A 115,343-nucleotide genomic window follows, 5' to 3' on the forward strand; every position below is an offset into this window, starting at 1 on the left:
TTTATTTTTTTAAAGCTCCGAGTTCCGATGTCGTTTATATAAAGTTTCGGCCTCACTTTGTGAGGCCGAAACTTTATATTGTTATTCAGAATTAGAACTGCATTTCAGGAATTTCTCCTTCAATGATAAGATCTGCTTCTGTTGCTTTAATAATATCTTCTACTGAAACGCCTGGTGCTCTTTCTACCAGCTTGAATCCTGCCGGAGTTACATCCAGAACGGCTAACTCAGTAACTACTTTTTTCACACAGTTTACCCCCGTTAAAGGTAGTGTACATTTTTTTAGGATTTTGCTTTCTCCTGCCTTGTTTACGTGCATCATGGCTACGATAATATTTTCAGCAGAAGCAACAAGATCCATTGCTCCCCCCATTCCTTTCACCATTTTTCCGGGAATTTTCCAGTTGGCAATATCTCCGTTTTCTGAAACTTCCATTGCTCCAAGAATGGTAAGGTCTACTTTCTGACCACGAATCATCCCGAAACTGAAGGCTGAATCAAAAAATGAACCTCCTTCCAGAATAGTAATAGTCTGTTTTCCGGCATTGATGATATCCGCATCTTCTTCTCCTTCGAAAGGAAAAGGCCCCATACCCAATACTCCGTTTTCGCTCTGGAATTCTACGGAAATACCTTCCGGTACATAATTGGCAACCAAAGTAGGAATTCCAATTCCCAGGTTTACATAATAACGATCTTTCAGTTCTTTTGAAATTCTTTTGGCAATTTGTTCTTTTGTAAGCATAATAAAAACTTAGACTGCAATTTAATTATTTTCACTTGAATACAAAAGAGCTTTGTTGTATTCAATAATTAACACTGTTAGTTAAAATAATATCTGTAATTTTGTTCTATTATTTTTTAATAGAATGAAAATACTTTTTAGATATCTAAAACCTTATCAGTGGCTGATAATCATCTCTTTATTTTTGGCTACTGTCAATCAGGTTTTTTCTTTATTTGCTCCGGCGATCACAGGAAATATCCTTGATCAGCTGGTTACTCATCCCAACTTTTTTGATAAAGAAAAGCTATTGCCCAGAAGCCTGAATGAATATTTATACGGAAGTTCTGTATATCATGGGGCTTTTTACTTTTTGGGGCTTCTTATCGGAACTGCAATGGTGAGCAGAATTGCCAAAGCTTTTCAGGATTATGTGGTAAGCGTGATCACTCAAAAGTTTGGAGCGAAAATATTTACAGATGGCTTAAAGCATTCGATGGCATTACCTTATCAGGAATTCGAAGATCAGAGAAGCGGTGAAACGCTGTCTATTTTAACAAAAGTAAGAGAAGATACGGTAAAATTTATCACGAATTTCATTAATATCTTCTTCGGAATTCTGGTGAGTATTATTTTCGTTTCCGTGTATGCGATCCGTTTACACTGGTCTATTATGCCGGTTTATATCTGCGGGATTTTCTTTATTGCCATTGTCACCAATTTATTGAGCAAGAGAATCAAAGTGATCCAGAAAAATATTGTGACTGAAACCACCGCTTTAGCCGGAAGTACCACTGAAAGTCTCAGAAACATTGAAATTGTTAAAAGTTTAGGATTAACCAATCAGGAAGTAATCCGTTTAAATAACAATACCTATAAGATTCTTGGCCTTGAACTGAGAAAGGTAAAAAGCATCCGTTCTTTGAGTTTTATTCAGGGAACCATGGTCAATTTTCTTCAACAGATGATTACTCTGACTTTATTGTATTTAATTTTTAAAAATATTGTTACACCAGGTCAGTATTTATCTCTGATGTTTTATGGTTTCTTTATTTTCGGGCCAATGCAGGAAATTGGAAACATTATTATTTCTTATCGTGAAGCAGAAGCTTCTCTTCAGAATTTTGACCGTTTGATGAAAAAAGAAGTGGAAGAAAAGCCGCTTCACCCGAAACAAATCGGGGCTATTGAGGAGCTGGAATTCAAACATGTTTCATTCAAGCATCAGTCTGCGCAGTATAAAGCTTTAAATAATATTTCTTTTGATCTTAAAAACGGTGAGACCATTGCTTTTGTAGGACCGAGCGGTTCCGGAAAAAGTACCTTGGTGAAACTATTGGTTGGATTGTACAGACCTCAGGAAGGGAATATTTTTTACAATGGAATCAATGGAAAAGAATTTGATTTTGATGAGCTGAGAAATCAGATTGGTTTTGTAACACAGGATACCCAGTTATTTGCAGGAACTATTAAAGAAAACCTTCTTTTCGTTAATCCTTCCGCAACTGAAGAAGATCTGGCCGTTGCATTGCAGAAATCAAGCTGTACCGCATTATTGGAAAGGGCTGAGAAAGGAATTGAAACCGTTATCGGTGAAGGAGGTCTGAAACTGAGTGGTGGTGAAAAACAAAGAATTGCCATTGCAAGGGCTCTTTTAAGAAAACCTCATCTTTTGATTTTTGATGAAGCCACTTCTGCTCTGGACAGTATCACCGAAGAAGAAATCACTACGACGATCAAAGACATTTCGAAAGAAAGGGAACAGATCACCGTCCTGATTGCCCACCGTTTAAGTACCATTATGCATGCTGATAAAATTTATGTTCTTGAACGCGGACAGATTGTAGAAACAGGATCTCACGCCAATCTCATTGACGAAAAAGGACTCTACTACGCGATGTGGAGACAACAGATCGGAGAAAGAAAAACGCTTACTCCTCAAGCATAAAAAAAGCGCTGAATGCATGTTCAGCGCTTTTTATTATATTGTTTGAACTTATTCTTTAGTTCTTACGGTTCTCTGCTCAATTCTTTTTTCAAATTTTTCTCCCTGGAAAATTCTCTGAACCATGATTCCCGGAATATGAATTTCGTTCGGATCTAATTGTCCCGGTTCTACCAGTTCTTCCACTTCAGCAATGGTAATCTTTGCCGCACCCGCCATCGGATGATTGAAATTTCTTGCAGATCCTTTAAAGATAAGGTTTCCTGCATGATCACCTTTCCATGCTTTTACGATAGAAAAGTCTGCATCGTATGCATGCTCCAGAATATGAGGTTTTCCTTTGAATTCTTTTACCTCTTTACCTTCTGCAACTTCAGTTCCGTAACCTGCCGGTGTGTAAAAAGCTGGAATTCCTGCCTGGGCAGCTCTGCATTTTTCAGCTAAAGTTCCCTGAGGAGTTAGTTCTACATCCAATTCACCTGAAAGCATCTGTCTTTCAAACTCAGCGTTTTCTCCTACATAGGAAGAGATCATTTTCTTAATCTGTCTTTTGTGCAGCAGTAATCCTAATCCGAAATCATCTACTCCGGCATTGTTTGAAATGCAAGTAAGATCTTTCACATCGCCTTCTACCAAAGCATTGATTGAGTTTTCAGGAATTCCGCAAAGTCCGAATCCACCTAGCATTAGTGTCATTCCATCATTAATTCCTTCGATGGCCTCCTTTGCATTTTTTACTCTTTTATCTATCATGAAATATTAGATTTTTCTGTTGGCTAAATTTAATAAATTTTCTTGTATATCCGATGAATGGAAATAATCCTGCAATTTCACACTCTTTACATCTTATTCTTTTCCATTTTAAATCAATAATAATCAAACATTTAGCAATAAAAACGAACAGATCTGTTCATTTTTCATAGTGAATCTCATCAATTTGATTTATATTTGGGGCTTGAAATCAGGAAACATGGCACATTGGCTGTTTTCGGGTATTATTTTTAAACACAATTTTAATGTAGAAATTATTTTATGGCAGATCACTACTGTCTTCATTACTTCTTTTGACCTCTATGAAGGTCTCTTTCGATATCTGCCATCTCACTAATCATATAAAAATATCAAAGCTTACATAAAAACATGAAAAAATTATTTACCTCAGCATTACTTGCATTGGTACTGAGCATGAAAGTATACGCACAGGAGAAAACTTATTTCGATGAAAACTGGGAAAAAACCACTGCAAACAACATGGAGTATTATCGTGAAACGACTCCTAAAGGAAAACTTACCCTTATCAAAGATTTCTATAAAGACGGAAAGCTCCAGATGGAAGGACTGGCTTCGGACACCACTCCTAGCAGTGAGGTTTTTGAGGGAAAAGTAACCTGGTATACTGAAGAAGGAAAGGTTCAGAATTTTGCCACCTATTCCAACGGACAGCAGATTGGTCCGGCCCAGACTTATGATATGAATGGCAGGCTGACAGAAGATGTGGTATATAAAGCTGACGGAAGTTTTTCAGGAAAGATGTTCAGTTATAAGGATGCTGAGGATGGAATGGACTTTAATATTGTGGTGGATTACGAAAACTCTACGCCAGTAAAAACAACCGTTTATGATGATGACATTAAAGGGATCAGAAATGAAACCATCATTGATAAGGACAACAACACTGAAACAAAATATTACGGTGAAAAGGGAAAATATCTGGGCAGCAACACTACCTCCGGTTCGGGTGAAAATATGATGGTAGATTACTATTCCAGTCCCATGAGGATCTCTAAGATAGAAAAATACAGAAAGGACGGCAGTGTAAAAGAAGGTTTTGTTTATAGCAAAAGCGGAAAGATCTTACAGGAACAGAAAATGAATAAAAAAGATGGCTATAAAACCACTTATGATGAGTCGGGTAAAAAAATAGCCCATCTGGTGTACCAATATGATAAGGAAAATGATGTTTATAATCCAATGGACGGGGATGATTATCATCTGGCTTATGAATATTCACAGATTTCCTCTATTGATACTTATGAAAAAGGCTCAAAGGTAACCAGTAAATATTTTGATGAAGACGGAAAGTTATCCTCCGAGCAATTTTTAAAAGATGATCTTATCCAGGAAATTAAATATTATTCCCCGGATGGAAAGCTGAAATCTACATTGACCTACAAAGATGGTATTCCTTATAATGGTACTACCTATGAAGGCTTTAATGAAACAGTTTATAAGGAAGGTATTATTGTAAACATCAAAAGCTTTTTTGAAGGTAACAATACGAAGTTAAGTTTTGAAAAAAAGCTGAATGCCAGACAAACAGGCTATGATGCAACTGTTTATGACCCTAAAGGCACTATTTTATATACATTTACACAACCGATCAGTGAAGATGGGGATGATTATTCCTTTACAGCACAAATCACACAGTATGTAAAGGGGAAGCCTGCCAATAAGTCTTCTGTAAAAGCAGGTGTTATTCAAAGCGGAAAAATCAGACTCAAAACATGGGATGGAGCTAAAGAACTTGAACGCAGCGGGAAATGGATCTTGTTAAAACTTTATAATATGGATGGAAAGCTCATTCAGGAAACTAAAACGCTGGCCGATACTCAGGAGGAAAATGCTTCTGCTGAAACCCCTACGATGATTAACGAGGATGATCTGCATCATTTATTTGACTAATTACCACAACTATATATCAAAGGCGGTTTCATTTTTTGGAATCGCTTTTTATTTAATCACAGATTTTTATTGTTAAGTCTTTTCCCACAGATGGCACAGACTTTCACAGATGATTTTGGAAAATTAAACTTTTTTACATCCATAAAAAAGAGGCTATCATTGCTGACTGCCTCTCCGTTATAATTATGTTGTAATTTACCTTACTGAATGATCAGCTTTAAAGTAAACAGTTTTCTTCCATGTACTTTTACATAGTAAACGCCTGCCGGAAGATTTTCATTCACCAAAGAGAAACGTTGGTTATTGATATTTTTCGATACATACAGTAACTCTCCCGAAGCTGAAACCAGCTCGATTTTTTCAATCGGGTAATCACTTTTAATAAAAGTAGGCTGTCCCGGTTTGGTTGGGTTCGGATACAATACTACATTTTTCTCTGTACTTCTGGTTTCTTCAGTTCCCAAAGTGGGTGAAGTTACCTGGAACTGTACTCTGTTTGAAACTTCCGTGTAGGAATCATTGGTAAACATCACCATGTAGTAATTTCCCGGTGTTGCAGGTACTGCTGTTCCCTGAATAGTTTTTGTTCCCTGAGTTATTCCGTCAAAATAGGTATAAGAAACAAAATTATCATCCGGTGTCTGAACACTTTGAGGATAGATTCCCAGCCAGTCTTTGATGATTCCCGGAGAATCTGTCCATGAAGCCGTAATATTTTCTCCTAAAGTATAAACAGGTTTGTTGATCCAAAGATCTGTAACGATATCTCCTACTTTGAAGAACACCTTCTCCCCGATTCCGTTATATCCGTCTTCCAATAAATACTGAGCATAATAATACCCTTTTGGAAGTCCTGTGAAATTTAATGTTCCTGATGCAGTTGTTACATAGCTCCATTTGATAGAAGCTGTGGTCCCCGGCGTCTGGCCCATTTTATAAATTCCGATCCAGTCTTTCTGTAAGTTGGGTCCGTTTGTAAAATTAATAGTAACGGTTCCTCCTACAGGATACGTATCAGCAGTAGTCTGCAGCTGCACTTTCGGTCCTACATAGAAATTTTTTCTCGGGGTGATTTCCGTATACCCGTTGTTGGCAAAAAATCCTGCAAAATATTGTCCTTTAGCAGCCAGACCATTATTGAAGGTTACTGTTCCTGCAATCTGACCATTCGTATAAATATACCCTTGTGAAGTTGTAGAAGCCGGAGTTTGTCCTTTTTTATAGATTCCTACCCAATCCTGCTGATTTCCGGGACCTCCGGTAAATGTAGCTGTGATAGCTTCATTCTGAGCGTATTCAGTTTTGTTTAAAGTAAATGTAGGATTTGAAACCACACTTCCTGTAATTTCGAACTGTTTTACATCACTCCACTCACTCCACTCAAGGTTTCTGTCTCTGTAACGTGTTTTTACATAATAGATTCCGTTGGGGATAGAATTCGCTGCCAATGTTGCTTTGGTGATGTCTACTCCATCATTCAGGTTTTTGGTTTTATCAGGAGTTCCGTTTCCGTCTTTTCCGAACCAGTTTTCAAAATCACGGTAAAATTCTTTTTCAATTACAGAAAAGTTTGAGGTTTTACTGATCTGGAACTGTGTTGTATTTAAAAGTTCTCCGTTGGAAGATGAAAATGCACTTCCATTCAATGTTAATGGTAAAGTAATTGGCCCTGAGAAAGTATTTGTAATGGATGGTTTTGCCGGCTTGGGCTGATTTTTATATCTGTGGAAAGAATCTACCAATACATTGTTTTTCTTGTTGTAAATTCCACCGATTGAATAGCATTCGATATCTACTTTTCCGGTTGGGACATCTACTTCCACAATCTGATAGGTCCAGTCTGTCAATGTTTTCTGAACATCGTCAAAATCCTGCTCATTAGACATTCCCCAATACTGATCCCAGGCTGTTCCTCCGGAAATAATCTGGTAATTCGGTGTGTTTTTAAGCTGACCTCTGTGGTATAAATGATGGTGAGCTCCAACGTGCATTAAATATTTATCAGAAGTTACCAGAAGCGGTACGGCATTTTCTCTTACCCAGGTAGAAATATCTCCTACGTATTGCTCCGCCTGATACGGTCTGTGGCTTAAAGAAATAATCCAGTCTACCGTAGAATCATTGTTGGCTGCGGTTAAAATCTGCTGAAGCCATGTCTGTTGTGCTGATCCGGTATGTTCGGAACTTAAGCTCACAAATAATACATTTCCTGCCTGCTGGGCATAATAATTTTCATTTCCTGAGCTTATCCCTTTATAACTGATTTCATCAATATAAAAATGGGCATAGTAAGAATTCATTCCCATCGTTCCGTAGGTTTCATGGTTTCCAACCGTTGTCTGAATTGGCAGATAAGGTGATAATTTGATATTCTTTTTAAAGTGGACATTTTCATAGTGATCCAATGTACCTACGTCTACCTGGTCGCCCACCATAAAAGTAAGCGCAATATTATCTGACGGATCTGAATTGGCGCCAAATTTTTCCTTGAGTTTTTTATACGCATTCAATGTAAGCGTATCATATCTTGGCTCTGCTTTAATCTGGTTGTCTCCCATAATAAGGAAACGGATCTTTCCATTGGCAGTTACCGCCTGTCCCGGTAAAGGAAGTGTTCTGAAATTATAAACGGCCGACTCGCTTGTTCCGGTTTTGATCTTATAGTAATATTTGGTATTCGGCTGAAGGTTCGTAATCTTTGCCGTGTGATAATAATAGTTGTTGTTGTATCCGGTATCCGAGAAGATATTGGTAGTTCCTGTTACCGTCACATTTAAATTTGTTGGAGAATCTCCGTAGATTACTGTTGTTTCATTATTGGAAGCTGTTTTCCAATTGACGATCATAGAATTCGGAGTCGGGTTTTGTAAATAAGGGAACAAAACCTGTCCGAAAGCCATCTGGACCGCGAAACAAAAAAAGAAGAAATAATGTTTCATAATAGCTTTAGTTTTAAAATAACATATAGTTTTAAGTTGTGAATCAGGAATTTAAAAAACCGTTATCCGGATTTTTACTTCGGGCAAAAGTAGAATTCCCATATAAACTCTGTCTGATGGGATTTTAAAGAAACCGTTAATTTTTTAGCAAAACCGGAATGAAAAAATTATAGTTTTTAGTACATTAAATATTTGGCATATTCAAAAACTATTTTGTACATTTGCAACCTGTTATTCAACCTCTGACGAAGAACGTGTAAGTTGCTTAGCTTTAACATTTTATTTTATTAATAATGGATTTATTAAAGTACGTACAAGACAAGTACATTGCGAAAAAAGAATTCCCTGAATTCAAAGCAGGTGATACAATTACTGTGTATTACGAAATTAAAGAAGGACAAAAGACTAGAACTCAGTTCTTCAAAGGAACAGTTATCCAATTAAGAGGTACTGGTTCTACAAAAACTTTCACTATCAGAAAAATGAGTGGTGATGTAGGTGTAGAAAGAGTATTCCCTATTAACATGCCTGCACTTCAAAAAATTGAAGTTGATAGAAGAGGTAGAGTTAGAAGAGCTAGAATTTACTACTTCAGAGACCTTAGAGGTAAGAAAGCAAGAATCAAAGACGCTGCTTACAAGAAGAAATAATTCAGACAACAATACATACAAAAAGAGGCTGTTTACTTATAAACAGTCTCTTTTTTTGTGTAAATATTTTTACTTTTTATAGGGAGCTCCTTCTCCGGTTTCCAGAAACTTTTTCAGGCTGCCGAGAAATTGCAGCCAGCCATTGGAGCAGATCTCATAGCATTCAATATCCGGGTTCAGGCCGATATGGGTTAGTTTTATCTGAGTGTCTTCTTTATTTTTCTCTATTTCCCAGACAATTGTTGTTCCTATCCATTCTGTCCGGTTCTTTAATTCAGGAAGGGCAATCAATGAGTCTTCAACCAGCCAGACAATTTTTGTATTGGCAGTTAATTCTTTCACACGCATTGTTTTATGGATGCTATCTCCAAATCTTATGGTAAAAAGATTTCCGACCTCTGAAGAGGAACCTTCAAACAATTCGGTCCACCAAAGGGGAATTTCATCTGTTAAAGCCTGATATACTTTATCTGCTGTGGTGTTGACCTCAAGTAGATGTACGTAGTTTTCAACACTATTTGTATTTATTGTTTTCATAAAATTATTGTATTGGTAGTACAATTTTATGAAATCTACTATAAACCAGGCTTTTCATAGGACAAGAAATATTATATGACATTAACCTTGTCAAGGTTCGCAACCTTGACAAGGTTAACAATCGTACTTTTTATCAGCTGTACAAAAGGACTATTCATTCTTCATAAGATATTGCAAAGGTGTTGAGCCTGTCTGCTTTTTGAAAAATTCAATAAAAGCACTGTCTGATGAAAAGTCCAGGATATAGGACACCTCTCCTATTGAATTTCCTTCCACCAAAAGTTCAATTGATCGCTGCAACCGCCACTGCTGTCTCCAATCCTGATACGACAATCCCGTTTCTTTTTTAAAAATACGGCTGATCGTTTTCTCCACCGCTCCTGTTTTTTCTGCAAAATCTTTCAGCATTGGAGGCATAGATTTCCGCAGTGTCCATTCTTCAGCTATTTTCGTAAAACGCGTATCCTTCGGCATTTTAAGTTCCAGTTTTTCTTCCGGAGCCCTTTGCATTTCATCCCAGAATACTTTTAAAAGATTAGTTTGATCCTGCCTCAACCCTGACCATTCCCAGGAACAAATTCTTTCAATAATTTCTTTTAACAAGGCGTTGACATGAAGAACTTTCAGATCAGGATTCATATATCTTTGGGAATATTTTTCATCAAAATAAATGGATCTGTAGGCTACAATATTTCTGAAATTCACACGATGAACTTCATGGGCAGGAATCCAAAGCATTCTGAATGGAGGGAGAACCAGCTGCCTGTCGGAAGTCGTTACAGTCATACAGCCTGATGGCGCATACAACAGCTGAGATTTCGTTGTATGAAAATGAAAGCCGGAGTCATGCATTACCATATCAGAAGTTATTCCAACTACTTTTTCCGGGATTGAATCAGCATCAAAGACGTCGTTTTGTTCCAGTACAGCCATGTCCTATTTTTGATATTTTTTGTTTTTATATCATTATAAATATACATTGATTTTTTGGAAACTTTGCAGAAAAAAATGAGAAAGACAAATCCTATCTGGCTGCTGACTCTGCTTGTGATGCTTCCGCAGTTTGTGGAAACCATCTATAGTCCTGTTTTGCCAATGGTACAGGAACAGTTTGGAGTACATGAAGAAGCAGTTACCTTAACAATCAGTTTATATTTTATCGCATTTGCACTGGGCGTGGTATTTTGGGGAGTGCAATGCGACAGGATCGGGAGGAAAAAATCATTGGAATATGGTCTCATTACCTATGGAGCAGGAACGTTGGCTGCTGTTTTCGCTCCTGATTTTATGGTTCTTCTGGGAGCCAGGATTATTTCTGCATTCGGAATTTCGGTGGGTTCCATCGTAACACAAACCATTTTAAGGGATACTTTTGACAAAGATAATCTCAGCAAAGTATTTTCCTGGATCGGAATCGGCTTGTCCATCAGTCCGGTAATCGGAATGGTTACAGGTTCAATACTGGCTTCCTCCGGCGGACATCAGAGCGTATTTATTACACTGTGTATCCTGAGTATACTTTTTTTACTCCTTTCCAGACAGAAAATCGCCGAAACTCATCACGTAAAGAAATCCATCAACTTGAAGACGTTGATCAACTTGTTGAAACGGATGCTGCATGATCAGAGCATCATCAAGTGCTGTTTACTGATTATGAGCTTTAATGTCTTGTTATTTTCATACTATTCACTGGCTCCGTTTATCTTTAAAGAAAATCATTATTCCTCTTATGTTTTCGGATACAGCAGTATCATACTGGCTGGCGGTACCTTCGTGGGAGCAAAGCTTAACAGATTTTTGTTATTGAAGAATATACGGTCTGAATATTTAGTTAAAGCAAGTACATTCTCAGCATTGGCTGCTTCTGTTTTTGTCTGGATTCTGACAGGTACAGGAATTTATTTTGTAATTCCCTACTTCTTTATTGTGATGGCATTCAGCATTGCAATTCCCAATATTTTAAGTACTGCATTGATTTATTATAAAAATGAAACAGGAAGCGCCGGGGCTTTATTAGGATTAATTTATTATGTTCTGATAGGTTTAGGATTGGTGAGTATTGGACTGATACAAAATCTGGGAATTGCGTGTGTCCTGTTTTCTGGAATTGGAGTTGGTACTTTATTGCTGTTTGGGAACAAAAAGAATTGATTTTGAAACATTAAGTTTAATGAAGGTGATAAGATTAGGTAAGTTTCATCAAAGATGAAAAATTAAGCAAAATGTTTGTAAAGCTTATTATTTTTACTCACTTGTAAAAAAACTTAATGTTTCAAATATTTTATATTTTAAAATTAATTTATTGTATAAAATCATACAGTGCTTGAAAAAATTTAGGATATACTTCGATATGCGGAAGATGCCCTACATTTTCAATCTCGACAAGCTTTGAGCCTGCAATCTCACGTTGGGTTTTCTTTCCCAATTCCTGATATTGCCCCATTTTAGGTTGAAGTTCTTTAGGAGCTCTGTCCTTTCCTATCGCGGTTCTGTCTCTTGTTCCAATAATAAGCAATGTCGGAACTTTTATATTTTTAAATTCATAACATACCGGCTGATTGTAAATCATATCCGAAGTAAGCGCTGCATCCCATGCAACCTGAGGATAATCTTTATGAAGAGTCCAGCCAGCAATTAAGTCAAGCCAGGGTTGATATTCTTCTTTCCATTTATTGTCGTAATAGAATTTCAGCTGATAATTTTTATAGGTTTCGGCTGTATTTTTAAGTTCAGACTGATAAGCCTGATCAATGGTCTGGTAGGCGGCAAAAGTTTTATAATCTTCCAGTCCGATCGGGTTTTCGAGAATCAGTTTCTGTACTTTCTCAGGATATAGTAATGTAAATCTGGTGGCCACCATTCCTCCCATTGAATGTCCAAGTACGATGGTTTTGTCAATTTTCAGTTCATTCAGAACCGCTTTTGTATTTTCTGCAAGCTGTGAAAAAGAAAATTGGTAAGCATGAGGCTTTGAAGACTTTCCAAATCCTATCTGATCAGGAATCACTACCCGGAATCCTTTAGCAGAAAGATCTTTTGCTGTTTTCTCCCAGTACGCTCCATTAAAGTTTTTGCCGTGGAGAAGCATGACCGTTTTTCCGTTGGGTTTTTGCGGCTTTACATCCATATAAGCCATTTTCAAATCTTCACCCTGAGACTTGAAATTAAGAAAATGTACTTCGTAAGGATATTGATAATCAGACAGCATTGCATCCAGAGGTTTTACCTGTGAAAACATAAAACCGGAGACCGTTAAAGCAAAAGCGGTCATTATATTTCTGAAATGTTTCATAAGACATTTATTTAAAGATTAAAATTAAAAAAACCGCCCCAAAAGGAACGGTTTTAACTGTTATTTTTAGTTAATATTTTTCAAACCATTATGCCATTGAAACCTCTTTTTCCTGTTTTGAAGGTAAATTCATTAAAACAATTGCAAAAAGAATCAAGGCAATTCCTACCCACTGAATGAAAAATACTTTCTCTCCCAGCAAAACAAAAGCCATGGTTACGGAAACCGGAAGTTCCAGCGATGAAACGATACTTCCAAGGCCCAATCCTGCATTGGGAAACCCAACATTGAATAAGATAGGCGGAATAATAGTTCCAAAGAGCGCCAGTACAAATCCATACGTGAGAAATATTGAATAATTAAATGAATGGATATGTTCCGTATTATCAGTAAAATTCAGGTATAATGATTTGAGACTATCAAAATACATAGGCCCTATCTGGGCAAAGAATAAGAATGCAAAAACGACAACAGAACCACCCGCCAGCATAATAATACTCTTTCTGAAAACCGGAAGATGAGTAGCCAGCGTATTAGAGGTGAACATTGTTAAAGTATATGAAGCAGCTGCCATCAGCCCCCAGAATACTCCGTGCCAGTCCAGCTCTATTTCCATATTAATAAGATTGGTTGCCAGAACCGTTCCCAGCAAAACGATAACCACAGAAACCACTTTTCTTGTGTTGGGAAGTTTTTTAGTTAGAATACTTTCTACCACCACACTGAACCACACCGACTGCATCAATAATACAATAGCAATGGAAACATTGATATATTGCACGGCAATATAGTAGAATAAACTTGTTCCGCCCAAAGAAGTTCCTGCAAGCAAGAGCATTCTTACTTCTTTAGAACTTGGCATCGATAATTTCTGTTTTGAGGTTAGGGTCTGAATAAAGTTCAGGATCAAAAGTCCTGTCAAACCTAATACGAATTGGGAAGTAGTTACTTCTGAGGTTGTAAAGCCATCATGATAAGCCATTTTTACAAAAGTGGCCAACATACCGTATATACTAGCTCCAATCCCTACAAATAAAACACCTTTTAGTATATTTTTCTTCTTCATAATTTTTTTAACAGCCTGCAAAGGTACAACATATAAATTAAATCATTCAGCGGTGTCATGGTGATAGATAAATAAAATCGCCACAAGCAAAGCTTGTGGCGATTTTTGAGATTGATTATAAAAGTAAATTATTTCTTAACCATTACTTTAGAAGCAGCTTCAAAACCTAGTCCTTTGATTTTAACCATATAAGTTCCGTTGACAAGGTTGCTTGTAGAAATTGCTTTCTTGGCATCCGGTGAGATTTTATCTTCTGAAGAAACCAGCTTACCAGACATATCATACAATTCTACGCTTACTTTTCCAAGCGTATTGCTTGGGAATTTAATATAGAACTCGTCCTTGGCTGGATTTGGATAGATAGAAATGTTGTTGTTCTTATCTGCCTTTACATCATTGGTAGCCAATAAACATGCTTCCGGAACGTTAAAGTCCTGAACCTGATCATTAATATTATTTTTAGCTCCTGCTGATGCATTCACTCCTAAACCTCTTCTTGCAAAAACTCCCCAGATCATACATTTATCCTGTCCCTGAGTAGTTGCCATCTCAGCTGCCAATATTGCATTTCTTCCATCAATGAAGCTAGGATTACAGCCCTGAAGTTTAAGAGCATCTGTTACTAACTGTAGTACTTTTGTGCTTCCGTTAGGGGTTGTTGACAGCACATCTGAAGCATAACCATATTTTTCAACATATTTCCAGTGAAGATCCCATAACATCGTTGCCCAGACAAAACCAATAGAGTGTACATCCGGAACAATTGCTGATCCGTTATTGTATTCCATTCCGTTGGTATTTCCGTATGTAAATCCGTTAACCGTCATGTTGGTAGAATATTTTGCAGGTCTGATACCACCGCCTGTTATAGGCTGACCTATTGCGTAAGTACCAGTACCTCTCGCTACTGTAGCATCGTCTCCTGCTTTGTTTGTCAGCATTAAAGCAAAGAAATCAGACCATCCTTCTCCCATCTGTTCCTTACTCACACCTGAATTCAGACAGTTGTATCCGGTACCGGTCATTCTGTTGGATATTCCATGACCGTATTCATGGGTTACGATTCCGTTATCAAAACTTCCGTCAGGAGTCTGGTTTCCTTTTAGAGTAACATTTACTGTTGTACTTGCTGCAAGGTGAGTTTTGATATATTCCCCTTCTGCATTGGTAATCAATACTGAAGGGATTGTAATTGTAGGGTCATTCCCTGCCATATTTCCTAAAGTAGAACCATTTACTGCGTTGTTATATATAATGGCCGCTTTAGCTCCGGCATCCTGAAGATTTTTCACTTTTACTGCAAAAGCACATGTTCCTCTCTCAACAAGTCCTATTTTATTAGTCAATGAGCTTGCAGGTAAAGCCGTACATCCGTCTAACACTGATGAAAGTGCTACATCTCCTGTCAGTCCGTTCATTGGTAATGGATTACCGAACTGTGCAGTTCCTGCTCCCGGTGTTCGGGAAACAGCAGCACTTGGTGCATTATAGAAGAATACTCTTCCAACCGGGGACCAAAGATACATTTGCATTCTTCCATTATAACCATCCTGCCCTGAAGAGAAATTCGCATTATTTAATCCGCTTCCATCCTGTGCCTCTGCATATACAGAATCATCATCTCCTCCAACAGGTCCGTTACCAAAATTGTTCTGCTGGAAATTTCTGGCAGATTCTGTAAATCCAAATTTATAGAAAACGTCATGAATTCTGTTATTCAGATAAAATAAATTTGTAATGGCAGCATTTCTGTTATTTAACGGCGTTTCATTGATGTTAAAAGGGAAATCAAAATTTCTTGTTGCCCCTCCGTCTGCCGGAGTTCCTGTAAGATAATCAGGTGCAGTTAAAGCTGTTCCAGCTGAATCTTCATAGGCAAAAACGTTATTTCCTCTTGTAATAGTGTAATGATTGGTTCCGTCAGAATGCCATCCTTCAGGAGAAGCACTCAGGATCCAGGGATTGGTAATAATGGATCTTGAACCAAAAGTTGGTGCTTCAATAGGTAATGGAAACACATTGTATGATGCATTATCCGGCAGAAGTAATGGAATATTATTCTGTGCTATGTTGTTCTGAGGCCCCACCAAGGTATTTTCAAAATGATCGGCATGGGTATATTCCACATCGGATGAATAAGCATCATGATGAAAATTACAAGATAATGTAAGGTTATTTTTCAACAGGATATTTCCATTGTTGGCATCTACTACAATATTCCAGTAATTGGGTGACTTTGGTTCCATTAAGGTATATTCATATGCCAAACGGAGGTTTCCGCTCTCATCATTTGCGTATACCAATCTTTGATTGGCCGAAGTTGCTTTCTTCTGAGTTTTTTCAAGATACTCAAGAATAGTGAAGTTTGCTATCTCAGGATTTTTCAGATCTTCAGCAATCTTCTGAAGCGCTGTGCTTTTACTGATAGCAGCAGTACCTGATGTAGATGCAGTATAATCTTTTACAAAATTATCAGTGTAGTAAACAATTTTATTGTCCTGAATCAATGCTGTTCCTACAGAGCTGTATATTGGCAAACCATTATAAGTCTGTAAAAATTTAACAACATTACCATTCAATGATTTTGACGGATCTACATTATCAACAATGATATTATTAAGATCAGACTTTTTATATTCCCTGATTTTATTTTGAGAAATATAATCTTTAATCAATTTTTCATTATCCTGTCCGAATAATATTGCCGGAAATGCAGAAAATACCGCAAATAAAATAGGTAAAGCTTTGTTTTTCATATCCATTATTAAAGGCGCTAATCTACAAATAATTCACATAACTTTAATGTTTTTTATATTAAAAATTAAATATAAATCAATACAAATAAAGAAAGACCACTTTGAAATCAATTTACATATTTCTCAATCATGAGAATCCTGCATTATATTTACGCGTACCACATTATGTTTACCACATGTTTAATTTTTTTCCATACAAACATTTTCTTTTTATAAGTCATTTTAATAAATATAAATTTCTGACCCACAGAAATCTGTTTTTACTGTTTACCCGATAGTTTTTGTTTTTTTAATGTCTTATTACACTTTTATGTTCTTTGCCGTACAGCCATAAAAAAAGCCGCTCAAATGAGCGGCTCTTATGTATTATAATGGTTCAAAGATTATTTACCTTCTTCCATTTTTCTTTTCAACTCTGCTAATGCATCGATGTCTCCAAGAGTAGATCTTTCTTCGTTGTTAGAAGAAGAAGTTACGTTTCTAGAAGAAGCTTCTTTTACGTTTTTCTTCTCTTCGTCTCTGAAGATACCTGTGTGAGATACTACTACTCTCTTGAATTCTTTGTTGAATTCGATTACTTTGAACTGAGCTTCTTCACCTTTTTTGATTTTAGATCCATCTTCTTTCTCTAATAATCTTGAAGGGCAGAAAGCTTCAACCTCAGCATCCTCGAATTGAACAGAAGCTCCTTTATCGTGAACTTCTACAGCTTTACCAGCGTGGATAGTTCCTTCAGCATATTTAGTTTCGAATTTATCCCATGGGTTTTCAGTCAATTGCTTGTGACCTAGAGATAATCTTCTAGCCTGAATATCTAATTCAAGAACTACAACGTCTAATTTATCACCTACTGCACAGAACTCAGATGGGTGCTTGATTTTCTTAGTCCAAGAAAGATCAGAGATGTAGATTAATCCGTCGATACCTTCTTCTAACTCTACGAATACACCAAAGTTAGTGAAGTTTCTTACAGTTCCTACATGCTGAGATCCTACCGGATACTTAGCTTCGATGTTTTCCCATGGATCTTTAGACAATTGCTTGATACCAAGAGAAATTTTTCTTTCTTCTCTATCTAAAGTTAATACTTCAGCTTCTACTTCATCACCTACTTTTACGAAATCTCCAGCAGATCTTAAGTGAGTAGACCAAGACATTTCAGAAACGTGGATTAATCCTTCAACACCTGGAGCGATTTCTACGAATGCACCATAGTCAGCAAGAACTACTACTTTTCCTTTTACTTTGTCACCTACTTTCAAGTCAGCAGAAAGAGCATCCCAAGGATGAGCTTCTAATTGCTTCATACCTAATTGGATTCTTGTTTTCTCATCATCGAAATCAAGGATTACAACTTTTACAGTTTGTCCGTCCTCAAGGATTTCAGATGGGTGGTTCACTCTAGACCAAGAAAGGTCTGTAATGTGGATCAATCCATCTACACCACCTAAGTCAATGAATACACCGTAAGAAGTAATGTTCTTAACAGTACCTTCAAGAACCTGTCCTTTTTCAAGCTGAGCGATGATTTCTTTTTTCTGACCTTCGATATCTGCTTCGATCAATGCTTTGTGAGATACCACTACGTTTTTGAACTCAGGGTTGATTTTCACAACTTTGAACTCCATAGTTTTTCCTACGAACTGATCGTAATCTTTAATTGGCTTAACGTCAATTTGAGAACCAGGTAAGAATGCTTCGATTCCGTGAACGTCAACGATCATACCACCTTTAGTTCTTGATTTAACAAAACCGTTAACGATTTCTCCAGTTTCGTGAAGTTCGTTTACTTTATCCCAAGCTTTAAGCGTTCTCGCTTTTCTGTGAGATAACTGTAATTGTCCAGTTTTGTCTTCTCTCTTGTCAACCATTACTTCTACCTCGTCACCTACTTTCAGGCCTTGGTTGTAACGGAATTCGTTTAGAGAGATAACACCTTCAGATTTGAAGTTGATGTCTACGATAGCTTCTTTATCAGTTAATCTTACAACTTTACCAATTAGAACGTCGTTATCGTCTAAGTTGTTTAATGATCCGTTGTAGATTTCTTCTAAATCGCTTTTTTCTTTTCTCGCATCTGCATCAAGACCTGATTCGAATGAATCCCAATCAAATTGTTCTGGTGCTACGTTTTGGTTTAATAAAACCTCTGCTGAATTTGTCTCTTTTGACATTTTCTAATAAATTTGTATTCCTTCTTTTTTAACGGTTTGAATAAATGCAGATTAAAAAATACGGAAGTAATTAATTTTAAGTAATTTACTCTTCAAACCTTTTCGCCACAAAAGTGGGTGCAAAGATACTATTTTTATTTGAGATAAGCAATAGATTCTACTACTCTGATATTTAATTTATATATTTAAAAATCAATACCTTGATTAAAGTATGCTTCGACTGGACTCAGCATGACAATGTATGATTTGAACAATATAATGCAACAGCATAGTATTATAGTGGTAATGCTGAGCATAAACTGAAAGTTTACGAAAGCAGTTCATGAGATTCTTCATTTCGCTGCGCTTCATTCAGAATGACAGTGACACAGAATTAAAGAAGGCCCACACTTTCCTATCCTTCTCAAACTCTCAAACCCTCAAACTCTTCCACTCTAAATCCTCAAACTCCAAAATTCACTACCTTTGCAGCATGGAATTACAGCCGATCTATCAAAAACTGCAGATTCAGGATATGAATCAGATGCAGAAATCTACTTATAAAGCGTCTGAAAACAATACAGACATTGTCTTACTCTCTCCTACAGGATCCGGGAAAACGCTGGCCTTTTTATTTCCTGTTCTCAGAAATCTGAAAAAAAATGTTCAGGGTGTTCAGGCATTGATACTGGTTCCGGCAAGGGAGCTTGCTTTACAGATTGAGCAGGTTTTTAAATCCATGGGAACAGATTTTAAAGTTTCTGTATGCTATGGAGGACATGATAAAAAAATTGAAGTTAACAATTTGATTGAAGCTCCGGCTGTATTGATCGGAACTCCGGGAAGAGTTGTTTATCATTTAAGAAATAACAATTTTGATCCGAAAACAATTAAGACTCTGGTTCTTGATGAATTCGACAAAGCTCTGGAATTGGGTTTCCATGATGATATGGAATTTATTTCCAATTCTTTAAAAGGACTTTCTCAAAGAATTTTAACATCTGCCACAGCTATGGATGAAATTCCGGCTTTTACAGGCTTAAAAGATGAAAAAGTAATCAGTTTCCTAAAAGAAAACGATGTAAAACCGGATCTCCAGCTGAGAAAAGTGATGACTATTCCGGAGGAAAAACTGGATACACTTTTCAATCTGGTTTGTAAAATCGGAAACAAAAGAACCCTGATCTTCTGCAACCACCGTGATGCTGTAGACCGTATCTCTGAACTTCTTCATCAGATGGGAATAGACAGAGAAACCTTCCATGGCGGTATGGAACAGGATGAAAGAGAACGTGCCTTACTGAAATTCAGAAATGATTCTGCAAGAATTCTTATTACAACTGACCTGGCTGCCCGCGGACTTGATATTCCTGAAGTAGAATCTATTGTTCATTATCAACTTCCTCCAAAAGAAGATGCTTTTATTCACAGAAACGGACGTACCGCAAGAATGAATTCCAAAGGTTTTGTCTACCTGATCATGACTGAAGAGGAAAACTTCCCGTTCATTAAAAACAATACTCCTGAAGAAAGCGTTGCCGGATTCACTAAAGTTCCGCAAAAAACACCTTTCCAGACGGTTTACATCAGTGCAGGAAAAAAGGATAAAGTAAACAAAGTGGATATTGTAGGATATCTGCTAAAGAAAGGAGAACTTCAAAAAGAAGATGTAGGAATTATCGAAGTAAAAGATACGACATCATATGTTGCCGTGTCCAGAAATAAAGTAAACGCCCTTTTAAGAAAGCTTCAGAACGAAAAACTGAAAGGTAAGAAAGTAAAAATGGAGATTGCTTATTAGACCTTTCACTCTATACTTTATTGTCATTGCGGGGAGCACAGCGACGAAGCAATCTGCCCTCCCCGCAATGACATAATATTATTTAATTCCTTTCACTCTCAGAGGGAAAGTATACACTGACCTGGAGGCAGTAATGAAAAGAATATCATTGTTTTTACCGCCAAAAGTGACATTGGAAGTCCAGTCTTCAGGAATCGGGATGTGATAGATCTTCTTCCCGGAACTGTTGAAAACATGTACTCCTTTTCCTGTCAGGTAGAGGTTTCCGTGTTTATCCATCGTCATACCATCTGACCCCATCTCACAGAACAGTTTTTTCTCAGATAATTTTCCTTCTCCCAATATATCATAAACGTAGGTTTTTCCGGCATCAATATCAGATAAGTACAATTTCTTTAGTTTTTCACTCCCAACAATACCATTGGGTTGGGTGAAAGTCTCTAATTTGGTAACTTTTCCTGATTTATCTCTGTAATAAAGACTTTTATGTTGAATTTCCTGTTTAAAACCAACCCAGTAATCTCTTTCATACAAAGGGTCTGTAAAGTACATTCCCCCAAATTCATCATTCCATACATCATTGGGGCCGTTCAGCCTTTTTCCTTCGAAACCTTTTAGCAGAACTTCTACTTTTTTGTCTTTGGATATCTTCCATATCTCACCCTGATCGTCTGAACAGGTAATCAAATACCCATCTTTGTCAAAGTGTGTTCCGTTTGCCCTTCCTGTTTTATTCAAAAACTCTATCACCTGATTGGTTTTCCAGTCCCAATAATAAATTTTATCATTAGGCTGATCGGTGAAATAAACATTCCCTTCTTTATCTGCTGATGGTCCTTCTGTGAAACTGAACTTGTCGGAAACCTTTTCCGGCTGCACTCCCTCATAAAACATTTTACTATAATTTACTGATTGACAGTTTACCAATGCGAAAACCAAACCAATCATACCTATTTTAAGTATATTCTTCATGCTTCATTTTTAAGGCTGCAATTTACGATATGACCCAGAGGTTTCAAAATATTTTCCCATTTTGACACAATAAAAACAACAGACACAAAATGTCCTAATTGTCCTATTTTTGAAGTAGATCATATTAGTAATGAAAAGATATAATCCGGAGCTTTGCAGTAACAGAATCAATCACTTTTTCATGGAACAGTCAATTTGAAAATAAGATTGGTCAGGATGAAAATTGTACTAAAATACTTTTATAGCATATAACAATGAGCGCAGAGTCCAACAATATTAAGTCTTTGGAAATTGAAAATGAAGATTTCAGAAATTCAGTGGGAACCATGGATGAAACCGGTAAAAGGAAGTGGATTTTTCCCAGAAAGCCCAAAGGAAAGTATACCAACTACAGGAATTACACCAGCTATTTTCTTCTTGCTTTATTTTTCGGACTGCCGTTTGTAAAGATCAATAACAATCCTTTTCTGCTGATCAATGTCATCGACAGGAAATTCTTTATCCTCGGACAGCCGTTTTATCTGCAGGACTTTTTTATTCTTGCTTTAGGAGCGGTAACCTCCGTCATTTTTGTGATGTTATTTACTGTCGTTTTCGGAAGAATATTCTGTGGGTGGCTATGCCCGCAGACGCTTTTTATGGAAATGGTCTTCCGTAAAATAGAATACTGGATCGAAGGAGACCGTAATAAACAGATGAAGCTGGACAGACAGGAATGGGATGCAGAGAAAATAAGAAAAAGACTGACGAAATGGTCTGTTTTCCTTTTAATTTCATTGATTATTTCTCACTTTATGTTCATGTATATTGTGGGCTACGAAGAAGTTTTCCGTATTATGAGTGAAGGACCTGAAGCCAACTCACTGAAGTTTATCGTTATGATCTTCTTTACCATGACATTCTATTTTGTTTTCGCATGGCTTCGTGAGCAGGTTTGTACGCTGGTTTGTCCTTACGGAAGGCTGCAGGGTGTATTGATCGACAAGCAAACGATCAATGTATATTATGATTTTAAAAGAGGGGAAGGCCGTGCAAAATGGAGAAATAATGAAGACAGAAAAGCAGCAGGGAAAGGAGATTGTATCGACTGTAACCAATGCGTTGTGGTATGTCCTACGGGAATCGATATCAGAAACGGACAGCAGCTGGAATGTGTAAACTGTACGGCCTGTATTGATGCCTGCGATGAAGTTATGGAGAAAGTTGGCTTACCTAAAGGATTGGTACGTTATGCAACGGAAGCTGAAATTGAAAATCAGGATAAATTCCGCTTTACGCCAAGAATGAAAGCAACAACCGTTATCCTTGCCTTATTAATCGGATTCCTTGGATTTTTAATGTACGATCGTGGTTCTATGGAAGCCAAATTCATCAAACCGGCAGGGTCCACATTCTTTGTTAAAAATGGCAAAATCACAAACACCTTTATTTACACCCTTCTGAATAAATCTAACGAGAAAAAAATGCTTACCATAAAAGTGATTACCCCAACAAATGCAGAGATCACTTACTTTGGTTCTGAAAAAATTATTTTAAAAGGGGATCAGATCCTGAAAGGAAACATCAACATTTCCTTTCCTGAAAACGAAATTAAATTCTCAAAACAGAATATGGTCATCGGAGTATTTGATGAAAAGGGACAGTTGGTAGATTCGTTTGAAACTACTTTTGAAGGACCGTTTAAGCTGGCTCTTTAGGTGGCAGATGATAGGTGATCGGTGGTAGGTTGTTTGGATCAGAAAAAGTAGTTGATGCTTCCCTAATTCCCCTCCTCCGGAGGGGTGGCAAAAATTCAAAGAATTTTTGACGGGGTGGTTTACAACAATCTCTCCATTAAACTTTAAACTGTGAACCTTAAACTTTGAACTTTGAACTCATTAAGCCTTATATTTCCTCATAAACTGCGTGGGAGTCATTCCGGAGCTTTTCCGGAATACTCTTACAAAGTAGGAATATTCTTCATATCCCAGTCTAAAGGCAATTTCCACCAAACTCTCGTCGAGATACATGAGCATCCTTTTGGCTTCCAGCACTACCCTTTCGGTGATCACATCAGTGGCTGTTTTTTGAACAACAGTCTGGGCAATCCTGTTCAGATGTTTGGATGAAATACCTAACAAAGAGGCGTAATGCGTAATGGACTTGTGTTTTGTGAAGTTTTGTTCAATCAGATTTTCGAAATCCTGATAATGTTTAAAATAAGAAAGTCCGGCAGCAGAATCCATTGTATCAAAATCTTTTGAAAACAATCTTGCAGCATTAATAAAAATCTGAGACATTAGTGATAAAATCAAGCCTTCTTTCATAATATTCTTAGTCTGATGTTCTTCTCCCAGTTCTTTAAATAAACTCATGTTTTTCTTCAATTCCTGAGCATTCAATTGTAGTTTTCGCGGGAATGATACGGATCCGAAAAACGGAAAATTTCTGAGTTTCTGATTCACATAATGCATTTCATAAAATTCCTGGGAACAAAAGAAAATATAACCGTCTATATCTTCTGATAGCTCCCAGCTGTGAATCTGTCCCGGTGACAGGAAGAAAAGACTTCCTTCAGAAACTTCATATTTTTGAAAATCAATCTCATGCACTCCTGTCCCTTTGGTAAAGAGAACAGCTGCATAAAAATCATGTCTGTGAGGCTTCTCTATATGACGATGCCCCAACACCAAATGACTCTTCATGGTGTTAAAATAAAAATCTGAAGTATTTTTACCCGCCTGGAAAAGATCAATATGAAGAACGGAGATCGGATTCATTGATAAATATCTTAAGGATACACAAATTTAGATAAAAAGAACCGGTAATAGCTGCTCTTCTTCTCTGTGATGACCAAATGGCTGTTTTGTGATGATTTTACATCTTTATTTTTCCTTTAAAACAAAGTCTGACCGCACTTTTTACAATATATTTTGGATGAAACTTTAAAAAATTTTTATCTTTGAAGTTTAGGAGTTGTAAAATGAAAATAAATTTACCTGATAAGCTGTATTATTCTATAGGAGAAGTTGCGAAAGCATTCGATGTAAACACTTCATTAATACGCTACTGGGAACAGGAATTCCCGATTATCAAGCCTAAAAAAAACAGAAAAGGAAACCGGTATTTCACTCCTGAAGACATCAAAAATCTTCAGATGATCTACCATCTGGTAAAAGAAAAAGGATATACCTTAGATGGAGCCCGTATCGCTCTGACCACCAACAGTAAAATTTCCGAAACCATTACCCTGATCGACCGGCTGGAATTTGTAAAAGCTGAACTGATCAAGCTGAAAGAATCTTTAGGAGAACGGGAAGAGGATTAAGTGCTTTAAAAATATAAAACCTCCGCTGCAATGAATTGCAGCGGAGGTTTTTATTCATAGTAACACATGGGAAAGACAATGATTCATTATTGCTTTTTGTCCAGACTTATTCTTCTTTCTTAAAACTCACCACCAGATATTCTCCGTTTGAACAGTATTTCTTACAGCTGTCATCTTTAAAATTTTCAGGCTTTTTGGTGTATTCTTCAATATACCTCGCACTTTCAGCTGTATCAGCCGGAACTATGACAATATGGTAATTGTCAGCCACTGTACTGTCGGCTTTTTTCAATGCCTCTTCCTTGTATTTTAATGCTTCTGTGTAATTCATATTTATATCAATTAATTAGGTGTGATAAAAAATTTACAAAAACCAAGCCGTTTGAAGAAATGCTATATAAAGAACAATCAAGAATTTCAGTATCAATTACGAAATCATATCACCAAAAAAGCAATATTCCCGCAACCTTGTAAACCATAAAACACTTTCTCTTTATCATCTTTAACCATTTCATTACCAGCTATTGCAGTGCTTTATTTTTATTATTACGTTTACTGTATGATGAGAAAAAACTATTACCGGAAACTGGCATTGATGGTCACATTGCTGACTGTTTTATTAGCCTATCAGAAATACACCAGTCGTGAAAAAGAACCTTTTCCCAAGGTAACGTTTATTTCAGATGCTTCAATACCAGCAAATCTATCAGATTTTGATCCCAATACACTGGACAAAGAACAATGGCAGAAACTTGGATTTTCAGAGAAACAGACAGCAACCATTCTGAAGTATAAAGATATTGTTGGAGGAAAGTTTACTTCGAAACAGCAGTTGAAAAAATGTTATGCTATTTCCAATGAGAAATTCAGTGTACTGTCCTCTTTCATTTTACTTCCCGAAACAGCAGAAAAAGGAGATCCCAAAAGATTCACTCCATACGGGAAGAAAGGAATTATGATTTCAGGAAAATTCAATCCTGATCAGTTTTCTGTTCATGACTGGCTTAAGATGGGTTTCAGTGAAAAGCAGGCAGAAGCTATTATAAAGTATAAAAATTATCTCGGGGGAAGTTTTATCAGTAAGGAAAAGTTTAAAGAATGCTTCATCATTTCCCCGGAGAATTACAGCAAACTTGAACCTTATCTTTTGCTGCCGGCAAAAACTCCCGAAAATTTCAGGAATTTCGCGAAGGATAATCCTGTAAAATCCAGAATTCAATATCATATTTTTGATCCTGATCAACTGGACTTAGAGGGCTGGAAAACACTTGGATTCTCAGAAAAACAAGCAATCACAATCCTCAATTACCGGAACCGGAATTTAAGAGGAAGCTTTAAAAGCCTTGACGATCTGCAGAAATGTTTTGTGATTTCTGCTGAGAAATTTCAGGAAATGAAACCTTATATCAAACTTCAGGAAAAACAGCAGGAAAAAACAGACTTTTCAAAAACAGACCTTAATACCATTACGTTTAAACAGCTTATAGAATTCGGACTGGATGAAAGAAGTGCAGGTTCAATCATTGGTTTCAGAAAGAAACTGGGAGGTTTTATGAATAAGCAGCAAATCCTAAGTACTTACAACATCGATCAGGATCTGGTTCAGAAACTGATTTCAATAGCTCCGTTGAATACATCAGATGTTCCCCGGTACTCATTAGTAAATGCACCGGAGGAATGGCTTAAAAATCATCCTTATTTCAAGTACTCAGCAGATAAAATCATATTCTACCGGACCAGTAATCCAGATGATAAAAAAATATGGAAACTTTTGAAACTGAAACCTGAGTATGAAGAAAGAATGAAATTATATGTAAAATAACATGACAACAAGAAGTTGACATAAACTCTTCCGAAATAATATTCCGGAAGAGTTATACTATAAATAATGTCTTGCATTTTAGTGATGCATATAACTGCTTGGCCCGTTAGTTCCTTCAATGGATTCCGGTAGAATTCCATATTTATTCCTTAAATCTACTGTTCCTAATTTTTTCCCGGAATTAATATCAATGATACTGATCGTACCGGAATTTAAGTTAGGAAGATCCAATAGGTTATTCTGTACTGCTACAACATCTTTTCCTGACTTGGTTTTAAAGAAAGCCATATGATGCGCCCCTCTATCAGCTTCAAAAGTCTTCAAAAGCTTTAGCTGGGGAAGGTTATTTATATCAAAAACAAGTACTTTTCCAGGATCTGCAAAACTTACATAAAGTTTATTTATATCATCAATATACATTTCAAGCGCCCAGCCTAACCCTTGTGTACTTCCGTCAAAAATCCTGGTAAAAGCATCATACTTTTTAGTCGCAGTATTGTATGGGGCAATCCAGATATCACCGCCAAGCATTGTTGTAGCAAGTGCGTATTGTGGAAATTTTCCTCGAAGCAACAATACCTCAACCGGAGCAGACAAATCTGTTGGTGAATCTGCCACCTGGTATGTTTCCTTGATTTCATAGGTATTCAGATCTAATAAAGTACAGGTGTTTCCCATTCCTGTCGTAAAATCAGGGTGAATGGTAGAAGTTACCATCATTAATCCTTTTTCCTCATTAACGGAAATGCCATGGGGATACATGATAAACTTACCGGGATTAGCCTGAATGGAAGCTTTAATCGTTTTGATAAGCTGATTATTATTAGCATTAAAAACGCCAATACTTCCATCTTTCGGACCTCCTTCCCCACCCATAAAAGTCATAAAATATCTACCGTCATTTGTGAAAAATAAGTTTTCACCTACTGTATTTTCGCCCGTATCAATAGGAGTTGCGCTTATTAATTTCGGCTGTCCGTATTGGTCCTTATCAGTTTTTATTTCATAGAGATAACTGCCTCCCAAAGCAGTGGTGAACATTTTTTTTGCATCCAGATTGTAATAAATATGATGAGGCAATACTCCATTACCCAATTCAAGCTTACTGCTGATGTTTCCAAAATTCGGAGCTTCAGGATCGAGTTCTATAACGGCTATTCCGTCTGATGACCCTTTCAGGCTTCTGTAATCAATGTAAAACGAAGTATTATGGGGGTGATCAGGATTATGGTTCTCATTCAGGCAACTCGCAGATATTATCAAAATAACAAACAAGAACACTAAATTCAATTTTAATTTCATGGTTTTGCGGTTATTATTATTAGTAATATAAATATAAAACATTTCCAATGAAAATAAAAATATAACACACTAATATGTGAAAAAAAACAACAAATAACATCAAAAATAATGCTTCCTGTAGTTATACAAGGAAGCATGAAATTAAAAATCGTTAAAGTATCTTAGATATTTTTAATCAAATGTTTTACTGGAATCTACCAGCAAGGAGTTTAAGGTATTGAGTTCCTCATCAGTCATATCTCTCCATTTCCCTATCGGCAGATCAAGTTTGATATTCATAATACGGATTCTCTTAAGTTTTTTAACTTCATACCCCAGATATTCGCACATTCTTCGGATCTGTCTGTTCAGTCCCTGGGTAAGAATAATCCTGAAATTCATTTCATTAATCTTCTCTACCTCACATTTTTTAGTCACAGTATCCAGGATGGGAACTCCATTTCTCATTTTCTCCAGGAATTTTGGAGTGATCGGCTTATCTACACGAACCAGATATTCCTTCTCGTGATTATTTCGAGCTCTCAGGATTTTATTGACAATATCACCGTCACTCGTTAAGAGAATAAGCCCTTCACTAGGTTTATCCAGTCTTCCGATAGGAAAAATTCTTTTCGGGTGGTTGATATAATCTACGATATTATTTTTTTCACGTTTGGTATCGGTAGTACAAACGATTCCTACCGGTTTATTAAAAACGATATACACAGGTTTTTCCTGAGGTTCTCTGATGGGTTTTCCGTCTACTTCTACGAGGTCCTCATCAGAAACTTTGGTTCCCAGTTCAGGAATTTTCCCGTTTATCTTAATTCTGCCTTCCTCCAGAAGTTTATCAGCTGCTCTTCTCGAACAGTATCCTGCTTCTGATAAATATTTATTAATACGTGTCTTTTCCATTAGTCTTTTCCGTAACCGGTATAATTTTTATTGCTGAAAAGGGTAATTCCATAGCTCAGGCCTATGAAAAAACCGTCAGCTCCGTCTTTCAGCCGATGTGATTCAAAAACAATTCCTCCTTCCTGGCTCAATCTTTTTGAATAGGAAACCTGCATTCCCAGTCTCCCGCCCCAGAATTCAGTATCTGAAACAGCAGAGTGATTAAGCTGTTTTCCATAATTAATATCGATATAAAAAGGTCTTTCGCCCGGAGAAAAAATAATCTTTGGCTGAATAACCCAATAAATCAGATGATAATTATCCTGGATAAAGCTATATTTAAATCCTGTTCCCAATGCAAAGTTAGGAAGAAAATTATATCCACCGACAGCAGTAATCCCATAAGTAAGATTTCCTAGTGAAGATCTGTTTTCAATATACTGCGAATTGCTGGTCTGGTTCTTCTTATTAATATTAAATCCTACATTCAGAGAAGGATTGAAGTAGAAATCCATTTTTGATTTTCCAGTTTCTGTATCCTGAGAAAATGCTTTACAAAAAGAAAATATTAATAAGAAAATGGATAATTTTATTTTCATAGGCCTTCAAATCTGTACTCGTTATTCAGGAACTGATCTGTAGCATCTTCAATGGCATAATCACCAATTTTGGTACGTCTCAGCTGTGTCAGATACGCTCCTACTCCCAGTTCCTGCCCGATATCATGAGCCAGACTTCTGATGTAGGTTCCTTTTGAACAGCCTACCATAAAACTCACCAAAGGAAAATCGATTTTTATATCTTTGATATAATGGATGGTTGTTTTCCTTGCCTTCATTTCCACTTCTTCACCGGCTCTGGCAAGGTTGTAAGCTCTTTCGCCATCAATTTTAATAGCTGAATAAACGGGTGGTTTCTGTTCAATTTCTCCAACAAATTTTTCAAGAACTTCTTTTACCTGTTCTTCAGTAATATGAGAAATATCCTGATGAAGAATTTCAGGTTTTTCGGTATCATAGGATTCTGTCTGGACACCGATCTTGATCTCTGTCCAGTATTCTTTGGGAGCATCCTGAATTTCAGGAATTTTCTTGGTAAATTTTCCACAGCAGACAATAAGCAGCCCGGTTGCTCTTGGATCTAAGGTTCCGGCGTGTCCGATTTTAAATTTCTTGGGAAGATCAAATTCCCTTTTAAGTTTATATTTCATTTTATTGACAGCCTGGAAGGAGGTCCAGTCCAAAGGTTTGTCCAATAAAAAGATATATCCTGATTTCAGTTCTTCAGCAGTCATGAATGAGTATAAAAGATTTCTTATTTAAAGAAATAGAAATAAATCAACAGGGCTATTCCTACAAAAATACGGTACCAGCCCCAAGGTTTGAATCCGTATTTATTAAGCACACCAATAAATGCTTTAATGGCAATAAGTGCCACAATAAATGCAACGATATTTCCAATTACAAAGATCATAATATGATCCTGCGAAGACATAATCATTTCATATCCTTTCTGCGGATTTGCGGTTTCTTTTCCCCAGGTCTTAACAAAAACTGAGTACACTGTTACCGCAAGCATGGTAGGGACTGCAAGAAAAAAAGAAAATTCTGCAGCAGCCTTTCTGGTAAGACCTTGTGCCATTCCTCCAATAATAGAGGCCGCACTACGGCTTGTTCCCGGCATCATCGCAAGACACTGCCAGAAACCAATGGTAACAGCATTTCTTACGGTAATTCCTTTTTCATCATCAATTTTAGGATTCTTAAACCATTTATCTGCAAACAATAAAACTACACCACCCAACACCAATACAGAAGAAATCGCAATCTGGTTCCCAAGAACGGCTTCAATTTTATCATCGAATAAATATCCCAACACCAAAGCCGGAACTACAGCAAATGCAAGTTTAAAATAAAACTGAATATTATTTAAGTCAAAAAACTTTTTCCAATAGGCTACTACCACCGATAGAATAGCTCCAAACTGAATAGACACCTGAAACATTTTTAAAAATTCTGTTTCTTCCAACCCCATAAGATTCGCAGTAAATCCCATATGTGCTGTAGAGGAAATCGGAAGATATTCCGTCAACCCTTCTACAATGGCAATAATAATTGCTTTGATTAAATCCATATTCTTTTAAAAATTAAAAAGATTAAAAGATTTAAGAATTAAAAAATCAGCTCATTGGCTTACATCTTTCAATTCTTAAATTTTTTAATCCTTAAATAAAATTGTTTTATTTATTTTCTTTTTAAGATCGCGTACACTTCTATTGCAAATCCTATAACAACAAACAAAGGTGCTATTCTGATTCTTCTGATAGAAAAGATCCCGTCATTCCATGAGTTAGGATCAAATTTTCCGTCTACCGTATTGGCATCAGGTCCCATCATAAGTAGAAATCCTACTACAATGAAGGCTAATCCGATCAGCATCCATTTGAAATTCTGCTGTCCGAAATAGAAAGCGTTTTCCTGTGGTACTTCAGCTTCATGCCCGTAGTCTGAAGCAGAAAATTTATTTGTTTTTTTGCTCATTATTAAGAGTAATATAAATCGTCAACGTTTGATTTCAAGAACCTCCATGTAGCGAAAATGGTACTTAAGACAGAAATAAAAATTCCAACACCCAGTACCAGGATTACTAACCAGAAGTACTGGTTATTGTCCTGTACGAATGCAGAACCAATCTGACTTGTGAAATAATACCACACTCCACCCAAAGCGAGAAGACCTATAACAGAACCGATAGCTCCTAAAATAATAGCTTCCACAATGAAAGGTTTAAGGATAAATCTTCTTTTCGCCCCTACTAGCTGCATTGTTTTAATAATAAATCTCTTCGAGAATATTTTCAGACGGATAGAGTTGTTGATCAATACAACAGCCAATATCAGGAACAGGACTGAAAATCCTAGGATCCACTTCAGGATTCTGCTCAGGTTATTGTAGACATCTACCATCAGAGTACTGTCATTTTTAACATCAATAATTCCGGGAACGGATTTGATTTCTTTAATAGCTTCATCAATTTTTGCTGGATCTACGAACTCCGGCTTTAAAGCCACTTCAATTGAAGAAGGGAAAATATTTTCCTCAAACAATGCATCACTGTCGATTCCCATACTTTTCTTGGCTTCTTTTGCCGCCATTTCTCTTGAAATATAAGTCGCTTTTTTTACAGGAGCTAATAACTGTACCTTTTTAAAAGTTTCTTCCTCAAGTTTTGCAATTTTTACAGAATCTTTAGCGTCATAGTTTTCATCAAAGTAGGCATTCACTACCAACTGTTCTTTGATATAGTCAGAATACTTCTGGGCATTAATCAGAATAAGCCCCATTAATCCTAACAAAAATAACACTAAGGCAATACTTATCACTACTGTAATATTGCTGGACCGAAGCCTTTTCTTATTAAATTCATCTACAGATTTAGCCATTAATATTAAAATTTTTGGCTAAAATAGAAAAAATCTTCCGAAATTTGGGACGAAATAAAGAAAATCACTGTTAATAAAATCATAAAAAACTTTGAGTGTAAAAGCAAAAAAACATCTTGGACAGCACTTCCTGACAGATGAAAATATCGCAAGAAAAATCGTAGAAGGTCTTAGTTTTGAGAACTATACCAACATCATGGAAGTAGGTCCCGGAATGGGCGTTCTTACCAAATATCTTCTTGAAAAGGATCAGAATATTTACCTTGCCGAAATAGATACAGAATCTATAGAATATCTGAAAAACAACTATACAAAAGTAACTGAAGAAACTTTTGTTGGCGATTTTCTGAAGCAGGATTTCAGTTTTATCAAGGATGATCAGATTGCAATCATTGGTAATTTCCCTTATAACATTTCGTCACAGATTCTGTTTCAGATTGTAGATCATTACCAGCTGATCCCGGAAATGGTAGGAATGTTCCAGAAAGAGGTAGCGGAAAGGACAGCGGCTGTTCCGAGAACTAAAGATTACGGTATTCTTTCTGTTCTGATACAGGCTTATTATGATGTATCTTATATGTTTACGGTACATGAGAATGTCTTTAATCCGCCGCCAAAGGTAAAATCGGGAGTCATCAGGCTTACAAGAAACCCTAAAGAAGGGCTTGCGGGCAATGAAGTACTGTTTAAGCAGATCGTGAAAACAGGTTTCAACCAAAGAAGAAAAAAGCTTTCCAATGCTTTAAAAACACTCAATATTCCTGAAGCCTTGAAAGGGCACGAATTTTTAGATAAGAGAGCCGAAGAACTTAGTGTAGCAGATTTTATACACTTTGCCAATCTATGGAAAGAAAATCAATAAAATAATCATTATAAAGCTTCCTTACCGGGAGCTTTTTTGCTGAATACATTACAATACATTGTTTGTTAAAAGCAGAAAGCCTTTCGAATAAATCCGAAAGGCTTTCTTTTATATTACATTATCAATTTTAATTTCTGTTTTTCAGCATGATCCATCCTGACCAGTTCATCTGGGCTTTTGATTTCGGATATTCAAAATTGAACTTATACCAGTATGTTGCTGTAGGAAGTCTCTTACCACTTACTGTTCCGTCCCAGACAGGATTTTCTTTCGAGAACCTGAACATTTCCACTCCATATCTGTCATAGATAGAACCTGTAAAGTTTTTAAAGTCTCCAAGAGCCTTAAGATCCAATACATCATTGATTCCGTCTTCGTTAGGAGTAATGATATTGTTGATCTGCAATGTAAAGAATTCAAGAGATCCTACACAGTGTGTACCTACTCTTCTTACCAAAACAGTATAGTTTGTATTGTCTAAAAGATTCGTAAATACGTTTGAAGCCTGCCATGTGATACCGCCATCAAGAGAATATTCCAAAGTGCTTGGTGTATTGTTCATTGGCGGGTTTTCAGCAGTGATTGTTACTGTCTTTTTGATGCTTTCATAATTTAATGCAGTAACAAAAGGAGTTGCTGCCCCCATTACTTTGGCTTCAAAAACCTTCTTACAGATACCATTATCAATTTCTACTGAGTAGATTCCCCATTGGTCTACATTAATTTTCCGTGTTGTAGCACCTGTACTCCAAAGATATTTATAACCATCACCAGCTCCTGCATCCAGAGTTACAATATCACCGACACACATTTCAACGTCTTTTAATGTAGAGGTAATTTCTGGTGTCACTTCAATTCTGATCGTTGCCGGATTAAGAGATTTACATCCTTTTGCCCCAATGGCATATACTGTAAATGTTGTAGTCTGATATAGAGTAACCGTCTGCATATTCCCTGTTCCCATGAAATTGCTCCAAAGATAGGTATCTCCTCCTTCAGCCGTAAGGGTTACAGATTCTCCCGGACAGATTTTTATTCTGGAAGCCTTCACTTTAGCGGTTGGCGTTGCTTCTTTCTGTAATGTCAATTCTACAATTTTACTACAGAATCCTCCATTGGAAACAAGAACATACAGAATCTGGCCATCGTTACCATTATAATTTAAAGGTGTCTGAATATAGTTGTTATTCTGTGCAACAGCATCCGCCTGATTTTCATAGAATTTAAAGATAGCACCAGGCGTTGGGCTGATGGTAGGCATAATTGTACTTAAATCGAAAGTAGTAATATCCGGCGTGGTACAAAGCAGCAATGTTGCATCCTGAGCCTGAGGTGTTGTTCCTCCGTGAATCTGTATGGAAGCTTTACCCGGACATGGGTTACCAGGAACACTTACTTCGATCGTATAGGTACCGGGCTGTATTGCAGTAATGGTATTGGTTGTAGCATTCGGGATTGGTGCTCCATTAAAGAACCACTGGTATACAAGGTTAGGATCATTTACAGAAGCTGTAATGACCTGAGGTACATTATCACATACATTAATATCTGAAGGCAATTTGGTTCCTGCAGGATCTAAAAGGTCTACCCCGATATTGAAAGATCCTCCTTCAAGGAATACAGCAGAGTCATAACTATGGTCACTATAATCGGCAATTACCATTTTGAAGTGGTATTGCTGTCCTGCTACTACGGTTGCTGTGGCAGTCAATGGAATCGTTCTCCCGTTAAAATTTGTTTCAACGTTCCCGGTGTTATATCCTGCAAAATATTGTTCGTTTACAGCACCACAACTGGATCCGATTGCAGGGTGGATATTGGTAATACTTACCGGTCCTGCTCCTCCCGGAAGTACAGCCATATTTACATAAGGTCCACCTGAAGTAGGTCTCAATAAGATGGCAAATGCATCTGCAAAGGTACAAGGGAATGAGCCTGTATATTCTTCTGAGGCAATAAGGTAATTAAATTTGATCTGAGAAGTTGTAGGAACGAAGTCAAACTCCAAAAGAACGGCATCATTCAGTCTGCTTTCCACAACCCCGATCACCTGTGCAAGATCAGCATCTGAACCTCCACCGTTGACATCACTCAGACCACCTTCAAAAGTATTACCAGCTCTTCTTGCATACCCTGTGGAAAGAATAAGCCCGTCTTTAAAAGGGAAATTGGTTGCAGCCTTATGAAAATATCCCCATGCTCTGTTTGCCTCACTTGCAGCGTGGTTAGGAGTAATTTTTACATTGGTTACATTGGGAGTAAGGCAGGTATTGGTCCCGGAGGAGATCAATACATCTTTAACCATTTTTTCAATAGTATAAGCGGTTTCAGGATACTGCGGAGCATTCACATCAATAAAAGCACCAGCTCTGGCAGACAGATTTGAGGGTGTTTCTTTGGCGTGTTTTCGTGGTGGCAGATCTTGTGAAAATAAAAAAGTCGAGATGACTAAAAAAAATAAACAAAGCGGTAGATATCTTCTCATAATATTTTTGTTTCAACAAATTTAATTTTTTTTTAAATATCTCGCATACATATTTATATTTTTTACTATAAAAAAACAAAACAAGAAGCTTTTACAGTAAATTTTCATTAATCAATCCCTATTCGGACAAATCATACCTGTTGTACCAGCATCGTATTACAAATCATTTTAACATATTTTCCACTTATTTTAAATAATTCACAAAACACGATAATATTTATTCATCAAATCAAAAAAAATCTTCCATTACTGAAAGATTTTTTTGATCAATTTTTATTTTTATAAAATCTAGTTTCTATTTTTAAGAAGAATCCACCCTGAACGCTGTTCCATTTTCTTACTGGCTGGATTTTCCCATTGTACCCTGTACCAATAAGTAGCAGTAGGAAGATTAATTCCCTTTAAAGAGCCTGTCCAGATAACATTTCCTTTACTGGCTTTGAATACTTCTGCGCCGTACCTGTCGAAAATAGAAGCTGCGAAGTCTTTGTAACCGCTTATTCCGGTGAAGTCAATGGTATCATTGATACCATCCATATTAGGGGTAATAGCGTTGCTGATAATGAATGTAAAATAATCCAGCGAAGTACCGCATTTAGCACCTTTCACTCTTACCATTACAGTATACATGGTATTGTTTAAAATACCTGTAAACACATTCGATTCGTGCCATGTCAATCCTCCATCGATGGAATATTCTAAAACTCCGCCTGTAGGGTTACTTGCCGTAAGCGTAAGAATATGATTATCATACACAATATTGGTAAACTGCGGCAGATCAGGATTAATAAGCTGTGCTGAGAAAGTTTTGGAACAAACCCCATTACTGATTGTCACAGAATATGTTCCGGGAATATTCGTTGTTATGGTTTGAGTAGTGGCTCCCGTGCTCCATACATAAGTATAGTTTGGTCCTGAACCGCCATCCAGCGTTCCTTTATCTCCGGCACAGACAAATACATCTTTTAATGTGGAAACGATTGCAGGAACAACTTCAATCTTAACTTTGGCAGGATCCACAGAGCTGCATCCGTTTCCTCCCAATGCATATACTGAATATTCTGTTGTTGCTGTAGGAGTAACTACCTGAGTGTTTCCGTTTCCTGTGAGGCCTATCCAGTTATATGTAATTCCTCCTGTGGCAGTCAATGTTACAGATTCACCTTCACAGATTTTTAATTTAGATGCTGTAAGCCCTGCTATAGGCGGACCTACCTGAACAGTAACTGACGCTGGTGTAGCAGAAATACATCCGTTAGCTCCAACGGCAAATACCGTATATACAGTAGTTGTAGTAGGTGAAACTACCTGGGTATTTCCATTTCCTGTAAGACCATTTCCCCAGTTATAGGTTACCCCTCCGGAAGCCGTTAATGTTACGGATTCTCCTACACAAATACGGGGTTGTGATGAAACTAATGCAGCAACCGGCTGTACTTTATCTTCTTGTACTGTTACTGTCGAAGTAAATGTACAGCTCAGATTTCCTGGTTGTGATACATTCGTAACTGTTAAAGTATAGGTTCCGCCGGCGCTTACAACAGGGGTAAGTGTATTAGCTCCGGACACAATAGTACCTCCGGTGGTTGTCCATGCAATGGTAGATCCAGCAGGTACAACAGACGCTGATGCATTGATGGTAACCTGTGGTGTTGTACAGGTAATTGTTTGTGGTGCAGCAATGGTAAGCGTAGTTTGAGCCGTGCTTAGTAACTGCAGGGATACTACATAACTGCAGCCTCCATTACTTACCAGTACATAAATAGTCTGGCTTCCTCCCGGCGGCGTATATGTTGTAGGTGCTGCAATAAAGTTTCCGTTAGCAGCATTGGCATCAGCCTGATTGACGTAGTAAGTAAAAGTAACTCCTGCAGTAGTTGTAATCTGCGGCTGGGCTTCCGTAAGATTATAAGTTAATCCCGGCTGATAACATTTATGAAGTGTTGCATTTTGCGCTGTAAAAGGTTCTGAAACTTCTATTATTATCGTTGCAGGGTTTTGAGAAACACAGCCATTCGCCCCTACTGCTGTTACGGTATAAGTAGTTGTGGCAGTAGGTGAAACAACCTGTGTACTTCCGTTTCCTGTAAGGCCATTACCCCAGTTATAGGTAGCCCCGCCTGAAGCGGTGAGTGTTACAGAATCTCCTTTACAGATTTTTATTTTGCTTGCTGTAAGCCCGGTAACTGGCGGAGCACTGTTTCCTGTCACGGTTACAGTCCCTACCGCTGTACAGCTGATATTTCCAGGCTGATACACTTTTGTAATGGTTAAAGTATAAGTTCCTGCAGCATTAATCACAGGATTTAAAGTCGTTGCTCCTGAAACAATATTCCCTCCCGTAGTCGTCCAGTTGAAAGTAGCTCCTGCCGGATAAACGGAAGCTGATGCATCCAGCGTGGTCTGAGAATTGTTACAGGTAAGCACTGCCGGAGGGGCAATGGTAGGTATCATCTGTGGAGCTTTTACCAGTTGGAGTTGTGCTACTTTTGCACAGAAACCGTTGGCTACTCTTACATACACCGTTCCACCTGCACTCTGATGAGCTGTTGGATTAGGGATTGTATTGGCATTTCCTGCATTGGCATCCGCCAAGGTAGTATAATATGAAAACACAGCTCCCGGAGTAGTACTTATAGAAGCTTGTGCTGATGTTAAATTAAAAGTTGCGTTTCCGGCAGCATAACAGGCTGTTAATGTAGCATTCTGTACTGTAGGAGATGTTCCGCCAACTACTGTAATAGTAGCTTCTCCCGGACAGGTATTCCCCTGGATGAAAACCTTAACGGTGTATACCCCTGGTGCTGTTGCCGTGTAACTTGCATTGGTAGCTCCTGCAATCGGAGTGGTACCCTGATACCACTGATACGTTATATTAGGTCCCTGCACAGAAGCTGTAAAAGTCTGTGGTGTATTGTCACACATATTAACAGAATCAGGAAGCTGCACGCCAGCCGGATCCAGGATTTTCACCCCGATATCAAATGATCCTGCTTCAAGAAATACTGCTGAATCAAAGTTGGGATCCTGATAATCCGCAAGCACAATTTTAAAATGATAGGTTTGCCCGGGAATGACAGTTGCTTTTGCTGTCAGAGGAATAGTACGTCCATTAAAATTGGTTTCAATCTGAGCGGTATTGGTTCCTCCGTAATACGCTTCATTTTTAGGTCCGCAGTTTTGATATTGCGGGTGGATATTCGTTACACTTACAGGTCCCGCTCCTCCCGGAAGCACTGCAAGATTGGTATAAGTAGGATCTGTTGATTTTTTTAACAGCAATGCAAAACCATCTGTGATGGTACATGGAAAGTTTTGCTGGTATTCTTTAGAAGCAAATAAATACCTGAAAGTAATTTCAGTAGAAGCAGCTACAAAGTCAAACTCTATAGAGGTAGCATTGGTGAGGTTAGTATTACCGATTCCCAACGCATTCGCAAGATCTATATCACCTCCGGTTCCAAGATCATCACTTAAAGTTCCCTGAAGAGTGTTCCCTGCTTTATTGGCATATCCGGTAGAAAGGATAATCCCTTTGCTGAAAGGAAAATTGGTATTTGATTTATTAAAATATCCCCAGCTTCGGTTCTGATTGGTAGCAGCCAGGTTGGGGGAAACAGTTACATTACTTACTGTTGAGCTGGTACAGGTGGAACCTCCGGATATAAGAACATCATTGATCAGCTGAGTGATAGGATAGCCGGATTCCGGGTAACTGGGTGCATTCACATCTATAAAGGCACCTGCCCTCAAAGAAGCAGCAGTAGGTTTTGATGCTATTTCTACCCTTCCTTTATTTTGGGCCAAAATAAAGTTCCCTATGAAAGCTAAAAATAACGCTAAAAATAAATTTCCTATCCTCCTATTTAACATTTTATATTATTTTAAACAAAAATACTATTTTTTTTAATTGAAATTCAAGTTAACACAATTTACATTATTACTAACGCAAATTTATTTATGTTAGAATATCAACTCTGTTTATTTTAAAATAATACAAAAAGACTGACAAAATAGTCAGTCTTTCAGTTATAGTTCAAATTATTCTATATTTTTAAGCAATATCCAGCCTGTTTTCACAGTAAGTTCCTTGCTTGCAGGATCTTCGAAGGTTACCTGATACCAATATGTTGAAGTAGGAAGCTTTTTACCCTGGAAATACCCGTCCCAATACGGTCTGGTCTTCTCTGCTTTGAAAACTTCTCTTCCATATCGGTCGAAAACCTGACCGCTGAAATCTTTGTAATTAACTACCCCGCTAAAATCAATCGTATCATTAATATTATCCCCGTTTGGAGTAATTACATTTTTCATGACGAATGTAAAGAATTCAAGGAAACCTACGCAGCTTGTAAATTTAACTCTTACCCTGATCGAAATGATCTTATTTTTAGGTACATTATTAAATACATTGGAAGACTGCCATGTAACTCCGTTATCTACTGAATATTCCAGGATACCGTTACTTGGATTACTTGCTGTAACGATCATGGTTCCACTCTCATTATAATCCACTTTGATCACTTCCGGAATTACAGCTTTAATCACCTCAGTTTCGAACTCTTTTGAACAAACCCCGTTACTGATTACTACTGAATACTCCCCAGGAGTACCTACAGTAATGCTCTGACTCGTTTCACCAGTACTCCACTGATAGGTATATCCTGGCCCTGAACCCGCATCCAGAATAATTTTATCTCCCTGGCAGATATGGCCGCCTTTTAAATTTGAAACAATAGCAGGTACTACTTCAATGGTAATACGTGCCGGCTGAAGAGATTTACATCCCTGTGCTCCGATAGCATATACTGTATAGGTAGTCGTCTGAGTTGGACTTACCGTTCTGATTCCTCCGGTAGCAGCTGCAGAATCGGTCCATTCATAGGTTACACCGCCGGTAGCTGTTAACAATACGGATTCTCCGGCACAGATTTTCAATCTCGGTGCTGTAACCAATGCTGTTGGTGTTTCTTCTTTTCTTAACGTTAAGGTTGCAATTTTACTACAGAAAGCGCCATTGGAAACCAGAACATATAAAATCTGTCCATCTGTTCCTGTATAATTGGTAAGATTGGTGATATAACTGTTATTTTGAGCCTGTGCATCAGCCTGATTCGCATAAAAACGGAATACCGCTCCCTGCGTTGTACTGATCAGAGGTTTTGCTGTTTCCAGATTAAAGCTGGTAATTGCAGGGGTTGTGCAGAGTTTAAGTTCAGCATTTTGTACAGTAGGACTTGTTCCTCCGATAATGGTAATAGTAGCTTCGCCAGGACACTGATTTCCGGGAACCATTACTTTTACCGTATAAACTCCCGCCTGGGTAGCTACATACACGGCACTGGTTGCCCCCGGAATAGCCACTCCGTCTTTGTACCACTGATAAGTCATTCCCGGAATTGCTGCCACCTGTGCTTTCAACTGTTTTGGAGTATTATCACACATATTGATACTGCCCGGTAACACTACTCCTGCTTCATCTACAATTTTAATTCCCACGTCAAAAGATCCTCCTTCCAGGAAGACCGCAGAGTCATGAGAAGGGTCTTTGGCATCTGCCAATACCATTTTGAAGTGATAAGTCTGTCCCGGAATTACATCTGCAATAGCTGTTAAGGGAGTTGTTCTTCCAAAATAGTTTGTAACCAGGTGTGGGTTTTCCAGTGCTCCAAAATAGCTGGCATTGATCGGTCCGCAGCTGAATCCATTTCCTGCAGGAACAATATTGGTTGCACTTACAGGTCCCGCTCCTCCCGGTAATACGGCAAGATTGGTATAGGTAGGGTCACCCACCTTTTTCAGCAATAATGCAAAGGCATCGGAATAACCTGTACAGGGATAATTGGAAGTATATTCATCAGAAACAAATATATAATTAAATTTTACCTGATTGGAATTCGGGACGAAATCAAATTCAAGAGCTACTGCATCCGTTAAACTGACATTGGCTCCGGTAGCGGCTACAAGATCCGCATCACTTCCTGTTCCTACGGATTGCCCGACAGCTGCTACATAGTTATTACCAGCTTCTGAAGCGTATCCTGTAGTAAGGACAATACCATCGGTAAAAGGAAAGTTGGTAGTTCCTTTATGAAAATAGCCCCAGAATCTGTTGCTGTTGGTCACATCATGATTAGGAGATACGGTAACGTTGGTCACATTGGCTGTTGTACAGTTGGTACCGCCATTGATCAGAATATTCTTTACCAACTGCTCCGGTGTATAATTGGAAGGTGTATATGGAGGCACATTCACATCAATGAATGCTCCAGCTCTGAGACTGGCCGCAGAAGGTTTTATTTTTTCAGACTTCCTGACAGGTCTCGTTTGAGAAAATGCAGAAACAGAAATCAATAAAAAAGAAAAAAGGAAAAAATAGTTTTTTAGTCTATAAATTAACATTTTGTTTTCATTTGTTCAAATGTAGCAAAAATAATTATACTAATCCCCCCTTAACCACTACTATTTTTATAATTCATCGTGTACATTCACAATAAATTTTTCTTATCATTACATTTTCCATAAATCATTAAACCCAACAATTCAGACATAAAAAAACAGACTAAGAGGTTTAGTCTGTTTCTATTTTTAATAAACTTATTCCGGCAATTTATCATCTTTTTTCAATTGGTCTATTTCATTCTGCAATTGCGAGATAATATCCTTTAAAGCTTTTATTTCATTTTTGTTGGAGCTTACATTGCTCTTGAGCATTACATTTTTCGCTCTTTCATTGTGATCTTCCTCATCCTCTTCTTCGTTGATCTCTTCAATATCCTCGCTGATTTCCTCAATGTCTTCCTGGATATCTTCTATATCCTCATTGATCTCTTCAATGTCTTCGCTGATTTCTTCAAGATCTTCCTGAATGTCTTCGATATCTTCGCTGATCTCCTCAATATCTTCCTGGATATCTTCAATTTTCTCGTGGCTTTTATTCACAGACATCTGAATGAAGATTGCCAGATAAATAGCTTCCAGGGAAAGTACGGTCGTAAGAATCAGAAGCATTTTATCAAAATCCACGATATTCAGCATCGGAAGCAAAAACGAGGTAAGGAACAGCAGGGTATGAACAATCAGGGACTGAATAGATCCGATCCATGAGGTAATGCTGTCTGCAATTTTCTCAAGAACTTCTGTTTTTTCGTTATATTTTTTCATCCTTTCTATTTTTACAACAGTTCTTTTGTTACTCCTAATCCAAACAATGCAAAATCATATTTTGCAGGGTCTTTTTCATCAAATTTTCTGATGGCAATATCCAGCTCTTCCACTGTTTTCCAATCATTTTGTGTCCTTGAAACCAATCCCAGTTTTCTGGAAATGTTCCCGGTATGCACATCCAGAGGAATGGAAAGATTTTTCTGATCTATATTCTCCCAGATTCCAAAGTCTACCCCTCTTTTGTCTTTACGCACCATCCATCTTAAAAACATAATAATCCTTTTGGCAGAGGAATTCTTATAAGGTGAACTGATGTGTTTATGGCTTCTGTGCTTTTCTGTTTCCAGGAAACCACTTCTGAATCTTTCTATGGCATGCAGAAAGTTATTTTCTGTTTTTTTTACTTTAAATAAACTTTCCAGGCTTTCATTTTCATTATAAATTCTGTTGAACTGTTTGATAAAATAAGAGAAATCTTGTCCGTTGAAAGTTCTGTGAATGCTTTTATCCTGAATACTTTCCAGATCTTTTTCAGAATAATTCATTACAAAATCATAGGGAGAATTTCCCATAATATCAAGCATTTTATCCGCAGAATTAATGATCGACTTTCTGTTTCCCCAGGAAATCGTAGCTGCCAGAAATCCTGCAATTTCAATGTCCTGTTTTAAAGAAAAACGATGAGGAATCTGTATCGGATCATTTTCAATAAAATCAGGAGCGTTATACTGATCTGCTTTTTCGTTGAGAAAATCTCTGAGTTCTTCAAATTTCAGCATATTCATTCTAAATCTTTACACTCTCCAATGCTTTTGGTAAAAATGTATTGGGAAATATTTCTCTCGCCTCATCAGTAAATACGGTCAGATCTCCATATCTGTTGGAAAAGTGGCCTAAAATCAACTTTCCAACCTGAGCTTTCTGAGCTATCGTAGCTGCTTCCAAAGCTGTGGTATGACCTGTATAATCTGCCATTTCCTTCAGATCATGTAAGAATGTGGATTCATGATACAGAACCGTTACATTTTTAATAATCGGGATGACACTTTCAAGATAACGGGTATCACTGCAAAATGCATAGGATACCGACGGAGCAGGATCAACAGTCAGAATTTCATTTTTAAGAACATAGCCATCACTCAGTACAAAGTCCTTCCCTGCTTTGATATTGTGATAATCGCAGGTTTCAATTTCGCTGTATTTCGCAATCTCTTTCATATTAAGATGTCTGTCTTTCGGTTTTTCTTTAAAAAGATAACCGTTACAGTAGATTCTGTGGTCCAGCGGGATAGTATATACTTCTACCCTGTTGTCCTCATATATTTTTTCAGAATAATCTTTATCCAGTTCATGATAAATCACTTCAAAACCACGGTGGGTTTCCGTGATCTGAAAAATAGTTTCCAGCATTTTCTTAATACCTTTCGGCCCATAAACATGCAATGGCATATCTCTTCCTAAGAGACGGAAAGAAGCTATAAGCCCCGGCAGCCCAAAACAATGATCTCCATGAAGATGAGAGATAAAAATATGATTGATTTTTGAAAATCTTGCTTTTGCTTTTCTCAGCTGAACCTGTGTACCTTCTCCACAATCGATCAGGAAGAGTCTTTCTTCCATTTCCAGCAGCTGTGCTGTGGGTGACGTGTTGATGGTCGGAATCGCAGAGTTAAAACCTAATATTGTTAAATAAGTACTCAAATCAATAATTTATGATGACAAATGTACAACAGAAAAACTAAATGGGGATTTCGCCCTGATATGTAAACTTAATCGGTTACTTTTAAAAAATCCATAAACAGGTCTAATGCCTGTTTGCGGTGACTGATTTTATTTTTGTCTTCAGGATCCATTTCTGCAAAGGTTCTTTCATATCCTTCAGGAACAAAAATCGGATCATATCCGAAACCTTTGAAACCTTTATTTTCTGTCAGTAAATTTCCATGAACCCTGCCTTCAAAATATTGAGCCCCGTTTTCATCATAATAGCACAGAACCGTTACAAAATAAGCCTTTCTGTTTTCAACGTCCTGCATTTCTTCTAATACCTTTTCGATATTTTTTGCGAAATCGTGGTCTCCGGCATAGCGGGCTGAGAAAATCCCAGGTCTTCCATCCAAAGATTCTACAACCAAACCGCTGTCATCTCCCAAACTTGGAACACCTGTTTTTTCAAAGCAATATTTAGCCTTGATCAGGGCATTGGCATGAAATGAATCTCCGTCTTCTACAATTTCTTCGTGAATATTATAATCGGTAAGACTTTTCACCACGCAGTCACTTCCCAGGATCTGTTGGATTTCTTCTTTTTTATGTCCATTGTGTGTAGCTACTAATAATTCCATTTCTATATTCATTTTCAATTTTACTTTTTAAATCGGGTTACTTACATTTCAGCATAATGTACTTTATACTTTTTCATAAACAGGTAATAGAATAAGGAAAAAAGTACAATTCCTACGGCTAATACAAGCCATTCTGAAATATGAAGAACTTTTGCAAAACTCTCATCTTTACCATACAGAACCAACAACGACAGTGTTAAGTTATTAAAGGCATGCAGTAATATCGGCATCAGTAAAGATTTTGTTTTATAATACACCAATCCAAGCACACAGCCCAGCATCACTGCACTGATAAACTGCCATGGATTTCCGTGAACTATTCCAAAAATAATGGAAGCATACAGAATCGCTTTCCAGGGTTCTACTCCTTTATTGATCAATCCTTTCTGAATAATTCCTCTGAAAATAATTTCCTCAAAAACGGGAGCCATAATAACCGTCATGATAATCATTATCACCGGATTGTCTGTCAATTGGCTCATCAGCCTTGTAAAATATTCATAAAAATCTCCGAAAAAAGGCCCTGTAGTTGGGATCTGAGCGGCTACAAATTCAGAAATAAACATCATTCCCGCCATCATTGGAAAGATGAGGAGATAGGTTGAAAAATTAACTGATGACAAGTTGAAATTAAGCTTTTTCTGTGTGGTACGCCTTACGATAAAAAAGTCAAAAAAGGCAATAGCAGTAAGGAATCCTACAGAATTCGCTACCATCAGAAACCAGTCTTTCAATTCAATATTTTCCCTGAAAACCACTTTCCAAAAAGTACTGAATAAAGAAACGGCCATTGTTCCTACGAATAATCCAACCACCAAGACAACACCGCCCAACCATGTAAACGTAAACTTCGGATATTTGCTATTTTCCATCCTTTCTCTGTAAAAAGTTTATGAAAAACAAAGATAATTTTTTTGACTGCTACAGGCAACTAAAAAAGGATTTTCTTATTTTCGTTCCTTTATCCATGAACATCACAAAATGCATACAGAATTTCCATTCCAAAAAATTGAGTCTACCACCAACAGATGGATGACCATTGTCCTGAATGCTCTTTTCTTTGTGATCTTTATTTCCTTCGCTTTGATTTTCGTTTTAGGCCCTGCTTATGGAATTTACAAAAGAGGATTTGAAGCCATGCTGTACCCTGCCCTGATCGGCTGGGGACTTTCATTGTTGATTTTGATTCCTGCAATCCGTTATTATATTATTAAAAGAAAAAAACTGGCCCATACAATTGTGGTTGATGAAACCGGACTTTTATTTTATAATTCAGGAAATGAAATTGTGGATCAGATCCTCTATACAGATCTCCGGCCTTCAACACAGGATTTTGATATTTACACGGTAAATCCGGTAGGATCAGGAATCGCCCCTTTACTGGAAGTAACAATCTTATCAGATAAAAAAGAACAAACTTCAAGACGTATTGATATGAATCTTCCTTTAAAAGTGGTAAAAAACAAATCTATTTTGTATGCCCGTTTCCTACACGGCATCGTCACTTTTCGACGTGATTTGAAGGTAGATCCTCTCGTTTTCCGAAGCTATTCTATTGATACAGAAACCTGGAAAGTGAACCGCAAAGGGATTTCTCTGGGAGGCTGGCTTGTCATACTGGCAGCACTCATAATTACGTCATTTATATGCGGGCTTGTATTTTTGTTAACTTAAGCTAAGAATTAATATGATTGAAAAATTCCAGACCATAGAATCCAAAATCAATATACCCATTACTTACTTTCTCACGGGAATTCTGTGGATCGCTGTTATTCTGATTATGGTGGTAATCGGGGTTGTTTTCAATCTTATTTATAATAATTTCAAACCATTTATAGAAAATGACCTTGGTATCTTTTTCACGATTCTTATTGCCCTGCTTCTTCTTATGTTCTGCTGTATCGCTTTGATCGTGGCTTTAACTTACAGAAAAAAACAAAAGATCCGAAAAGCCATTGTAGATGAAAAAGGAGTAACATTCTACAACCACCGTAATGCAATTATTGAAACCATATTATATCATGAACTTCAGCCAGCTCAGCACTCATCCACCGATGTACATGTTTTCAACACCCAGACCGTAAAATACGGCAAAACGACATTGCAGGTTTACCTGAAAAATAAAGCTGGGGAAATTATGCCTTCAACGGTAGACTTTAATTTTAACTTAGTAATTCTACGCAACCAATATCAGCTATACCGTCATTTTCTTAAAGGCATTCAACACTTTCGTCCGGATCTGAAAATAAGTCAGCAAGCGATTGATCAGTACAATCTTAGTTCAGAACCACAAAAAACAGAATTTGGAATATTTGAATACATCATGTCTGCAGTTTTTATACTGTTTGCTGCCGGATTGGTTTATGTCTTTATATTGCTGATTAAAATGTTTGTCTGATAAGTAATGTTGACGCAAAGCCAATTACGGATGAGTTTATAGCCATATCTTTCATTCTCAAATGCGGTTATCCTTCTATTCTTCTGCGTAATGAATATTGTCTTCATTTAAATTTGAAAACCTCGTAAAAAATCACGATTTTTGCAACTTCAAAATACGATATGTCAGACTTAATCAAAGAAATACAAAAAAGAAAGACCTTCGGGATCATTTCCCACCCGGATGCCGGAAAAACAACTCTTACAGAAAAGTTACTTCTTTTCGGGGGAGCAATTCAGGAAGCGGGTGCGGTAAAATCCAACAAAATAAAAAAAGGAGCTACCTCCGACTTTATGGAAATTGAAAGACAGAGAGGAATCTCTGTAGCGACTTCCGTATTGGCATTTGAATATAGAGATCATAAAATCAACATTCTGGATACTCCGGGTCACAAAGACTTTGCTGAGGACACCTACAGAACATTAACAGCCGTAGACTCTGTAATCGTTGTCATCGACGTTGCAAAAGGGGTTGAGGAACAGACGGAAAAACTGGTTCAGGTGTGTAGAATGAGAAACATTCCGATGCTGGTCTTCATTAATAAACTGGACCGTGAAGGTAAGGATGCTTTCGATCTGCTGGATGAAGTAGAACAAAAATTAGGACTAACCGTTTGTCCGCTTTCTTTACCGATTGGAATGGGAAGTGACTTCCAGGGAATTTATAACATCTGGGAAAACAATATTCAGTTATTTCTGGAAGAGAAAAAACAGAAAGTTGGAGATTCTATTAAGTTTGATGATATCAATGATACTTCAATTGATGATGTTATTGGTGAAAAAGCGGCCAAAAATTTAAGGGAAGAGCTTGATCTGATCCAGTCTGTTTATCCTGAATTTAATCGTGACGATTATATGAAAGGTGATCTTCAGCCGGTATTTTTCGGTTCTGCTTTAAATAATTTTGGAGTACGCGAACTATTGGATGCTTTCATTGATATTGCTCCGATGCCGCAGCCTAAAGAAAGTGATACCCGTCTGGTAAAACCTGAGGAAAGTACTTTCACAGGATTTGTTTTCAAAATCCATGCGAATATGGATCCTAAGCACAGAGACCGACTTGCTTTCGTAAAGATTGTTTCAGGAACTTTCAAGAGAAACGAAAACTATTTGCTTGTAAGAGAAGGTAAAAAAATGAAATTCTCCTCTCCTAACGCATTCTTTGCCGATAAAAAAGAAGTGGTGGAAGAAAGTTTCCCTGGTGACATCGTTGGTCTACATGATACGGGAAGTTTCAGAATCGGAGATACATTGACTGGTGGAGAAAAATTAAGCTTCAAAGGAATTCCAAGCTTCTCTCCTGAGCATTTCCGTTATATCAATAACAACGATCCGTTAAAAGCCAAGCAATTGGCGAAAGGTATTGACCAGCTGATGGATGAAGGGGTTGCACAGCTGTTTACCCTTGAAATGAACGGAAGAAAGATCATTGGAACAGTAGGAGCCCTTCAGTATGAAGTTATTCAGTACCGTCTTGAACACGAATATGGTGCAAAATGTACTTATGAACCTCTATCTATGCACAAAGCTTGCTGGGTAGAAGCTGATGAAAAGTCTGAAGAGTTCAAAGAATTTGCAAGATTGAAGCAGAGATTCCTGGCGAGAGATAAATACAATCAATTGGTATTCCTGGCGGATTCTTCATTCACCATTCATATGACGCAGGAGAAATTCCCGAATGTGAAACTGCATTTTATCAGTGAATTCAGAGAAAACTAAGAAACAATCAGGCAAACCGAAATTGTTTACAATATAGATCCGCAGAAATTTCTGCGGATTTTTTTATAATATATCTTATGAAACCACCCCGTCAAAAATTCTTTGAATTTTTGCCACCCCTCCGGAGGATGGGAATTTTTAGATCTCCCAACTCATATTTGGTAAAACGACAAAGCTTTCGAATCATTTCAATACCCTAAACTCAGAAAAACGCTTTGTAAATCTTTTGTAAAACAAATACAAAACCCTGAGAATATAAGAGTTAGTATTTTACCAGCATAATACATTTCATTTACAATCTTTACAAGAGCTTCCCTTCTAATTTTACTTCATCAAAAAAATTAATCTTATGAAAAAGTTCATATTACTCACTGCTGTAGCAAGCACTTTCATTATGTGCAAAAAAGCAGAAGCTACCCAGGATAGAATCAATGAAGCCATCCATTCGGCGGACAGTGCTGCCACTGTTGCTACAGAAACCATAGATCATGTCAGTAAAACGGCAGATAAAGTCATTGACTCGGCCAGTATTAAAATAAAAGATTTTGAAAATTCGAAAAACGACATCCGTCAAAAGATAGAAAACACTTCCAAGATGGTAGATTCTTTATCGGATAAAATTGCGAATACAAAACTGGAGTCCAAAATAGATAAAAAGGATTCGGTAGAAAAGAAGACTGAAAAGATTGCAGTAAAAACTCCGGCCCCTAAGGTTATTAAAGAAACCAAAATCATTTATAAAGAAAAGCCTAAGAACGACAGTTATGAACTGAATATGCCACAAGATAAAATGGTAAAATCAGGATATCTTTCTATAACAGCGGAGAATGTGGAAACGGTAAAGGAAATTATCCGGGAAGAAGCGAACAGAAATAACGGGTATATCAAAAGTGAAAATCTGTCTTATGTGGAATCCGCTTATCTTCATGGGGAAAATCAAAAAGTATACAGTCTGAATATCAAAGTTCCTATGCAGCATTTTGATGAGCTAATGGATGCCATAAATAGCAATATTGGAGATATTGATACAAAAGATATTCAGGTTTCAGGGCGAAACTATACGGACAGTGCAATCTGTACGATCAATGTAAATATCAGTGAGAAAGCTAAAACAGAAACAGAACCTGAAACCTTCAGTGGAAAATCCCTGGCAGCCATTGAATCCGGCTGGAATGTTATTACTTCTATATTCCTGTTTATCCTGCCGCTGTGGCCTTTATTTCTTATTGCCGGCATTGGATATTATTTCTATAAAAAGAAGAACAGGAACGCCGCTGATCGTGATTCTCATTAGATTTTTTAATTTTTTTTTAATGAGGTTTGGAATTGGTGTTCGATTCTTATGTTTAATTTTACCAAATATTCAACAGAAGTGTTGTTTATTAGAAAAATAACTCTTAACTTTAAGTATAAGCAAAATGCAATGAATCTCCGATCGGACGAGGTTCAAATAAATTTGGAAATTTTATTTCATATATTAATATTTTGTGATTTGGTGTAAAATAAGGCCCTCATATTGAGAGCCTTATTTGTTTTATTTCATATTCACTACCTTATCTACGATAAATTTTGTGTTTCCTCTCCACGGAAGAGCCCCGTTGTACTCTTTGTAATGCAGATCAAAAGTTTTACCGCTGTTGGTTTCCAGTTGTTTGAAAACTTCAGGATCATCTACGGAAAATTCAAACTCATAGCTTGTAATAGTTCCTGTTTTTCCTCTCCCGAAACCTTCCTGAATCAGCTTACCTTCATAGGTTTTGAAAACATAACCTTTTTTCATCGCATAGTTCAGGTATCCGGACTTTACTCCTTCTCCGAAAACGAAATAGTACTTATACCATACAAATACGCCCAGTAACAGCAGTACGACACCGAGGGTGATCCACAAAGATTTTTTCATAGGTAGTGTGTTTTATAAATGTTATTTTGCGATGCTTCTTGAAATCACGATTTTCTGAATTTCAGAAGTTCCTTCATAGATCTGAGTGATTTTCGCATCTCTCATTAATCTTTCTACGTGGTATTCTTTCACGTATCCATATCCTCCGTGGATCTGTACTGCTTCAATAGTAGTATCCATTGCCACCTGAGAAGAGTATAATTTTGCCATCGCTCCGCTTTCAGAGATATCTTTTCCTGCATCTTTTTCACACGCAGCTTTGAAGCACAGCATTCTTGCAGCAGTGATCTGAGTAGCCATATCAGCCAATTTGAATGCAATCGCCTGGTGGTTGATGATTTCAGTTTTGAAAGCTTTTCTTGTTTTAGCATATTTCAATGCCAGTTCGTAAGCCCCTGAAGCAATACCCAACGCCTGAGAAGCAATACCGATTCTTCCTCCGTTCAACACTGCCATAGCAAAGTTGAATCCGAACCCGTCTTCACCGATTCTGTTCTCTTTTGGAACTTTTACGTTATTAAAGATCAAAGAGTGAGTATCACTTCCTCTGATTCCTAATTTGTCTTCTTTAGGTCCGATTTCAAATCCTTCCCATCCTCTTTCAACGATAAAAGCATTGATTCCTTTGTGTTTTTTCTCAGGATCTGTCTGTGCAATTACGATATAATAAGTAGCTGTTCCACCGTTCGTGATCCAGTTTTTGATACCATTTAAAAGATAGTAATCTCCTTTGTCTTCCGCAGTAGTTTTCTGAGAAGTAGCATCAGAACCAGCTTCCGGCTCAGATAATGCAAATGCTCCGATTACCTGTCCGCTGGCCAGTGGAGTAAGATATTTTACTTTTTGCTCTTCAGAAGCGAATTTTTCAAGACCGGCACAAACCAATGAGTTGTTTACAGACATTACAACAGCTGCAGAAGCATCCACTTTTGCAATTTCTTCCATAGCAAGCACGTAAGAAACGCTGTCCATACCTGCACCGCCGTATTTTGGATCTACCATCATTCCTAAAAGTCCCATTTCTCCCATTTTCTTCACCTGTTCAGCAGGGAATTTCTGGTCACGGTCTCTTTCAATCACTCCTGGTAAAAGTTCGTTCTGTGCAAAGTCTCTTGCTGCCTGCTGAATCATCAGCTGTTCTTCCGATAAATTAAAGTCCATAAAAAAAATAATTAGATAGCCGTAAATTTACACTTTTTAAGCAAATCTGAAAAAATAAATTAAAAGCGGGAAAAAGGCAGGTTTGGGGAGATTTTATGATAATGGATATGCGTTTCGGGATCCGAGATCATGGGTTAAAAAGACAATATAAAAAACCTGGAGAAAAATAAACCACTATAAAAGAATCATTGAAAATATAAAATCCCTACTGCAGGGCTTCCGGTCTCCTTTTTGATTCAAACTATTATGGTAAGCATTTAACTAATTTCTAATTATTACCTTCGGATAGTTTCAATTAAAAAAAATGCTTATATTTAAATTTCTTTATAAATTACGTAAAAAATCATGACGATCAAGAGATTATTCGATATTCCACACTATGCTTTAGAAAAATATCCTAAAACGGATATGTTTGTAACCAAATATCATGGGGAGTGGAAAAAAACTTCTACACAGGAGTTTATTAATGAGGGAAATAAGATATCCAGAGGATTATTGAAGCTTGGGATAAAACCAGGTGATAAAATTGCTTTGATTACAACCAATTCCCGCACAGAATGGGCTATTATGGATTTCGGGCTTTCTCAGATCGGGGTTGTTTCAGTACCGGTTTATCCTAGTATTTCTCCTGAAGATTATGAATTCATCTTCAATAATGCTGAAATCCAGTATTGTTTTGTTTCTGATAAAGAACTGTTGAATAAAGTAATGAAAGTAAAACATAATATCCCGAGTTTGCAGGGAATTTTTACTTTTGACAGTATCAGCGGGGCTGCCAACTGGAGAGAAATTCTTGATCTGGGCAAGGATGAATCTACACAAATTGAAGTGGATGATCTTTCTAATGCGATCAATACAGAAGATCTGGCAACGATCATTTATACTTCCGGAACCACCGGAAGACCTAAAGGAGTAATGCTTACCCATAACAATATTGTTTCAAACATATTGGGATCTATTCCAAGAATTCCAAAAAAGAGAGGCTTTGATTACAAAGATGCCAGAGCATTAAGCTTCCTTCCTATCTGTCATATTTTTGAAAGAATGCTGTTCTATCTTTATCAGTACAATGGTTTTTCTCTTTATTTCGCAGAAAGTATCGAGAAAATGGGTGAAAACGTAAAAGAAGTGAAACCTCATTACATGACCGTAGTTCCGAGACTGGTAGAAAAAGTATATGACAAAATCTATAATACAGGTTCTTCAGCCGGAGGATTAAAATCCAAAATATTCTTCTGGGCATTGAATCTGATCACCAAAAAGAAAACCATTTCAAAGCCATCCGGACTTCAGGAAATCATTGCAGACAAGCTTGTATTTTCTAAATGGAGAGAAGGTTTAGGTGGTGAAATCGTGACTTTGGTTTCAGGATCTGCTGCCTTATCTGCAAGACTTAATTTAATGTTCCAGAATGCCGGAATTCCAATTCTGGAAGGTTATGGCTTAACAGAAACATCACCTGTAATCTCTGTGAACAGTTTTGATAAGATGAAAGTGGGAACCGTAGGAATTCCATTAGACAATTTAAAGGTTAAAATTCAGGAAGATGGTGAAATTACAGTAAAAGGGCCCTCTGTATTCAAAGGATATTTCCGGAATGAGGAAATGACAAAAGAAGCTTTCACAGAGGATGGTTTCTTCAAGACCGGGGATATCGGACATATCGATAGTGACGGATTTTTACAGATCACAGACCGTAAGAAAGAAATGTTCAAGACTTCCGGTGGAAAGTATATTGCTCCCCAGACTATTGAAAACCTGGCAAAAGCTTCAAAATTTATTGAGCAGATTATGGTGGTAGGTGATGGTGAAAAAATGCCATGCGCTTTAGTACAGCCTGATTTTGAATTTGCAAAAAGCTGGGCTATGAGAAATAACCTGAATTTAGGCTCAACTCCTGAAGAAATTGCAAAAAGCCCTGAATTGAAGCAAAGAATTGAAAAGGAAATCGAAGGCATCAATGAACACCTTGGAAACTGGGAGAAAATCAAAAAAATTGAGCTTACTCCTGAAGTATGGAGCATCGAAAGCGGACTGCTTACTCCAACGTTAAAACTGAAGAGAAAAGCCGTAAAAGAAAAATTTATCGCTTTATACAATAAGATGTATGATCATCATGAATAAAAAACAGAAACCGCTTCATTATTGAAGCGGTTTTTTTATTGACAAGAACATATTTTTCTTCATCCTTATAATTTCTTCAGACTGAAATGACGGGCCTCAGAAACACCCGCAGGTGCCTGCGACTGCACTGTTCCTGTAGCATTGTCAAAAGCACCTCTATACATCGTTAAATAAATAATATCACCAGCAACTAAATTGACAAGACAATGGAATGAAATAGGTGTATTCCCGGCCCCCGCAATAAGCTGCCCTATATTTGAGCGGGTACCGGCAATAAGGTTGGCAGCAGCCGTTCCATTTTTTGTAATACCCAGATTAACACCAATATAATTGCTTGACCCTGTAGTCCCTCCGGCTCCGAAATAGGACAAAGCATCCAGTTCATAGACACCCGTTTCATTAATAACAAAACGGTTGTTTGCAGCATCCCACGAAGCAGTTGAACCCTGGTTAACCTGTACTTCAGCGGCTGTAAAAGGCAGCACCTGCGGAATACCCGAATTAAAGTTTGCCGTAGAAGGTAAACTATACGTTGAGCTTGATGACATACCAATAATGGTATTGATGGCATTATTAGGATTGATCACTACAGCTTCCCAGGTTACCCCGGAACCAGCATTGCCATTGCTAATCAGTATCGCTGCCCATCCCTGCCCAAGCCCTATAGATGATACGGCAGCACCCGGCTGATTATCTATCAGCTCACTTCCATTGGCTGTTATATTGACATTGAAACTTCCTGTATTTTTAATATAATATACGCGTCCCTTGATATGTCCCTGTGCAGGATAAGCGGCAATAGCTCCCGGCAGTGTTATGGTACCGACTGAACTGCTATTATAGGCTACATAATAATCTGTAATACTCATATTGTAATCCGCTGATACCAGCCGGTACTGTGCGGCAAGACTTCCGTTAATTTCCAAAGTACTTCCAGGAGTGACTGTATTAATACCAACATTTCCAAATTGCCCTAGCAAGCAATAACTTAAAAGAGATAAAAACCCCATAAATAATTTTTTCATGATATATAATTTTTCTTGTTGTGCTTAAATTGAATAGCAGAATATCCAAACGATATCATTTATAAAAATTCATTTTGAACGGGTCAAAAGCTATAGTTAATGGATGTGTCTGCTTTTATTGTAACCATAAAGCCTTACCTCCTATATCTCCTGCTGAAGCTCTGTAAGTTATTTAATCATCATGCCTTTTGATTACAGTAAATATACATATAAAAACATTATGTTGGCAATAATTTAATATTATTAATTAAAATTAAAATAATTAATAAAAAATAGGAAAAATAAGTATTATTTTCTCTTTTGCCAACCAGTATCAAAATACTGTACACTATATGCCATAAAAAAAGCTGTCTCATTTCTGAAACAGCTTTCGTATGACTTAAAAATCAATAACTAGAATTTAATTACAGATTTCATTTTTTCGTTTTCTTCCATTACCAACTCATCATCCACAAGGATTTTTCCAGAGTGCTCATCAATGATGATTTTCTTTCTCTGAGCAATTTCCATTTGCTTCTGAGGAGGAATCGTGAAGAAAGATCCTTTTGGAGCTCCTCTTTCTAATCCTACAACAGCAAGACCGTTGATAGAGTTTGTTCTGATTCTGTTGTAAGAAGCCAATAATCTCTCATCAATTTTAGCTGCAAATTCTTTAGACTGCTCTAAAAGATATTCTTCTTCTTTCTGAGTTTCAGAGATCAAACCATCCAATTCTTCTTTCTTGAATTTCAAGTGGCTTTTCAAATCGTCGATCTTTGCATTCAGTTCAGCTAAAGTTTCGTTTTTGTGAGCAATTTTAGCTCCGAATTCTTTAATTCTTTTTTCAGCAAGCTGAATTTCCAGCTCCTGGAATTCCATTTCCTTTCCTAATGCTTCAAACTCTTTATTGTTTCTTACATTATCCTGCTGAGATTTGTATTTCTCAATTAAAGTTTTAGCATGGTTAATTACTTCATGCTTTGTTTTGATCTGATCTTCCTGATCTTTGATATCAGCATGAAATTTTTCAGCTCTTTTTTCAAGACCTTCAATCTCGATTTCAAGATCTTCAACTTCAATTGGCAATTCTCCTCTAGTATTTCGGATTTCATCCAATCTTGAATCAATGATCTGTAAATCGTATAAAGCTCTTAATTTTTCTTCAACTGAAATATCGTTGGTTTTTGCCATATTTAAATGAAATAATTTACTGGGTTTGTTTTTTCAATAGATTTTGAAATTGCAAATGTACTAAATTTTTGTGATAAAATTTCAAATAATTGTTGAGCAACAAATTGTTCGGACTCATAATGTCCTATATCACAGATCAGCATTTTAGACTCTGCTAAAAAATAATCGTGATATTTAAGATCTCCTGTAAGGTAAGCATCGCATTTTCTGGCCGCTGCAGATCTTATCCCGCTTGCCCCCGAGCCTCCCAGAACCCCTACTCTTTTGATTTTTTTATTGTTAAAAGAAGAATGTTTGATCACCTCCAGTCCAAATTTTTCTTTTACAAACCCAAGGAAATCTTTTTCATCCATTTCCTCTTCCAGATCACCGTACATTCCCAATCCGGCATGATGATTTTTATTATCCAGACTATAAACCTGATAGGCTACTTCTTCATAAGGGTGTGCTGACCTCATAGCGCCTACAATCTGCCCTTGTTTAAAGCCTTCAAAAATTACAGAAATCATATCTTCATCTGCATTTTCACGAATGCCCTGCTGTCCCGAAAACGGATTTGAGCCTTCCACAGGTCTGAATGTTCCATTACCATTCACTGTAAAACTGCATTCATCATAGAATCCTATATTTCCTGCTCCGGCTGAGAACATGGCTTCTTTTACTTTTTCCGAATACTCTTTAGGAACAAAAACCGTTAACTGCTTTAAATTATTTTCTTTGGGCTGAAGAATCTTCATATTCTTTAATCCTAACTGACTGCATATACCATGGTTCACTCCAAAGAAATCATTGTCAAATGCAGTGTGGATAGCATAGATCGCCACTTTATTTTCAATAGCTTTTAAAACAGCCCGCTCTACATAATTCTTCCCTGTCAAAGATTTTAACCCGGAAAATATAATGGGATGAAAACATACAATCAGATTACAATTTCTCTCAATCGCTTCATCTACTACATTTTCCAGCGCATCATGACAAACCAGAATTCCCGACACATCACGATCATAAACACCACACAGCAATCCTACATTATCAAAATCTTCTGCCTGCCTGATGCTTATTTCTTCTTCAATCTTTGCAATTACAGTTTTTAGCTTCATTAATTTATATTTTACGGTTACAGCGAAGATATTAATTTTACCAAAAACCCGGAAAAATTTACAATAAAAAACCGGCTTTCTTCAACCGGTTTTGCTTTGATATAAAAAAAGAACTCAATAAGACTATTAATCTTTGAAAAGCGATACTCTTGTAAAAGAATCTACTACTACGCCACAGTTGATATCAGATTCCATAAAAAGCTGATACCCTCTTCCCGGATCAAGACTCGCAGGGTCCGCAATGGTATAGAAATAAAAGGTAAGGATATTACCTGTTCCACTGGAGCCGCTTGGAACCAGCTGGATAGAATTGATTTCAAAACCGGAATCGGGATTTTTAAAAGTAGCTTTTATGGATCCTGAAGAGTTGGAACCTGGAGTAATTGTAGCGATTGCTCTCCAAAAATGAACCTGCCCGTTAATTTCATTTTCTCTCCATTTACCGGTAGCCGCAATATAGATATTGCTCGTAACTCCCGGAAATGGAACGGTAGTTTCCGGCCAACTTGTAGTAGGGCTTGCGGCAAAAACCAGCGGTGTGGCATAAAGCACCTGTTGTCTCGGGCCATAGCCGCTTCCTGATGCCGTTAAATTGAATGAGGGTTTTACATTTGCGTTTCCAGAATTGATTTTAACGACACCGTCGTTACCAGCCTGAGAAGATGTGGGAACAAAAAGCTGTCTCCAGAGGGTACCATCCCAATACTGGAAGTTATTCGTTGTCGTATTATAAATAAGAGTTCCTGCAGTAAGATTAGCGTTTACTACACCTGCAGGAGGCACTGTGGAAACGTCATTATCAGCCAGGTTGGTATCCCGGTCAGTATCAGTAAGACGAGGAATGAGAATTCCTTTCTGGTTGGAAACTATATCCAGTACTGAAGCACTATTTGGTGTAACAGTATTAATCCCAACCTGAGCATACGTAATACTGTTTATTAAAAACAGCATTAAAAAGGTTAAAATTTTTCTCATGATATAAAGCTTTTGTAGAATAAAATTACAAACTTGAACGATAAAAATGTTAAAAAAAACATTTTTATATGTCATATTTTATCCGTATTTTGTTAATTATAAAATATTGAAAATCATCCAATTAACATACAATAATTCACTTTTTAATGATGAATTTCATTTTAACATTTGCAAGATTCTTTTAACAATCATATATTTACCCTATTCTTTATATAAATTATTAACTTCGCTGTGAAATACCCCTATCTAAATGGAAAGAGAACATAATCTTATTCCTGAGGACACTCTCTGGAAAAGATTCCTTTACCGGATAATTTATCGCTCTGATACGAAGCTTGGAAAACTGTTCGATATCATATTATTGTCTTTAATTCTTGCAAGTACAGCTATTATCATGATGGAAAGTGTACCTAAGCTTGATAAGAGATTCCATTATACCTTTCTGATTCTTGAATGGATCATCTCCATTTTCTTTACAATGGAATATTCTATGCGGATTGCAGTGGTAAAAAATAAGCGGAACTATATATTCAGTTTTTTCGGAATTATAGATTTTCTGGCTCTGGTTCCCTTTTTTCTCAGTTTTTTCTTTCCGATTACCAAGTATTTTCTGATTTTCAGAATGTTGAGAATGTTGAGAATATTCAGGATTTTCAATTTACTGGATTTTATGAATGACGGGTATTTCATTGTAAGGGCTTTAAAGAACAGTTCGAGAAAAATTTACATTTTCCTTCTGTTCCTGATCATTTTCTCAGTCATTGTAGGCTCACTTATGTTTATGGTAGAAGGTGGAAGACCTGGATTTGAAACGATACCGCAATCTATCTACTGGGCCGTTGTTACGGTAACTACTGTAGGATATGGTGATGTATCTCCTATTACGCCCTTAGGCAAGTTTTTTGCGGTTATTCTTATGCTGGCCGGTTATTCTATTATCGCAGTCCCTACCGGTATTGTAACCGCAGAAATGAGAAACAAAAGACAAAACCTGGAAATGGTATGCGAACGCTGCGGAAACGACGATATTGATGATGACGCGAGGTATTGTAAGAAATGTGGCAAGAAATTAGCTTAATATTTGATATAAGTAAAATTCATTAATCAAACACCACAAAATCATGGAACCAAAAAAGAAAAACAGACCCAATAGCTTAGTAATTATTCTTTTTGCACTGATTGTACTGATGGTCATCATTTATTTTATATTAGTAATGTTCTTCCCTGCTGTTTTTGATCTTATGAATACAGGCGATATACAGCCAGTACCCGATAAATGATGAGTGATGTGCAATTGTCGACGATAAACAATTTACAATCATCGCGAACCCGGATAAAATAAAAAGATGAGCTGAACATTTCACTCATCTTTTTTTATCAAGATTTTCAAATACTATTTAATCTCAATAAAAAAGACGGATCAAATATGACCCGTCTTCCTTTTTTTATTTAAATGATGAATTATTTTTTAATGGCTTTGATCGTTTGTTTAGATCCGTCTTTCATTTCAAGCGTTATCAGATAAACTCCCTGCGTTACATCCCTTAAATGGATCGTAGATTCAGGAGTACCAATAGTTTTCACTAATCTTCCCGTAGCATCTGTCACAGATACATTTTTCACATTTTTCACATCGGAGATATTCAACACATCTGTAAATGGATTAGGATAAATCTGGATATTATTTTTCGCTGCAGCGACTTCGGATGTTGCCAGGTTGGCATTGTTAATACTGATATCGTCTATATACAGATTATACTGATCCGGATCTGAATAAGCATTAAATCCAAAGAAATACACCCCTGTTGCAGGAACTGTAAATGTTATAGATTCGGTATGAGCAATTCCATCACTGATTGAAGGATAATCTGCTATAGAGCCCGTCATAGCGGCCGCATCAGGAGAAGTACCATATGCTACTTTCAGTTTTTCAGCATAAGTTGATGAATTATTACCATATTGATAACTGATTGTATATTGTACTCCTGCTGTTAAGTTCAATCCCTGTGTAAAGAACCATGCATCGGCAGAATTGGAAGAGTTGTACTGATATTTCAGCACATTGGTAGTGAATCCCTGGCTGTCAGAAGGAGGATCCGCTGTTTCCCAGTCATTTGCAGCCCCTGCATTAACATTCATTGTACAACCCGGAAGCTCCGGAACAGTAACATTTTCAAAATCTACAACATAAGGAAGGTTTGCACTTGAACATAATGTTGTAAATGTGGCAGAATCACTCCATGCACTTTTGCTCGTTGTGCTACATGCAGATCTCACCCATACATAATACACAGATGAAGAAGCTAAACCTGGAATATTATAGGTAGTTGCTGTAACTCCTGTAAAATTAGGTGTGCTTGTTGCTGTAGGTGCCGTATTGGTTGTGCTGTAATAGATATCATATCCGTTTGCAGGAACGGGAGTAGCTGCAGCCCAGGAAATGGTAGCGCCTGCAGCAGTAATGTTTGAAACAGCTAATGCATTAGGTTCACTACAAGCCGGCGCTACATCGATTTTAATATCATCAACATATAATTGATTCATATTAGCATCAGAATACGCCTGGAATCCAAAATAATAAACACCTGTAGCTGCTGGCGTAAAGTTCACAAAAGCGCTCGTTGCTGTACTGGTAACAATATTCGGGTGATCCGCCAGTGTATTGGTCATTCCAGCGCTGGTAGCTGAAGTTCCATAGGCTACTTTTAATTTTTCTGCGTATACAGTTCCTTCTGCATTGGCATATTTATATTTAATTCTGTAGGTAGTTCCTGCAGTAAGGTTGATTCCATTGGTAAAAAACCAGGTATCGGCATTATTAGCATAATCGTAAGAATACTGAAGAACATTCCCTGTAAATCCCTGGGCATCCAGATCACCTGTTTCCCACATATTTCCGGCACCATCATTCACTACCGAAGTACAATTCGGCATATCAGGTGGAGTTATACTTTCGAAATCCAATGCGTAAGGTACCCCCACAGCGACACATGATGTCGTAAATGTTGCCATTTGGGACCATGCACTTTTGTTCGAAGTACTGCACACAGAGCGTACCCATACATGATAGGTAGTGGCTGGTGCAAGGGATGGCAGATTTGTAGTCAGTCCATTGATAGATCCGGAAACAACTGTCGCAGCAGTAGGATATGTACCGGAAGTTGAATAATAATATTCGTAACCGCTTCCCGGCGCAGAAGAAGGAGCTGTCCATCCGATCTGGGCAGAATTGGCCGTAACAGCAGATACCGTTAAAGCAGATGGTGCAAAACAGGTCGGAACCGCGCCGATGTTTACCGTATAATCATGTGCTTCTCCGTACCCATCCGTATTACAAGGTATAGGATCACTGGAGAACCTGTCGCCTACTCTCATCCTGTAAGTACCTGGAGTAACGGTAGCAGGAATGGTTATAAGTCCGGCCGTAATATTATTGGCTCCTACAAGAGTACTGCTTGCCGTAGCTACAAGTTCAGGAGCGGCATCATCAAAAGTTCCGTCGTTATTGAAATCTATCCAGATACGGACATTCTGATCGCTGTAATCATGTTTAACACTAAAATCATAACTCAAACCTGCACTCAGGTTGATCGTCATAGAGGTATAATCTCCATAGGCATCAGTAGAACACCCTGTATTAGGATGATCAAATCCGGCACCCGGAATTGCAAAAGAATCTATCATATCTCCTCCACTACACCCACTGGCAAAAGCAGGTGTACAGTAAGTCTGTGCAGAAGATAAAAAGCCGGCCATTAAGAAACCAACAAGTAAAAAATTTCTCATATAAAAACAGTATTAGTTAATCAAATCTAGTGAAAATCAGCAATAAAAAAAATATTTATTTAATTATATCACAATGAATTAAACTTTTTCTTTAATAAAAGACAATTTAACCTATATAAGGAGAGGCCGCTCAAATTGAGCAGCCTCTCTATTTCCTGTTTTTCAAGAAACTATTTTATCTCTTAATTGCTTTAAGGGTTTGTTTAGATCCGTCTTTCATATTCAGAACCACTAAATATAACCCTTCTTTCAGATCTCTCAGCTGAAGCTCTGAAGATGGTTTATCAATGGTCTTAATCAACCTTCCGGAAACATCAACAATTAAAACAGACTGTACTTTGGATACATCAGAAATTGTCAGCATATCAGTAAACGGATTAGGATATATATTAATCTTGTTTTCTTTTACTGCAGTTTCAGACGTTGCCAGATTAGGATTTTGTTTTATTTCAACATTATCTAATAGAACATCATCATAGTAATATCCGTTACCATTCACATTTTTATCTACAGTAAATCTCACCTGGATAGTAGTTCCGATGTAAGAAGCCGCCAAAGGAACAGCAACTGTTCTCCATTGGTTTGAGTTGGTATTATCACTAAAAATAACTACCCATCCGTTTCCATCGTTTACTTCTACCGTAAGCTTGTTATTATCATAAGTGGAAGGTGAAACCGTAGTAGAAGAAGTGGTAGAATGGTTTTTAAACCAGTCAAAAGAAACAAGAGGTGCGGTTAATCCTGTTAAATTTACAGGAGGAGTAACCAGCTGAACCGTGTTGGCACCCGCTCCATTATATGGTGAACTTGCATCTACCCATGCATATGTACCTGCCGCTTTTTGGTTATTAGCCGGACTTGCACCATAATCTGCAGACCCTGAGAACTTCCAGAACAGATTAGCTTCGGTACCTGTTGCCGTAGGGTTTATACTGCTCCAACAGTTGGGTGCTGCTCCACTATCAAAGTTTTGAGCAAAAGGAGCCATAGCTGTTCCGCAAAGTGTATTGAAAACAGCAGCCTGAGAACTCCACGCACTCTTATCGGAAGAACTACATACCGATCTCACCCATAAATAGTAAGTACTGGAAGGAGATAATCCGGACAAAGGAGCCGAAGTGGTAGCGCTGGTTCCGGAAGCTGCAGTAGACGCTGTAGGAGCTGTACTGCTTGTAGAATAGTAATACTCATATCCACTTCCAGGAGCAGTTGCCGGAGCAGTCCAGGAAGCATTTGCTCCATTGGTTGTCATTCCTGAAACAGTAACAGCCAATGGTTCAGAGCAGCTAGGGGTTACATCTATATTGATATCATCAACATAAATCTGGTTCATATTAGCTGCAGAATAAGCCTGGAATCCGAAATAATAAACTCCTGTTGCACCTGGTGTAAAGTCTACAAACGCATATGTAGCAGTTCCACCTGTAATATTGGCGTGGTCAGCTAAAGTATTTGTCATTGAAGCACTTGCAGCAGAAGATCCATAAGCAACTTTTAATTTTTCAGGATACTGGGTGGTTCCTGTTGCATTGGCATACTTATATTTGATTCTGTAGCTAACGCCTGCAGTAAGATTTAAACCTTGGGTAAAGAACCATGTATTGGCAGCATTAGAACTATTATAGGAATAATTAAGCACTTTCCCTGTAAATCCAGCCGGAGCAGTTGCTGTTTTCCATGAATTTCCGGAACCACTGTTTACCACTGTTGTACAAATTGGCAATGCAGGTGTTGTAACGTTTTCAAAATCTAAAGTATAAGGTAAATTAGATGAATTACATACCGTCTGGAATGATCTTACCGTACATGCGGTAGCAGGCCCTGCAATATTGGCTGTATAAGCAGTTACAGAATAATAATACGCAGTACCAAAATTTAAAGGAGCTGCGAAAGTATAAGAATTATTAGTTCCGCCTGCAATATCCATATCTGCAATATCATTTCCTCCTGAGGTAGTTCCAACTTTCAGTTTGTACCCGGCAGCGCCATTTATTGCATTCCATGTAATCGTAGGGGTTACACTTACTCCTGTAGCATTGGATGCAGGAGCGGTAACGGTAGGACAAAGACCTGGTGTTGTAAAGTTTGCAGAGCTTGACCAATTTCCTTTATCTGTTCCATTACAGTTTCCTCTTACCCAATAATAATATTGAGTTGAAGGAGTCAGACCGGATAAATCAGCTGTTATTACCCCGGCACCTACAGATCCTGAAGGCGTAGCCGTTGCAAGCGGAGTTGTTGAAGATGTAGAATAATAATACTCATATCCATTACCCGGAGGTATTGTAGAAGCTGTCCAGCTTATTGTTGCGGATTCAGGAGTCAGAGCAGAAGAAGAAAGACCGGTTACCGTACTTGCACAGTTAGGTGTAGTGGTAAAAGACCCTGATGAGGCATATCCATTCCCCGTTCCGGCTGCGTTTGGAATATGAGAATAGATAGATTTTACTGATCCGTTTAATGCCTGAACCTGAACCTGGTAGCTTGTATTTTGAGTTAACCCTGTAATTGTAGCAGTTGCAGCAGAAACCGGATTACCAACAAGGTCTGTCCAATCACAGTTTCCGACTTCTCTATACTGAACATTGTAAGCTGTTGCACCTGTCGGAGCCGTCCAGTTTACAGTAGCAGCATTATTGGTAATTGCAGTGGCAGCTGCAAAAGTCCTTACCGGAGCCTGTGTGCCTGGTGTCCATTTATATTGCAGCCCGGCAGGGATTTTAACACTTGCATTGGTTGTGCTGGAAAAAAGCATTGTACTGCTACCAGCATTACCGGTAACAGCTTTAGACCAATCGCAGGTAGTTCCGGACGGCACGTTTCCGATCATCAGGGAATTTACATTGGACGCATAAGTAGTACTGTTTCCTCTTATCCCTACCTGTGGAGTACTGCCAGAAGTGCTGGTACCCGGATCTGTACAGCTTCCATAAATGATCTTTATTTCACCGGTAGCATAAACCAATCTGATCTGAAAATTTAACTTTTCAGTAGATCTGTTAAAGTAATTGGCATGATCCTGCCACTGTACAACAAATTCAGTTCCCAGGTCCTCATACCTCACTTCATGATTTCCCGCTGGTTGTGTTGCATCTGATGATGAAAAGCCTCCATCCTGCCCAAAAGCGGAAATTGCCCCTGTAGTTGATCCCAGACTTGACATTGGAGTGTAGTTTGTCCCGGAAGGAGCTGCTCCAAACGTTATAAATCCATTGGCACTCACATAACATGTGGTCATGGCAACACCACCGAAATTAAAAGGAGAAGACAATGGAATTGCTGCGGATACATCATTGTCATAAGTAGTATTAGTCCCAGAAGGGAACAATTTTGTACCTCCGGTAATGGAAGTATAAGCTACCCCGGTACTTTTTGAAAAAGTATAGTTGGCGACGTCGGTTTGCGCATAGACTCCCATACTCAGGGAAGCCAGACACGAAAGTAGTAATTTCTTCATAAAATAGTAAATAATAACAGTTAGGGCGGTAAATGTATAAATATTAATTTAAATTTTAAATGAAATATTAGAAAATATCATAAATTTTTATACAAAAACAATAAAAAACACTATTAAAACATTATATAATTAAAAATTTATTTAAATTATATAATTATTTCGCAATATGATGAAAAATAACAACTAATTAAATAACAGAGACTTAACTACTATATAACCAAAATAGACTTCAGTAAATTTTTCTATTTTAACCGAAAAACTATTTAAAATTTTTCATCAATACTGATAATATATAAACAAAAAAAAGAGTGGCAAAAGCCACTCCTTTCTTTATCATGTATTTTTCTAGTTTAAATAAAATTCATATTTATTAAGAAGTTGAATTTCTTTTATCAGATCACCATTCAGATCCACCGAATGTTTCATAGACTGAACTTCAATATGGGAGTCATCTTCCAGGTTTTTGATAAAGAATTTCAATTTTTGGTTTCCTTTGTTTCTGTCGAGAACCGTTCTGAAAAAGTCGAGATCTTCAGGTCTTACATCCATCACATCCATTACCAATGATATACTTTTTGCAAATCTTTCAAATGCTTCCTGAAGTTCAATGACATCATTTACATTAACGAAGACCCTGCCATCTTTTACCTGAGCAAATTTTATCTTAAAAATAACAAATCTCTGAACTTCCAGCTTTTCTTTCAATCTCATATAATCCCTGTCTCCCAGCCTGAATGAATAGGATCCGGAATAATCTTCCAGTGTAACAAAAGCTACTTTCTCACCGCTTCTGAAACCGTCCTGAACCCTGTATTCGGTAATAAGACCGGCTACAGTATATTCTTTACCACCACCGCCATTTTCTCTTTCTTTCTGAAGGGTTTTCCAGTCTTTCTTTTTCTCTTCAAACAACTCTTCCTGTTTATTAGAGAAAGCCTGTTCTTTGTAAGCATCCACCTCATCCAGATTCAGGAATAAGAAATTCCCTTTTGGCTCTGCCTTCTTAGTAACTTCTTCTACCACTTCCTCTTCTCCTGCTACTACATCATCTGAAACAATTTCCGTAAGATCCACAGCATCTTCCAGGGCATCCTGCTCCAAAACAGGCGCTTCATCGGTAACTGCCTTGTCTTCTTCATTTTTCTCAAGAACCGCTTTTTTAGAAAGCTGCCCCTGCATAAACTGGAACTGATATTTAAATTCGTCCAGCGGGTGAGCAGAAAGATAGAAGCCAATGATCTCTTTTTCTTTATTAAGCTTATGCATATTAGGCCATTCCGGACATGGAGCCAGTTTCGGCTGTTCAATCTGAACTTCTTCTGCAAAATCCGCAAATAAAGAGTGCTCCATCTCGTTTTTGCTTTCCTGGAAACTCTGCCCGTATCTGATCAGTCTTTCAAGATTGGTCTTTCCTGCCATGTCAATATCAAAATACTGCCCTCTATGGAAAGTATCCAATTCATCAAAAGCACCTGCAAGCACCAAACTCTCCGCTACCCTTTTGTTCATCTGTGAAGGCAGTATTCTTTCGAAGAAATCATAAATATTTTTGAACCTTCCGTTTTCTCTCTCTCTTGTAATTGCTTCACTCGGTCCTTCCCCAATTCCTTTTATTGCCCCCAACCCAAAGCGGATCTGTCCTTTTTCGTTTACGGAGAATTTGTATTGAGATTCATTCACGTCCGGTCCCAGAACATCCACGCCCATACTTTTACAGTCTTCCATGAACATAGTGATTGAATCCGTATTGTTAATGTTATTACTCATTACACTCGCCATGTATTCTGCCGGATAATTAGCTTTTAAATAGGCGGTCTGATAAGCGATGAATGCATAACACGTTGAGTGGGACTTATTGAAGGCATATTCTGCAAAGGCTTTCCAGTCGTTCCAGATCTTCTCCAGCCTTTCTTCATTAAGGTTGTTTTTTCTACCTCCTTCAATAAATTTCGGGTACATTTTATTAAGAACATCAATCTGCTTTTTACCCATTGCTTTTCTTAACGTATCGGCTTCACCTTTGGTAAAGTTGGCCAGTTTCTGGGACAAAAGCATTACCTGCTCCTGATAAACGGTAATTCCGTATGTTTCTTTTAAATATTCTTCTGTTTCCGGTAAGTCGTAGACGATCTCTTCAATTCCGTGCTTTCTGTTGATGAAGTTCGGGATATATTTAATCGGACCAGGACGGTACAAGGCATTCATGGCGATAAGATCGGCAAAAACCGTCGGTTTAAGCTCTCTCATGTATTTTTGCATCCCCGGACTTTCATACTGGAAAATCCCGACTGTCCTTCCTTCTTTAAACAGCTGATAGGTTTTGGCATCATCCAGCGGAATAAGATCCGGATCAATATCCACTCCATATCTTGCTTTAACAAGCTTCAATGCATCTTTAATGATAGTCAGCGTTCTCAGCCCCAGAAAGTCCATCTTCAGAAGACCGGCACTTTCCGCAACAGAGTTATCAAACTGCGACACCAAGATATCAGCATCTTTCGCTGCAATGGTAACCGGAACAAGATTACTCACATCTTCCGGCGTAATAATCACCCCGCAGGCATGAATTCCGGTGTTTCTGATACAGCCTTCCATTTTTTTAGCACTTGCTAAAACTCCGTGTCGTGCATCATCAGGACTTTCAAGAACATATCTCATCTCATCAACGAGCATCTGTTCTTCCGGTTTTAATTTATCATACTTCGCTAAAGCTTTTGCAATATTCATCCCGGGACTTGGAGGAATCAGCTTGGCAATATTATTGGTATCAGGAATAGGCACATCCAAAACCCTTCCGGCATCTTTAATGGCAGATTTTCCTCCCAACACCGAATAGGTAATAATTTGTGCTACCTGAGTTTTTCCATATTTTTCAACCACCCATTTGATAATTTTATCCCGCCCTTCATCATCAAAGTCAATATCAATATCGGGCATGGAAACCCTTTCCGGGTTCAGGAATCTCTCAAAAAGGAGATCATATTTAATGGGGTCCACATTGGTAATTCCGATACAGTACGCCACAGCAGATCCTGCAGCAGAACCCCTTCCCGGGCCTACCCAAACGCCCATATTACGGGCTTCATTACAGAAGTCCTGAACGATAAGGAAGTACCCCGGATAACCGGTATTGGCAATTACCTCAAGCTCAAAGTCAAGACGTTCTTTGATATCGTCGGTAATACCGTCCTCTCCATATCTTTTCTTAGCACCTTCATAGGTAAGATAGGTAAGGTAAGCCATCTCCCCTCTTTTCCCGCCATCTACCTCATCTTCTGCATGGATAAATTCCGCAGGGATATCAAATTTAGGAAGAAGTACGTCTCTTTTTAAGGTATAAGGTTTAAATTTTGCTGTAAATTCTTCATATGCATCAAAAGCATCCGGATAGGCTAAAAAGGCTTCTTTTATTTCATCAGAATTTTTGATGTAATATTCGCCTGTCGTCAGCCCTCTTCTTTTACCGAATCCTTTTCCAATAGGCGTAGTAAGCTTTTCACCATCTTTGATACAGCTTACAATGTCCTGAATATTAGAATCATCTTTATTGGTGTAAAAGGTTTCGTTCTGAGCTAAAATTTTCACATTATATTTATCTGCCAGATACAAAAGAACTTCATTTAAATGTTCTTCTTCAGGCAGTTTGTGATTCTGAATCTGCACATAAAAATCATCTTCAAAGGTGTCTTTCCACCATTTGAAAAGCTCCTCTCCTTTCTGCTCACCCGTATTTAAGATCGCATCGGGAATATCTCCCATAATTCCGGATGTTAAAGCTATGACTCCTTCTTTATATTGAGCAATCAACTCCCTGCTCACCCTGGGAACTCCAAAATAGAACCCTTTCAGGAATCCTATACTGGAGAGTTTTGCCAGGTTTTTATATCCATTAAAATCTTTCGCCAAAAGCACAACCTGTGTTCTTCTGTCCGGATCATCTTTGGTAAACTGCTTTTGTTCGTACCGGTCTGAAATATAAAACTCACAACCCACTACAGGAATAAGCGGTTCTGAAACAGGCTCTTCTTCAGTAAATTCTGTTCCGTTTTCTTCTGCTTCCTGCTTTTTTGCCAGATATTCTTTATGCTTTTTCGCTCTGTCTGCATTAGCTCCTTCTACTGCCGAGACGAATTTGAAAGCTCCCATCATATTTCCAAGATCCACCATTCCGACAGCTGGGAAATTTTCTTCAGAGGCTTTTTTAATGAGGTCATTAATGCTTGAGGTAGCCGTAAGTGTAGAGAAAACACTATGGTTATCAAAATTGAAATATTTACCTAAATCAATTTCATCAATGCTTCCGAAATCCTGCTGCTTTTTCTTATTATGAAAATCAGCAACCTGTCTTCTGATGACAATATTGAAAGGCTTGATCGGGTCCGGATAAAGACTTCTGAAATATGCGAGCTGATCTTCTGAAATCTTTAACGTTTCAGCAGGAACTACGCCAATTCTTACCATTTCAAAGAAAGCTCTGGCCGTCGCATTAACGTCGGCTGCAGCATTATGGGCTTCATCAAATTTGTTCCCATAAAGCTTTTCATATAATTCTTCAAGTTTCGGAGGTTTAAAACGGCCTCCCCGGCCCCCGCCCAGCTGGCAGAAGTCGGTTCCCAAAATCATGGTATCCGCTTTAGGCTTTTCCTGAAGGTTATCTTTCAGGTTTTTTCTGTAAAATTCTGCTCCTACGATATTGTAATCGAATTCCACATTATGTCCGGAAACCACCCTGATTTTTTCAAGAACGGTAGAGAATTCCTCAAGAACCTCCTGAAGATCACGGCCTTCTTCATTGGCAATTTTGGTTGTAATTCCGTGAATACGTGCTGCGTTGAAGGGAATATCATACCCTTCAGGTTTTATTATATAATCCTGGTTTTCAATCAAGTTTCCATCATCATCGTGCACCTGCCATGCAATCTGGACCATTCTGGGCCAGTTATCCGAGTCTGAAAGCGGAGCGTTGAAATTTTTTGGTAAACCGGTTGTTTCTGTGTCAAAAATTAAATACATATAATGTTCTAACTTTTTTATAAAAAGAGAATGTAAAGTTACTTCATTTTTTTCTAATCAGCACTCTTGTTTTACTATATAAATGTCCGGCTTTTTTTAATTATAGGGTCTTCATTTCATTTACTGCACCAGGATTTTACTTTTCTAATCAAACACTCTTCCAAGAAAAAATTAAAACTTTGATGAGACAGGTGGCTGGTTCGAGATTTTTTTCGGCTATTTTCTCACAAAATAGTGACATTATACCTGTAAATGACATAAAATAAAAACTACAACTATAAACAGGAGTATCAAATTATTCATGAAGTAAGACAGAAAAAATTAAAAACATTAATAAAAAAGCACTTTCAATGACTATAATTAAAAATAAAAGCGTTTTGTTTATATATTTATCAACACAAAACCTAAAAAAACATCACAATGAAAAAAATCTTTATTTCGATCAGTATGCTGACAACTATTGTCATAAATGCTCAAAACAGTAATGAAATTTTAAAAAGAGATTTAGAACGTCAAAGAATAGAAAACAACAAAAAATTTGATCTTTATCTCTCAAAATACCTGGCAGCTGGTAAAAACCCCGAGTCTCTTAACGAACTTGAGGAACAGCGAAAAAACCTGGCGGGATTTGATCCGGATGGAAAACCGTATTTCTATCAATCTCATGATTTGGATCAGATAAAAAACTCCAATGCAGACTTTTTACAGGATGGCAACATTACAGGGCTGACAGGTTCATTCAACGGCGAAAATATTAAATATACCATCTTCGACGGTGGAAGAGCATTTGAAGGGCATGAACTGTTTAACAACGCAGCAGGCAGGGTTAATAATAAAGAAGCCAGCACCATGAACTACAGTTCGCACTCCACCGGTGTTACCGGATTTATCGGCGCCAAAGACTATTCTTATACATTTACATTTACCAATGGAACAACACGGGATGTTAATTTCAGAGGAATAGCACAAAATTCAACTTTTGACAATTATGCATTTGCCACTACAACATTAGCCGGAGCTTCTGCTCCCAGTACAGTATTTGAAAAAATAGTCCTCGCACAGCCCAAAATATCCAATCATTCATACGGCACAAACCCTGGTTGGAGTAGCCTTTATGGAGTTGCCTGGGTATGGGGAGGGCAGTTCACAAGCCCTGGAACCACTGCTGATCTACAGGGAACCTATCTTGATAGCGACCAGACTTATGACAATATCGTGTATAATAATCCCACCTATGTTATCGTGAAATCAGCAGGAAATTCATATGGAATGGGGCCAACAGGAAACACCTTAGCTAAATATTATAAAAACAGCGCGGGAAGTTATGTACAATTTGCAGCTACAGACACACTACCACAAAACAACTGCGCTTTAGGATATGACTGTATTGGTGTTGGTTCTTTGGCAAAAAATATTATCGTAGTAGGAGCTTCTGATATTCTGACTACTAGTGACAAAAGATACTCCTCTGCTACTGATGTGATAAAATCAAGCTACAGCAGCGCAGGTCCAAGAGATGATGGTGCCATAAAACCGGATATCATTACTACAGGAACGAATGTAGCCTATGCATCCACAGCCGAAAATACAACGGGCAGCAGTTCAGCTAGCATAGGCAGTGGAACTTCTTTTTCTGGGCCTATTGTTACCGGAATCATAGGAGTATGGATGCAGATTTATAAGCAGCTATATCCTGCTCTTGAACTTAATGCAGCCTCTGCAAAAACCTTAATGATCCACTCCGCATCTGAAGCAGGAACTGTCGGCCCGGATCCATGGAATGGCTGGGGATACATCAATGCAAAAAAAGGAGCTGAACTTCTTGTAGGAAAATCCAATAATACCGTACTATTTAATGATGAAACCTTAAATAACGGGTCAGTTAATACCCAAACAGTAAAAGCATCCGGATCTGAGCCCTTAAAAGTAACCTTATCCTGGGTTGACCCGGAATATGTGGTCCCTGCCAGCATAACATGGACAGAAGCCTATAATAACAGAACTTCCAGATTGATAAACGATTTGGATGTACGAATTATAGATACCGGAACAGGCATCATTTATCAGCCTTGGAAATTAAATGCACTAGATCCAATGACCCCTGCTACAAAAGGAGACAACACCGTAGACAATGTAGAACAGGTAGTTATTGATAACCCGACACCAGGAGCTGTTTATAGAATTGAGATTTCTCATAAAGGAACATTAAAAAACAACGCTTCTCCGAGTGTTACTTCTCCTCAAAACTACTCCGTGCTCGTAACAGGATTTACCGAAGTACTGGGAACTAAAGGAACAGCATCTGCAACGGATGCTTTAACCGTAGCTCCAACTGTTGTAAAAGACTTTACCAATATATTAAGAGCGCCTAGAAAGTCTACTTTTACGATCTATGATCTTTCAGGTAAAAAATTACAGACCGGAATCATTAACAATGACAAAGAACCAATAGATTTATCCACTTACACCAAGGGAATTTACATCATTGAAATAAAAACAGACAAAGATGTTATTTCTAAAAAAGTGATCAAGGAATAACCTATATCAACAAAGATTTTTCACAAAATACTAACAGTTGTTAGTATTTTGTTTTTTTATGTATATTTGCTTCCTATGGAAAATGCACTTCACGAAAAAGTTTCTCAGGATATATTACTCAAAGCGTATAATCATATGATGCTGGCCAAGGCAATGGCTGACATTTACGAAGAAAACAGAAATGTATGCAAATACGTTCACAGTACTTCCAGAGGTCACGAAGCCATCCAGCTTGCGACAGCCTATCAGCTTAAAAAAGAAGACTGGGTTTCTCCCTATTACAGAGACGAAAGCATTCTTTTAGGAATCGGTTTTGAACCTTATCAACTAATGCTTCAACTACTGGCAAAAGCTGATGATCCTTTTTCGGGAGGAAGATCTTATTACTCCCACCCTTCAAGCAGGGATGAAAACAAACCAAAAATCGTTCACCAGAGTTCCGCTACAGGAATGCAGACTATCCCAACGACAGGAGTTGCACAGGGAATCAAGTACATTCAGGATTTCAATCTTCAGCAATTTGAAAACAATCCTGTTGTGGTTTGCAGTCTTGGAGACAATTCCGTTACAGAAGGTGAAGTGAGTGAAGCTTTACAGTTTGCTGCTCTGCATCAGCTTCCGATCATCTTCCTTGTTCAGGATAACGAATGGGGAATTTCCGTAACGAAAGACGAAGCAAGAACCTGTGATGCATACGATTTTGTAGCAGGATTCACTGGGCTAAGCAGAATGAGAGTAGACGGAACTGATTTTGTGGAAAGTTTTGAAGCCATGAAAAAAGCCGTAGATTTTGTAAGAACAGAAAGAAAGCCTCTTGTTGTCTGTGCAAAAACGGTATTGATCGGTCATCACACTTCTGGAGTAAGAAGAGAATTCTATAGGGACGAAGAAGATTTAACAAAACATAGGGCCAAAGATCCGGGAGAGATCCTCAGAAAACATTTACTGGAAACAGGTGTTGATGAAGATCTTTTAAAGCAAATCACTAAAAAGGCGCGTCTTGAAGCAGAAGAAGCTTTTGAAAAAGCTAAAAATGCAGAGGATCCAAAGCCTGAAACCGTAATGCAGCACGTTTTTGCTCCAACTCCTATTACTGAGGAGACAGGAACACGTGAACCTGCGAACGGAGAAAAAATTGTAATGGTAGATGCTGCCATCCATGCCATCCAGGAACTGATGTGGAAACACCCTGAAGCACTTCTTTACGGGCAGGATGTAGGGGAAAGAATCGGTGGCGTTTTCCGTGAAACGGTTACTTTAGGAAAAAAATTCGGAAGCAAAAGAGTATTCAACACAGCCATTCAGGAAGCTTATATCATTGGATCTACAGCGGGAATGAGTGCAGTTGGACTGAAGCCAATTGTTGAGGTTCAGTTTGCTGATTATATTTATCCGGGAATCAACCAGTTGATTACGGAAATTTCAAAATCAAGTTATTTAAGCGGCGGAAAATTCCCGGTAAGCAATATCATCCGTGTTCCTATCGGAGCCTATGGCGGCGGCGGTCCTTACCATAGTGGAAGTGTGGAAAGTATCTTAGCCAATATCAAAGGAATCAAAATAGCATACCCAAGTAATGCGGCAGATTTTAAAGGTTTGCTAAAAGCAGCTTATTATGATCCGAACCCGGTAGTGATGCTGGAGCATAAAGGATTGTACTGGAGTAAAGTTCCGGGAACTGAAGATGCCAAAACGATAGAGCCTGCTGAAGATTATGTTCTTCCATTTGGAAAAGGTAAAGTAATTATTGAAGCAGATAAGAATGAAACCGAAAAAGGCAGAACTTTATTGATAGTTACTTATGGAATGGGAGTTTACTGGGCCAAAGAAGCAGCTAAGAGTTTCAACGGAAGAGTTGAAGTGATCGATTTAAGAACATTGATTCCTCTTGATGAAGAACTTGTTTTCGAAAGAGTGAAAGCGCATGGAAAATGCATCGTTCTGACAGAGGAACAGCTAAACAACTCTTTTGCAGAAGCTTTTGCACACCGTATTTCCAAAAATTGCTTCAGGTATCTTGACGCACCGGTAGAAACAATGGGATCACTGGATGTGCCTGCTGTTCCTATCAACCTTGTTCTGGAAAAAGAAATGCTTCCAAATGCTGAAAAGCTCAGCAGTAAGATCGAAGAAATGCTGAAATATTAAATAATTGAAACCTCTGAAAAATCAGAGGTTTTTTTTATTAATTTTAATCAACAGAACAGATGCCTCATTTTGGTATCTATTTTGTTGATATGCACCAAAAATTCCATACTTCTTTATGATCACTACTAAATATGTCAATTATAAGCAGGTTCTCAATTTATCAGGTTTTCATCTTATACTGATTTCAATCTGGTGTACGCTGATCGCTGTCCTATTCTATTTTTTCAATTGGCAGTGGATGACGATTCCATGGGTTCCTGTAGCTTTGATTGGTACGGCAGAAGCATTCCTTGTAGGTTTTAAAAACAATCAGGCTTATGACAGACTTTGGGAAGCCAGAAAAATCTGGGGTGGAATTGTGAATTCCAGCCGTTCATTTGCCTCTATGGTGTATGCCTTCGATACTAAAAACGAAGAAATTGGTGTTTTTGATCTTGAAGACCGTAAAAGAAGAATCGTTTACCGTCATATAGCATGGTTATATACTTTCCGGGAACAGCTTTTGATTCCTACAGAATGGGAGCATATCAGTACAGAAAATAATAAATTCGGGAATATCAACCTGAGAAGAAACAGGTTAATAAAAGCCGGTTTTCCTGACTACGGAAGAGCGCCTATTTTCCTGCACAAATATCTGTCAGAAGAAGAATATGATCTTAAAAATGATTATAAAAATTTTGCTACCTATCTGATAGCCCAGCAGGCAAAAGACATCAACGAGCTGAAAAATATGAATGCCATTACAGATTTCAATCAGACTCAGCTTCAAAACAGCCTGAATGAATTCTACAATTTCCAGGGACAGGCAGAGAGAATCAAAAAGTTTCCTTCTCCAAGACAGTTTGCCAGTACAGCTTTTGTTTTTAATATATTGTTCATCATGCTTCTTCCACTGGGATTAGTGAACGAGTTTGCCAAATTGGGAGATTGGGGAATATGGACTTCTATTCCTTTCTGTATCATCATTGGATGGATTTATATCATCATGGAACTGGTAGGAGATTATTCTGAAAATCCTTTTGCTGGATTAATGTTTGACGTCCCTATGCTGTCTATCTGCAGAACGATTGAAATAGACCTTCTTCAGATGAGCGGAGAAACAGATCTTCCGGATCCTATAGCTTCCAAAAACGGAGTATTAGTATAATTCCTGAGGATCATTTATTAAAACAAAACTGTAATAAAAGGCAAAATATATTTTAAAAGTTCATTGTTTTTCATAATTTAGAGCTTTGAAAGCATCAGCTATATTAATTCATCCGGATCAGTATAATTGTTACTTTTTCGATCAGCTAATAATTTATCCCTTCTTTGTAAACAATGAGATCCAGGCAACTTCTGCAGGCTATCACAATGCTGTGCCTTACCCTATTCTGCCCTAATGTGAAGTCGCAGGCAGCTTTCAATAAAGAGTTACCAAAAGAATTTACAGATCACTTCACCCAGGAGATCAACGACAGTATTCCTTCTTTGGGATCGTTCATTGTTTCCCAAAATGACAAACTGATTTATGAGCATTATTCCCACGGAGCCAACAAAGAAACCATCTTCAGTATAAAGTCCGTTACCAAGAGTATCGTCTCTGTTCTGGCAGGCATTGCGCAAGATAAAAACATACTTCCCAATCTCAATACACCGGTTTTAAAAATTCTTCCGGAATACAATATATCGAGAAGCAGTTTCAAAAACATTTCCAATATTGAAGGAAAGGTAGCTCATGATTCGATCAGAAATACGTTAACGTTAAGAAATCTGCTGACCATGCAAGGTGGTTTCGATTGGATTGAAAATTCAAAAATATCAACAGCCATGTCATTTTCCGGTGATCCTGTAAAATTTGTACTGGATCTTCCTTTTGAAGAGTATCCGGGAACCGTATTTAATTATAACAGCGGTGAAACCCACCTTTTCGGAGCAGCACTGGCAAAAATTGTGAAAACCAATCTGAAACAATTTGCAGCAGAAAACCTTTTTAAACCACTAAAGATCAATGTTCCCCGATGGGATACAGATTCCATGAACAGGAATATTGCAGGTTCGGAAATGTTTATGAAACCTGAAGATATGCTGAAATTTGGTTTGATGATTCTGAATAACGGAAAATTGGGAGGCAGACAGATTGTTTCCTCAAAATGGATTCAGGAATCGACAGCTGAGCATGTCAAACTGGATTCCTGGGATGTGATGCCGGGTGCCAATGGATACGGCTATTACTGGTGGCGTAGAAAAACCAACGGACATCAGGCTTTTGTGGCTACCGGATATGGCGGACAGCTTATCTGCATCATTCCTGATTTAAAAATGGTTATCGTGACGACCTGCTTTCTGAATGACAAAAACAGAGGCAGAAGTGAGATTAAAAGACTTCACTATTTTATCGACAAAATGACCAAAGAAGATATTTATAAACATTGATCTTCCATACAGTTTAAATCAAAAAACCTGTGATAAGCTTACAATACAATCGCCGTCGTATTTTTAACTTCGGAAATCATAAATGAGCTGTGCGTACTTGCAATGTGTTGAAGCGTTGTAAGTTTCGTCAGCATAAAACTGCGGTAATCTTCAATGTCTTTCACTCCTATTTTAAGGATATAATCATAATCTCCGCTTACATGGAAACATTCCGTAACTTCCTGAAGGTCCATTACCTCTTTTTCAAACTGAAGGACAAATTCTTTTTTATGCTGGCTTAGTTTCACATGACACAAAACGATAAAATTTTTCTTAACTTTACTCTTGTCCAGCAAGGCTACATATTTTGAAATAACCCCAGCATTTTCAAGCTTTTTTACACGCTCATAAATTGCTGTAACGGACAATCCAAGCTTAGCGGACAGTTCTTTGGTGGTTTGTTTACAGTCTTCCTGTAAAAAAGACAAAAGTTTCTTATCAGTTTCGTCAAGTTCCATAGATAATTTTTTGGTAAAAATTTAATACTATCGAAGATACTAAATATTTTTTCTAAATAAACAATATTTTACAGTTTTATATTCTATAAATTCAAATTTATGTTGTAATAATTAACAATTTAATGCAAATTAGAACCATAAAATAAAAACAATATTTATGGAAAACTTTAACGCAGCCAATGAGATCCAGGATCTTCAGTATTTTGGTGAATTCGGGGGAGTGAATCCTTCTATCTCTGACAGCTCCACCTATACCTTCCTTTCTGCAAAGACAATGTTTGATACTTTCGAAGGCAATGCGGAAGGATGCTATCTGTACTCCAGACATTCATCACCGATGAATCTTTATCTGGCCCAGGCTCTTGCCAAGATGGAGAACACAGAATCTGCCAACGTTACAGCATCCGGAATGGGAGCAATAACTTCTGTTTTGATGCAGGTGTGCAAAAGTGGAGACCATATTATTTCAAGCCGGACTATCTACGGGGGAACCTATGCTTTTCTAAAAAATTTCTTCCCTCAGTTCAATGTAGCGACCACTTTTGTAGATATCAATAATTTTGAATCTATAGAAAAAGCTATTACTGCCGATACTAAAGTCATTTATTGTGAAAGTGTGAGCAATCCGCTGCTTGAAGTAGCAGACCTTAGAAAGCTTTCTGAAATCTGTAAGAAACACAACCTGAAACTGATTGTAGATAATACCTTCTCCCCTCTTTCAATTTCTCCGACATTATTTGGGGCAGACGTCGTGATTCACAGCCTCACAAAGTTCATCAACGGAAGCAGTGATACGGTAGGAGGAGTATATTGCGCCACTCAGGCATTTATTGATGATACCAAAAATGTCAATTCCGGAGCTTGTATGCTTCTTGGCCCAACCATGGACAGCTTACGATCTTCAAGTATCTTAAAAAATCTGAGAACATTACACATCAGAATCAAACAGCACAGCCACAATGCCATGTATCTGGCTGAAAGATTTGAAAAAGATGGTTTAAAAGTATCTTATCCGGGTTTACCATGCCACAAAAACCATGAATTAATGAAAAGTATGATTCATGAAGAATACGGATACGGAGGATTACTGACCCTGGATGCCGGAACAACAGAAAAAGCAAACGAACTGATGGAACTGATGCAGACAGAAAACCTGGGGTATCTTGCTGTGAGCTTAGGGTTCTATAAGACCTTATTCTCATGCTCAGGAAAATCTACCTCATCTGAAATCCCTGAAGAAGAAAGAGCATCTATAGGAATTTCAGACGGACTGATCAGGTTCTCCATCGGTCTTGACCATGATATCAAAAGAACTTACCAAAAAATGAAGGAATGCATGCTGAAAGTTGGAGTTCTTAACCACCATGAAAACATTTCCATTTCCTAAATTTATTGTAAAAAGGCTGTTTCATTTGTGAGAAACAGCCTTTTTTATTTATCAATCTAAGATGTATTTATTTGATGAATGCGCTAAAGCCCATTCCTATTGAATTTCCTTTACAGGTAATGATCCCTGCTATTTCTTATAATAATGATGTGGAAAAGCATCCTCGGGCTTCATTCTGAAAACATTCAGCAAAATCCAGGACTTTAAGAATCCGTATCCGTAAGAAAACATCTGAATATAAGTGGAAATAACTGCCATTCCGGCAATACTGATATTTTTTGTCAGCAATAAAGCGTGAAACAACACCAGAAAGGTGTACAATCCATAAAAGGCAAGGATGATTCCTCTTCCCATAATAAAATACTCCAGAAAGCCCATCACATATCCCAGCATAAATAAAGTAGGAAAAGCAAAGGAAATCTTTACATAATTCGGGTGTCTCTGATTAAGAATCGGTCTTGCACAGCCAAACTGATAGACCTGTTTGGAGAATTTTCCAAAATCAACCCTACGTTTATGATATACAGCGATATCATCAAAAAAAGCAGTAGTAAAACCATTTTCCCATAGGGTCATGGAAAGATCCGGATCTTCACCAATTCTCATTTCGGAAAATCCGCCTACTTTTTTAAAGACTTCTTTTTTCACCCCCATATTAAAACTTCTGGGCTGAAATTTCGAAACCGCTTTCTTACTTCCCCTTATTCCTCCGGTAGTAAATACAGACGTCATGGAATACGAAATAGCTTTCTGCATCAGATTAAATCCTTTATGCGCTTTATCGGCCCCGCCAAATGCATCACAGGGAATGGTCAGAATATCATTTTTAATATGCTCAATATAATCTTTTTCAACAATGACATCACTGTCTACAAATACCAGCCATTCGTTAGCGGCTCTTGCTGCTCCGTAATTTCTTGTCAGTCCCGGTCCTGAATTATCTTTTCTGAAATATTTAATATCCAATCCCTGTTCAAAGTTTTTGATAGTAGGTTTCAGATCGATCAGAGAACCGTCATCCACGATGATGATCTCAAACTCCTTATCTGTCTGTTGAGTAAGAGAAGTCAGCAACTCAAAAAGTTCATCTTTCCGGTTGTAAATGGCAACGACAATAGAAATAGTAGGCTTCAAATTGAAAATTTTTCAAAATTACTTATTCGCAGAACAACCTACAAACAGTTTAACAGCTTATTCAGAGAAATTAACGAAGTTACCTTGTATTCTTCTCACTGTATGCATTTTACCAATGAAATTCTGAACCAAGTAATTTGGCATTTTAAACAAAATAAACGTCCGGAATCCCTCCTAATTTTGCTATAGAAATTTAAACCAACAAAAAATGGAACCCATTATCAGCACATTACAGCAACCCATTCAGTCAGGCTTTAATGCTTATTCAACAGCACAGGAAGTTATTCAGGGAATTGATCTTACCGGAAAAACAGTGATCATTACCGGTGGCTATGCAGGAATCGGTCTTGAAACTACAAAAGTACTTACTTCAGCCGGAGCCCATGTCATTATTCCTGCAAGAGATATTGAAAAGGCAGGAAAAAATCTTACAGGAATTGAAAATATCGAACTTGAAAAAATGGATCTGATGGATCCGGCATCCATTGATGCCTTTGCAGAAAGATTTGTCTCATCAGGCAGAAAACTGGATCTTCTTATTAATAATGCCGGGATTATGTGGGTACCGCTCCGCAGGGACAGCAGAGGTTTTGAATCTCAACTGGCGACCAATTATCTTGGACAGTTCCATCTCACCTCAAAATTATGGCCGGCTCTGAAAAAAGCAAATGGAGCAAGGGTAATCAGTGTTTCTTCGTATGGACATCAGATGGCTCCTTTTAACTTTGAAGACCCCAACTTTGAGGAAAGAGATTACGATACCCTTTCCGGATACGGACAATCCAAAACAGCTTGTAATCTGTTTGCCGTAGAACTCGATGAAAAAGGAAAAGAATTCAATATCAGAGCCTATTCTCTCCATCCCGGTTCTGTATATGGTACTGATCTGGGCAGAGAAGAACCTGTTGAGCTTTTTAAACAGCTTGGAACGCATGACGAAAACGGAAATATAAAACCTGAAGTTGAAGCACGATTAAAAACCATTCCACAAGGGGCTGCTACTACAGTCTGGTGTGCTGTGACGCCTCAACTTAACGGAATTGGCGGAGTGTATTGTGAAAACTGTGATATTGCAGAGGTAGACAGAGGGCAAATTGAGCACAGATTTGATGAACCGGCTACAATTCGTGGGGTACAACCTTATTCCATCGACAAAAACAATGCTGCCCGTTTATGGAAATTAAGTGAAGAAATGCTGGGATTCAGCTTTGATACCCAATAACTGTTTTTAGGCAATTATATACAATTTTACAAATCCTGCTATCTTATTATTATAACGCTCATTCTGTATGTAACGTAGTGAAATGAAGAATCTAAGCTATACATGAGATTCTTCCTTCATCAGAAATCGAAGATTCGACTTCGTCAATGGCAAAGCGTAAAATTATATTAAATACATTTGTAATGAAAAACTTTTGACAATGGATTTCCAGATACAATACCTCACGCCGGATATCAAGCTTTCCAGTTATGATGACAAGCTCTTCAAAACGGAAACAGTTTTTGAATACCATATGCTCGTTTGGTTCATATCAGGAGAAACGAAAATTATTCAGGCAGATAAAACCTATGTTTTCAAAGCTGGAGATATTTTCCTGATTCCAAGAAACCATCTTGCCACGATTATCAATTATCCTAAAGACGGGCTTCCGCATAAAGCAGTAGTTATGCATCTTACCACAGAACGTCTGAAGAATTTTTACAGTTCTGTTGATGAGCAGAGGAAAACAGGAAATCACAAAGCCAGCATTCATAGTTTCAGCAGTCATCCGCTTCTGAACAGCTGTCTTGCGTCGCTCATACCTTATTTTGAAATGGAAGGTCCGCTTCCTGAGAATATTGCCCATTTAAAAATCACTGAAGCTATCAGTATTGTAAGGGAAATTGATCCGGATATAGATTACATACTCGCCGATTTTGATGAGCCGGGAAAAGTAGATCTGATCAATTTTATGGAAAAAAATTATATGTTCAATATGCCTTTGGAGCGGTTCGGATATCTGACAGGAAGAAGTTTATCTACTTTCAACCGGGATTTCAGAAAGATTTTTCAGACAACTCCACAGCGGTGGCTTACTCAAAAACGCCTTGAACTGGCCTATTATCATTTATCAGAAAAGAACAAAAAGCCTTCTGATGTTTTTCTGGAAGTAGGTTTTGAAGATCTGTCCCATTTTTCGCATGCTTTTAAAAAACAGTATGGGTTTGCGCCTTCACTGGCTCGATAAAACACAAAAGGTTGTACTCATGTGGTACAACCTTTTTTTATTACTACTGGAATTATTTTTTCTGCGAACTACCTGGATCTTTTGATTCCTTCTTTTGATATATTATATTATGATTTAGAGCTTTTCTTTCAGGTTTTGAAGGTGATTTTGAACGTGACGATTTTGATCCAGAACCCAACAGATCTAGTAAATCAAAAATTACATCAAATATGTCAAAAAAATTCCAGGACATTTCTAATCTCAGAGGTTATTATTTATTATCTCCCAATTTATAAACTTTCTTCGTTCCTTCATACTATTTTGTCCTATTATATAAAAAATCCCGATCTAAAGTAGATATATAATACTGCCGAAACAAAAAAAGTGATTACTGAGCAACTGAAAAGAAGTAATTTGAACAGGGTTTTAAAGTAATAAAGTTCCAAAACATAGAGAATAAAAAACACTAACAGCGAAATACCAATTCCTATTAAAGAAGCTACTATTAAGGTTTGTGTATAGTTTTGTACAGGTAAAGGATCTTTAAAAACAATAAAAAGCCCAAATGCCGCTAACGCCAAAGCTACAGCACTTACTTTCTCAGTAAAATATTTAGATCTTTTTGATTCCTTTTTTAGAGGTTTTTCATTATAATTAAGACTCTTTCTGTCAGAGGTTGAACTTGACAAGCCTGAGCCCGAGCTAAGCAACCCCAATGCGTCCAAAATTATGCTTAATAGATCTAAAAACATCAGTTTATTATTTTAAATCCTACTTATTCTCTTCCAGTTTATGTACTTTTTTCGTTCCTTCATACATTTCATACTGCAAAAATCTTGTTTCCAGTTTTCCGTTGAAAAGTTTGATCTTTCTTGAAGGACGTAAACCGATTTTCTTCACCGCTTCCAGATCGGAAGAGATCAGCCATGCTAAGGTATTTGGATAATGCGTTTTAAAGGTATCTCCGATTTTCTTGTAGAAATCATCATCATTGATGGAAATTCTCTCATCGTATGGCGGATTGAATACCATTAATAAAGGGAACAGCTCTTTTTTAGAATCAAAGAAGTTTTGTTTTTTAATCTCAATCACATCTTCCATTTCCGCTGCTTCCACGTTCATTCTTGCCGCATTCAGCATTCTTGCATCGATGTCATATCCAACAATTTTTCCATCAAACTGTCTGATTCTATTGATTCTGAATTCTTTAATTTTTGCAAACAGGTCTGCATCATAGTTATTCCAGTTCTGGAATCCGAACCTTTTTCTGAAAATCTGAGCCGGAAGATCCATTGCAATCATTGCTGCTTCAATCAATAATGTTCCTGAACCGCACATCGGATCAAGGAAATTACCTTTTCCGTCCCAGCCTGCCAGCTGAAGCATTCCGCTTGCAAGAACTTCGTTGATAGGCGCTTCTCCCTGTTCTCTCCTGTACCCTCTTTTAAACAAAGGATCTCCTGAAGAATCCATTGAAATCATGACCAATTCTCGGTCTATATGAAGATGGAATTTGATATCCGGATTTCTCGTTTCTACATTAGGCCGTCTTTTGAATTTTTCCTGGAAATAATCCACGATCGCATCCTTCATTTTTAAAGTCACAAACTGAGAATGCTTGAACGTTTCAGAATTAACCGTAGCATCAATAGAGAAAGACTGATCAACATCCATAAAGTTCTCCCATTCAAATTTGAACAACCTGTCATAGAACTGGTGCTGATTAAAAGCCTTGAACTCATGAATGGGCACCAATATTTTCAATGCCGTTCTTGCAGAATAATTGATCTTGTAAAGAAAACCCAGATCTCCTTCACAGTTTACTGCTCTGTTTTTAATTTCAACATTTCTTCCGCCCAATTTTTTGATTTCTTCTGCCAGAATCTGCTCCAATCCGAAGAATGTCTTTATCTGTATTTTAATATTTTCTGTATCCATAAGTTTGAATTAAAAGATTTAAAGCTTTAAAAATTAAAAGATTAACTATTCAACTTCTTGTCCAATTGAATTTTTCAATCTCTTAATGTTGTAAAATACTTTGCTTTTAACCGCACAAATTTAGTTATTTTTGCATTATGGAATGGTTTGAATCTTGGTTTGATACCCCTTATTATCATTTGCTTTATAGCAACAGAGACTATACTGAAGCTGAAAACTTCATTACAAAGCTCACAGCGGATCTTCAGCTTCCGCCTCAGTCGAAAATCATAGATCTTGCCTGCGGAAAGGGAAGGCACTCTGTTTTTCTTAACAAATTAGGATATGATGTTCTGGGACTTGATCTTTCAAGACAAAGTATTGAATCGGACAAACAGTACGAAAATCAAACGCTGCTTTTTGAAGTTCATGATATGAGAAACCCTATTGATGCCGATCCGATGGATGCTGTATTCAATTTATTTACAAGTTTTGGGTATTTTGACAATGAAAGTGATGATAAGAAAGTATTCCAATCGGTTTACAATGCTTTAAAACCAGGAGGATATTTTGTTCTGGACTATCTGAATGAAGAATTTGTAAGAAATACCTTAGTTCCTGAAACCACAATAACCCGAGGCGATATTGAGTTCAGAATTTTAAAGAAGATCGAAGGCAGACATGTCATCAAAGATATCCGTTTTGAGGCTGACGGTAAGCCGTTTCATTTCTTTGAAAAAGTAAAACTCCATACTTTGGAAGCCATTCATGCCTATGCTTCGGAATGTGGGTTTGAAAGAATAAAAATCTGGGGAGATTATCAGCTGAATGAATTTAAAAAAGAAAATTCCCCGCGTTGCATCAATTTATTTAAGAAAAAATAATGACAACAGTACTTTTACTGATTTTAAGTGTCGTAACAGGAGTATTTCTTGGAAAACACTTTGGTAAAAAAGAGAAGCTGGCCAAAAATCTATTGATACTGAGTGCCGGTTTTTTGATTACAATCTGTCTCAACGAAGTCTTCCCTCAGGTGTATACCTCTTCAGGAAGCAGCAGCCTTGGGATATTCGTAATCGCAGGAGTTCTGCTGCAGATGATCCTGGAAGCTCTTACCAAAGGTTTTGAACACGGGCACTTTCATCATCATAGCGAACACAATATTCTTCCTGTTGCTTTAATGGTAGGATTATTCATTCATGCTTTTATTGAAGGAATTCCTTTGGCTAACGAGCAACACGAGATGTCGCCTTACCTTTGGGGAATTGTATTTCACAATCTTCCCATTTCATTTATTCTGGGAGCATTTTTATTTAACAGAAAGGGAGAATCAAAAAGTTCCTCATCTTATCCTTCTATTCTCATTGTAGCCTTATTCGCACTGGCTTCTCCAATGGGAATGTTATTAGGAAATTATTTCAATCCTGATCTTCAGCCTTATTTCCTGGCTATTGTAGGAGGAATTTTTCTTCATATCTCATCCGTGATCATTTTTGAAAGCAATAAAAATCACAATATTGATTGGGTAAAAATCGGACTGGTTGTTTTAGGAGTTTCACTCGCGTTGATGATGCATGTTTTCCATCAACATCCCACTGCTCATTCTCATTAAACATAAAAAAGCTCCGGATTCGGAGCTTTTTCATTTTAGCCGATATTAATAATTCATTTTTTCCCATCATACCCGTTGATCTTTACTCAATAGCATTTTAGACAAATAAGTTAAAAATTGTTTTTTAAAAAATATTTTACATTAAAAAATAAATAAAAATTAAATATTTACATTTAAAAACACAACAAAATATATTGTTTAACATTTTTTAACAAACTATTAACAACGATACATTGTTTTTCGTACATTAGCCACACTACCATCATCTAAAAATTGTATGAAAAAACAAAAAAACTTAACGACATCAGTCTGTTCTTTCTTAATGACGGGTTTTATGGCAGCCCAGACCACAAAGAAAACAGATTCTTTAGAAGAAAAAAAAATTGATGACATTGTAATTATTGGCTACAAAGCACAGAAGAAATCCAGTCTTACAGCCGCTGTCTCTGTTATTTCCGACAAAAAGCTTCAGGATTCCAATACTCCAAGCGTATCCGGTCTTCTGCAGGGAAAAGCTGCTGGTGTCCAGATTTTGCCTGGTGGAGGTTCTGCTGGCTCAGTAGCCACTGTAAAAATCAGGGGTACTTCCACCATCAATGGTCCCAGTTCTGCCCTTTGGGTAGTGGATGGCGTAGTAATGCCCTATGCTCCCAATCTGGATCCCAATCAGATAGAAAGCATCAACATCCTGAAAGATGCTGCTTCTACAGCCTTGTATGGTTCCAGAGCTGCCAATGGTATTGTACAGGTGTTTACCAAATCAGGAAATTCAGGAAAAGGTACATTAAGTGCATCTCTTAATAATTCTTTTAATGTGTTTAACAACGGGCGCTTTAAGCTTATGAACGGAACGCAGCTGTATGATTATTTCACCTCATTAAAAGGAGCACCTGAAATCCCTAAAACTCTTAGAAACGATGGCTACAACTGGCTGAAAGACGGTACACAGACAGGAGTTGTACAAAATTATACTATTGATTTCAGAGGCGGGTCAGACCATTCCAAAACCTATATTTCAGGAAATTATTATAATGAAACCGGAACAATAAAAGGAGATGAATACAACAGGCTTTCATTCAGAATTAATCATGAACAAACTATAAAGCCCTGGTTGATACTGAAACCCAAAGTCAGCTTATCATATACCACGGGAAAAGATACTCAGGCTTCCCTTTATCAGATGTACCTTAATATGCCATGGGACAATCCCAGAGATGCTAATGGAAATCTGATCCGGGTGGATGAGGATTATACAGATTGGTATGGAAGAGATAAAAGCAGCTATCTGTATGACCTTCAATGGAACTATGGCAAAAGTAATCAGCTTGATCTAATAGGAAATATAGATGCTGAAATCCTGTTTACCGATTATCTCAAATTCATTAGTACAAACAATGTCACCTACAAAAACTATGATGATATGTACTATACCGACCCAAGATCAATCAGTGGAACAAGTAATAAGGGGGAACTAACAGAAAACTATCAAAAAGATATCAGCAAATTTTTCAACCAGATGCTGAGGTTTGATAAAGATTTTGGAAATCATAATATCAATGCATTAGCTGCGTATGAATATACCGACAGATTCTACAAAGCCTCAAAAGCAGGTGTTTATGGGGTAGTACCTGGTACAGATATTTTCAACACAGGTGCCACAACAGGTGAAAAACCATCGGGAACTAAATCAGATAGAGCTTATAATGCTTTTCTGTTTAACGCTGAATATGTGTTTAATAAAAAATATTTCGTTCAAGGGTCTTTAAGGAACGAATCATCTTCTGCATTCGGTGCCAATAAAAGAAACGGCTTATTCTATGCCTACAGTGTAGGATGGAATATTCATAAAGAAAACTTTTTCAAGATAGAACCTATTAATGAATGGAAATTACGAGCGAGCAGGGGTCTTGTGGGAAATACTCCAAGCCCCAATTATGGATGGCAGGATCTCTACAGTCTTACACAGAAATATAACGGACAGATAGGAGCAACATGGTATCAACTCGGAAACCCTGGACTCACCTGGGAATCTATCTATCAGAATAATATCGGTACAGATATCAGAGCATTTAACAACAGACTGACTTTAAACATTGATTATTTTAACAATAAAACAAAAAACTTACTGATGCTTGTTACCCTTCCATCACTGACAGGGGTTGACAGACAGTATCTGAACATTGGTGATGTCAAAAACAAAGGTTGGGAATTCAATGTAAATTACTCCATTATTCGCTCAAAAGATATCAGCTGGGATCTTGGATTCAATATCAGTACTTATAAAAACAATGTACTGTCGACCCGAAATAATGGCACACAAGTATTAAGTAATTACCATGTAGCCATACCGGGGTATGACGTTAACTCTTTCTATATGAGAAAGTGGCTGGGGGTAAATCCGGACAATGGTGAAGCACAATGGGAAGTAATCAACCCGGACGGAAGCAGAAGTGCAACCTCAAAATATAACCTGGCTACCGTACAGGTAGTAGGAGCAGCCACACCAGATTATTACGGCTCTGTAAGTACTAATCTTACTATCAGAAATTTTTACCTTGCCGCAAATCTTTATTTCTCACAGGGTGGGCAAGTATATAACTCGTACAGGGAATTATTTGATTCAGACGGTGCCTATCCATATTACAACCAGATGGTTTTGGAAAACGGATGGACAAGATGGGAAAAGCCTGGAGATATCGCAACCCATCCGGCTGCTGTATACAACAATAATTCATTAACAAATAAGCCGTCTTCACGTTATCTTGAAGATGCCAGCTTTGTCAAATTAAGATCACTGAGAATAGGATATAATTTTCCGGCATCTCTAACAGAAAAGATGAAAATAAAATCAGCTAATATTTATATTATGGGTGAAAATTTATTCACCATCACCAAATTCTCCGGAGTAGATCCGGAAGTTGGTAATGCAGATAGCCAAAGTGTCTATTCCGGCAATGCAGGAGCTATCTACCCTATTCCAAGAAGATTTTCATTAGGCTTAAACTTTACTTTCTAAAAAAATAATTATGAAAAAAATACTTATTCCCATTCTTATAATATCGTTGACGGCATGCAACATAGACCGTTCGCCATATGATTCAAAAGAGTCTGATGTGGTTCTGGCAGACGCAACAGGACTGCAGACTATCACCTTAGGAAATTATGCATTGCTTAAAGGTGATGCTGACGGTGGCGGCTTTTATAACAATCTGTACAGGATCAGTGAATATGGTGGTGATAATGTCGATATAAGCGGAACGACCAGCGATTCATTCTTCTATTATTATAATTATAAAAGCATTAAAAATAATTACCGCACCAATATCATCTGGAACTCCGGATATAAAGCTATCATCGGTTGCAACAGATTGATCTCAAAGGTTGCTGAAGGAAAAGACACAGAAACAGATCAGCTGATAGGCGAAAATTATTTCCTGAGAGCTTATGTATACTTTTCTATGGTCAACGTCTTTGGAAGACCGTATAATCAGGGAACAGGTAATCCCGGAGTACCCTTAAAACTATCTGACGATGTCAACGATTTGCCTGCAAGAGCCACGGTAGGAGAAATATATAATCAGGTGGTAAGTGATCTTTTAAAGGCTGAAAAACTGATGACACTAGATAAAGATAACATATACGCGTCCAAAGAAGCTGCGCAGGCCTTACTTTCCAGAGTCTACTTGTACATGGAAAATAATGATAAAGCGATAGAATATGCAGATAAAGTCATCAATTCCGGAAAGTATACGCTTTTGTCCAAAGCAGAATTTCCTGCCTATGCTACCAAGACTCCTGAAACCAATACAGAGACCATTTTTGCATTTAAATATAACAAAGATGGAGACTATAGTGATGGCTGGTATACAATAGGTTCTATGTATGCCACCATACAGAATGTAGGTTGGGGTGAAATGTACGCTTCTTCCTCTTATCTGGATCTTATCAATCAGAACCCTCAGGACGCAAGGCTGAAGTTTATTTCCCCAAAATACAGCAGTCCGGCAGTTCCTGTAGCCTATTGGGTGCAAAAAGGAACCAGCTCATCCAGCGCCGCAACCTACAGCTATCAGTTCCAAAAAACCTTCCAGCAGAATGGAAATACTTATTTTACCATGAATAATATCAATTATCAGGTACTATCTGAAGCAGCACCTAATAAAACAAACTATTATTTTGTTAACGCAAACGGTGGGAAAACTTATGTATACCTAGATAATGACATGGATAAAAGAAACGGATATCCTAAATTTTATGTTTTAAAATGTTCATTACAGGAAGGGGTTCCTCAGTTATGGTCGCCGGTTATTGTACGACTGGCAGAACTATACCTGAACAGAGCTGAAGCCTATGCGAAAAAAGGAAATACTGCTTCAGCACTCACAGACATAAACATTATCAGAACAAGAGCAGGAATACCTGCATATAATTCAGTCCCTGCAGGGCAGACTATTCTGGACGTTGTTCTACAGGAAAGAAGGTTGGAAATGGCTTTTGAAGGACATAGAAGATACGATGTCTTCAGAAACAAACTGGATCTCGACAGACAATATCCCGGAACTCATTTAAGTGGAAGCAATGCTTTTTATACAGTACCTTATACCCATAACAGAGTGGTAGAATATATTCCGGAACAGCAGATCCAGATCCAGCCAAATCTTGTTCAGAATCCCGATTAAGAATAATACGGAAACCAACAGCATTCAAAAATTTCAAACCAACAAAAAAGAGGCTGTCCTGAATATGGGCAGCCTCTCTTTATATATTTTGATATTTTAACTTAGAATTTCCATCCTACTGTAAGGAAGAAATTATTTCTGTTGTTTTTCACCTCACTTGCCGCATACGCATCACTTTCAAAGATGTTATTAGCAGAATAATAAGATGAATCAGAATTTCCATCCATATATCCTCTCATGAAAGGATTAGTATACTTAGATGAGATGTTCTGATAAGATGCATCTACATAGAATGATTTGAAGTCATACCCGATACCAAAAGAAAGGGTATTTCTGTCACTTAGCATCATATTGCTGTACGATTGATCTCCTACAGTACCTGCATCATTAAATCTGCTGATCGTAAGGGCATCAAAAGGAGTTGACTGGTAGGCGTAACCACCTCTCAATCTGAACTGCTGTACTCTGTACTCCGCTCCTACTCTTACTTCAGAAAGATTCTTGTAGTTTTCTTTAAAGAAATCATTCAAAGCTCTTTCCGCACCTCCATATACCTTGTAATCAGGCTTTGTAAGTCCAAGGGTATAATCTACGTTCAATGAGAAATTTTTACTCGCTACAAAGGCAGCACTCACTGTTGCTTTAAGCGGTGAAGTGAACTTTCTATTTTCAGCTCCCATATCATCTCCATACACAGGATCGTTATAGAAATAATAATTTCTGTCTATTGTCCAGAATGTAGGCGTTTCAAGAGATGCTCCCAATCTGAAATTTGGACTTAACTTACCGATTACCCCTAATGAAGCAGAAAAACCTGAAGATCTTTCTGAATAAGGAGTATCCTGCTTACTGAATCCTTCTGTGGAATTATTGGTCAGATTTCGGTAAAACAAACTATCATACTGATCCAATGAAGCATTGAAAAAATTGAAACCTGCTCCTAAATATAAATTATGATTATAGTTGGCACCTACCCCGAAACTCATCTTTGACAGGTTACCGTATCTTTCATACATATGCCCTGCCAATGCCGCGTCTTTGGTAATATCATCCTTATCAAAAGCATAAACGATATTATTATTACCCGGCGTCTGGATTACATTATCCAGCGTCTGGTTAGAAAAATTAATACCAATATTGATGAATTTCCAGCCGGTTTCTGTCATCAAAGGAAAAGCAATGATCCCTCCGGCATTCCCTAAATCTCCTTTGGTTTTGCTGTAGTCAATCGAAGATCCCGCCAGAGAACTGGTGTTTTTATTTCCTAAAATAGATAAAGTTCCTGAAACCTCTCCTGAAATAGCGACTCCTAAACCTGCAGGGTTGGTAAGCAAAGAATTCGCATCACCTCCCAGCGCACCATTAGCACCAGCCATCGCATTAAACTTAGCTGATCCCACCATAGGAGTACTTGAATAAACCTCTACTGTATTTCTTATGACAGAAACATCCTGAGCCTGTGCATAAAATGCAGCAGAAATACTCATTAATACTAAAGATTTTTTTAACATTATTTTTAAATAGTTTATTAATTTGAAAATTATCTGAAGCCTCCTCTGCCTCCGCCGCCGGATCTCATTCCGCCGCCTCCTGAAGAACCGCCTCTGAAGCCTCCACCTCCGGAGTTGAAGCCACCACTGGATCTGAAACCTCCTGAGTCGTTAGATCTGAAACCTCCGTTATTGTTGTTGTATCTTGGCTGTGGCTGCTGATAATTGTAATTGGGTCTTGTTTGTGGTGCCGAATTACGGAATCCACCGTTAGACTGTGTATTTCTGAAACCTCCGGAGTTACCATTTCTGAATCCGCCATTACTGTTACTGTTTCTGAAACCTCCGTTGGAATTAGTGTCTCTGAAACCACCATTGTTATTGGTATTTCTAAAACCACCATTCGTATTTCTGAAACCTGAATTGTTGGTATTCGTTCTGTAAACTGCGTTGGCTACCCCTGTATTCTGGAATCCGCCTCCGCTGACACCACTTCTTCTGTAAACAGGTCTGTTGTAGTAGCCACCACCCCAGTAACCTCCACCGTATCCCCAATATGGGTTACCGTAGTATCCGCCCCAGAATGGATCATAGTATCCGCCATAGCCGTATCCCCAGTATGGACTTCCCCAGCCGAAAGAGCCTCCCCAGCCCCAGCCGAATGATCCGCCCCAACCCCAGGACATACTTGCACCCCAGCCCCAGCCGCGGTTCCAGCCCCAGCCCCAATATGGGCTGTAACCACCATACCATCCCCACGGAGATCCCCATCCCCATGAGTTGTCATAGTAGTTCGTTTGTGAACCTGCATAAAGTCCCCAATCTGAGTCTGTAGCATTGGAATTCCAGTCTGGATTGGTATTGCTCCAGTCGTTATATCTGTTTTGCTGCTCTCTGGAATTCGTCTGTGCATTCTGAATTACATTGGAATCCTGATAGTAGTCATAATATTCTCCTACTCTGTTTCCGCTATCATTGATGATAACTCCTTCAGGTAGCGTATCCTTATTGGGGTCGTAATACACCCCATCTGTCTCGCTATACCCTCCCATCTGAGCACCACAAGACACAAGTAATAATCCGCCCGATACAGCCAATATCCCTTTGGATCTTAGCAGACCAAGCAAATTTTTATGTATATTTCTTTTCATGATAACGTAAAAATTTTTAATTTAAATTATATTTGCAATCTGTACCAAAAATGTACCAAAATACTGGTAAAAAAATCTATCAAAAATAGATTTTTATTTTTAGATAACAATAATGTACAAAAGTTAAAAAAATTAAAAAAAATAATGGCAAAATTAACCTCAAGAAGCGAAGATTACAGCAAATGGTATAATGAGCTGGTTGTAAAAGCTGATTTAGCTGAAAACTCAGGCGTGCGTGGATGTATGGTGATCAAACCGTATGGCTATGCGATCTGGGAAAAAATGCGTGATGAAATGGATAAAAAGTTCAAAGAAACAGGTCACGTTAACGCATACTTCCCGCTTTTTGTGCCCAAGAGCTTGTTTGAGGCTGAGGAAAAAAATGCAGAAGGTTTTGCAAAAGAATGTGCTGTTGTTACCCACTACAGGTTAAAAACCGATCCGGACAATCCATCCAAACTGATTGTAGATCCGGATGCAAAACTGGAAGAAGAACTTATTGTTCGTCCTACTTCAGAAGCAATTATCTGGAATACCTATAAAAACTGGATTCAGTCTTACAGAGACTTGCCGATATTAATCAACCAATGGGCGAATGTTGTTCGTTGGGAAATGAGAACCCGTCTTTTCTTAAGAACCGCAGAGTTCTTATGGCAGGAAGGGCACACCGCGCACGCTACAAAAGATGAAGCTGTGGAAGAAGCAGAGAAAATGAATAAAGTATATGCTGATTTTGCAGAAAACTTTATGGCTATTCCAGTTATTCAGGGGTTGAAAACACCTTCTGAAAGATTTGCAGGAGCCGATGAGACTTATTGTATTGAAGCATTGATGCAGGACGGAAAAGCTTTACAGGCTGGAACCTCTCACTTCTTAGGACAGAATTTCGCAAAAGCATTTGATGTAAAATTCACCAACAAAGAAGGAAAAATTGAACATGCATGGGCTACCTCATGGGGAACTTCTACCCGTCTGATGGGAGCATTAATCATGACCCACTCTGATGATTTCGGATTGGTACTGCCTCCTACCCTTGCTCCAATCCAGGTCGTGATTGTTCCTATCTTTAAAGGAGAAGAGCAGCTGGAGCAGATCAGTGAAGTGGCTTTGGATATTCAGGCTAAACTGAGAGCAAAAGGAATTTCTGTGAAGTTTGATAATGACACCCAGAACAAACCAGGATGGAAATTTGCAGAATATGAATTGAAAGGAGTTCCTGTAAGAATTGCTATGGGACCTAGAGACCTTGAAAATAAATCTGTGGAAATCGCAAGAAGAGATAACCTGACTAAAGAAGTTCGTTCTATTGAAGGACTTGATTCTTATATCGAAGATCTGTTGAAAACCATTCAGCAGGATATTTATAACAAAGCATTTGAATTCAGAAAAAATAATATCACGAAAGTGGATACTTATGAAGAATTCAAAAAAGTTCTGGAAGAAAAAGGTGGATTCATCTATGCACACTGGGATGGGACAGCTGAAGAAGAGGAACAGATCAAAGATGAAACGAAGGCAACCATCAGATGTATTCCTTTGGATGATGATATAGAAGAAGGAATTTCATTGATCTCAGGAAAACCATCTAAGAGACGCGTGTTATTTGCAAAAGCCTATTAAAAATATTAATGATTTGGAAAAAAATCGTTAATATTTAAAGAAATATTCAAAAAAAAGTGACATTTGGACGGATTTTTGTTTAAATTTATCTCAACATTAATCAAAAAAATTTATTATTATGTCTTTAAATGTCATTGATTTAATTAAAGGACAATTAGGTCCCGCATTGGTTTCACAGGCTGCATCGCAGTTTGGAGAAAGTGAATCCGGTATTTCTAAAGCAATTGGCGGATTATTACCTGCTGTAGTAGGTGGATTAGCCAATAATGCAGATAAGCCTGGCGTTGTGGATGCAATTACACAAGCCTCTTCAAGTGGAATTTTAGGAAATTTATTAGGAGGTTCGTCCAGCAGTCCTGTTATTTCAAACTTGTTGTCTTCCATTTTTGGAGATAAAGTAGGTGCGTTAGTGAATTCCATTGCCAGTTTTTCAGGTGTCAGCAATACCTCTGCAGGTTCTTTGTTAAACCTGGTGACTGGAGCTACAGTAGGCACTATTGGAAAATATGCAGCAGACAATAATCTGGGTGCTTCAGGTATTTCCAGCTTACTGCATGATCAGAAAGGCATTGTTTCTTCTTTACTGCCTGCAGGTCTTTCTTTGGCATCCTTTGGATTAGGAGCTGAGAATTGGTTTGGACAGGCTAAAGAAACGGTTTCTTCAGTAACGTCTACTGCTAAAGATAACATCGCTGAAGGTGTTGCTACAGCAAGAGAAAATGTTTCAGAAGGAGCAAGAGAAGTAAGAGAACGATTTGAAAATAATAACAACAATAATCAAGGCGGAGGTTCAATCTGGAAATGGTTGCTTCCGCTTTTATTATTGATAGCTGCTGCTTATTTCTTATGGAAACAGTGTGAGAAAAAGCAGACGACTACCACTACTACCACAACATCTGACTCAGCAGCAACCAGTACAGCAACAGATACTGCTGCTACAACGGGAACAGCAACACCTGCTCCGGCAACAGCTAAAACAGATGAAGACATTGATCTTAACGGAGTGATGTTAAAAGGTTATAAAGGAGGAATGGAAGATCAGATGATTACATTCCTGAAATCCGGAAACTATAAAAATGCCGCTGATGATGCAGCATTGAAAGATAAGTGGTACGATTTCGATCACGTAAATTTCAAAATGGGAAGTGCTACTGAACTTGAGGCAGGTTCACAAGGGCAATTGGATAACCTAGTGGCGATCCTTAAAGCTTTCCCAGATGCAAAAATCAAAATCGGGGGTTATACGGATAAAACCGGAAACGAAGCCAACAATGTAAAACTATCAAAAGCCAGAGCTGAATATATCAAGGCTGCTTTAGTAAAAGCAGGAGTTGGTGCTCAGGTTTTAGAAGCTGAGGGCTATGGAAGTAAATTTGCTAAAGTTGATGCTACAGCTTCTGATGCTGAAAGAGCTGCAGACAGAAAAATGGCTGTAAGATTTGCTAAATAATCTTTAGATTCAATAAAAATTATATCCCGGAAAGCAAATTTCCGGGATTTTTTTATGCGATGATTTTTCTGTTTACATTTATTTAATTAAATTTGTTAGTCATTTCTAACATTTATGAACTTCAATATAAAAAGCGCCTGGCGAAAAGATAAAACAAACCATTCCCTGTCAGAGGTCTATTCATCAATCAAAGTTCCTAAAAATGCAACTTTCTGGAGAAAGTATCTTGCATTTGCAGGACCAGGACTGATGATTGCTGTAGGTTATATGGACCCGGGAAACTGGGCAACAGATATTGCAGGGGGAGCTCAGTTTGGATATACCCTCCTTTCAGTAATTCTTATTTCAAATATCTTTGCCATGGTTTTGCAGCACTTATCTGTTAAACTGGGGGTAGTTGCAGAAAGAGATCTTGCCCAGGCCTGCAGAGACCACTTCAGTCCTACCACGAATTTTATTCTATGGGTATTCTGTGAAATCGCCATTGCCGCCTGTGATCTTGCCGAGGTCATCGGTTCTGCTATTGCGTTAAATTTGCTATTTCATATTCCACTGACCTGGGGGATTGTTATTACAACAGTAGATGTATTAATCATCCTTTTACTTCAGGCAAAAGGCTTCCGATGGATCGAAAGTATTGTAGGAGGACTTATCTTCATTATTCTGGCGTGTTTCGTATATGAAATCGTTATCTCAAAGCCTGCTTTCAATGAGATTCTGGGAGGTTTGGTTCCACAAAAGGAAATCATTCAGAATCCTGCCATGCTTTATATTGCGATCGGGATCTTAGGAGCTACCGTCATGCCGCATAACCTGTATCTGCACAGCAGTATTGTGCAGACCAGGGATTATCCCCGTAATACTGAAGGAAAAAAAGAGGCCATAAAGTTTGCCACTATAGACAGTACAGTTTCATTAATGCTGGCTTTCTTCATCAATGCTGCAATCCTTATTCTGGCTGCTGCTACATTCCATACTACAGGAAACGAACATGTGGCGGATATTCATGATGCCTATAAAATGTTAACCCCAATTTTAGGAGCTTCTATGGCTAGTATTGCATTTGCGATTGCATTATTGGCGTCCGGGCAAAACTCCACATTAACAGGAACTCTTGCCGGGCAGATCGTCATGGAAGGTTTCCTGAATATCAGATTAAAACCATGGCTGAGAAGACTGATCACCAGACTTATCGCTGTAATCCCAGCACTTATTGTTGCCATTCTTTACGGTGAACAGGGAACAACTGAATTATTGGTTTTAAGCCAGGTAATTCTTTCCATGCAGCTGAGCTTTGCCGTTGTTCCACTGGTAATGTTTACCAATGATAAAGCCAAAATGGGTGAATTTGTCAATAAACCATTCCTGAAAATCTGTGTATGGATTATTTCCATTATTATTATTGTTTTAAACCTTTATCTGTTATATCAGACATTTACAGGAGAATAAAGGTACAATGACAGTTTTTAAATTGACTGTTGGACATTATTAAGTGAATGGTTAATGGTCAATTTTTGCTTTGCAAAGTCAATTTTTTACCCTACTCCACAATAAATTCACAAGCGAAGCGCATTGACGTATTCATTTACCATTACTTCTTTTTTCTGCCTTAATGTCCAGATTTTAGATTTGGCAGACTCTTTGTCAAACAATCAGTAAATAAATATTGAATTATGGAAAACCAGGATATTAACGAAGAAAGCATCAATAATCAGGAAGAAAACAATGTTCAGAATGACGCAACATCACAGGACAATGTGACAGCTGCACCTTCTCCGGAGGAACTTTTGGCAGAAGAGAAAGACCGTTACATCAGACTGTATGCTGAATTCGAAAATTATAAAAAAAGAACAAGCAAGGAGAAGATGGAATTCTTCCAGTATGCCAACCAGGAGATGATGGTTTCAATGTTAGGAGTTTTGGATGATTTTGAAAGAGCTTTAAAAGAAATCGCTAAAAACGGAAATCCGGCTGATCTTCAGGGTGTAGAGCTTATCTATCAGAAATTCAAGAATAAACTTACCGAAAAAGGCTTACAAACAATGGAAGTAAAGGCTGGTGACAGCTTTAATGTTGATTTCCATGAAGCGATTACCCAGATCCCTGCTCCATCGGAAGATTTGAAAGGAAAAATCGTAGACGTTATTGAAACAGGGTACACTTTAAATGATAAAGTAATCCGTTTTGCAAAAGTAGTAACAGGAAATTAAAATTCATAAATGATAAATGATGAGTGATAATTGAATGTTTCACTTATTAGCTTTAGAATATCTTTTATCATTTATCAACAATCAATTATAAAATTGTCATGTCAAAAAGAGATTATTACGAGGTTCTTGAGATCAGCAAATCTGCATCAGCCGACGAAATAAAAAAAGCATACCGTAAAATGGCCATCAAATTCCACCCGGATAAAAATCCAGGGGATAAAGAGGCTGAGGAAAAATTTAAAGAAGCTGCTGAGGCTTATGAGGTTCTGAGCGATGATCAGAAACGTGCCAGATACGACCAGTTCGGACATGCCGGAATGGGTGGAAATGGCGGTTTCGGAGGCGGAGGCTTCGGAGGCGGAATGAATATGGAGGATATTTTCAGCCAGTTTGGAGATATTTTCGGTGGCGGTTTCGGAGGATTCGGCGGTGGCGGTGGAGGCCGTCAGCAGGTGAAAGGTTCTAATTTAAGAATCAGAATCAAGCTGAACCTTGAGGAAATGGTAAACGGTACTCAGAAAACCATCAAAGTAAAGAAAATGAAGATGGCGGAAGGTGCCACTTCAAAAACATGTCCTACCTGTAACGGTTCCGGTGTTCAGTTAAAAGTGATGAACACGATGTTCGGTCAGATGCAGACTCAAACTACCTGCGGTACATGTCAGGGAATTGGAAAAGTTGCTGACAAAATTCCTGCAGGGGCGAATGCACAGGGTCTTATTAAAGATGAAGAGGAAATTACCATCAACATTCCGGCAGGTGCAAGAGACGGTATCCAGCTTAATGTAAGAGGAAAAGGAAATGATGCCCCATTTGGAGGTGTTCCGGGAGACTTATTGGTGATTATTGAAGAGGAAGTAGATCAAACGATCAAAAGAGAAGGTGATAATCTTCACCAGGAATTATATGTTTCATTTGCTGAAGCTGCTTTAGGAACCAAGAAAGAAATTCCTACCGTTGGCGGAAAAGTGAAAATTACCGTTGATCCGGGAACTCAGTCCGGAAAAATCTTAAGATTGGCAGGAAAAGGACTTCCGAGCATCGACAGCTATGGTAAAGGAGATATGTTCATCCACATCAATGTATGGACACCGCAAAAGCTTACCAAAGATCAGAAGGAATTCTTTGAAAAGCAGATGTCCAGCGGAGAAATGGTTGCAGAACCATCCGGAAAGGAAAAAACTTTTTTTGATAAAGTAAAAGATTTATTCAATTAATATAAAAAAGAGACTTGTAAAAAGTCTCTTTTTTGCTTTAAACAAACACCTAGTTTTAACGCAAAGAAAAACTAGTTCACATGTTTTATTAAAGAAGGCAAAGGATAGCGACTTTGTCGCTGAGAAAGCTTTGTGGATAAAACCGTCTGCTCATTAAAAATCAATTTATTGATTTCATCTTTGCTTCCTGTTAATAAAAAATAGTAAGATTAAGACTTTGCGTTAAAAACATAGATTTTAATATAGTAAATATCAAATTTCAGTAATATTAAACAGTTCTATAAATAAAAAATCCTGTACTCTCTCGAATACAGGACTTTTTGATTATTTAATTTTAATTCTGTTTTATTTTTTTGTTGTCAGGGAATAGATTCCTTTTCCTAAAGTGAAAACCAATACTGCAGCAATTCCCCCTACAAGACCGAAAGTAAACTCTTTCAGCATAGACGGCCACGTTGGAAGCAGCTCGTGTAAATAATGAATATTATGAGCAAAAATTCCTCCTGAAACCAGGATCAAAGCAATTGTTCCTACAACTCCTAAAAGTTTGATGATAACTGGCAATGCCTTTACCAATAAGTGACCAAGCTTGGAGAAGAATCCTTTGTCATGACTCTTTTTAATCAAACTGAAACCTGCATCATCCATTCTTACGATCAATGCAACAATTCCATACACTCCTACTGTTGCAATAAATGATACAAAAGTTACCGTTAAAATCTGTGTAAGAAGCGGATGTTCCTGCTGGATAACCGTTCCCAATGCAATAATTACAATTTCAATAGAAAGGATAAAATCTGTTCTGATCGCTGAGTTTATTTTTGCTTTTTCAGAAACTTCAGAATTTTCTTCTTCGTCACTTTCTTTGATGACTTCGTGCCCTTTTTTGGAACGGTGAAACAGGAATTCTATAATTTTCTCTACTCCTTCAAAGGCAAGATATATTCCCCCTAAAATAAGAATCATTTCAATAGCCGGTTTGTACAGCCAGTTGAGAAGAAAGGCAATAGGAAGAATGATCAGTTTATTGATAAATGATCCTTTGGTAATAGCCCACAGAACCGGAAGTTCTCTGGAGGAAAGAAAGCCGGTGGCTTTTTCTGCATTTACAGCCAGGTCGTCCCCTAAAATTCCTGCTGTCTTTTGTGTAGCAATCTTACTGGTAACTGCTACATCATCCATCAATGCTGCAATATCATCCAAAATAGCAAAAAAGCCTGATGCCATATTTTAATAATTTTTTAATCTTTGTTAAGTCCAGCAAAAATAATTATTTAATTCCGTTTTTGGATTCATAATATGACAATAATTTTCAAAATTATGAGAATCATTAAGCAATCCTTCACTTTCAATATTTTATATCTTTGTTTAAAACCTATTCAATGGATAAAAACTGGGAAGACCAATTACAAAGTTTATGGCTACAACTGGGAACGATAAGCAATGAAGCATTTATTCAGCACATTAAAAATCATGTAGAATTACTTACAGATAACAATTCCCAGGCTGTTGCCGATTTTGAAAGAGCCTGCGCTTTTGATTCCACCGGACATGAAAAGGAAGCAGAGCCTTTGTACAGATCGGCATTGGATCACGGATTAACCGGCTTACGAAGAAGAAGAGCAAGAATCCAACTGGCAAGTACCTTAAGAAATAATGGAAAAACAGAAGAAAGCATTCATATTTTAAGGGAAGAAAAAGCTCATTATTCTGATGAGCTAAATGATGCAGTAGATTCTTTTTTAGCGTTGTCCCTTTCTTCAGCCGGGAAATATGAGGAAGCATTATCATTAACTTTAAAGGCACTTTCCCACCATCTGCCAAGATACAACCGGTCTGTTTACAATTATGCCAAGGGTCTGCATAATGAATTGTAATAATATTTTTTTTATTTTTACTTTATGAAAAAGCTCATTCTCCGGTATCATTTTTTCGCTATGGGATGTGTTGGCTTCGTGCTGCAGTCCTGTAATACGAAATTCAGGGTTTGGGTAGGTCCCGGAGGCCAGCAGAAGATTTACAATCTGAAATATGGTGAGCATAAAAGACAGAAAATGGATATCTTTCTTCCCAAAGATTATGCTGAAAATTCCCCTGTAGTCCTTATCGTTCATGGCGGCGCCTGGACTTTGGGTAAAAAAGAACATATGATCCAGGTTCAGAAGATGCTTTTTGAAAATAGAATTCCAAGCATCAATATGAATTACAGGCTGGTTTCTCCAAAGGAAAAAATCACTTATAAACAACAGCTTGAAGATATTGCCCTTGCCATTGAAAAATTCAATTCTCTAGCGGAAAAAGCAGAGCTTCAGCCCAATAATTACATTCTTCTGGGAGAAAGTGCCGGCGGACATCTCGCCTTACTTTACGGTTATCAGCATCCCGAGCAGATCAAAAAAATCATCTCTTTAAGCGGGCCAACAGATTTTTACAGCTCAGAATATCTTAAATCATTTTATTCAAAATATACTTCTCCTACTTTTCAAAAAGTAGTAGGGACTAAGTTTGACCGGAAAAATATGTCTGAAGCCTTCAAAGAAGCCAGTCCTATTGCTAATATTACCAATGTTCCCACATTGTTGTTTCAGGGAAACAATGATGTACTGGTCAACCAGCATCAGGGAATCGCCATGGATTCAGCGCTTACCCAAATGAATATTCCGCATAAATTCATTTTCATGAAAGGAGCCGGGCATGCCCCCAGATTCTTCAGTAAAAGAAAAAGAGACAGCATTATCTATCCTAATATTCTGGAATGGATTAAAGAATAGTTACCTATTTAATTCACAGAACATATAATTAAACTCCTATTTTAAACAATCCGTTCATAGAATTTTTTTTAATATCCAGCATAAAAAATAATTTTTGTTTGGTGGATATATTTAAAACGCTATGTCCGCAAAGAAATTGTAAGGCTTATATTCTGTGGTCGCAAAGGCACTTCGTTCAGCGAGGTGAGTTACTTAGCTAAATGAAATGCCTCTGCGAACGAAAAGTAACAGATCATAATAATAAACCTTGCGAGCTTTGCGTGGTAAAAATACTTATATAAACAAAAAAGCCATCTCAACAATGAAACGGCTCTATATTTTTGATTGAATTTCTTATTTATTCAAAGTCCTGATCTTCATATTTGGAAAGATCTTCTTTTTTCCCGAAAACAAATTTAATGATTACCGGAAGTGTTGTTACCAATACGATTACAATAATGATGTATTCCAGTTTTTCTTTCAGGTTGATGCCAAACTGCTCCATAAAAAGCTTGTCAAGATAATGTCCTGCAAAGATCAGAATGAAAGACCATAATACAGCACCAATAATATTATCTCTTAAAAACTCTTTTTTATCCATCTTTACGATACCTGCTACAATAGGAGTAAAAGTTCTTACAACCGGTAAGAATCTTGCCATAATAACGGCTAAAGCTCCGTGTTTTTCAAAGAAATCGTGTGCCTGGTAAAGGTATTTTTTCTTAAATAGCATTGAATCCGGTCTCTTATACAAAGCTGGTCCTGCTTTTCTTCCGAAGTAATATCCTACTTCATTTCCAATAATAGCGGCAAGAGCTACTCCTGAAGCCAATAAGGTGGTATCTAAAAAATCGCTCCCTGTAGAGCCAAAAGTCTCTTTGATGATTTCAACGGCATAAATTCCTGAAACGAAAAGTAGAGAATCTCCAGGTAGAAAAAATCCTACAAAAAGACCCGTTTCAGCAAAAACAATAAATAAAATCAGCCAAAACCCTCCCATTTTTATATAAAACTCCGGGTTTAATAAATCCTTCCAGCTATTGAAATCTTCCATAAATATCGATGAACAACAAAAGTAAGTCTAAAATGTCTGAAACAAAAATTAATTATAAGATTTTAACTAAAATTCAAACATGATTTTTATAAGTCGAGATCATCATCGGAAACTGCGGTTCCATCGGCCATTAAGAATGCTTTCAGGAAAGGAGTGATATTACCATTCATTACGGCATCTACATCTGACGTTTCATGACCTGAACGTACATCTTTTACCAGCTTGTAAGGATGCATGACGTAGTTTCTGATCTGGCTTCCCCACTCGATCTTCATCTTGTTGGCTTCAATCTCGTTTCTGGCTTTCATACGCTCTTCCAATTCCATTTCGTAGAGTCTTGAACGAAGGAGCTGCATTGCCTTTTCTTTATTCTGAAGCTGAGAACGGGATTCTGAGTTTTCAATAATAATTCCTGTAGGAGCGTGGCGAAGACGTACAGCGGTTTCTACCTTGTTTACGTTCTGTCCTCCTGCTCCGGAAGCTCTCATCGTTTCAAAGCTGATATCGGCAGGATTGATGTTGATTTCAATGGTATCATCCACCAAAGGATAAACATATACCGAAACAAAACTGGTATGGCGTTTCGCATTACTGTCAAACGGGGAAATTCTCACCAATCTGTGCACCCCATTTTCACCTCTTAAATATCCGAAAGCAAATTCACCTTCAATTTCAAGGGTAACAGTCTTCACTCCGGCCACATCCCCTTCCTGGAAGTTCAGTTCACGGATCTTATAGCCTTGTTTTTCTGCCCACATGGTATACATTCTCATCAGCATAGCTGCCCAGTCACAACTTTCTGTTCCTCCTGCTCCTGCTGTAATCTGAAGGACTGCAGAAAGTTCATCACCTTCATTGGAAAGCATATTTTTGAATTCCAGGTCTTCAATTTTTTCCACCAATTGCGGGAATGTTTCATCCAGTTCTTTTTCAGAATCCGGATCTTCTTTAGCAAAATCAGCCAAAACCTGCAGATCTTCAAACTGTGTCTGAATTTCGTCATAGCTTTCTACCCATTTTTTCTTGGAACGAAGCTGCTTTAAAAAAGCTTCAGCTGTTTTGGGATTGTCCCAAAATTCCGGTGCTGCAGTTTTTTCATCATCATTGGCAATTTCAATCTTCTTTTTTTCAATCTGAAGGTATCTGTGTAAGTCTTCAATCCTGGATTGAACTTCTTTTATCTGGTCGTTGTTAATCACGAGTTTTTCTTTTTTGCAAAAATAAGGAATTCTTTTAGAGTGGAGAGGTGCGGGGTTTTAGTTTTCGGGGTTCGGGATTCGAGTTTTTCGAATACTTGATTTTTTTTGGAAATTTAATAGAGGTTCAGGATCTGATTTAGGAGAACTATTCCTTAACAATTTCAGCGTCAAAGCTTCTTCTAAGATATTCTTTTGCTTGTTTACTTTCCGATTTGAATCCTACCATAGTTAAAGCGTAGACAAACAAGAGCATACCCAGAGGAAGAAAAAGTTCTACTGCTATTTCTTTTTCCCTTATAGCTTTTATAGAGACACCTATGAAGAAAATCAGGGCAAATGAGCACCAGACTATTAAGAAAAAGAAGACAAAAGCATTTAATGACATGGTCACCTGTATTTGGGTTCCATTATTTCCATTTTGAATTTTACCATTGATCTGAGGAAGAAATGAGTTTCTGTATTGTATCACTCTGCTTATTTCAAAGCTATTATTATCCACAGATCCTTCATAATCTTTTATATAATTCTTTCCCAAACCAAATTTTTTAGGTTCTACAAAACCAGAAAGTCTTGTTAATACTTCCTTTTCAGACAAATTTGTTTTGTAAGTAATACGTTCAAATGGTAAGTATTTCATGGGTATCAACTTGATATTTATATCATTTCTGCTATTATCTCTCCAATTTTTGGAGCCAGGGCCACCCCCATTCCTGAAAGTCTTACCGCGCAAAACTGTCTTTCTGAAAGTTGTTTTACAATGGGCGATTTTTCTTCACCCATAGCCATTATTCCCGACCAGCGAAGGGCAATTTTAAAGTCTTTATGAGGAAGAATGATCTCTCTTAAAAAGTTTTCCAGGTGATTCTGCAGAAACTCTGTTGTTTCAAAAGCCGTTGTTTCTTCTGTTTTAAAATCCTTATTTCGCCCGCCACCTAGTAATATCCGGTTTCCTACATTTCTGAAATAATAATACCCTTCGTCATAATGAAATGTTCCTTTAAGTTTCAATTCATCTACTGGCTCAGTCAGGAGAACCTGTCCGCGGGCAGGAACGATAGTTTCTTCTTTCAGAAACTTTGAAGTGAATGCATTGGTACAATAAATAAGCTGCTCGGCGATTACAGAAAGATCTGTTGAAAACTGCACCTCAACTTTGTCCGTTTCTTCAATATTTTGAACTTCCGTTCCAAATAGAAACTCAATTTTCAGTTCGTGACACTTTTCTAAAAGCTTTTGTAATAATTTTCCTGAATGCAGACTTCCTTCACAGGGATTTTCTATCAGGAATTCAGATTTTCCAAGTCCGAATTCCTGTATTTTATTTTGATTCAAAGCATAAGTCTGAGCCCGTCCGGTTATTGTTTTCAGTTTTTCATTGACTACTTCAATATGAGATAAAGGGTCTTCATTATTTATAATTTCATAACCTCCATTCAATTCAAAATCAATTTCATCATGTTTAAAATAATGCTGGATTTTCTGAAGTCCGTTAAATCTCATTGTAACAAGCTCCAGTGTTTTTTCCCAGCCCATTTTCTCAGAATCGGCAATGACTTCGGTAAGACTTCCAAAGCAGGCAAATCCGGCATTTCTTGTGGAAGCTCCCAATGGAATGCTATTCCGCTCAATAATCAGAACAGATTTTTCAGGATACTTCTCCTTTATGGATATGGCTGTCCAAAGCCCGGAAAACCCCGCACCAATAATGATGATGTCTCTTTTTCTGTAGAAAGTATCCAGTTCCCAAATACTGTTCATAAATAATGAGTAATAAATAGGTAATGAGTAATTTTTATAAAGTCTTAAACTTTAAACTTTAAACTTTAAACGGTTTATCCTTTATCTCCTTCTTCATTATGCTGGAATCCTATTGCTCTTTGCGGCTCTTCGACAACTCTGTAGGTTTCCAGTTCATTTTTCAGAGCCTGAATCCTAAACCTGAAGTCATCAAAATTATTGATAATGGCATCCGCAAGAAATCGTGCTACCTGATCAAGGTATTCTTCAGTAAGTTTTGATCCTGCATCCCTTAATGCGCTGTCTAAAATTTTCTGATCAATTTTCAGCTTTTCGTTTCTGGTCCTTTGATACAGGTTTTTGATTCTTTTCTTTAGGCTTTGCGTAAAGTCAATCAGCATGGTATTACTAAATGCTTTCATCTTTGAAGAAATTTCATGCCAGAATGGAACTTTATCAGCCTTGTTATTTTTAAGTATTTTATAGAGTAAAGAATCTTCTTCCAATCCTCTGGTCATGGCATAAAGAATGATTTCCGAGCGCTCAGCAGCATTGGGTGGAAAAATAGGAATCAGCACATCAAATCTTCCGGGTGCCAGAATTTCCTCATCAATTTCAGCCACAGAATTAGCTGAACCTACCATTAAAACACCTTCTTTTTCAAACTTTCCGATATAGTGAAGAATCAGTTCCTGAGCCTCAAGATTGCAGGAAGCAATGTCTGTTTCCGCCCTTCTCTGCATCATAATTTCATCAAAATCATCCATAAAAAGAAGCATTTTGTTTTCCTTCATCATACTCACCAGGAAATCACTGAAATTAATCTCATTTCCATCAATCAGCGAAGTTCCCAAATAATGTTTTTTGACTTCCTTAAACTGATATCCGATAATTTCAGCAATTTTGTTGGCCCAGAATATCTTACCGCTTCCGGGAGGTCCGTACAGAATAATCCCTGCAGGCTTGTTGATGCCCCAGTCTTTGATCTGCTGCGGATTCAGGAAGGGTTCCAGAACAGTGGATGTATAAAAAAACAGGTCTCTGTATCCGATAAAATCTCTTTGCTGAAGGCTGGTTTTATGCCCAAAATAATCGTAGACAAACTGATAATTCCCTCCCAGTTTATTATCAATTCCATAGCTTGATATGGAGGATTTGTAAAAACCATTATCGAAAATATTGAGATTATTGTCTTTGATCACCTTTTCAACCTTGTCTTTTGGCTGCTTAATGACTTCGGCAATCTGCTCCAGGGTTTTATTCTTATCAAGATCTTTTTCATAAAGTCTTAAAAAATCTACATTTTCGCGGGCAAATTTTTCAAAATCTTTTTTTACCTCAAAATTGGTACTGATACAATCTACCAGTTCAAGATCAAAATCCTGGATAAACTGTTTTATGGCTTCTGCAGATACATTTAATTCTTCTGCCAGTTCAATTAGCTTCATAACTGTTGATTAATTCTATCAAATTTAATGTATTTGTCCATAAATTAATGTTGATTTATGATAATTCTGTAACATTCTCTAATTTATATAGACTACTACTATGTAAAACAAATTACATGGAAAAGATTTTATCAGTAAAAAATTTGACGAAAAAATTCAAAAGAGTTGTGGTCAACAATATTTCTTTTGATGTCGAAAGAGGAAATGTTTATGGCCTTTTGGGACCGAACGGAAGCGGAAAATCCACTACTTTCGGGATGCTGCTTTCAACCATCAATCCCACCAGCGGAGATTGGTTCTGGTTTGGCAAGAAAGGAACTGATCCTGACACCTTAAAAAAGATCGGAGCGATTATTGAACAGCCTAATTTTTATCCTTATCTAAGTGCAGAAACCAATCTTAAGATTGTCGCTGAAATTAAGCAAACACCCTACTCAAGGATTGACGAAGTTCTGAAAACGGTTAATCTGTATGAAAGAAGAAAAGATACTTTCAAGACTTTCTCTTTAGGAATGAAACAGCGTCTGGCGATTGCTTCTGCCATGCTGAACAATCCGGAAGTATTAATTTTGGATGAACCGACCAACGGACTGGATCCTGAAGGAATTATTCAGATCAGAGAAATTATCAGTGATATTGCCAAGCAGGGAATCACCATTATCATTGCAAGCCATCTTCTGGATGAAATTGAAAAAATCTGCAGCCATGTCATTGTCTTGAAGGAAGGAAATTCCATTTACTGCGGAAGAGTGGATGAAATGACTTCCAACAACGGATATTTTGAGCTGAAAGCTGATAATAACACCTTACTTTTAAATGCGTTGAACGAACTTCAGTGGTTCTCGTCCATCAATCAGGAAGGTGATCTTATCAAAGCTCAGATCCGTGATGACGCTTCTATTTCAGCTTCGGCAATGAATCAGAAACTGGCTGAAAAAGGAATCTATCTTTCTCATTTAACAAAGAAAAAACTGTCTCTAGAATCTCAGTTCCTTGAACTTGTAAAAAACACCAATTAATCATGATCAAATTATTAAAACTTGAATATTACAAAAACCTGAACTATAAACCGTTCAGAGTTTTCACGACACTTTATTTCGCCATTCTTATTGCTTTACTTTTCATTGGATTGGTTGACTTTGATATTTTTGGAGGAACGATCAATTTAAAAGAACAGGGAATTTATAATTTCCCGGAAATCTGGAATTTCACCACATGGATTGTTGCTTTGCTGAAAATTTTCCTGGGACTGATCATTGTTTTCTCTATTTCCCAGGAGTTCAGCAACAGAATGTTCAAGCAAAACACGATTGACGGACTGAGCAGAAAGGAATTCATCACTTCAAAATTGCTGACGATAAGCATTTTCACTATTGTTTCGACAGCCATTGTGTTGGGAATTACGTTGTTTCTGGGCTATCAATATTCGAATACAACGGACTCTACCAAGGCTTTTGCTGAAATGTTCTTTATTGGAAATTATTTTGTGAAGCTATTTACGTTCTTTTGCTTCTTAATGTTCCTTTCCATTTTACTGAGAAAATCTGTTTTTGTTTTTCTTGCCCTTTTCGTTTTCTGGATTGGCGAAGGAATTTTAACTGCTCTTGAAACGTATTCAAAAGTAAAGGGAATGCAGGGACCGCAAAGAAATGAGGTTCTTCAGAATGATTTTTTTATCTCGCACCTTTTACCGCTTGAAAGCATGTCAAGCCTTATTCCTAACCCAATGATGAGATTAAATATGGCTAAAATGATGGGCTTAAAATATGAGTTCCACTACCCTACGGAAAGTCTTATCGCCTGTCTGGTATGGTGTGCTATTTTTATATTCGGTTCGTACTGGATTCTGAGAAAAAGGGATTGGTAGATGGCTATATTTAGGATTTAAAGATTTAAAAAATTAAAATATTTAAAGATTATTTTTAAGTGGTTCGTTTTCGGATTTCTCCTATTTCTGAATATCTCCATGTTCAGCATCAAAGAAAGATTTCAACTACATCATTAATTCAATATAAAAAGGCTGCCCAACGGCAGCCTTCTTTTCATATTACTTTTTATCTAACAACGGAAGATATTTTCCGTATCCTTTGCTTTCCATTTCCGCTTTTGGAATAAATTTCAGCGAAGCACTGTTGATACAGTAACGAAGTCCACCTTTATCCTGCGGCCCGTCTGTGAAAACGTGTCCCAAGTGGGCATCCCCCGTTTTACTTCTTACTTCCACTCTGTCCATACCAATCGAACGATCCAGTTTTTCCTCAATCAAACCTTTGGTAATCGGTTTTGAGAAACTTGGCCATCCGCATCCGGATTCAAATTTATCGGTAGAGACAAACAAAGGTTCCCCTGTTGTAATATCTACATAAATTCCTTCACGGGTTTCATTCCAGTACTCATTCTGGAAAGGTCTTTCGGTACCGTTTTCCTGGGTAACATTATATTGTTCTGCAGTCAGTTTTTCTTTTAAAACTTTTTTATCCTGCTTTTGGTAAGCCGGTTTTGGAAGCGGGTTGGCTTTTTTGGCCATTTCAAAAAGTCCCGGTTCAATATGACAGTAACCGCCTGGATTTTTATCCAGATAATCCTGATGATAGTCTTCAGCCCTGTAGAAATTTTTCAATGGAATAGTTTCTACGACTACTGGTTTATGATAATTCTTTGCCAGCTTCTGAACTTCCGCTTTTACCACCGCTTCATCTGTTTTATCAGTGAAATAGATTCCTGTTCTGTACTGGTTTCCTCTGTCATTTCCCTGCTGATCTTTGCTTGTAGGATCAATGGTTTTAAAATACAGATCAATCAATAGTTTCAGATCTACCTGCTCAGGATCATATTTTACTTTTACGGTTTCTGCGAAACCTGTTGTATGGCTTACGACTTCTTCATAAGTAGGATTTTTGGTATTACCGTTGGCATAACCAACTTCTGTTCCTACCACGCCACGAATCTGTTGAAAAAAGTGTTCTGTTCCCCAGAAACATCCACCTGCAAAATAAATCTCTTTAACGTTCTTGTTATCCATAATTTCCTCATTTTCTTTTTTTATTTCCACTACATTGGACTTTGTTTTTCTGAAAAGTCCTGATTCCGCAGCAAATACTGCTATACCCAGAATGATTCCGAGTGCAATTAATATATTCTTCATTTTTACTTTTTTATTCATTACTTATTATTTTGAATGATCATTACTCCAAATCCTAAAAACATAAGGTCTTTCAGAATAAAGAAATCCGTCACAGGCACCCCGTCCACTATTTTCCACATTCCCGGTGTTGTCAATAAATAGCTTAATGTTACCAGAAAAGTCACCATCATTCCTACCCCTGCATACTTTTTCAGTACAGCAAATTTCGCACTAAATATCAGGAGTAAGGCAATGATAATTTCTATCACTCCGATAAGATTTGACACTGCCTGGACACTCATAATCTTATATACGAAAAAAGTTAAGAAATGGTTTTCCACCAAAGGTTTTATTGCTGCAGCCTCCGTAGGCGTAAATTTGAAGATGCCAATCCACAGCAAAATAAGAGCTGCTCCAAAAAGGGAGATATAATACCCGGTTCGGGCTGATTGTTTTTTTGATTCCTGTATTGTTCCGACCATATTTTAAGATTTTAGTTAATACTTTATCGTTTTCAAAAGTATAGTCGGAGCTTTTTTACAATCCTGACAGAAATTTTATCAGAAATTCAATTTATCGATCATTTTATTTTTAAAATCCTGAATTTCAGAATCATTAATTTCAGTTTCTTTTTCAGAAAAAGTCTTTTTAAAAGCTTTATCCAGAAGTGCCAGTTTTTCATTGTACATTCTGCACCATTTACAGATCATCAGGTGAATGCTCAGCATCCTGTTTTCTCTGGCAGATATGGATTGGGCATTCCTCTTTTCCATCAGTAAAGTAGCTTCACTGCATGGTAAAAATAATTTATGTAGTATTCTTCGTATCATGATTTCTTATGATTTTGAAAACCAGTTGAACTCCAGACATTCTCTGAGCTGCATACGGCTTCTCTGCAAAATCTTCCATAGATTAGTCGTGGAAACATTCAATTCCTGACTGACTTCCGGTGCTTTTTTTTCTTCAATATAATACATTTTCAAGAGAATCTTCCATTTGGAAGGCAATTCCTCAATACATTCCTCGAGTGTTTTATTAAAATCCTTGTTGTCTAAAAGCTCATCCCCTTCTCCTGATACATTCCAGTCATTTAAAACATCATTGTGTTTCCATGATCCTGTTTCATCAAAAAAATGATCGAGTCGGATATTGGGTTCAGATTTGTATTTTTTACGATAAAAATCGGCCACTTTTCTATTCAGAATAGCCATCAGCCATGTAAGCGCATTGCTTTTCCCTTCAAAAGAATCATAAGCTGAGTAAGCAGCAAGAAAAACTTCCTGAACAACATCCTGTGCATCTTCTTTATTTGAAAGTACGTACAGTGCCCGCTTCAAAAGCGGCCCTGAATATTGTTCTATCCAGCTTTTCAGTTCTTCATCTTTTGTCATTGGAAGGATTTTTTGTCTTTTTTCAGATCGCAACGAAGGTAGGAAGTTAAATGGAAAATTGCAAAATGAGATCGATTATTATTGATTACAGTCATTACAAACTTGCCATCTAAACCTTACAGGTTTTGAAAGCCTGTAAGGTTTACCACCCATCCAATACCCAAACTCGTTATCATTCAAAACATAGCATAAAATTATTACAAATCGCTTAAAAATCTTAAATTTGCATCTTATCAAAAATTTGATATTTAAAAAAGCAAAAGCAATACTATGACATCACAAGAGATACGTCAAAAATTTTTAGATTATTTTAAAAGTAAGGAGCACTTGATCGTTCCTTCAGCTCCTATTGTGCTGAAAGACGATCCTACCCTTATGTTTTCCAACTCCGGAATGACGCAGTTCAAGGATTTTTTCCTTGGCTACAAAACCCCTACCGCCCCTAGAATTGCCGATACACAGAAGTGTCTGAGAGTTTCAGGGAAACACAATGACCTGGATGATGTAGGTAGAGATACTTACCATCACACCATGTTTGAGATGTTAGGAAACTGGTCTTTCGGGGATTACTTCAAAAAAGAGGCTATTGCTTTTGCCTGGGAATTACTGACTGAAGTATACGGAATTCCAAAAGAAAATTTATACGTAACGATTTTTGAAGGGGATGCTTCAGAAAATCTGGACAGAGACCAGGATGCTTATGACTTCTGGAAATCTCACATTTCAGAGGATAGAATCATCAACGGAAATAAAAAAGATAACTTCTGGGAAATGGGTGAAAGCGGACCGTGCGGACCGTGTTCGGAAATCCATGTTGACCTGAGAACTCCTGAAGAAAAAGCAGCAGTTCCGGGAATTTCCCTTGTGAATCAGGACCACCCGCAGGTTGTGGAAGTATGGAACCTGGTTTTCATGGAATTCAACAGAAAGGCAGATAAATCTTTAGAGAAGCTTCCTGCTCAGCACGTAGATACGGGAATGGGCTTTGAGCGTCTTTGTATGGCACTTCAAGGGAAGTCTTCCAACTATGATACCGATGTTTTCACTCCGCTTATTGCTAAAGTTGAGGAACTTTCAGGTAAAAAATATACCGGAATTTTACAAGACGAAAAGGATATTGCGATCCGTGTTGTGGTAGACCACATCAGAGCGGTTTCTTTTGCTATTGCAGACGGACAATTGCCTTCCAACGGAGGTGCGGGATATGTTATCCGAAGAATTTTAAGAAGAGGAATTTCTTATTCTTACCGATTCCTGGATATGAAAGAGCCTTTCCTTTACAAACTGGTGGCTGTACTGCAGGAGCAGATGGGAACCTTCTTCCCGGAAATCGAAAAACAGGGAAAACTTGTTGCTGAAGTGATCAAAAGTGAAGAAGATTCTTTCTTAAAAACTATTGAAAATGGCCTGATCAGAGTTGAAAAACTGATCCAGCAGACCATTGGCAATAACCAGAAAGTATTACCAAGTGAAGAAGTTTTTGAACTGTATGATACTTATGGTTTCCCTGATGATTTAACAAGAATTATTGCAGAAGAAAAAGGATTAACAATTGATGAAGCAGGTTTCAAAGCTGAAATGGAGAAACAGAAGCTTCGTTCAAAAGCAGATTCTGCCCAGAAAGTTTACGACTGGGTTACTTTGGAGGAAAGAGATGAAAACTTTGTAGGATATGATCAGCTTGAATCTGAAACCTATATTACAAGATACAGAAAGGTAGAAAATAAAGACGGAGAATTTTACCAGGTGGTATTAAGCAGTTCTCCTTTCTATCCTGAAGGTGGTGGACAGGTTGGAGACAAAGGTGTTCTTGAAAACGCTGTTGAAAGCTTTGAAGTACTGGAAACGAAAAAAGAGAACGGACTGATCATTTCATTGATCAACGGTCTTCCTAAAGATGCCGGTGCTGTTTTCTATGCTAAAGTAAACGCTTCCGAAAGAAAAAATTCTCAGGCTAACCACTCTGTAACTCACCTTCTG

The 115,343-nt window shown here is 37.7% G+C and carries 89 protein-coding genes (1 of these 89 running past the window's edge); 37 read left to right on the forward strand and 52 right to left on the reverse strand.

All coding sequences use genetic code 11. The features are described 5' to 3' along the window. Positions 1-91 precede the first annotated feature (91 nt). Positions 92-745 (reverse strand): CoA transferase subunit B, encoded by a 654-nt coding sequence (locus tag AC5YGI_RS02445; RefSeq protein WP_002980639.1) that lies wholly within the window; start codon positions 743-745, stop codon positions 92-94. Positions 746-869: 124 nt separating this feature from the next. Here AC5YGI_RS02445 and AC5YGI_RS02450 point away from each other — a divergent pair, with 124 nt between their 5' ends. Beyond that, on the forward strand, positions 870-2,672 hold the full coding sequence (locus tag AC5YGI_RS02450; protein WP_330745694.1) for an ABC transporter ATP-binding protein: 1,803 nt from the start codon (positions 870-872) through the stop codon (positions 2,670-2,672). A gap of 48 nt (positions 2,673-2,720) precedes the next feature. Here the strand turns inward: AC5YGI_RS02450 and AC5YGI_RS02455 are convergent, their stop codons facing one another. Then, positions 2,721-3,422, reverse strand: a complete 702-nt coding sequence (locus tag AC5YGI_RS02455) for a CoA transferase subunit A (RefSeq protein WP_496167414.1) — start codon at positions 3,420-3,422, stop codon at positions 2,721-2,723. Positions 3,423-3,809: 387 nt separating this feature from the next. Here AC5YGI_RS02455 and AC5YGI_RS02460 point away from each other — a divergent pair, with 387 nt between their 5' ends. Continuing rightward, complete coding sequence (locus AC5YGI_RS02460) at positions 3,810-5,351, forward strand: toxin-antitoxin system YwqK family antitoxin (RefSeq protein WP_330745693.1); 1,542 nt, start codon at positions 3,810-3,812, stop codon at positions 5,349-5,351. 200 nt (positions 5,352-5,551) lie between these two features. Here AC5YGI_RS02460 and AC5YGI_RS02465 read toward each other — a convergent pair whose 3' ends face one another. Next, positions 5,552-8,290 (reverse strand): fibronectin type III domain-containing protein, encoded by a 2,739-nt coding sequence (locus AC5YGI_RS02465; RefSeq protein WP_330745692.1) that lies wholly within the window; start codon positions 8,288-8,290, stop codon positions 5,552-5,554. A 293-nt stretch (positions 8,291-8,583) separates the two neighbouring features. Here AC5YGI_RS02465 and rplS point away from each other — a divergent pair, with 293 nt between their 5' ends. Next, positions 8,584-8,940, forward strand: coding sequence for a 50S ribosomal protein L19 (rplS, locus tag AC5YGI_RS02470; protein ID WP_002980648.1), 357 nt, complete (start codon positions 8,584-8,586; stop codon positions 8,938-8,940). Positions 8,941-9,009: 69 nt separating this feature from the next. Here rplS and AC5YGI_RS02475 read toward each other — a convergent pair whose 3' ends face one another. Both AC5YGI_RS02475 and AC5YGI_RS02480 read right to left on the reverse strand, forming a co-directional pair. Continuing rightward, positions 9,010-9,477, reverse strand: a complete 468-nt coding sequence (locus AC5YGI_RS02475; protein WP_330745690.1) for an SRPBCC family protein — start codon at positions 9,475-9,477, stop codon at positions 9,010-9,012. A 150-nt stretch (positions 9,478-9,627) separates the two neighbouring features. Continuing rightward, positions 9,628-10,410, reverse strand: a complete 783-nt coding sequence (locus AC5YGI_RS02480; RefSeq protein ID WP_330745689.1) for an AraC family transcriptional regulator — start codon at positions 10,408-10,410, stop codon at positions 9,628-9,630. A 75-nt stretch (positions 10,411-10,485) separates the two neighbouring features. On the opposite strand from AC5YGI_RS02480, the gene AC5YGI_RS02485 reads away from it, so the two are divergent. Further along, positions 10,486-11,628, forward strand: a complete 1,143-nt coding sequence (locus tag AC5YGI_RS02485; protein ID WP_496167415.1) for an MFS transporter — start codon at positions 10,486-10,488, stop codon at positions 11,626-11,628. Between the two features lie 148 nt (positions 11,629-11,776). On the opposite strand, the gene AC5YGI_RS02490 is transcribed toward AC5YGI_RS02485, so the two are convergent. The 4 genes from AC5YGI_RS02490 to rpsA all read right to left on the reverse strand — a co-directional run bounded on the left by AC5YGI_RS02490 (position 11,777) and on the right by rpsA (position 18,765). Continuing rightward, complete coding sequence (locus tag AC5YGI_RS02490; protein ID WP_496167416.1) at positions 11,777-12,769, reverse strand: alpha/beta fold hydrolase; 993 nt, start codon at positions 12,767-12,769, stop codon at positions 11,777-11,779. 88 nt (positions 12,770-12,857) lie between these two features. Next, the gene (locus AC5YGI_RS02495; protein WP_496167417.1) at positions 12,858-13,835 is read right to left on the reverse strand and encodes an EamA family transporter; all 978 of its coding nucleotides are present in this window, start codon (positions 13,833-13,835) and stop codon (positions 12,858-12,860) included. Positions 13,836-13,963: 128 nt separating this feature from the next. Then, complete coding sequence (locus AC5YGI_RS02500; protein ID WP_496167418.1) at positions 13,964-16,591, reverse strand: T9SS-dependent M36 family metallopeptidase; 2,628 nt, start codon at positions 16,589-16,591, stop codon at positions 13,964-13,966. Positions 16,592-16,974: 383 nt separating this feature from the next. Further along, positions 16,975-18,765, reverse strand: a complete 1,791-nt coding sequence (rpsA, locus tag AC5YGI_RS02505) for a 30S ribosomal protein S1 (protein WP_137905342.1) — start codon at positions 18,763-18,765, stop codon at positions 16,975-16,977. 472 nt (positions 18,766-19,237) lie between these two features. Here rpsA and AC5YGI_RS02510 point away from each other — a divergent pair, with 472 nt between their 5' ends. Further along, a complete protein-coding gene (locus AC5YGI_RS02510; protein ID WP_496167419.1) occupies positions 19,238-20,545 on the forward strand; it encodes a DEAD/DEAH box helicase in 1,308 nt (435 codons plus the stop codon). A gap of 78 nt (positions 20,546-20,623) precedes the next feature. On the opposite strand, the gene AC5YGI_RS02515 is transcribed toward AC5YGI_RS02510, so the two are convergent. Beyond that, positions 20,624-21,517, reverse strand: coding sequence for an SMP-30/gluconolactonase/LRE family protein (locus tag AC5YGI_RS02515; protein WP_330745683.1), 894 nt, complete (start codon positions 21,515-21,517; stop codon positions 20,624-20,626). Positions 21,518-21,771: 254 nt separating this feature from the next. Between AC5YGI_RS02515 and ccoG the strand changes: the two genes are divergently transcribed. After that, a complete protein-coding gene (gene ccoG / locus AC5YGI_RS02520; protein WP_330745682.1) occupies positions 21,772-23,214 on the forward strand; it encodes a cytochrome c oxidase accessory protein CcoG in 1,443 nt (480 codons plus the stop codon). A 180-nt stretch (positions 23,215-23,394) separates the two neighbouring features. On the opposite strand, the gene AC5YGI_RS02525 is transcribed toward ccoG, so the two are convergent. Next, positions 23,395-24,276, reverse strand: a complete 882-nt coding sequence (locus AC5YGI_RS02525; protein WP_454511596.1) for an AraC family transcriptional regulator — start codon at positions 24,274-24,276, stop codon at positions 23,395-23,397. Positions 24,277-24,479: 203 nt separating this feature from the next. Between AC5YGI_RS02525 and AC5YGI_RS02530 the strand changes: the two genes are divergently transcribed. Continuing rightward, entirely contained in the window at positions 24,480-24,824 is a 345-nt protein-coding gene (locus tag AC5YGI_RS02530) for a MerR family transcriptional regulator (protein WP_062671077.1), read from the forward strand. Positions 24,825-24,930: 106 nt separating this feature from the next. On the opposite strand, the gene AC5YGI_RS02535 is transcribed toward AC5YGI_RS02530, so the two are convergent. Then, entirely contained in the window at positions 24,931-25,155 is a 225-nt protein-coding gene (locus AC5YGI_RS02535) for a hypothetical protein (RefSeq protein ID WP_202838507.1), read from the reverse strand. A 228-nt stretch (positions 25,156-25,383) separates the two neighbouring features. Between AC5YGI_RS02535 and AC5YGI_RS02540 the strand changes: the two genes are divergently transcribed. Continuing rightward, a complete protein-coding gene (locus AC5YGI_RS02540; RefSeq protein WP_496167420.1) occupies positions 25,384-26,646 on the forward strand; it encodes a helix-hairpin-helix domain-containing protein in 1,263 nt (420 codons plus the stop codon). Between the two features lie 78 nt (positions 26,647-26,724). On the opposite strand, the gene AC5YGI_RS02545 is transcribed toward AC5YGI_RS02540, so the two are convergent. From AC5YGI_RS02545 to AC5YGI_RS02575, 7 genes are all read right to left on the reverse strand, one after another. After that, complete coding sequence (locus tag AC5YGI_RS02545; protein ID WP_496167421.1) at positions 26,725-27,948, reverse strand: YncE family protein; 1,224 nt, start codon at positions 27,946-27,948, stop codon at positions 26,725-26,727. A gap of 171 nt (positions 27,949-28,119) precedes the next feature. Then, on the reverse strand, positions 28,120-28,842 hold the full coding sequence (gene rluF / locus AC5YGI_RS02550; protein WP_496167422.1) for a 23S rRNA pseudouridine(2604) synthase RluF: 723 nt from the start codon (positions 28,840-28,842) through the stop codon (positions 28,120-28,122). Beyond that, entirely contained in the window at positions 28,842-29,336 is a 495-nt protein-coding gene (locus tag AC5YGI_RS02555) for a hypothetical protein (protein WP_202838510.1), read from the reverse strand. The genes rluF and AC5YGI_RS02555 overlap by 1 nt, the downstream gene beginning before the upstream one ends. Positions 29,337-29,416: 80 nt before the next feature. Continuing rightward, the gene (gene truB / locus AC5YGI_RS02560) at positions 29,417-30,115 is read right to left on the reverse strand and encodes a tRNA pseudouridine(55) synthase TruB (protein ID WP_330745677.1); all 699 of its coding nucleotides are present in this window, start codon (positions 30,113-30,115) and stop codon (positions 29,417-29,419) included. 20 nt (positions 30,116-30,135) lie between these two features. Continuing rightward, positions 30,136-30,954: an undecaprenyl-diphosphate phosphatase gene (locus AC5YGI_RS02565; protein ID WP_330745676.1), complete on the reverse strand. Its 819-nt coding sequence runs from the start codon at positions 30,952-30,954 to the stop codon at positions 30,136-30,138. A gap of 110 nt (positions 30,955-31,064) precedes the next feature. Continuing rightward, positions 31,065-31,361, reverse strand: coding sequence for a DUF3098 domain-containing protein (locus AC5YGI_RS02570; RefSeq protein WP_110009308.1), 297 nt, complete (start codon positions 31,359-31,361; stop codon positions 31,065-31,067). Positions 31,362-31,363: 2 nt separating this feature from the next. After that, the gene (locus AC5YGI_RS02575; protein ID WP_110009307.1) at positions 31,364-32,263 is read right to left on the reverse strand and encodes a cell division protein FtsX; all 900 of its coding nucleotides are present in this window, start codon (positions 32,261-32,263) and stop codon (positions 31,364-31,366) included. A 91-nt stretch (positions 32,264-32,354) separates the two neighbouring features. Here AC5YGI_RS02575 and rsmA point away from each other — a divergent pair, with 91 nt between their 5' ends. Continuing rightward, positions 32,355-33,125, forward strand: coding sequence for a 16S rRNA (adenine(1518)-N(6)/adenine(1519)-N(6))-dimethyltransferase RsmA (gene rsmA / locus AC5YGI_RS02580; RefSeq protein WP_137905351.1), 771 nt, complete (start codon positions 32,355-32,357; stop codon positions 33,123-33,125). A gap of 127 nt (positions 33,126-33,252) precedes the next feature. Here the strand turns inward: rsmA and AC5YGI_RS02585 are convergent, their stop codons facing one another. The 8 genes from AC5YGI_RS02585 to AC5YGI_RS02620 all read right to left on the reverse strand — a co-directional run bounded on the left by AC5YGI_RS02585 (position 33,253) and on the right by AC5YGI_RS02620 (position 45,994). Next, the gene (locus AC5YGI_RS02585) at positions 33,253-35,610 is read right to left on the reverse strand and encodes a choice-of-anchor L domain-containing protein (RefSeq protein WP_330745673.1); all 2,358 of its coding nucleotides are present in this window, start codon (positions 35,608-35,610) and stop codon (positions 33,253-33,255) included. A 288-nt stretch (positions 35,611-35,898) separates the two neighbouring features. Beyond that, on the reverse strand, positions 35,899-39,483 hold the full coding sequence (locus tag AC5YGI_RS02590; RefSeq protein WP_496167423.1) for a choice-of-anchor L domain-containing protein: 3,585 nt from the start codon (positions 39,481-39,483) through the stop codon (positions 35,899-35,901). Positions 39,484-39,651: 168 nt separating this feature from the next. Next, positions 39,652-42,012 (reverse strand): choice-of-anchor L domain-containing protein, encoded by a 2,361-nt coding sequence (locus AC5YGI_RS02595; RefSeq protein WP_496167424.1) that lies wholly within the window; start codon positions 42,010-42,012, stop codon positions 39,652-39,654. A gap of 195 nt (positions 42,013-42,207) precedes the next feature. Then, on the reverse strand, positions 42,208-42,774 hold the full coding sequence (locus tag AC5YGI_RS02600) for a DUF1003 domain-containing protein (protein WP_454511589.1): 567 nt from the start codon (positions 42,772-42,774) through the stop codon (positions 42,208-42,210). A gap of 11 nt (positions 42,775-42,785) precedes the next feature. Next, positions 42,786-43,556, reverse strand: a complete 771-nt coding sequence (locus AC5YGI_RS02605) for a TIGR02757 family protein (protein WP_442879162.1) — start codon at positions 43,554-43,556, stop codon at positions 42,786-42,788. A gap of 7 nt (positions 43,557-43,563) precedes the next feature. After that, positions 43,564-44,478 carry a ribonuclease Z gene (locus AC5YGI_RS02610; protein ID WP_110009301.1) on the reverse strand — a complete coding sequence of 305 codons (915 nt, stop codon included), beginning with the start codon at positions 44,476-44,478 and terminating at the stop codon, positions 43,564-43,566. A gap of 68 nt (positions 44,479-44,546) precedes the next feature. Further along, positions 44,547-45,122: an RdgB/HAM1 family non-canonical purine NTP pyrophosphatase gene (rdgB, locus tag AC5YGI_RS02615; RefSeq protein ID WP_496167425.1), complete on the reverse strand. Its 576-nt coding sequence runs from the start codon at positions 45,120-45,122 to the stop codon at positions 44,547-44,549. A 41-nt stretch (positions 45,123-45,163) separates the two neighbouring features. Further along, positions 45,164-45,994 (reverse strand): CPBP family intramembrane glutamic endopeptidase, encoded by an 831-nt coding sequence (locus tag AC5YGI_RS02620; protein ID WP_330745669.1) that lies wholly within the window; start codon positions 45,992-45,994, stop codon positions 45,164-45,166. Between the two features lie 109 nt (positions 45,995-46,103). Here AC5YGI_RS02620 and AC5YGI_RS02625 point away from each other — a divergent pair, with 109 nt between their 5' ends. The 4 genes from AC5YGI_RS02625 to AC5YGI_RS02640 all read left to right on the forward strand — a co-directional run bounded on the left by AC5YGI_RS02625 (position 46,104) and on the right by AC5YGI_RS02640 (position 50,571). Beyond that, positions 46,104-46,796, forward strand: coding sequence for a hypothetical protein (locus AC5YGI_RS02625; protein ID WP_330745668.1), 693 nt, complete (start codon positions 46,104-46,106; stop codon positions 46,794-46,796). A 13-nt stretch (positions 46,797-46,809) separates the two neighbouring features. Further along, the gene (locus AC5YGI_RS02630; protein WP_330745667.1) at positions 46,810-47,520 is read left to right on the forward strand and encodes a hypothetical protein; all 711 of its coding nucleotides are present in this window, start codon (positions 46,810-46,812) and stop codon (positions 47,518-47,520) included. A 161-nt stretch (positions 47,521-47,681) separates the two neighbouring features. Further along, positions 47,682-49,277, forward strand: coding sequence for a peptide chain release factor 3 (locus tag AC5YGI_RS02635; RefSeq protein WP_330745666.1), 1,596 nt, complete (start codon positions 47,682-47,684; stop codon positions 49,275-49,277). A gap of 349 nt (positions 49,278-49,626) precedes the next feature. Beyond that, positions 49,627-50,571 carry a DUF4349 domain-containing protein gene (locus AC5YGI_RS02640; protein ID WP_496167427.1) on the forward strand — a complete coding sequence of 315 codons (945 nt, stop codon included), beginning with the start codon at positions 49,627-49,629 and terminating at the stop codon, positions 50,569-50,571. 240 nt (positions 50,572-50,811) lie between these two features. Here the strand turns inward: AC5YGI_RS02640 and AC5YGI_RS02645 are convergent, their stop codons facing one another. Next, entirely contained in the window at positions 50,812-51,177 is a 366-nt protein-coding gene (locus AC5YGI_RS02645) for a hypothetical protein (RefSeq protein WP_034695305.1), read from the reverse strand. Positions 51,178-51,198: 21 nt separating this feature from the next. Further along, complete coding sequence (locus AC5YGI_RS02650) at positions 51,199-52,338, reverse strand: acyl-CoA dehydrogenase (protein ID WP_110009295.1); 1,140 nt, start codon at positions 52,336-52,338, stop codon at positions 51,199-51,201. A gap of 345 nt (positions 52,339-52,683) precedes the next feature. Between AC5YGI_RS02650 and AC5YGI_RS02655 the strand changes: the two genes are divergently transcribed. Then, the gene (locus AC5YGI_RS02655) at positions 52,684-54,462 is read left to right on the forward strand and encodes an AMP-dependent synthetase/ligase (RefSeq protein ID WP_330745664.1); all 1,779 of its coding nucleotides are present in this window, start codon (positions 52,684-52,686) and stop codon (positions 54,460-54,462) included. Between the two features lie 65 nt (positions 54,463-54,527). Here AC5YGI_RS02655 and AC5YGI_RS02660 read toward each other — a convergent pair whose 3' ends face one another. From AC5YGI_RS02660 to AC5YGI_RS02675, 4 genes are all read right to left on the reverse strand, one after another. Further along, positions 54,528-55,487: a hypothetical protein gene (locus AC5YGI_RS02660; protein ID WP_330745663.1), complete on the reverse strand. Its 960-nt coding sequence runs from the start codon at positions 55,485-55,487 to the stop codon at positions 54,528-54,530. A 393-nt stretch (positions 55,488-55,880) separates the two neighbouring features. Then, positions 55,881-56,657: a zinc ribbon domain-containing protein gene (locus AC5YGI_RS02665; RefSeq protein ID WP_110009291.1), complete on the reverse strand. Its 777-nt coding sequence runs from the start codon at positions 56,655-56,657 to the stop codon at positions 55,881-55,883. Positions 56,658-56,659: 2 nt separating this feature from the next. Continuing rightward, on the reverse strand, positions 56,660-57,757 hold the full coding sequence (locus AC5YGI_RS02670; RefSeq protein WP_330745662.1) for a Nif3-like dinuclear metal center hexameric protein: 1,098 nt from the start codon (positions 57,755-57,757) through the stop codon (positions 56,660-56,662). A gap of 126 nt (positions 57,758-57,883) precedes the next feature. After that, positions 57,884-58,732 (reverse strand): phage tail-like protein, encoded by an 849-nt coding sequence (locus AC5YGI_RS02675; RefSeq protein ID WP_446106410.1) that lies wholly within the window; start codon positions 58,730-58,732, stop codon positions 57,884-57,886. A gap of 250 nt (positions 58,733-58,982) precedes the next feature. Between AC5YGI_RS02675 and AC5YGI_RS02680 the strand changes: the two genes are divergently transcribed. Together AC5YGI_RS02680 and AC5YGI_RS02685 are read left to right on the forward strand one after the other, a co-directional pair. Further along, positions 58,983-59,810, forward strand: a complete 828-nt coding sequence (locus tag AC5YGI_RS02680) for an ion transporter (RefSeq protein WP_330745660.1) — start codon at positions 58,983-58,985, stop codon at positions 59,808-59,810. Positions 59,811-59,853: 43 nt separating this feature from the next. Then, positions 59,854-60,012 (forward strand): hypothetical protein, encoded by a 159-nt coding sequence (locus AC5YGI_RS02685; RefSeq protein WP_171006318.1) that lies wholly within the window; start codon positions 59,854-59,856, stop codon positions 60,010-60,012. A 181-nt stretch (positions 60,013-60,193) separates the two neighbouring features. Here the strand turns inward: AC5YGI_RS02685 and AC5YGI_RS02690 are convergent, their stop codons facing one another. From AC5YGI_RS02690 to dnaE, 3 genes are all read right to left on the reverse strand, one after another. Then, positions 60,194-62,518 (reverse strand): GEVED domain-containing protein, encoded by a 2,325-nt coding sequence (locus AC5YGI_RS02690; RefSeq protein ID WP_496167430.1) that lies wholly within the window; start codon positions 62,516-62,518, stop codon positions 60,194-60,196. Positions 62,519-62,693: 175 nt separating this feature from the next. Beyond that, on the reverse strand, positions 62,694-65,975 hold the full coding sequence (locus tag AC5YGI_RS02695) for a fibronectin type III domain-containing protein (RefSeq protein WP_330745658.1): 3,282 nt from the start codon (positions 65,973-65,975) through the stop codon (positions 62,694-62,696). 345 nt (positions 65,976-66,320) lie between these two features. Next, the gene (gene dnaE / locus AC5YGI_RS02700) at positions 66,321-70,988 is read right to left on the reverse strand and encodes a DNA polymerase III subunit alpha (protein WP_330745657.1); all 4,668 of its coding nucleotides are present in this window, start codon (positions 70,986-70,988) and stop codon (positions 66,321-66,323) included. 420 nt (positions 70,989-71,408) lie between these two features. On the opposite strand from dnaE, the gene AC5YGI_RS02705 reads away from it, so the two are divergent. The 4 genes from AC5YGI_RS02705 (at position 71,409) to AC5YGI_RS02720 (ending at position 78,089) form a co-directional block, all read left to right on the forward strand. Next, complete coding sequence (locus AC5YGI_RS02705) at positions 71,409-73,526, forward strand: S8 family peptidase (RefSeq protein WP_330745656.1); 2,118 nt, start codon at positions 71,409-71,411, stop codon at positions 73,524-73,526. 75 nt (positions 73,527-73,601) lie between these two features. Then, on the forward strand, positions 73,602-75,674 hold the full coding sequence (locus AC5YGI_RS02710) for an alpha-ketoacid dehydrogenase subunit alpha/beta (protein WP_496167431.1): 2,073 nt from the start codon (positions 73,602-73,604) through the stop codon (positions 75,672-75,674). 115 nt (positions 75,675-75,789) lie between these two features. Beyond that, a complete protein-coding gene (locus tag AC5YGI_RS02715; protein ID WP_110009282.1) occupies positions 75,790-76,821 on the forward strand; it encodes a bestrophin family protein in 1,032 nt (343 codons plus the stop codon). 173 nt (positions 76,822-76,994) lie between these two features. Further along, complete coding sequence (locus tag AC5YGI_RS02720; protein ID WP_496167432.1) at positions 76,995-78,089, forward strand: serine hydrolase domain-containing protein; 1,095 nt, start codon at positions 76,995-76,997, stop codon at positions 78,087-78,089. 38 nt (positions 78,090-78,127) lie between these two features. Here AC5YGI_RS02720 and AC5YGI_RS02725 read toward each other — a convergent pair whose 3' ends face one another. Then, complete coding sequence (locus AC5YGI_RS02725) at positions 78,128-78,586, reverse strand: Lrp/AsnC family transcriptional regulator (protein WP_110009280.1); 459 nt, start codon at positions 78,584-78,586, stop codon at positions 78,128-78,130. Between the two features lie 157 nt (positions 78,587-78,743). Between AC5YGI_RS02725 and AC5YGI_RS02730 the strand changes: the two genes are divergently transcribed. Beyond that, positions 78,744-79,973 carry an aminotransferase class I/II-fold pyridoxal phosphate-dependent enzyme gene (locus tag AC5YGI_RS02730; RefSeq protein ID WP_496167433.1) on the forward strand — a complete coding sequence of 410 codons (1,230 nt, stop codon included), beginning with the start codon at positions 78,744-78,746 and terminating at the stop codon, positions 79,971-79,973. A gap of 129 nt (positions 79,974-80,102) precedes the next feature. Here AC5YGI_RS02730 and AC5YGI_RS02735 read toward each other — a convergent pair whose 3' ends face one another. Further along, positions 80,103-81,107: a glycosyltransferase family 2 protein gene (locus AC5YGI_RS02735; protein ID WP_202838534.1), complete on the reverse strand. Its 1,005-nt coding sequence runs from the start codon at positions 81,105-81,107 to the stop codon at positions 80,103-80,105. A gap of 208 nt (positions 81,108-81,315) precedes the next feature. Here AC5YGI_RS02735 and AC5YGI_RS02740 point away from each other — a divergent pair, with 208 nt between their 5' ends. Together AC5YGI_RS02740 and AC5YGI_RS02745 are read left to right on the forward strand one after the other, a co-directional pair. Further along, positions 81,316-82,329 (forward strand): SDR family NAD(P)-dependent oxidoreductase, encoded by a 1,014-nt coding sequence (locus AC5YGI_RS02740; RefSeq protein ID WP_496167435.1) that lies wholly within the window; start codon positions 81,316-81,318, stop codon positions 82,327-82,329. A gap of 199 nt (positions 82,330-82,528) precedes the next feature. After that, entirely contained in the window at positions 82,529-83,335 is an 807-nt protein-coding gene (locus AC5YGI_RS02745; RefSeq protein ID WP_446106419.1) for an AraC family transcriptional regulator, read from the forward strand. Between the two features lie 308 nt (positions 83,336-83,643). Here AC5YGI_RS02745 and AC5YGI_RS02750 read toward each other — a convergent pair whose 3' ends face one another. Together AC5YGI_RS02750 and AC5YGI_RS02755 are read right to left on the reverse strand one after the other, a co-directional pair. Next, positions 83,644-84,066, reverse strand: a complete 423-nt coding sequence (locus AC5YGI_RS02750) for a branched-chain amino acid ABC transporter substrate-binding protein (RefSeq protein ID WP_330745649.1) — start codon at positions 84,064-84,066, stop codon at positions 83,644-83,646. 19 nt (positions 84,067-84,085) lie between these two features. Then, positions 84,086-85,252, reverse strand: a complete 1,167-nt coding sequence (locus AC5YGI_RS02755; RefSeq protein WP_227943971.1) for a THUMP domain-containing class I SAM-dependent RNA methyltransferase — start codon at positions 85,250-85,252, stop codon at positions 84,086-84,088. A gap of 137 nt (positions 85,253-85,389) precedes the next feature. Between AC5YGI_RS02755 and AC5YGI_RS02760 the strand changes: the two genes are divergently transcribed. From AC5YGI_RS02760 to AC5YGI_RS02775, 4 genes are all read left to right on the forward strand, one after another. After that, the gene (locus AC5YGI_RS02760; protein ID WP_114821178.1) at positions 85,390-86,115 is read left to right on the forward strand and encodes a class I SAM-dependent DNA methyltransferase; all 726 of its coding nucleotides are present in this window, start codon (positions 85,390-85,392) and stop codon (positions 86,113-86,115) included. Next, complete coding sequence (locus tag AC5YGI_RS02765) at positions 86,115-86,843, forward strand: ZIP family metal transporter (protein ID WP_123278072.1); 729 nt, start codon at positions 86,115-86,117, stop codon at positions 86,841-86,843. The genes AC5YGI_RS02760 and AC5YGI_RS02765 overlap by 1 nt, the downstream gene beginning before the upstream one ends. A 277-nt stretch (positions 86,844-87,120) precedes the next feature. Further along, entirely contained in the window at positions 87,121-89,859 is a 2,739-nt protein-coding gene (locus AC5YGI_RS02770) for a SusC/RagA family TonB-linked outer membrane protein (protein WP_496167438.1), read from the forward strand. Positions 89,860-89,869: 10 nt separating this feature from the next. After that, positions 89,870-91,522: a RagB/SusD family nutrient uptake outer membrane protein gene (locus AC5YGI_RS02775; RefSeq protein ID WP_496167440.1), complete on the forward strand. Its 1,653-nt coding sequence runs from the start codon at positions 89,870-89,872 to the stop codon at positions 91,520-91,522. 101 nt (positions 91,523-91,623) lie between these two features. Here AC5YGI_RS02775 and AC5YGI_RS02780 read toward each other — a convergent pair whose 3' ends face one another. Beyond that, positions 91,624-93,009 carry an OmpP1/FadL family transporter gene (locus tag AC5YGI_RS02780; protein ID WP_227943975.1) on the reverse strand — a complete coding sequence of 462 codons (1,386 nt, stop codon included), beginning with the start codon at positions 93,007-93,009 and terminating at the stop codon, positions 91,624-91,626. A 53-nt stretch (positions 93,010-93,062) separates the two neighbouring features. After that, complete coding sequence (locus tag AC5YGI_RS02785; RefSeq protein ID WP_330745645.1) at positions 93,063-94,163, reverse strand: prolyl-tRNA synthetase; 1,101 nt, start codon at positions 94,161-94,163, stop codon at positions 93,063-93,065. Positions 94,164-94,307: 144 nt separating this feature from the next. Here AC5YGI_RS02785 and proS point away from each other — a divergent pair, with 144 nt between their 5' ends. The 5 genes from proS to dnaJ all read left to right on the forward strand — a co-directional run bounded on the left by proS (position 94,308) and on the right by dnaJ (position 100,660). Beyond that, complete coding sequence (gene proS / locus AC5YGI_RS02790; RefSeq protein WP_496167443.1) at positions 94,308-95,783, forward strand: proline--tRNA ligase; 1,476 nt, start codon at positions 94,308-94,310, stop codon at positions 95,781-95,783. Between the two features lie 118 nt (positions 95,784-95,901). Beyond that, entirely contained in the window at positions 95,902-97,233 is a 1,332-nt protein-coding gene (locus AC5YGI_RS02795; RefSeq protein WP_110009269.1) for an OmpA family protein, read from the forward strand. Between the two features lie 114 nt (positions 97,234-97,347). After that, the gene (locus AC5YGI_RS02800; protein WP_330745644.1) at positions 97,348-98,682 is read left to right on the forward strand and encodes an Nramp family divalent metal transporter; all 1,335 of its coding nucleotides are present in this window, start codon (positions 97,348-97,350) and stop codon (positions 98,680-98,682) included. Positions 98,683-98,903: 221 nt separating this feature from the next. Continuing rightward, on the forward strand, positions 98,904-99,443 hold the full coding sequence (locus tag AC5YGI_RS02805; RefSeq protein WP_395974916.1) for a nucleotide exchange factor GrpE: 540 nt from the start codon (positions 98,904-98,906) through the stop codon (positions 99,441-99,443). Between the two features lie 98 nt (positions 99,444-99,541). Continuing rightward, on the forward strand, positions 99,542-100,660 hold the full coding sequence (gene dnaJ, locus AC5YGI_RS02810) for a molecular chaperone DnaJ (RefSeq protein ID WP_496167446.1): 1,119 nt from the start codon (positions 99,542-99,544) through the stop codon (positions 100,658-100,660). A 345-nt stretch (positions 100,661-101,005) separates the two neighbouring features. Here dnaJ and AC5YGI_RS02815 read toward each other — a convergent pair whose 3' ends face one another. Further along, complete coding sequence (locus tag AC5YGI_RS02815; protein WP_330745643.1) at positions 101,006-101,887, reverse strand: DUF808 domain-containing protein; 882 nt, start codon at positions 101,885-101,887, stop codon at positions 101,006-101,008. Between the two features lie 155 nt (positions 101,888-102,042). Between AC5YGI_RS02815 and AC5YGI_RS02820 the strand changes: the two genes are divergently transcribed. Next, complete coding sequence (locus AC5YGI_RS02820; RefSeq protein ID WP_330745642.1) at positions 102,043-102,537, forward strand: tetratricopeptide repeat protein; 495 nt, start codon at positions 102,043-102,045, stop codon at positions 102,535-102,537. 24 nt (positions 102,538-102,561) lie between these two features. Then, positions 102,562-103,431, forward strand: a complete 870-nt coding sequence (locus tag AC5YGI_RS02825) for an alpha/beta hydrolase (RefSeq protein ID WP_330745641.1) — start codon at positions 102,562-102,564, stop codon at positions 103,429-103,431. A 337-nt stretch (positions 103,432-103,768) separates the two neighbouring features. On the opposite strand, the gene AC5YGI_RS02830 is transcribed toward AC5YGI_RS02825, so the two are convergent. From AC5YGI_RS02830 to AC5YGI_RS02850, 5 genes are all read right to left on the reverse strand, one after another. Next, positions 103,769-104,464 carry a DedA family protein gene (locus AC5YGI_RS02830; protein WP_110009261.1) on the reverse strand — a complete coding sequence of 232 codons (696 nt, stop codon included), beginning with the start codon at positions 104,462-104,464 and terminating at the stop codon, positions 103,769-103,771. A gap of 86 nt (positions 104,465-104,550) precedes the next feature. After that, positions 104,551-105,663: a peptide chain release factor 2 gene (gene prfB, locus AC5YGI_RS02835; protein WP_062671212.1), complete on the reverse strand. Its 1,113-nt coding sequence runs from the start codon at positions 105,661-105,663 to the stop codon at positions 104,551-104,553. 145 nt (positions 105,664-105,808) lie between these two features. Beyond that, positions 105,809-106,300 carry a hypothetical protein gene (locus AC5YGI_RS02840; protein ID WP_330745640.1) on the reverse strand — a complete coding sequence of 164 codons (492 nt, stop codon included), beginning with the start codon at positions 106,298-106,300 and terminating at the stop codon, positions 105,809-105,811. A gap of 17 nt (positions 106,301-106,317) precedes the next feature. After that, positions 106,318-107,421 carry an NAD(P)/FAD-dependent oxidoreductase gene (locus tag AC5YGI_RS02845; protein ID WP_496167450.1) on the reverse strand — a complete coding sequence of 368 codons (1,104 nt, stop codon included), beginning with the start codon at positions 107,419-107,421 and terminating at the stop codon, positions 106,318-106,320. Between the two features lie 74 nt (positions 107,422-107,495). Next, positions 107,496-108,848 carry an ATP-binding protein gene (locus AC5YGI_RS02850; RefSeq protein WP_446106433.1) on the reverse strand — a complete coding sequence of 451 codons (1,353 nt, stop codon included), beginning with the start codon at positions 108,846-108,848 and terminating at the stop codon, positions 107,496-107,498. Positions 108,849-108,964: 116 nt separating this feature from the next. Between AC5YGI_RS02850 and AC5YGI_RS02855 the strand changes: the two genes are divergently transcribed. Next, complete coding sequence (locus AC5YGI_RS02855) at positions 108,965-109,867, forward strand: ABC transporter ATP-binding protein (protein ID WP_330745637.1); 903 nt, start codon at positions 108,965-108,967, stop codon at positions 109,865-109,867. Positions 109,868-109,869: 2 nt separating this feature from the next. Next, the gene (locus tag AC5YGI_RS02860; protein WP_496167453.1) at positions 109,870-110,715 is read left to right on the forward strand and encodes an ABC transporter permease; all 846 of its coding nucleotides are present in this window, start codon (positions 109,870-109,872) and stop codon (positions 110,713-110,715) included. A 180-nt stretch (positions 110,716-110,895) separates the two neighbouring features. Here the strand turns inward: AC5YGI_RS02860 and msrB are convergent, their stop codons facing one another. The 4 genes from msrB to AC5YGI_RS02880 all read right to left on the reverse strand — a co-directional run bounded on the left by msrB (position 110,896) and on the right by AC5YGI_RS02880 (position 113,363). Then, the gene (gene msrB / locus AC5YGI_RS02865; protein ID WP_496167455.1) at positions 110,896-111,993 is read right to left on the reverse strand and encodes a peptide-methionine (R)-S-oxide reductase MsrB; all 1,098 of its coding nucleotides are present in this window, start codon (positions 111,991-111,993) and stop codon (positions 110,896-110,898) included. Positions 111,994-112,010: 17 nt separating this feature from the next. Next, positions 112,011-112,454, reverse strand: coding sequence for a DUF417 family protein (locus AC5YGI_RS02870; protein WP_446106437.1), 444 nt, complete (start codon positions 112,452-112,454; stop codon positions 112,011-112,013). Between the two features lie 78 nt (positions 112,455-112,532). Continuing rightward, positions 112,533-112,802 carry a hypothetical protein gene (locus tag AC5YGI_RS02875; protein WP_496167457.1) on the reverse strand — a complete coding sequence of 90 codons (270 nt, stop codon included), beginning with the start codon at positions 112,800-112,802 and terminating at the stop codon, positions 112,533-112,535. 6 nt (positions 112,803-112,808) lie between these two features. Next, positions 112,809-113,363 carry a sigma-70 family RNA polymerase sigma factor gene (locus tag AC5YGI_RS02880; RefSeq protein ID WP_137905933.1) on the reverse strand — a complete coding sequence of 185 codons (555 nt, stop codon included), beginning with the start codon at positions 113,361-113,363 and terminating at the stop codon, positions 112,809-112,811. 270 nt (positions 113,364-113,633) lie between these two features. On the opposite strand from AC5YGI_RS02880, the gene alaS reads away from it, so the two are divergent. Next, positions 113,634-115,343, forward strand: the 5' portion of a protein-coding gene (gene alaS, locus AC5YGI_RS02885) for an alanine--tRNA ligase (RefSeq protein ID WP_496167459.1). It continues 894 nt past the right edge of the window; 1,710 of the gene's 2,604 nt are visible here — the first part of the coding sequence; it begins with the start codon at positions 113,634-113,636; its stop codon lies off the right edge, out of view.

Source organism: Chryseobacterium sp. CS3K3.1 (genome assembly GCF_059515165.1).

Excerpts from the sequence above, each read along its gene's own strand:
- proS (WP_496167443.1), top strand. The coding sequence starts at position 94,308 with ATGGCAAAATTAACCTCAAGAAGCGAAGATTACAGCAAATGGTATAAT.
- AC5YGI_RS02575 (WP_110009307.1), bottom strand. The coding sequence starts at position 32,263 with ATGGCTAAATCTGTAGATGAATTTAATAAGAAAAGGCTTCGGTCCAGC.
- AC5YGI_RS02515 (WP_330745683.1), bottom strand. The coding sequence starts at position 21,517 with ATGAAGAATATACTTAAAATAGGTATGATTGGTTTGGTTTTCGCATTG.
- AC5YGI_RS02730 (WP_496167433.1), top strand. The coding sequence starts at position 78,744 with ATGGAAAACTTTAACGCAGCCAATGAGATCCAGGATCTTCAGTATTTT.
- AC5YGI_RS02570 (WP_110009308.1), bottom strand. The coding sequence starts at position 31,361 with ATGAGCAAAAAAACAAATAAATTTTCTGCTTCAGACTACGGGCATGAA.
- AC5YGI_RS02640 (WP_496167427.1), top strand. The coding sequence starts at position 49,627 with ATGAAAAAGTTCATATTACTCACTGCTGTAGCAAGCACTTTCATTATG.
- AC5YGI_RS02785 (WP_330745645.1), bottom strand. The coding sequence starts at position 94,163 with ATGAAAAGAAATATACATAAAAATTTGCTTGGTCTGCTAAGATCCAAA.
- AC5YGI_RS02455 (WP_496167414.1), bottom strand. The coding sequence starts at position 3,422 with ATGATAGATAAAAGAGTAAAAAATGCAAAGGAGGCCATCGAAGGAATT.
- AC5YGI_RS02645 (WP_034695305.1), bottom strand. The coding sequence starts at position 51,177 with ATGAAAAAATCTTTGTGGATCACCCTCGGTGTCGTACTGCTGTTACTG.
- AC5YGI_RS02475 (WP_330745690.1), bottom strand. The coding sequence starts at position 9,477 with ATGAAAACAATAAATACAAATAGTGTTGAAAACTACGTACATCTACTT.
- AC5YGI_RS02490 (WP_496167416.1), bottom strand. The coding sequence starts at position 12,769 with ATGAAACATTTCAGAAATATAATGACCGCTTTTGCTTTAACGGTCTCC.
- AC5YGI_RS02705 (WP_330745656.1), top strand. The coding sequence starts at position 71,409 with ATGAAAAAAATCTTTATTTCGATCAGTATGCTGACAACTATTGTCATA.
- AC5YGI_RS02815 (WP_330745643.1), bottom strand. The coding sequence starts at position 101,887 with ATGGCATCAGGCTTTTTTGCTATTTTGGATGATATTGCAGCATTGATG.
- AC5YGI_RS02530 (WP_062671077.1), top strand. The coding sequence starts at position 24,480 with ATGAAAATAAATTTACCTGATAAGCTGTATTATTCTATAGGAGAAGTT.
- AC5YGI_RS02725 (WP_110009280.1), bottom strand. The coding sequence starts at position 78,586 with ATGGAACTTGACGAAACTGATAAGAAACTTTTGTCTTTTTTACAGGAA.
- AC5YGI_RS02665 (WP_110009291.1), bottom strand. The coding sequence starts at position 56,657 with ATGGCAAAAACCAACGATATTTCAGTTGAAGAAAAATTAAGAGCTTTA.
- AC5YGI_RS02870 (WP_446106437.1), bottom strand. The coding sequence starts at position 112,454 with ATGGTCGGAACAATACAGGAATCAAAAAAACAATCAGCCCGAACCGGG.
- AC5YGI_RS02675 (WP_446106410.1), bottom strand. The coding sequence starts at position 58,732 with ATGAGAAAAATTTTAACCTTTTTAATGCTGTTTTTAATAAACAGTATT.
- AC5YGI_RS02585 (WP_330745673.1), bottom strand. The coding sequence starts at position 35,610 with ATGAGAAGATATCTACCGCTTTGTTTATTTTTTTTAGTCATCTCGACT.
- AC5YGI_RS02760 (WP_114821178.1), top strand. The coding sequence starts at position 85,390 with ATGGAATGGTTTGAATCTTGGTTTGATACCCCTTATTATCATTTGCTT.
- AC5YGI_RS02690 (WP_496167430.1), bottom strand. The coding sequence starts at position 62,518 with ATGAGAAATTTTTTACTTGTTGGTTTCTTAATGGCCGGCTTTTTATCT.
- rpsA (WP_137905342.1), bottom strand. The coding sequence starts at position 18,765 with ATGTCAAAAGAGACAAATTCAGCAGAGGTTTTATTAAACCAAAACGTA.
- AC5YGI_RS02445 (WP_002980639.1), bottom strand. The coding sequence starts at position 745 with ATGCTTACAAAAGAACAAATTGCCAAAAGAATTTCAAAAGAACTGAAA.
- AC5YGI_RS02845 (WP_496167450.1), bottom strand. The coding sequence starts at position 107,421 with ATGAACAGTATTTGGGAACTGGATACTTTCTACAGAAAAAGAGACATC.
- AC5YGI_RS02750 (WP_330745649.1), bottom strand. The coding sequence starts at position 84,066 with ATGTTTTTAGATCTATTAAGCATAATTTTGGACGCATTGGGGTTGCTT.
- AC5YGI_RS02830 (WP_110009261.1), bottom strand. The coding sequence starts at position 104,464 with ATGGAAGATTTCAATAGCTGGAAGGATTTATTAAACCCGGAGTTTTAT.
- AC5YGI_RS02765 (WP_123278072.1), top strand. The coding sequence starts at position 86,115 with ATGACAACAGTACTTTTACTGATTTTAAGTGTCGTAACAGGAGTATTT.
- AC5YGI_RS02875 (WP_496167457.1), bottom strand. The coding sequence starts at position 112,802 with ATGATACGAAGAATACTACATAAATTATTTTTACCATGCAGTGAAGCT.
- AC5YGI_RS02740 (WP_496167435.1), top strand. The coding sequence starts at position 81,316 with ATGGAACCCATTATCAGCACATTACAGCAACCCATTCAGTCAGGCTTT.
- AC5YGI_RS02620 (WP_330745669.1), bottom strand. The coding sequence starts at position 45,994 with ATGGAAAATAGCAAATATCCGAAGTTTACGTTTACATGGTTGGGCGGT.
- AC5YGI_RS02795 (WP_110009269.1), top strand. The coding sequence starts at position 95,902 with ATGTCTTTAAATGTCATTGATTTAATTAAAGGACAATTAGGTCCCGCA.
- AC5YGI_RS02710 (WP_496167431.1), top strand. The coding sequence starts at position 73,602 with ATGGAAAATGCACTTCACGAAAAAGTTTCTCAGGATATATTACTCAAA.
- AC5YGI_RS02500 (WP_496167418.1), bottom strand. The coding sequence starts at position 16,591 with ATGAAAAACAAAGCTTTACCTATTTTATTTGCGGTATTTTCTGCATTT.
- AC5YGI_RS02850 (WP_446106433.1), bottom strand. The coding sequence starts at position 108,848 with ATGAAGCTAATTGAACTGGCAGAAGAATTAAATGTATCTGCAGAAGCC.
- AC5YGI_RS02825 (WP_330745641.1), top strand. The coding sequence starts at position 102,562 with ATGAAAAAGCTCATTCTCCGGTATCATTTTTTCGCTATGGGATGTGTT.
- AC5YGI_RS02635 (WP_330745666.1), top strand. The coding sequence starts at position 47,682 with ATGTCAGACTTAATCAAAGAAATACAAAAAAGAAAGACCTTCGGGATC.
- ccoG (WP_330745682.1), top strand. The coding sequence starts at position 21,772 with ATGAGCGCAGAGTCCAACAATATTAAGTCTTTGGAAATTGAAAATGAA.
- AC5YGI_RS02770 (WP_496167438.1), top strand. The coding sequence starts at position 87,121 with ATGAAAAAACAAAAAAACTTAACGACATCAGTCTGTTCTTTCTTAATG.
- AC5YGI_RS02720 (WP_496167432.1), top strand. The coding sequence starts at position 76,995 with ATGAGATCCAGGCAACTTCTGCAGGCTATCACAATGCTGTGCCTTACC.
- dnaE (WP_330745657.1), bottom strand. The coding sequence starts at position 70,988 with ATGTATTTAATTTTTGACACAGAAACAACCGGTTTACCAAAAAATTTC.
- AC5YGI_RS02780 (WP_227943975.1), bottom strand. The coding sequence starts at position 93,009 with ATGAGTATTTCTGCTGCATTTTATGCACAGGCTCAGGATGTTTCTGTC.
- AC5YGI_RS02660 (WP_330745663.1), bottom strand. The coding sequence starts at position 55,487 with ATGAAAAAATTATTTATGGGGTTTTTATCTCTTTTAAGTTATTGCTTG.
- AC5YGI_RS02525 (WP_454511596.1), bottom strand. The coding sequence starts at position 24,276 with ATGAATCCGATCTCCGTTCTTCATATTGATCTTTTCCAGGCGGGTAAA.
- AC5YGI_RS02755 (WP_227943971.1), bottom strand. The coding sequence starts at position 85,252 with ATGGATACAGAAAATATTAAAATACAGATAAAGACATTCTTCGGATTG.
- AC5YGI_RS02595 (WP_496167424.1), bottom strand. The coding sequence starts at position 42,012 with ATGTTAATTTATAGACTAAAAAACTATTTTTTCCTTTTTTCTTTTTTA.
- AC5YGI_RS02510 (WP_496167419.1), top strand. The coding sequence starts at position 19,238 with ATGGAATTACAGCCGATCTATCAAAAACTGCAGATTCAGGATATGAAT.
- AC5YGI_RS02715 (WP_110009282.1), top strand. The coding sequence starts at position 75,790 with ATGATCACTACTAAATATGTCAATTATAAGCAGGTTCTCAATTTATCA.
- dnaJ (WP_496167446.1), top strand. The coding sequence starts at position 99,542 with ATGTCAAAAAGAGATTATTACGAGGTTCTTGAGATCAGCAAATCTGCA.
- AC5YGI_RS02450 (WP_330745694.1), top strand. The coding sequence starts at position 870 with ATGAAAATACTTTTTAGATATCTAAAACCTTATCAGTGGCTGATAATC.
- AC5YGI_RS02630 (WP_330745667.1), top strand. The coding sequence starts at position 46,810 with ATGATTGAAAAATTCCAGACCATAGAATCCAAAATCAATATACCCATT.
- AC5YGI_RS02485 (WP_496167415.1), top strand. The coding sequence starts at position 10,486 with ATGAGAAAGACAAATCCTATCTGGCTGCTGACTCTGCTTGTGATGCTT.
- truB (WP_330745677.1), bottom strand. The coding sequence starts at position 30,115 with ATGACTGCTGAAGAACTGAAATCAGGATATATCTTTTTATTGGACAAA.
- rluF (WP_496167422.1), bottom strand. The coding sequence starts at position 28,842 with ATGGAAAAGACACGTATTAATAAATATTTATCAGAAGCAGGATACTGT.
- rplS (WP_002980648.1), top strand. The coding sequence starts at position 8,584 with ATGGATTTATTAAAGTACGTACAAGACAAGTACATTGCGAAAAAAGAA.
- AC5YGI_RS02590 (WP_496167423.1), bottom strand. The coding sequence starts at position 39,483 with ATGTTAAATAGGAGGATAGGAAATTTATTTTTAGCGTTATTTTTAGCT.
- AC5YGI_RS02600 (WP_454511589.1), bottom strand. The coding sequence starts at position 42,774 with ATGAAAAAATATAACGAAAAAACAGAAGTTCTTGAGAAAATTGCAGAC.
- AC5YGI_RS02685 (WP_171006318.1), top strand. The coding sequence starts at position 59,854 with ATGGAACCAAAAAAGAAAAACAGACCCAATAGCTTAGTAATTATTCTT.
- AC5YGI_RS02605 (WP_442879162.1), bottom strand. The coding sequence starts at position 43,556 with ATGCTGAAATTTGAAGAACTCAGAGATTTTCTCAACGAAAAAGCAGAT.
- AC5YGI_RS02495 (WP_496167417.1), bottom strand. The coding sequence starts at position 13,835 with ATGAAGAAGAAAAATATACTAAAAGGTGTTTTATTTGTAGGGATTGGA.
- AC5YGI_RS02555 (WP_202838510.1), bottom strand. The coding sequence starts at position 29,336 with ATGGATTTCTACTTCAATCCTTCTCTGAATGTAGGATTTAATATTAAT.
- rdgB (WP_496167425.1), bottom strand. The coding sequence starts at position 45,122 with ATGGAATTATTAGTAGCTACACACAATGGACATAAAAAAGAAGAAATC.
- AC5YGI_RS02695 (WP_330745658.1), bottom strand. The coding sequence starts at position 65,975 with ATGAAGAAATTACTACTTTCGTGTCTGGCTTCCCTGAGTATGGGAGTC.
- AC5YGI_RS02680 (WP_330745660.1), top strand. The coding sequence starts at position 58,983 with ATGGAAAGAGAACATAATCTTATTCCTGAGGACACTCTCTGGAAAAGA.
- AC5YGI_RS02800 (WP_330745644.1), top strand. The coding sequence starts at position 97,348 with ATGAACTTCAATATAAAAAGCGCCTGGCGAAAAGATAAAACAAACCAT.
- AC5YGI_RS02545 (WP_496167421.1), bottom strand. The coding sequence starts at position 27,948 with ATGAAATTAAAATTGAATTTAGTGTTCTTGTTTGTTATTTTGATAATA.
- AC5YGI_RS02650 (WP_110009295.1), bottom strand. The coding sequence starts at position 52,338 with ATGGACTTTAATTTATCGGAAGAACAGCTGATGATTCAGCAGGCAGCA.
- AC5YGI_RS02880 (WP_137905933.1), bottom strand. The coding sequence starts at position 113,363 with ATGACAAAAGATGAAGAACTGAAAAGCTGGATAGAACAATATTCAGGG.
- AC5YGI_RS02860 (WP_496167453.1), top strand. The coding sequence starts at position 109,870 with ATGATCAAATTATTAAAACTTGAATATTACAAAAACCTGAACTATAAA.
- AC5YGI_RS02540 (WP_496167420.1), top strand. The coding sequence starts at position 25,384 with ATGATGAGAAAAAACTATTACCGGAAACTGGCATTGATGGTCACATTG.
- AC5YGI_RS02855 (WP_330745637.1), top strand. The coding sequence starts at position 108,965 with ATGGAAAAGATTTTATCAGTAAAAAATTTGACGAAAAAATTCAAAAGA.
- AC5YGI_RS02670 (WP_330745662.1), bottom strand. The coding sequence starts at position 57,757 with ATGAAGCTAAAAACTGTAATTGCAAAGATTGAAGAAGAAATAAGCATC.
- AC5YGI_RS02565 (WP_330745676.1), bottom strand. The coding sequence starts at position 30,954 with ATGGATTTAATCAAAGCAATTATTATTGCCATTGTAGAAGGGTTGACG.
- AC5YGI_RS02465 (WP_330745692.1), bottom strand. The coding sequence starts at position 8,290 with ATGAAACATTATTTCTTCTTTTTTTGTTTCGCGGTCCAGATGGCTTTC.
- AC5YGI_RS02745 (WP_446106419.1), top strand. The coding sequence starts at position 82,529 with ATGGATTTCCAGATACAATACCTCACGCCGGATATCAAGCTTTCCAGT.
- AC5YGI_RS02840 (WP_330745640.1), bottom strand. The coding sequence starts at position 106,300 with ATGAAATACTTACCATTTGAACGTATTACTTACAAAACAAATTTGTCT.
- AC5YGI_RS02625 (WP_330745668.1), top strand. The coding sequence starts at position 46,104 with ATGCATACAGAATTTCCATTCCAAAAAATTGAGTCTACCACCAACAGA.
- AC5YGI_RS02480 (WP_330745689.1), bottom strand. The coding sequence starts at position 10,410 with ATGGCTGTACTGGAACAAAACGACGTCTTTGATGCTGATTCAATCCCG.
- msrB (WP_496167455.1), bottom strand. The coding sequence starts at position 111,993 with ATGAAGAATATATTAATTGCACTCGGAATCATTCTGGGTATAGCAGTA.
- AC5YGI_RS02460 (WP_330745693.1), top strand. The coding sequence starts at position 3,810 with ATGAAAAAATTATTTACCTCAGCATTACTTGCATTGGTACTGAGCATG.
- AC5YGI_RS02820 (WP_330745642.1), top strand. The coding sequence starts at position 102,043 with ATGGATAAAAACTGGGAAGACCAATTACAAAGTTTATGGCTACAACTG.
- AC5YGI_RS02535 (WP_202838507.1), bottom strand. The coding sequence starts at position 25,155 with ATGAATTACACAGAAGCATTAAAATACAAGGAAGAGGCATTGAAAAAA.
- AC5YGI_RS02655 (WP_330745664.1), top strand. The coding sequence starts at position 52,684 with ATGACGATCAAGAGATTATTCGATATTCCACACTATGCTTTAGAAAAA.
- AC5YGI_RS02775 (WP_496167440.1), top strand. The coding sequence starts at position 89,870 with ATGAAAAAAATACTTATTCCCATTCTTATAATATCGTTGACGGCATGC.